This window comes from Dictyoglomus sp. DH, assembly GCF_055181375.1.
In genome coordinates this window covers 1,671,592-1,786,934 of sequence record NZ_CM143706.1, presented here as the reverse complement: position 1 = coordinate 1,786,934, position 115,343 = coordinate 1,671,592, and the positions used below count along the sequence as shown (strand labels likewise).

Below are 115,343 nucleotides of genomic sequence, written 5' to 3'. Positions count from 1 at the left end.
TTACAAGGAGAATCAATTCCCAATTAGATTGATAATTTGATAATAGAAAAGCTAAGAAAGATTTTAATTCCTTAGAAAGCTTTATTTCACTAAGTAGTAACGTTATAAAGGATATTACTATAAGCAATGGTTTAGAATACTTTTCTAAATTATTATTCTCTTTATTTATGTTTTGTTGAATCCCATCTTTTATCTCTTTTGGTAGAAAGAATACTTTGCCTCTACCCTTTTTATTATTTTGGAAATCTTTTAGATATACCATATCTATATAACCATCTTTAGATAAAGTTTGGAGAATATCGTACGCTGTAGCTGGACTTACTGATAGTCTCTGAGCTACTTCTTCATAGTGAATTGGCCTATTGTATGTTTTATATAAACTTCTTAATGTCTCTAAAAATTGTATTCTCCTTTTTGTAAGGCTCACCTTTTATTTCACTCCTATCTTTTCTTCAGTATTTTCTTCTTGTATATTTCCATAGAATTCCTCTTTCCATATAGGATTAAGTACTCTTCTCAAATTCTTGGCATATTCATCCAGGATATTGGAGAATTTAGTTATCACATCATCTGCACCCTCATGAGTAGGATGTGCTCCTGTTTTAGCAACAATTTCCCTAAGAATCCAAGGAGAATCAATAATCATACAAGGTAGCAAAAGATTTTCATGGAATGGTTGTCTTTTTCTTATTTCTTTGAAGAAATCTGAATTTAATACTTCTATAAGAGATTTTTCCTTAATATTGTCTACTGCAAAATGGGTAAATATGCAAGGTTCTACTTCTCCTTTATTGTTTATATGGAGATATTTTCTGCCACCTGCTATACAGCCACCCACATAGGGTGCATCATTCCAAAAGTCCATTGGGAATATGGGTAAATGACCTCTAATTTTTCTTATAAACTTTCCATATTCTGCCCTTTGTTCAGGAGTAGGCATTAATGACGGATCGTCATCCTTTCCAACAGGCATATAGAGGAAAGTCCAACCAAAGAAAGCACCTTTATCAGCTAACCATTGATAAAATTCTGGTTTAGTTACTGCATCATAGTTGTATCTTGTAAGAGTTATAGAATAACCAAAAGGAATACCTGCTTCTTTTAAAAGATCCATAGCCTTTATAACTTTTTCATATACACCATTACCTCTTCTTTTATCTGTTTCTTCTTGACCACCTTCAATTGAGAGAACTGGAACTACATTTTTACTTTTCCAAAATCTTTCTATTTTATCTTCATCTAAAAGAGTTGCATTTGTAAAAATTTGAAATACAGATCTTTTATGTCTATTAACAATATCCAATAATTCTGGATAAACAAAAGGCTCTCCTCCTAATATGGTATAAAAATATGTACCAATATCTTCTCCCTCTTTTATTATTCTTTCAAGAACCTCGGGAGGAAGATCATCTTCTTTTCTGTAATTTCCTGCATAGCATCCTATACATCTGAGATTACATCTCATAGTAGGACTGATAAGGATAGTATAGGGGGTAGGTATGTTCTTTTTTTGGTTATTTTTGTCAAAATATACCCAGAAAAACCCTACGTTTAGTATTACATTTGTGAAAATTCTACTTGCATAATTAGGATCGTAATCGGTAAATGCCCTGTGAATTAAGCGCTTCACTGCAGGTTCATTACATAAATATTCCTCTACAGTATCAAGTATTTTGTCGGTACCTTCATCAGGGCTAAATTTTCTTGCCAAATTTATAAGTTTAGGGATTCTTTTTTCATGATTCTTTGAAACATATTTAAATAGGTTTTCAAAGAGTATGTCACCTATGTGCATTTTAATTTTTAATCCTGTATTCATCCTCTCACCTCCAAAAAATCCAAAATAACCAAAATTTTATATAATTATAGATCTCAATTTTCTAAAGGTCAATAATGTAACTTTGTTGTTTTTAATATGTCCTTCTTAAATGTTTATTGACAAAACTATGATGAGGTTTATAATATAAAACAAAACGATTGCTTTAATGGTTTCCTATAAATAAAAGGAGGTAAAAAAGTTTTATTTTGTTTTTATCCTTTATAGAATAAAGTTTTTGGGGTAGGTGATTTTATGAAGAAATTAGTTTTCATGAGTTTAATATTATTAATGGTAATAACATTATCTCAAACAGCCTTTTCACAGTTAGGACCAAATGTACCAAGAAATGAAACTTTGATTGCTAATATTCTTACTGGTAGAGTTGTTACTCCGGATAATTTTAATGTTTGGGCTGCCACTTGGCGTACTCCAGATAGAGGTATTCAGCAGCTTATGTTAGAACCGCTATGGATTGTAGATCCTGCCACAGGCAAAGTAATTAACGCATTAGCTGTCGCTTCTCCTCTGTATAGTAAGGATTTTAAAACCCTAACTGTAAAACTAAGACCTGCTTGTTATTGGAGTGATGGTGTCGAAATTACTGCGGATGATCTAATCTATACAATAGAGCTTGCTAAAAGTAATTCAGGAATGAGTTATTATGCTTCTTTCCAGGAAGTTGTTAAATTAACTAAGATTGATAAATACACTGTTAGGATTGACCTGAAAGAGCCTAATGCAAGATTTCATACTTATTTCTTAGATAGATGGGGGGCTTGTAGGCCATTACCAAAACATGTTTTTGAAAAAGTAAAAGATCCAGTATCTTTTGATTTCAAACCACCAATAAGCTCAGGGCCATATGTATTACACAGCTATGATCCAGGTGGATACTGGGTACTCTGGCAGAGGAGAGAAGATTGGCAAAGAACACCAACAGGAAAACTCTTTGGAATGCCCCAACCTAAATATGTACTCTTCTACTACTATGGACCAACTGAGAAACAAGTCCTTGCCCAAAACAACCATCAATTAGACATGGCAGATCTAACTATGGAGGGGTTGAGATCAGTATTATCTACAAATAAATATGCAAGGGCATATATGAAGAACTTCCCATACATCGTTAATGTAGACCCATGTATTACAGGAATATATTTTAATACTTCAAAAGCTCCATATAATAATAAGGAAGTTAGATGGGCATTAGCTTTATCAATTGATATAGTTGAATACTTAGCAACTGCTTTTGATGGTGCAGCTACTATGGGAGCACTTCTTGTACCTCCTACACCTGCATATTTGAAATGGTATTATGAACCTTTGGAAAATTGGATGAAAAACTTTACTATTACGGTAGATGGTCAAAAAGTTAAAATTTATGATCCAGATGCACCTATGAGACTGGCTGAATATGCTAAGAGAAGAGGATATACAGTTCCAAATGATCCGAAAGAAATTAGGGCAATATTTGGTTATGGATGGTTCAAGTATGCACCTGATATAGCTGAAAAATTATTGATAAAGAATGGATTTAAGAGAGATAAAGATGGAAAATGGCTAACACCAGATAGTAAACCGTGGAAAATAACAATTCTAGCTCATACTAATCCTGCCCATCCTGATTTTAGAAATAGTTTTGCAGCATCCCAGCAATGGAAAAAATTTGGAATAGATGTAGAGGTAGTGACAACAGAGCAAAGAGCCACGATGCTACAAGTAGGAGATTTTGATGCTTCTTCTGATTGGCCAGCTACAGAACCATGGGGTGGACATCCTGATATGTATAGAACTTTTAATGCATGGAGATCCGAATATGTAAGACCAATAGGTGAACGTACATTTGGTCATGCTAGTAGATGGTCTAATCCAAGGATGGATAAAGTGATAGAAGAGTTGGCAAATACTGATTGGAACAGTGTAAAAGTTAAAACTTTGGGTTTGCAAGGATTAAAAATTGCATTTGAAGAAATGGCTGGAATTCCAACTTGTGCTTATCCAGGTATAGCAAGCTATGATGAATATTACTGGACCAATTATCCAACAGCAGAAAATCCATATTGTATACCATATCATCATTGGCCCAATTTCAAGTACATGTTACCATTCTTGAAGCCAACAGGAAGAAAATGAAAAATAAGCCCCCCGAAAGGGGGGCTAAAAAATGGAAGGAGGTATGGAATGTTTAAAAGATATCTGATACCAAGGTTAATACAATATCTGTTAGTAATTTTTGTTGGTGTAACCATTGTTTTTTTTGTTCCCCGCCTTACTCCCGTGGATCCTGTACAACAGATGATCAATACTATTACAAGAATGGGAACCTATCTTGATCCAAAGGCAGTAGAAAAAATGACAGAGACCTTGAAAGAGTTATATGGATTGAAAGGAAATTTATTTGAGCAATATTTTGCTTTTTGGGGAAGACTTTTAAATGGAGATTTTGGGCCATCACTTTTTAGATTTCCTATTCCAGTTATAAAACTTATAGGGGATTCTTTGCCATGGACCTTGGGACTTCTTACGATAAGTACTTTTTTATCTTGGTTTATAGGAAACATATTAGGTGGAATTGTAGGTTTTTATTATGATAAAAGGTGGGCAAGGGTTATGGAAAGTATAGCTATGGTTATAAGGCCAATTCCCTATTATATATTTGCTCTTATAATTCTCATCGTTTTTTCGTACCTTCTTAAATGGTTTCCTTTGGGTGGTGGTATGCCTGTTGGTGTTGTACCAAGTTTTAGTATTAAATTTATATTTGAATTGTTTAGGTATGCTTTCTTACCTTTAATTTCAATGATGGTATTAGGGATTGCAGTAACATTACAAACTATGAGGCTTATAGTTTCTAATATTGTAAAAGAGGATTTTGTAAATTATGCAAGGGCTGGAGGAGTAAAAAGAAGAATAATCGCTTTTAAATATGTGATTAGAAATGCTATGCTTCCTCAGGTTACTAATTTGGCTTTATCTATGGGGCAAATATTTAGTGGGGCTCTTATTACCGAAATTGTGTTTTCTTATCCAGGAATGGGAACTTTACTATATAACGCAATTGCTACGGGAGATTTTAACTTAATTATGGGAATTGCCACTATATCTATTTTTGGTATTTCAACCTTTATCTTGCTTATAGATCTATTGTATCCATTATTTGACCCTCGTGTTAGATATAGATAAAAATTTTTGAAGAGGAAGAGGTAATAATATGGGTATCTTTAGAGATTTACTAAGAGATGGAAAGTTTAGAGTAGGATTTATAATCATATGTTTGATCCTTTTTTTAGCTTTGCTTTCTTTTGTATCTCCCTATGATCCTACAAGATGGAATGTAGCTCCAAGAGATTTACCTCCATCATTGCAACATATTTTGGGTACTAATTCTCAAGGGCAAGATGTATTTTGGCAACTTACCTTTGCCATAAGGAACTCTTTAACTATAGCTATAATAGCTGCGTTTTTCTCTAGAATAATAGCTATTATTGTTGGGCTCGTAGCTGGATATAGAGGAGGAAGGCTGGATAGATTTTTAATGGGAATAAATGATAGCTTTTTGGTTTTACCATTATTACCAATTTTAATTTTAATTTCATCTCTTATTAAAGGAAGGCTTAGTTTTGTAGGCTTAGGCCTTATTTTGAGTGTTTTTGGATGGAGTTGGGATGCTCGAGTAATTAGATCTCAGATATTAAGTTTAAGAGAAAGAGATTTTACATATACTGCTCTATTATCTGGCACAAATACTATTCAATTAGTATTCAAAGAATATTTTCCCTTTGTTATTCCAATTGTTTTTTCAACATTGATAAATAATATGTCATGGGCTATTGGAATGGAAATAACTCTTGCTATTTTAGGTTTGACTAATCTTGAAATTCCAACCTTAGGTACGGTTTTACAGTGGGCTATAAGTTATCAGGCAATGCTTTTAGGTTTGTGGTGGTGGCTGTTAACTCCTGTTGTAACATCAGTATTGCTTTTTGTAAGTTTATATCTACTTTCTGTAAGTATAAGTGAGTATTTAGATCCTCGAACAAGAATACAAAGAATTAGAGTTATAAAGGAGTGATGAGATGGAAATCTTAAAGGCAGAAAATTTAAAGGCTTATTATCTATTAGATATAGGGGGTAAGCTTCATTCTGTAAGAGCAGTTGATAACATAAATATATCTATTAAAGAGAATGAAATTTATGGCATTGCTGGCGAATCAGGGTGTGGAAAGAGTACTCTTATTAAAACTCTTTATGGTATGGTAGAGCCACCGCTAAATGTAGTTGATGGAAAAGTTTATTATAGAATAGATAATGAATATAAAAATATTTTTTCTACGAATGGATCCTTAGAGAGTATAAGATGGAATTATATTTCATATATTCCTCAAGGATCAATGAGTGTATTAAACCCAGTAGTAAAGATAATTGAATCTTTTTGGGATTTTATTGGTTCTCATGTTGATATTTCTGATAAAAGTACTTGGAGAAAAAATATAGAAGAGCATTTCGCTTTACTTGGATTGCCCACGAAGGTTTTGGATGCTTATCCTCACCAATTGTCTGGAGGTATGCGACAAAGGGTTACAATAGCTCTTGCTACTATTCTTAGTCCGAAGATCATAGTAGCTGATGAACCTTCTACTGCTTTGGATGTAGTGGCTCAAAGAGCAGTGATTCAATTATTAAAAGAAATACAAAAGAATTTGAAGAACACTATTATTCTTGTTACTCATGATATGGGTGTACATGCAAGTATATCTGATAGGATTGCTATAATGTATGCTGGAAAGATTGTAGAGGAGGCTCCTACATCCGAGATTTTTGAGAGCCCACTACATCCTTATACTAAATATCTTATAGGAGCTTTGCCCAAGATTGGAGATAAATCATATAGGGTCAGTGCTCCAGGTTCACCACCATCCCTTTTAAACCCACCATCTGGTTGTAGGTTTCACCCAAGGTGTGGTCAAGCTATGGAAGAATGTAAAGTTAACGTACCTGAATTGGTAAATGTAAATTCAGAACATAGAGTAGCATGCTTTTTATATTCAAAGGAGAGAGAGCTATGAATAAAGAGATACTATTAAGGGTTGAGAATTTAACAAAAATTTTTACATTGGGTTCTATATTTTCTCGAGTAAAGATAAGTGCTGTTAATAATGTCTCCTTTAATATTAAAGAATCTGAAATTTTTACGCTTGCTGGAGAAAGTGGTAGTGGTAAGACTACAGTTGCCAAGATTATTTTGGGATTTCTTGAACCTACATCTGGAAAGATAATATACAAAGGAAAAAATATAATAGAATCTCAAAAGGAAGATAAGAAGTCTATTAGAAAAGAAGTACAAGCGGTCTTTCAGAATCCATTTGAAACTTTTAATCCATTAAGAATGGTCCATAATTATCTTGTAGAAACTGCTAAAAATCTTGGTGCAAATAGTAATTATCAGGAAGTGATTGAAAATGCATTAAATTTGGTAGGACTTACTTGGAATGACGTGGTAAATAAATATCCAAGTGAGTTTTCTGGAGGACAGCTTCAAAGAATATCTATTGCCAGGTCTTTACTTACTAATCCTGCTCTTCTTGTGGCTGATGAGCCTGTATCAATGGTTGATGCTTCTTTGAGAATGTCCATTGTAAATCTTTTTGCAAAACTTAAAAAAGAAATAGGGTTAAGTGTTTTATATATTACTCATGATCTTGCCACAGCATATTATGTTAGTGATAGGATCGCCATAATGTTTAGAGGTGAAATAGTGGAAATGGGATCTGTTGATAAAGTACTAACAGATCCTAAGCATCCATATACAATGTTACTTAAAGAATCTATTCCAGAACCAGATCCAAAGAAAAAATGGACTAAGGATATTAAGATTCTTACTTTAGAGGAAGAAGAATATCAAATGAAAGGTTGTAAATTTATAAGTAGATGTCCATATAGAATGGATAAATGTAAAAATCCAGTACCAGATGTGGAGGTAGATGGAAGAATTGTTAAATGTTGTCTTTATACCTAATATTTAGATAATAATTTTTTCATGCCCTTTTGCTTCTCTTTTCGGTTTATAATAACAAGAAATAAACTGAGAGGGAGGTGAAAGGGCATGGAAATTTTATTTGAAAAAGATATAAATGATGTTAAGTTAAAGGTTATTAAAGGAGATATAACTCAAGAAAATTTAGATGCTATAGTTAATCCAGCGAACTCCTATTTAAAACATGGAGGTGGGGTAGCAGGAGCTATAGTTAAAGCAGGTGGTGAAACAATACAAAGGGAAAGCGATGAGTATGTTTCCAAATATGGACCTCTTCCAGTAGGATCAGCTATGGTTACATCTGGTGGAAGTTTGAAGACAAGATATGTTATCCATACTGTAGGTCCTCGATGGGGAGAAGGAAATGAACAAGAAAAGCTTCGAAAAGCAGTAAGAAGTGTCTTAGAGATTGCAAAAGAAAGGGGTATTAAATCTATAAGTATCCCTGCAATAAGTTGCGGAATTTTTGGTTTTCCACCAGAGCTTGGCACCAAAGTTATTGTAAATACTGTTCTTGATTTTATAAAGCATAATCCAAATGTTTTCGATGAGATTCATTTCATTGGTATAGATAATGAAATTCCAAATCTTTTTATTAAGGCATTAAAGGAGGAGAATTTATGAAGTCACCTATATATTTTTTATCACTAAGAGCAAAGAATGAAAATCAATCTGTTCTGAGAAGATTAAAAAGACTTGCTAAAAAGCTTTTAGAAGAGAGAATGTCAAAGGGAGATATAGTAGCTATAAAACTTCATTTTGGAGAGCCAGGAAATCATGCCTTTTTAAGACCTATATTTGTTAGACAGGTGGTGGAAGCTGTAAGAGAGCTTGGAGGAAAACCTTTTCTTACTGATGCTAATACTTTATATAAAGGTGGTAGAGCTAATGCTGTGGATCATTTAGAATCAGCCATTTACAATGGTTTTGGATATTCCTCTGTAGGAGCCCCCATAATAATAGCTGATGGAATTTATGGGGATTATTATAAGGAAGTAGAGGTAAATTTAAAACATTTTAAGAAGATAAAAGTGGCAGGAGCTATACATGATGCAGATTTTCTCTTAGTTTTAACTCATGTTAAGGGTCATATGAGTTCTGGATTGGGTGGAGCAATAAAAAATGTAGGTATGGGGTGTGCACCAAGATCAGGAAAACAAATGCAACATGCCCAATTTAAACCTGATCCTAACCCCAACCTTTGTATTGGCTGTAAGAGATGTGTAAATCACTGTCCTACTGGAGCCTTAGAACTTGTTAATAAGAAATCTAAGCTAACAAGGCCTGATTTGTGTATAGGTTGTGGCGAATGTGCAGTTGTTTGTCCTACATCCGCTATAAAAATTTTATGGAATGAATCTGCTATAGGATTACAAGAGAAAATGGCAGAATTTACTTATGGAATGCTGAAACAAAAAGAACCAAAATATGCCTTTATAAATTTTGTAATGGATGTATCTCCAGATTGTGATTGTGCAAGTTGGCATGATGCTAATATTGTTCCTGATGTGGGAATTTTAGGTAGTTGGGATATAGTTGCAATAGATCAGGCATCTTGTGACCTAATCAATTCACAGATTGGTCTAAAAGATACAGCTTTAACAGATAATTTTAATCCTGGAGAAGATAAAATTAAAGCTATACATCCTAATATAGATTGGAGTTTGCAAATAAAATATGCAGAAGAAATAGGACTTGGAAGTAGAGATTATGAATTAATTAGAATGTAAAAAGGGAGAGGTAACAGCCTCTCCCTTTCTTAATGGCAAGTGCTACAATTTCCTCCTGAACAGGAAGAACAACCTGATGATCCTTGTTCAATTCCAGATGTGGCAAACAAAGATATAAGTTTTTTTAGATTTTTACTTCCACACTTAGGACATCGTATCTCTTCATTAGAATATACAAGTTTTTCAAATTTTTCTCCACATTCTTCACATTTAAACTCAAATATAGGCATTGATATCACCTCTGGAATATTTTAAAGATTCTTCTAAATGGATTTTCAGAAACTCTTTGTCTTTCATATAATATACCTTCAGGGATGTCAAGATTATATTTTCTAAGAGTTTTAATTATATCAATTCTTAAGCTTTCTCTTTCTTCTCGTTGGGTATCCTCGCTAAATTTATCATAAAGCAATTCAATGGCTGTTTCTGGTTGGATTCTAAATTCTGTTGCTACTCCATTTTCAAAATGTATTAATTCTGGGAAGAATGGAGAAGAGTTAATCTCCTTCAATTTTTGCATTAATTTTTCTTTATCTGAATAGTTATTCTTTAAATTTTGTAAAATCTCATTAAAGGCATAGAGGTAAAAATGTTGTTGGGATTCATATTTCTTAATATAATCTAAACCTACTTCTAAATCGTTGAGTTTAGCTAAAAAATCAACAATTAAATTTTTTCTTATTATGTCACCATGTTGTGGAAGTATAATCTCGGGAAGAGGAGTTAACCTACCTATTTTATCTACTGCAAGTCTCAAGGCTTCTTTTGAAGGCATGTATATTTCGTGGAAAAGCTTGATTCCCTCCCAGGAATCTTCAGTGGCAAATACTCCATTGGCTTCTTTGGATGATAAACCTCCTAAAAGGTCACCTGAAAAGAGAGTTTTTTTCTCTGGGATGAATAGCATCCAAGCCCCTCTAAAGTGGCAGAAAGGTGTATGTATAAATTCTAAGGTATCATCAGTTTTAAGTACTACTTTTCTATTTGGGAAATATTCTATAGCTTGAAATCTTTCTTTGGGGATTCCATAAAATCTTATTAACCTCCATGTGTCTTCAGAGGCAATAAGAATAGCATTTTTATTCATATCCATTATAGGTGCTAAGGATGACGTAACGTCTGGGTCCTGATGATTTACGTAAATTAAATCTAAATTTTCTACTCCGCCTATGAGATCGTTTAATGTAAAGATTAAATCCTTAAAGTATTCTAATGGTGTTGGGTCAACCAGAAGGTACACTCTTTCTTTTCCATTTAAAGAAACAAGATATGAATTAGATAAAAAGGGCTGTTCTGGTGTCTGTATCACAGTAATATTATCATTTATCTTTGTAACTTTTAATGGCATTTATAAACTCACCTCTTACATTTAAATTTTACATTTATTTTACTACTTTTTTAAAAATATGTATAGGGTCTAATTTTTAGTAAAATAAACTAATAAAATCTCTTATTTGGAAAAACAATTGTGCAAACATTTTTTATGGTATAATTTTTAAAAAAAGATAGGGGAGTTAGATAATGAGCAGTGTTAAACCATATGATATGTGTTGGTTGGATTACAAAGCTTTAAAAATAAAAGATTTTGATTTATTTAGAACTATTTGTATTGTAGATAATGGCAAATCTCTTGAGATCCCTATCAAGGAACTTAAACACTTTATAAAATATTCATTTAAGATTAATCCGAGAGTAATAAAAGGAAGCTTTGATTTTTCTAAGTATATTTTGATTGGCAAAATTGATCAAATGAAAGATATCATAAAAGAAGCTAAAATGTGGGAAAGAAAATTAAATAATGAGGGTTTTATACTTAGGAGGATAAAGGAAAATGATAAAGACATATTAATTATAACAGCTAAAAATGAAAGGGCTTTGGTTTATGCAGTTTTTAAATTAATAGAAAATCTCAGAATAGGTGAGAAATTAGATGATTTAAATCATGTAGATAATCCTGCGTCTTATTTTAGGATAATTAATCATTGGGATAATTTGGATGGAACAGTAGAAAGAGGGTATGCAGGAAATTCTATTTTTTTTAAAGATAATAAAATCATTATAAATGAGAGGACGAGGGACTATGCTAGACTTTTATCCTCCATTGGTATAAATGGCGTTGTAATAAATAATGTAAATGTGAAGAAAAAAGAAGTAGAGCTTATAACCCATAAATATTTGAAGATTCTTTCAAGACTTGCTAATATATTCTGGGATTATGGAATAAGAATCTATCTTTCGATTAATTTTGCTTCTCCTATTTATCTTGGCGGTCTTTCTACTGCTGATCCTTTAGACAAAAGGGTTTCTATTTGGTGGAAGACAAAAGCGGAAGAAATTTATGATTATATACCTTATTTTGGGGGCTTTTTAGTGAAAGCTGATTCTGAATTTAACCCTGGTCCTCACATGTTTGGGAGAACTCATGCAGATGGGGCAAATATGCTTGCAGAAGCTTTAGAGCCATATGGGGGATACGTGATATGGAGAGCCTTTGTATATAATTGTATGCAAGATTGGAGAGATTATAAGACAGATAGAGCTAGAGCTGCTTATGATAACTTTAAGCCCTTAGATGGAAATTTTTATGAAAATGTGGTACTTCAGATAAAATATGGGCCTATGGATTTTCAAGTTAGGGAACCTGTATCACCGCTTTTTGGGGGAATGGAAAAAACTAATCAAATCTTAGAATTGCAAATAACACAAGAGTATACTGGGCAACAAATTCATCTATGTTATTTAGGTACTTTGTGGAAGGAAATTTTAGAATTTGATACTTATGCCAAAGGCGAAGGCTCAAAAGTTAAAGAGATTTTGAAAGGAAAAATTTTTGAGACTAAATATAATGGTTTTGCAGGAGTATCAAATGTAGGGGATAATCCAAATTGGACTGGACATGATCTTGCTCAGGCGAATCTTTATACTTTCGGAGTATTAGCTTGGAATCCAGATAGAGATATAGCTAAGGTGGTAGATGATTGGATAAAATTGACATTTGGGGATGATAGCAAAGTAAGAGAAAATATTTCTTATATGTTGTTAAATTCTCATAGAATTTATGAAAAGTATACAACTCCTTTTGGACTTGGTTGGATGGTGAATCCTGGGTATCATTATGGACCAAATCCTGAAGGTTATGAGTATTCTCATTGGGGTACATATCATAGAGCAGATTATGAGGCTATAGGGGTTGATAGAACTTCAAAGGGAACAGGTTATACCCTTCAATATTATTCTCCTTGGAGAGAGATTTATGATGATATAAATAAATGTCCAGAAGACTTACTTCTTTTCTTCCATAGGGTACCATATAAATTTATTTTGAAATCTGGTAAAACTCTTATACAAAAAATGTATGACCTTCATTTTGAGGGTGTAGAAGAAGTAAAAATACTTAAAGAGAAATGGTCTGAATTGAAAGGAAGAATTGATGATAAAATATTTGAAAGAGTTTCTAAAAGATTGGAGATGCAGTTTGAACATGCAAAGGAATGGAGAGATGTTATAAATACTTATTTCTTCAGGAGAACTGGGATTCCCGACGATAAGGGAAGGAAAATATATCCATAAGGGGGAGAATGAGATGAAAGAAAAAGATTGGGATATTTTATTAAAAGCGGTTCAGTTTAAGGAACAAGATGATATTCCTATAGCACTGATTTTGGATAGTCCATGGATTCCTGGATATTTGGGAATTTCTCATCTACAGTTTTATGTTGTTCCTGAGATTTGGATTGAGGCTTATAAGGAAATAAAAAAACAATTTCCCGAAGTTATTTTTATACCCGATTTTTGGGTTGAATATGGTATGGCACAAGAGCCTTCAGGATTTGGATCAAAAATAATTTTCTATGAAAATTCTACACCAAGTATAGAACCAATTATATATTCCGCAGATGATCTTCCAGAATTTTTAAAGAGAGTAAAAAAACCAAATCCTAAAACTGATGGTCTAATGCCTCTTGTACTTGAATTATATAAATATGTAGAACCTAAAATAAATAGTATGGGTGAATCAATAAAAATTGTAGCTGCAAGAGGCCCTTTTGCAGTGGCGTCTCATTTAATGGGAGTTACTGAGTTCTTAGTATCTATAAAATTATATCCAGAAGAGGCTAAAAAGCTAATTGATATTACAACAGAACTTGTAATTGATTTTCTTACTGCTCAGATAGAAATATTGCATGATGTAGAAGGGATATTGGTGTTAGATGATATAGTGGGTTTCTTCTCTGAACATGATTATTTAGAATTCGTACATCCATCTTTGAAAAAGATATTCTCTACTTTTGATTTCCCAGTTAAGATTTATCATAATGATACAAATAATAATGTTTTTTACAAGTATTTACCAGATTTGGGAATTAATATTTTTAATTTTACTCATCTTCAAAATATAAAAGATGTTTATGAAATGACTCAAGGGAAAATATGTCTTATGGGAAATGTTCCACCTCTTGATATCCTTGTTAAAGGAAAAGAAGAAGATGTAAAAAGAAGTGTTGAAAATATATTAAAAGATTATGGTCAAAAAAAGGGTATTATATTATCAGCTGGAGGAGGTGTGTCTCCAGGGACACCAGGAGAAAATATTAGAGCCTTAATAGAAGCAGTTAAGAAATTCAAATTTTAATTGTTTTTTGACTTTTAAAAATTTATCTTATATAATCCTTTCAAGGAAGATCAGGCTATAAAGCCGGGCCTTGTAATCTAAAGGCAGCAAGCTTTGTTAATATGCTTGCAGGACTTCCTGCGAAATGCAGGAATTTTTGTTTTTAGGAGGATAAACAATGAAAAAATTCAATGCCTGGCTTTTTGAAAAAATATTTTCTAAAAAAGAAGTTGATAGAAGGTATGTAGGATATTTAGAAGGTTGGATAAGTGTGGTAGGTAATTTGATTCTTTTTCTCTTTAAATACTTTTCTGGTATATATTTAAGAAGTATTGCTCTTATAGCTGATGCTTTTCATTCTCTTTCTGATGTTTTAACTTCTATCATCGTTGTCCTTGGCTTTAGATTAGGAAATAAACCTGCTGATAAGGAGCATCCTTTTGGCCATGGCAGGATAGAAGAGATAGCCACCCTTGTAATAGCTATTCTTCTTATCATAGTAGCAATTGAGCTTGCTAAAGAATCTTTTGAAAGAATTTTACATCCTCAGAAAGTTAGTTTTAATCTTATGGTTTTTCTATTACTCATAATTTTTGCAATTTTTAAAGAATGGATGGCTAGATTTTCTATTTTTCTTGGAGAAAAGATTGATTCATCAACCCTAATTGCTGATGCATGGCATCACCGAAGTGATACTATTGCTACTATTCTTGTGGCTCTTAGTCTTGTTTTTGCAATGTTTGAATGGTATATCTTAGATGGTATTTTAGGATTGATTGTTTCGTTGTTAATTTTTTTAGTTGGTTTTGATTTGATTAAATCTTCTGCTAATTTTCTTATAGGAGAAGCCCCTAAATTGGAGTTTATAAGGAAAATAGAAAGTATTGTATGTTCTATACCAGGTGTTTTAAACTATCATGATATATCAGTCCATGATTATAAAAATCAAAAAGTAATAACTATACATATCGAGGTAGAAAATAATCTTACCGCAAAAGAAGCTCATGAAATTGCTTTGAAGGTTCAAGATTCTATAAAGAAAAATATTGAAAATTCAGATGTTGTGGTTCATATTGACCCGAAAGGAGAAAGGGAGGATTAGATCCTCCCTATTTATACAAAGAAAAGAATCTTCTTATAGATCTGTCATAAGTTCTTTCTACTTCGGGAGGAAAATAACATGCTGGAAGCTCTCCATGACTTCTGTGATATGCTAAACACTCACAACAAATACCTTTTCTTGGGCAAGGCTCGTAAGTACAATTACATTTATTTAAATTATTCTGTATTTTACATTCAGCCATCAGAAATCACCTCCTTTTATACATATTATATCAAAATATAGAGATTTATTTATGGGTAAAGAATTTTCTTTCCAATGGCATTTAACAGATCTTTGTAATCTTAGATGTAAGCATTGTTATCAAGATAGTTATGATAATAGAAAAGATAAGTCTTTTGATGACATTAAAAAGATCCTTTATAATTTAGTGGATTACTTTGAGAAGCAAAACTTTGAGACTGTTAGCATCAATTTAACGGGTGGTGAACCTTTTTTATTCCCCCATTTAATTCCTCTTTTAGAAGAAATTGAAGGGATTCAGGTAATTAAGGATGTTAATATAATAACTAATGGTGTAAATTTTAAAGATGAAAATCATCTTAAAAAGTTTAAAAAATTAAAATACTTAAAAGTTTCTTTGGAAGGAGCGACAGAAAAAACTAATGACCTTATAAGAGGAGAAGGGGTTTTTAAAAGAGTTATAAGTAATCTTGAAAATATCTCATATCCTTTTCTGTTAATGTTCACTTTAGCAAAATATAATTTCAAAGAGTTGGATCTGATGTACAGGCTTGCAGAAAAAGTAGGAGCAAAGGGCTTTATACTTGAAAGATTTATTCCATTAGGCGAAGGAAATAAGATTAAAGAAATGGTTCTTTCTTATAAGGAATGGTATGATGTAGTAGAAAGAATTTCATTTTGGAGTGATGGTGAAGTTGAAGACCTCATACCCTATAAAGCTTTTTATGTTGATTTTGAGAAAAATACTATCTGGGGAGCTTTGTGTAATTTAGGAGAGTCCTGTGCTATTATGCCGAATGGAGATATATACCCTTGTAGGAGACTACCTTTGATTTTGGGAAATGCTTTATATGATGATTTCAGTATAATTTATGAAAAGATTGTAAAATTTAGGGATAATTTTAGTAGAAATAATTTAAAGGGAAAGTGCCGTTTATGTTCTGAGGCTGATTGTATAGGTTGTAGGGCCTTGACTTATTCCTTTTTTGATGATATATATGCTGAGGATTTCCAGTGTTGGAAATTACAAATTTAGTGGTAGTAATTTTTCCTTCAATATTTTAAGGTTTATCACATCTTCACGATTGTATTCTAATAACAATCTTAAAGCGTAGATGTCTCCATATTCTATATAATGATTCCATAAGATTATAGCCATCTTACCATCTATATTTTTTAATTTTCTTGTGATACCTAATTTTTCCTCAATTCTTTTTAAGCCTCCGTATAAACCCCTTTTCCAACATGAATACATTAAATCCTTATGGTATATATGTTCTTCAAGATCAAGACCTAATTTTTCCTTTATGAAAGGTAAATCAAAACGAGATCCATTATAAGTATACAATGTATGAGCTTTTTCCAATAAAATCATGATATTATAAGCTGTTATTTCAGGACCAATTAGTTGGTAAAAATATTCTTCATAATCGTTTTCCAAAAGTATACCTACAACTGTAATATAAGATGATACAGGATTTAACCCTGTGGTTTCAATATCTAAATAAGCATTATATATTCTAATCATATTTTTTTAGGGGGAGCACATGATTCTCTTATTACTAATTTGGTGGGTAGTATAACCTCCTTTTTCTTTTTTCTGCCTCTTTTAAGCCTTTCAAATAAAAGTTTTACAGCTGTTTCACCAAGTTCGTATGCTGGTTGATATACAGCTGTTAGAGGAGGTGAAAAATATGGGAACCATTCCATATCATCAAAAGATATTAATGATAGATCAGAAGGAATTTTTACTCCTATTTCAGTAATCCTTTTTAGTGATCCTAACACCATTAAGTTATTACTTGAGAAAATAGCTGTTGGTGGATTTTTTATGTTTAAAAGATAGTTTGTTCCTTCATAACCACCCTTTTCTTTAAAGTCCCCTTCATAAATTAAATTGTCATCTTTTTTAATATTATTATCTTCTAAAGCCTTAAGATATCCCTCTAATCTTTCATACCCTGTAGTAGTGTCTAATGGTCCTGTAATTATACCAATTCTCTTATGTCCTAAACTTATTAAATAATTTATAGCATCATAAGTACCTTTCACATTATCTACTAAAACCACATCTTCATCTAAGCCTTCTATTTTCCTATCTACTAAAACAATTGGTATATTTTTTTCCCTAAATAAATCCAGATTTTCTCTTGTTTCACTACTTTTACTTGGAGTAATTATTAATCCATCTACTCTTCTACTAAATAGCACTTCTATATATTTTTTTTCCTTTTCTACATCTTCATCAGAGTTACATAATATTAGGTTATAGTTAAATTTTGTGAGGTAATCCTCTACGCCCCTAACAACCTCTGGATAGAATAGGTTTGTAATATTAGATATTATTAATCCTATGGTATTAGTTATTTTTTTTCGTAAACTACTAGCTAAAATGTTAGGTCTATATCCTAAAGTTTTTATGGCTTCATATACTCTTTCTCTTGTTTCTTTTTCCACATATCTTGTTTTATTTATCACATGAGAAACAGTACTAATGGAAACTCCCGCTAATTTAGCCACATCTTTCATTGTTGGAGATTTTTTTTCTTGTCTTCTCATATGCTTCCTTCTCTCCTCAAAATTTTTTATTTTTTTTGTCGGTTTGTTTTATTCTAAATTTTTTTAATAATTCTTTCAAGAAGGAATATAAAATTGGAACCATTTTCTTAGTTTTTTAATGAAACTTTTCTTTAATATTGACATAAAATAAAATTTAATTTATATTATAAGAAAACGATTGCAAAGCGTTTTCTTGATGTGAATAATAATAAATCCAAAGGGGTTTTTTGAACACTACGAGTTTAATCCTTGGAATAGATTGAAAGGGGGAAAAGAGGTGAAGGAATATATCATTAAAAGACTTCTATATATGCTATTAACATTGTTTTTTATATCTGTAATTGTTTTTGTAGTGATACAACTTCCTCCAGGGGATTTTCTTACTTCTTATATAGCTCAACTTGCTACAAGTGGTGAGTCTGTAAATCTTGAAACAATTGAAGCTTTAAAAAAACAATATGGTCTTGATAAACCTATATGGGAGCAATATTTATTATGGATATGGAATGTGTTACATGGAGATTTTGGTAGATCTCTTTTATATAATAGACCAGTAAGTGAACTCATAGGAGAAAGGCTTGCAATAACCTTTGTTATTTCTTTATTTACACTTATCTTTATATGGGTTGTAGGATTTTTAATTGGTACCTACTCTGCTACTCACCAATACTCTTTTGGAGATTATTTATTCACCTTTTTAGGATATATTGGTCTCTCTGTACCTGCTTTTATGGTTGCTTTAATATTGTTATGGGTAGCTTATGCTTATTTTGGGCAAAATCTTACAGGACTTTTTTCATCTGAATATTTAGAAGCTCCTTGGAGTTTAGCAAAATTTTTAGATATGCTGAAACATATATGGGTTCCAGTAGTGATTATTGGACTTGCAAATACAGCGGGAATGATAAGAACTCTAAGGGCTAATCTTTTAGATGAATTGAATAAGCCATATGTATTAACAGCAAGAGCAAAAGGACTTCAAGAATGGAAAGTAGTATTTAAATATCCTCTTAGAGTAGCTTTAATTCCTTTTATAAGTACTGTTGGTTGGTCACTTCCGTTTTTGGTTTCAGGAGCTGAGATTACAGCCATTGTATTAAATTTACCTACCTCAGGACCTTTGCTCTTAGAATCTTTAAGAAATCAGGATATGTATTTAGCTGGTGCATTCCTCCTTATGTTAAGTTGTTTAACCTTATTGGGTACATTTATCTCAGATATTCTTCTTGCATGGGTAGATCCAAGGGTAAGGTATGAATAGGAGGGATAATATGTCAGAGATGGAAAAGAGAGAGGAAATAATAGAAGAAAGTTATATAGAGAAAGAGGAAAAAATTTATGTAGCTTCTCAATGGAAACTTATGTGGTGGAGATTCAAAAGAAACAAATTGGCTATTTTGGGAGGTATAATATTAATAATCTTTTATATAATTGCAGTCTTTTGTGAATTTTTTGCTCCAAGTGATCCCTATAAATACGATGTTCGTTATGTACTTGCACCACCTCAAAAAATTCATTTTGTTGATGAAACTGGCTTTCATTTGAGGCCATTTGTATATGCATATAAAATGGAGGTTGATCCTAATACCTTAAAAAGGATCTATAAAGAAGATAAATCCAAAAAGTATCCTATTAAATTTTTTGTTAGGGGCCATGAGTATAAAGTATTAGGTTTATTTAAAAGTAATATTCATCTATTTGGAGTAGAGGGAGATGGACACATATTTTTATTTGGTACTGATAGCTTAGGTAGAGATGTATTTTCTAGGGTAATATATGGTACGAGAATTTCTACTACTGTGGGTCTTGTAGGTATTTTTTTAAGTTTTATTTTTGGAATAGTGATTGGGGGTATTTCAGGATATTTTGGTGGTCCTTTTGACTTGCTTATTCAAAGAGTTATAGAAATTTTAAGAAGTATACCAACATTACCTCTATGGATGGCACTTTCCGCAGCTGTGCCTGCTAATTGGTCTCCTGTAAAGGTTTATTTTGCAATATCCATAATACTTTCTTTTATTGGTTGGACAGGACTTGCTCGTGAGGTAAGAAGTAAGTTTTTGTCTTTAAGAGAGGAAGATTTTGTTATAGCTGCAAAATTAGCTGGAGCTAGTGAAAGGAGAGTTATATTTAGACACTTATTGCCATCTTTCTTAAGCCATATTATAGCTTCTTTAACCCTATCAATACCCAGCATGATTATTGGAGAGACATCTCTTAGTTTCTTAGGCTTAGGTATAAGACCACCTGCTATTAGTTGGGGGGTTCTAATACAGGATGCTCAAAACTTTAGAACTGTGGCATTGGCTCCTTGGTTACTCCTTCCTGTTTTGTTTGTAATATTAGTTGTTCTTTCTTTTAATTTTGTAGGAGATGGTTTGAGGGATGCGGCAGATCCTTATGCGAGATAAGGAGGAATAAATGATGGATAAATTATTGGAAGTAAAAGATTTAAGAACGTATTTTGTGTTAGAAGAGGGAGTGGTAAAGGCAGTTGATGGAATTAGTTTTGATATTAAGCATGGAAAAACTCTTGGGATTGTTGGAGAATCGGGTTGTGGTAAAAGTGTTACCGCCCTTTCCATATTAAAGTTAACTGGTCCAAGAAGTAAAATTCAAGGGGAAATCTTTTTATATAGAGATGGAGAAATTATTGATCTGGTAAAGTTAGATCCTAAGGGAAACGAAATTAGAAGTATAAGAGGGAAAGAGATTGCTATGATATTCCAAGAACCTGGAGCCTCTTTTTCTCCTGTACATACTGTGGGGGAACAGATTATAGAGGCTATTATGTTACATCAAAAGCTTGACAAAAAGTCTGCGAGAGAAGCAGCAATTGAGTTAATGAGGATTGCAGGAATTCCAAGACCAGAATTGAGAATAGATGAATATCCTCATCAATTCAGTGGTGGAATGTTACAAAGGGCAATGATTGCTATGGCTTTATCTTGTAGACCAAGATTATTGATAGCGGATGAACCTACAACTAACTTAGATGTGACAATTCAAGCTCAAATATTAGAGCTTATGAAGGAATTACAGAAACAATTTGGCATGGCAGTTATGATGATAACCCATAACTTAGGAGTTATAGCAGAAATGGCAGAAGAGGTTATAGTAATGTATCTTGGAAAGATAGTGGAGAGTGGTTCGGTGGAAGATATATTCTATGACCCCTTACATCCTTACACGAAAGCCTTATTGGAATCTATTCCTAAAATAGGAAAGAAAGTTAGGGGAAGATTAAAAGCTATAAAAGGAATTGTTCCTGATCCTTATAATATGCCAACTGGTTGTTCATTTCATCCAAGATGTCCACAATTTGTAAATGGTTTATGTAATGTAAGAGTTCCAGAATTAAAAGAAGTAAAACCAGGACATAAAGTGAGCTGTTTACTTTATGGAGAGGTGGAAAAGTCATGAATGGTATCCTTTTGGAAGTAAAAAATTTGAAGAAATATTTTCCTGTGACAAAAGGCTTCTTTAAAAAACAGATTGCAACGGTTAAAGCTGTAGATGATATTAGCTTTTTTGTAAGGGAGGGAGAAACCTTAGGGCTTGTTGGTGAGTCTGGTTGTGGAAAAACTACGACTGGTAAAGTAATATTGAGGGCATATGACCCAACAGGAGGAGATGTTATTCTTCATGTTGATGGAATATCTATTAATGTGGCTAAGCTACCCAATAATGAATTAAATAAAGTTAGAAAATATATGCAGATGGTCTTTCAGGATCCTTTTAGATCTTTGAACCCAAGAATGACTGTTAAAGAGATTATTGGAGAGCCGCTTCTTGTAAATGGGATTGCAAAGGGTAAGGAGTTAGAGGAACGGGTAGCGGATTTAATGAGGAAAGTTGGATTAAGACCTGAATATATGAGAAGATATCCTCATGCTTTTTCTGGTGGACAGAGACAAAGAATAAGTATTGCAAGGGCTTTGGCTCTTAAGCCTAAATTAGTGGTTTGTGATGAACCAGTTTCTGCTCTTGATGTTTCAATTCAGGCCCAAGTATTGAATCTTCTTAGAGATTTACAAGAAGAATTTCATTTAACCTATCTTTTTATATCTCATGATTTAGGAGTAGTAGAACATATTTGTGATAGGGTGGCTGTTATGTATGTAGGTAAGATTGTAGAATTGGCAAGGACAGAGGAAATCTTTGAAAAACCAAGACATCCATATACAGAAGCTTTACTTTCTGCTGTTCCGAAACCTGATCCGAAGATGCGAACTCGTAGAATTTTATTAAAGGGAGAAGTACCTGATGCTTCAAACCCTCCTTCTGGATGTTATTTTCATCCAAGGTGTAATTATGCTAAGGAAATATGTAAGGAGGTGATGCCAGATTTAATTGATATAGGTAATGAACATTACGTGGCTTGTCATTTTGCTAAAGAACTTGACTTGAAGGGTATTCCAATTGTATAGATGAGAGGGGGTTAAAAAGATGAGATCCATAAAAATATTATCTCTCTTGTTAATATTCTTGTTAATCTTCGGAAATACTATTGTAGGACAAAAGAAATACAATGAATCACCTATGCTTTCGGCTCTTGTAAAAGAAGGAAAACTTCCACCAGTAGAGCAAAGATTACCAAAAAATCCAATTGTTGTAAAACCTCTTGAAGAAGTTGGTAGATATGGAGGTACTCTAAGAAGAGCTTGGACAGGACCTGGTGATAGATGGGGTATTGCTAAAATATGCTATGATGCTAACAATTTAATGAGATGGGCTTCTGATAGTAAGACGATTCTTCCATGGCTTGTAGAGAAATATACTATTTCTAAGGATGGTAGGATATTTACCTTTAAGTTAAGAGAAGGATTAAAATGGTCAGATGGCCATCCACTTACAACTGATGATGTAATTTTCTGGTATGAAGATGTAATAGGTAATGAGGAGCTTACTCCTACATTCCCATCTGCTTTTGTACAGGATGGGGTTAGAGCAAAATTTGTTAAGGTTGATGATTATACTTTTAGAATAGAATTTAAAAATCCAAATCCGATGTTTATTTATACCTTCCCAACCCAAGGATGGTTTATTGATAATTCAAAAGGATCTTTTAGCTTTTATGCACCAAAGCATTATCTCTCTCAATTTCATCCTAAATATACACCAAAAGACAAATTGGAGGCTATGGCCAAACAAAAAGGTTTTAATAAATGGTATGAGCTATTCCAATTTATGATTGATTATATACAGAATCCAGATTTACCTACCATGTCACCTTGGAAGATTGTGAGCAAGAGTCCTAATGAGCCAGTATTCGTTATGGAAAGAAACCCTTATTATCCAGTAGTAGATACCGAAGGGAACCAATTACCATATATTGATAGAGTAGTACACTACCTTGTTAGTGATGCAGAAATGATAAATATGAAGGCTATAGCTGGAGAGATAGACTTTCAAGCAAGACATATGAGGCTTCCCAATTATACTTTATTCATGCAAAATAAAGATAAAGGAAATTACAGGGTACTTGTTTGGAGGACTGGTACAGGGGCAGATCCTGCTATATATCTAAATCAAAATATAAAAGATCCTGTAAAGAGAAAACTATTCCAAGATGTAAGATTTAGACAAGCTTTATCTCTTGCTATTAACAGAGAAGAAATTAATAAGATTCTTTACTTTGGTTTAGGAGTACCAATGCAGGCAGCTATTCCACCTGGAGCTGCATATTATGATGAGACTTGGGCAAAAGCTTATGCTCAATATGATCCTGGGAGAGCTAAAATATTGTTAGATGCAATGGGTTTAAAAGTTGGGAAAGATGGATTTAGATTAGGTCCAGATGGGAAACCAATTGAGCTAATAGTAAGTTTTACTACATATCCAGGAAGTGCTAATATGAGCACAATGGAGCTTATTAAGAGCTATTGGGAGGCTATAGGTATAAAAACTATAGTTAAACAGGTTGATAGAAGTTTATATACCACAAATTGTAATTCAGGTGATATAGAAATTGGTGTTTGGGTTATGGATCGTATGAGTAATGTGGCTATAAATGCAGGAAGATTACTTGGAACATGGACAGATGGTCCTTGGGCACCTCTTTATGCCAGATGGTATTGGACTAAAGGACAAGAAGGAGAAGAACCTTCTGGAGATATTAGAAAAATATATGATCTATGGGATGAATTTAATAGAACTGTGGATGCAAGAAAGAGAGATACAATAATAAAGCAAATCATAGCTTTACATAGAAAGAATATTTGGATTATTGGAACAGTGGGAGGATTGCCTCAGCTTGTAATAGTAAAGAACAATTTAAGAAATGTCCCATCTGGAATACTATGGGATGATCCTTATAGATCTGAACTTAACTCATTCCCAGAACAATTTTTCTTTAAACAATAGAATTTTGAGGGAGAAGGGAATTATATCCCTTCTCCCCCTTTCTATATTTTTCTAAAACGTTTATACAAACTTTTTTAAATAAAGGGGAGGTGCAAAGAAATGTTTAAAAAGTTATTAGTCCTTTGTTTATTATTCTGTATCTTTATTCTAATTGGGGGCTGTACTCCAAAGACATCATTAGAGGGACTACCTGAAGCACCTTCTAATTTAATTGCTGAATTAGTAGATCCCATATTAACTGAGGTAAGAGTTAAACTTGTATGGAAGGATAATTCTAATAATGAAGATGGGTTTATAGTAGAAAGAAAAACAAGTAGTGGTCAATATGAATCAATAGCGCAATTAGAACCTAACACGACCTCTTATATTGATGATAGTGTTTCCCGTAATAGTGTATATTCTTATAGAATAAAAGCTTATAATGATAAGGGTAGTAGGATATCGAATGAGGTTCAAATTGAAGTTCCAATTGTTAGCACAAGTTTTGAGGACGAAACCATTCAATCTTGGCAACCAAGGGGATCAGGGGTATCTATAAATATAAATTCTGATGTGGCAAAATATGGAAATTATTCTTTATTCGTATCTGGTAGAAGCAGTAGTTGGCATGGAGCTCAAATACCTTTACTTTCTCAAGATGGAGTACAGTATTTGCAACCTGGTAATACTTATAGTATAAAGGTATGGGTTTATCAAAATTCTGGATCAGAGCAAAAAATAACTCTGACTATGCAAAGAAAGGATAATGATGGAAGTACAAACTATGATACTATTGTCTGGCAAAAGAATGTACCTAATAAGACATGGGTAGAGCTTTCGGGTTCTTATAATGTACCTACTGATACAATAGAACTTTTACTTTATGTTGAATCGCCAGATCAATCTTTGTCCTATTACATAGATGGTTTAATAGTAAAGTAGGAGAGAGGAAAAACAATTTCCACCATTTCTAAAAATTTATAAACAAGGGAGGTACCGAGTATGAAAAGGGTCTTTAGTATCTGTTCTTTATTGATAGTATTGTTTTTTATTGCTGGCTGTGCTAAGGCTCCTATGTCTAACACAGAACAAAATCAAATTTTAGAAGAGATTAATAAAGAGGTTGCTTCAGTACCGAATATTCCTAACGCTTTAATTATCACAACTTTTGAAAGTTCCAAAGAAGAAGGATGGACAGCAAGAGGGGATAATGTGAAGATCTTAGTAACCGATAAAGAGGCACATACAGGTAAGTATAGTTTATATGTCTCTGGAAGAAGTGCAGGATGGCATGGCGCTCAGATTCAGTTAAAGGATATATTAAAGCCAGGTAAGGTTTATAGCATATCTGTATGGGTAATGCAAAAATCTGGATCAAGTCAGTATTTAGGCCTTACTATGCAGAGAAAATATGATACCGATTCTAACACTCAATATGATTGGATAAAGCATGAAAATAACGTACCTAATGGAAAATGGGTAGAGCTTTCTGGTACTTATGAGATTCCTGCTAATGTTTCTATTCTTGATCTTAGCTTATATGTGGAGGCTCCATCAAATACTTCTCTCGATTTTTATATTGATGACCTTGTGATTGTAGAAGGGAAGAGTGCCTTTAGAATTACTCCTAAATTATTCGAATTGGTAGCAAAGGTTATTAAATAATTTATAAAAAGAGAAATTTTAAATTTATCTTAAAACTATGTTATAATATATAGGGGAAAGCTGAAAATGCTTTCCCCTTTAAAAAAATAAGGGAAGAGGAGAGGACTATGAGTTTAAATGGAGATTTGAAAAGTGTTTCATTATGGGAAGTTCTTGAGATTTTATCCTTTAGTAGAAAAACAGGAAGACTACAGTTAACGCATGGTACTAAAAAGACTGATGTCTATTTTGAAGAAGGTAGAATTAAGCATATTAAAGCAGATAACTGTGAAGATAATGATGCTATATTAGGACTTGCTTTATGGAAAGAAGGAAATTTTACTTTCTTTCAAGATGAAAAAGCTCCTAAAGCAAACTTAAGTTTAGATCCTCTCCATATACTTGTAGATGTGTCAAGAGATATTGATCTTATTGAATATTTAGGTGATCTTATCTTTCTACTTATTAATATTACTAACCTCAATGAAGAAGAAAAGTATGTAGGAATGTTATTTGATGGACTTAGACCTGCAAAGGAAATTATTTTGAACTCTCCTTATGGTGAAGCAAGGACTTTGAGAATTGTTGAGAAACTTAGAAAGAATAGAAATCTTTTAAGAATAGATGAAAATTTAAATCTATTTTGGGTTTATATATTCTGGAGATATTTTGTTTTTACTCTTGAAAAGGAAAATGAAAGGGATTTTCGTAAAAAATGGACAGATACATTGAATAGAATGCCATCTGCCTATAAACTTACTTTTGAAATTCTAACTCGTGATAGAAAAGTAGAATGGTTTAATATATTTCCTTTAATTAGGGATATTCCAAATTCTGAATTTTTTTCAGTAATAAAGGATGTTTTCCATTTTATAGAAAGTTATAGAAAGCTTGAGATTAACAATGTTATTGATACGGGAAAAATCTTGTTTCTTAGCCAAGAATTAGAACCTTATATGGAGAAGGTGTATGTACCTATAAAACATAGTGAAATTATTGAAGAAAATATTGTTCTTTGGTCTTTTGATGGTAAGAGAGTTTTAAGAGAAATGCTTGATATTTTACCTTTTGGTGAACTAAGAAAATTACAACTTGTAAAATCAGTAATTGATAAAAAATTAGTTCTACCTTTAGGAGATAATTTAAAACTTGATTTTTTGAATTATTTCTTTAATTTCTGGCAAGATATACTTATAAATTTAGAAAAGAAGGGAAAGGCTGAGGAATTTAAAAAAGATTGGGATAAGTTCATATATGAAAGTCTTTCAGATGTAAAGCATCTTTTCTCTCATCTAACTTTTGAAGCTAAGCCTAATTCCCCCTATTTTTATAAAAATGTAGCCAAATCGCAAGAAGATGAATTAAGAGCGTTTTTAAGAGAAGCTCTTAAGGTAGTGTATGATTTTGCAATTAAAGTACTTTCTAGGGAAGAAATAGAGGAGGTAATTAATAACGTGCTTAAGAACGTTGAGAGATTTTCTTCTCAACAGGTAAAACTTGCTGTTGCTAATTTATTAAATGAGACATATATAAAATAATTTTTTTTAACAGCAAGAAATGGTAAAATTACCTTATTGTGAAAACAATAAGCTTAAGTTTATTTATAAGAATTGTTGTTCTTATAAGCCTGGGTGGTATTAGTTTTTCTTTTTTCCAGGCTTTTAGGAGCTTTTCGTTTGTATTTTTTGTAAATAAATTTGTTTCATCAAAGACAGAGATTGGTATTTTGCTTTCTCTTGGAAGCTTTATAGGGATAGTTGTACCCCCATTAATTGGATATTTATCAGATAAACTTAGGAATTTTCTTAAAGGAAGAAAAATTTTAATAATATTTTTTCTAACTTTATTTCTTTTTTCTGTTTGTGGCCTTGAAAATGTAAAAGACATATCCAGTTTGTATCTTTATATAACTTTCTCTTTTATGTTTTTTTATTCTGGTTTTTCCATTTATCAAGCTCTAATTCCCGATCTGATAGCTAAAGATACATATGCCCGTGCTACAGGTATAATAAATTTTACGTCTCAATTTTTTCAAGGTTTATATATATTTGTCGTGGTTATTGCCCATGCATCTAATTTAGTATTTAAACTCCTTAAATATGGGACGTTAGTTTCTGCATTTTTTCTATTATTTTTACCTGAAAAACCAGGTGATAGTAAAAATGAAAATCTAAAATTAGATTTGGAACTCTTTAAAGGAAGGTTTTGGTTTTTACTATTTTTCCTTCAATTTTCCATTTGGTATGGAGTTTCATCGGTTAGTTCATTTATTCTTTTATTCTTTCAAGATGCTCTTTCAGCTTCTATTAATGATTATATGGTAGTACTTGCTATTTTTGGAATTTTAACTGTCATTTCTACGTTTGTATCTGGTTTTCTTGCTGATAAATATTCTAAAGAAAAACTTTCTGTTTTTTCTTTATTTCTTTTTGGATTGAGTAGTTTTTTATTTTCTCAAACCTACAGGATTTTTCATGCTTTTATTGCATCTATAATTTATGGCATTAGTTTAGGGTCTTTAATGGTTATTCCTTATAGTCTTATTCTTGAATACATACCTAAGGGAAAAGCTGGAAGTTTTGTGGGTGTTAATACTCTTGTGATTTCTATTGCACAAGTTTTGGCATATTTTACTTCTGGAATGACTATTGATCTGGGTGGATATAGGATTAATTTCTTGCAGGGATTAATTTCTTCTATTCTTGGGCTTTTAATTCTAAAAGAGATTAAAAATAGTAGATTAAAAAATTTATCTTAAATTTCCTTTTGACAATATACTGAGCTCCTTTAAATATTCTTTGGAGTAAGGAGATAGGTTTCTATAATTATGATCTAAAGTTTTTTCAGGTTTGAAGGTTTGTAAATAGTAAGGCACATCTTCAATAATATTTTTTATCTCTATAATATCTTCTTTTTCTACAATATTTGGTACTACAGTAGTTCTAATCTCAAAGTTAATGTGGCTTTCTTTTAATATTCTTAAAGATTCTTTTATCTTATTTACATATTTTTTGGCTAATTCTTCTGAAAGTCCTATTGCCATAGCATATTTTGATGGTGATGTTTTAAAGTCCATAGCCACATAATCAACTAATTTGCCTTTGATTAGTTCTATAAGCATTTTAGGATTTGATCCATTTGTATCTAATTTTATGGAATATCTTTTTCTTTTTAATTTAAATAAAAAGGAAGGAAGATCCTCATTTAGTGTAGGCTCCCCACCTGTTATTACAATCCCCTTTATCATTTTTTTTCTTCTATCAATTTCCTCTATTATAAAATCTTCAAAATAAGTACCTTTTTTCCTTGTAGATATAAGCTCAGGATTGTGACAGAAGGGGCAACGAAAGTTACAACCCTGAGTAAATATAACAAAGCTTGGTTTACCAGGATAATCTACGAGACTAAATCCCAGGTAACCTGAGATTTTCATGTTTTCTCCTCTCCTTTAATGTCAACGTGAAGGTTTTTCTTAATTTAAACTCTTCTTGTTTTCCTTTATTCCAACTTTTAACAGGTCTGTAATATCCTACTACTCTTGAATAAATTTCTGTTTCTTTTCCACAAGTAGGGCATTTTTCGTAATTTCCTCTAAGATAACCATGTTCAGGACATATGCTAAAGGTGGGAGTTAATGTGAAATATGGCAATCTATAGTTATTTGTGATAAGTTTTACTGCCTCTTTTACCATTTCTATATCTTCCAATGCTTCACCTAAGAATATATGCAATACAGTACCACCTGTATAGAGACTTTGGAGCTCATCTTGATGTTCCAATACTTCAAAAGGATCTGCTGAATAATCAACAGAAAGTTGAGTAGAATTGGTATAGAAGGGTTCTTTATCTCCCGAGGTATAAATGTCTGGATATTTTGACTTATCTATTCTTGCTAATCTGTAGGATGTACCTTCTCCAGGAGTAGCTTCTAAGTTGTAAAGATTATTAGTTTCTTTTTGATATTCTAAAAGTTTCTCTCTCATAAATTTAAGAACTTTTATAGCAAATTCCCTTCCAGCTGATGTATCTATACCTTCTCCAAGTAAATTTACACATGCCTCATGCATACCTATAAGTCCAATGGTGGCAAAATGATTTCCCCAATATTGTCCTGTTAACTCATAAACTCCAGAAAGATAATATTTGGAATAAGGATATAAATTTTTATGTGTGAGATCTTCTATTACATTCCTTTTTATTTCAAGGCTTTCTTTTGCAAGATCCATTAGATAAGATAGTCTTTCAAAAAATTCTTCTTCATTTTTAGATAAATATCCAAGTCTGGGCATATTTATGGTTACCACACCAATACTTCCTGTAAGGGGATTGGCTCCAAATAATCCGCCACCTCTATGTTTTAACTCATCCACGTTTTTATTATTTACATTTAAAGAAAAACTTAAGGCTCTTTGTCTTACCAAAGAGTTATCTAATCTTAATCTACAGCACATAGATCTTACATCTGAAGGATCCATATCTGAATTAACGAAGTTTGAGAAATAAGGAGTACCGTATTTAGCTGTCATTTCCCAAATTTTGGTTAAGTTTGACTTTTCCCATGGAAAATCTTTTGTTATGCTGTAAGTTGGTATAGGGAAGGTAAAGATTCTCCCATTGGCATCTCCCTCTATCATTACTTCTGCAAAAGCTTCATTTAAAAGGTCCATCTCTCTTTGAAATTCTCCATATGTAGCTTCTTTTCTTTCTCCTCCTATTATTACTTTTTTATCTTTTAAATCTTCTGGTACTACTAAATCAAAACTTAAATTAGTAAATGGAGTCTGAAATCCTGTACGGGTTGGAATATTGAGATTGAAAACAAATTCTTGCATTGCTTGTTTTACTTCTTTATAGGTGAGATTATCATAGGCAATAAAAGGAGCCAGCAATGTATCAAAATTTGAAAAAGCAATAGCTCCTGCCGCTTCACCTTGAAGTGTAAACATGAAATTTACAATTTGTCCCAAAGCGGTTCTGAAATGTTTGGCTGGTTTGCTGGCAATTTTTCCTTCTACCCCTCCAAATCCTTTCAAAAGTAGATCTTCCAAATCCCAACCCACACAATATACTGAGAGAGATCCAAGGTCATGTATATGAAAATCTCCATTTTGATGAGCCCTTGCTATCTCTTGAGGATAGATTTCTTCTAACCAATATCTTGCTATAAGAGAAGAATAAAGATAATAGTTTAAGCCTTGGAGAGAATATCCCATATTTGAATTTTCGTTTACTCTCCAGTCTTCTCTGTTTAAGTATTCTTTTATAAGATCATTCAGATTACTAATCATTTTTCATACCTCCTCGCTTAGTTTATGCTTTTTTCATTTGAGAAAGAAGTTTTGCAAATTCTTCTAAGGAACTAAACTCTTGATATACAGAAGCAAATCTTACATATGCAACTGCATCTAAATCTTTTAATTTTTCTAATACCATTTTCCCTATTTCTTTTGAGTAAATTTCACTTATTCCTTGTTTCTTTATGTCTCCTATAATTTCATCAATAATAGCTTCCAATTTTTCATTATCAATATTTCTCTTAACCACTGCTCTTTGTAAACCTGCTAATAGCTTATTTCTATCAAATGGTTCTCTTCTACCATCCTTTTTGATTACCATAATAGGTTTTTCTTCTATTCTTTCGTAGGTGGTGAATCTTCCCTTACATCTTGGACATACTCTTCTTCTTCTTATTACTCTTTGATCTTCTATTTCTCTTGTATCAATAACAGAAGTGTTTTCATGGTTACAAAAAGGACATCTCATTTCTATACCCCCACTAAATATTGTGGTTATATTTATATCACAACTCAATATATAGTTCAAAGGAGAAAAAACTGAGATATGAGGATTTTTTTACCAAAAAATTTTAAATTATGAGTTATTTTATGAGTTTTTGACCATAAGTTAAAAAAAGGTTAAAAAAGAGGGGGAGAAATATTTCTCCCCCTCTTAATGAAGATCTTCTTATTTGTGGTTTTCTGCTAAGATTAATTCTAATTCACCTCTGTGATTTTCTGGATCAAAGTAGCACTCAACGATTCTTTCGTGAGGTAATCTTTCAATTCTCTCATTCATAATGTTGAGGACTTTTGTATTGATTTCTATTGCTTTTTGTACAGGCATTCTTTCAGGATTTATATCAATTCCAAAATATCCTTGATAACCTACCATCTTTAAAGTATAAAGCAATGCTTCTGTAGAATCCCAGTCAACTACTCCCACATTTAGGTCTTGGTCGTAGTTTCCGAGAGGTTGGCTGTTCCAGTGAGTGTGGAATAATCTACCTTCTCTTGCAACTCTGGCATAGGCATAAGGAAGATCCTCAAATCCCATTCTGACATGACCCACCTCTGGATTTAAACCTACTAAAGCATGTCCTTCATTTATTAGTTTGAGATTTTCAGGGTTTTTGAGTCTTGACTCTATGTCTCTCGCAGCTAATATTCCATCAGCAGTAGTTCTATAAATGTTATTTGGTGCTGGTTCATAAGGTTTTGGTTCAATAGCAACTTGTACTCCTGGTACTTCGTCCATAGCTTGGGCTACTAATTCTTCAAAGGTATCCCACATATGATAGTAAAGGTGTCCATAAGAATAAGTATATCCATCAATTCCAGGCCATATTATACAAATATCTGCGTTAGCTTCTTTTACCAATTTTAAACCGTTTACTAATCTTTCATAGGCTACCTTACGATATTTTTCATAAGGATTAGAAAGAGAGCCAAATTCAAATATTTTATCGTAAAAAAGGCTTAAAGGAACAGCAACAAGTCTTATTCCAGCTTCTTTTTCGAGTTTTTTATAAAGATGAAGATTCTCTTCATTGACTTCTGCAGGATAGTGAGCTTCTATTCCCTTCACTCCATATTTAGCCATTTCAGCAGCCATTTCTATTCTTTCTGGAATACTTTTTTGTTCTACGTAAGGTTCATGGAATCTGCCACCTCCAGGAGTGAAGTACCAGATACCCACTGAAAATTTAAGATCTAATTTGAAGGTTTGGAGATGTTTAAGAAGTTCCTCTTTATTCCTCCTAATCTTTTGAGAACGATGATCTACAAAGGGCATAATTTATTACCTCCCTATTATTAGTTTTTAAAATATTTTACAATAAGAGATCTATTTAGGCAATCGTTTTAATAGTAATTAAAATAATATGGCGGAGAGGGTGGGATTCGAACCCACGAGGCTTTGTCAGCCTACTCGCTTTCGAGGCGAGCGCCTTCGTCCACTCGGCCACCTCTCCTTCAAGAATATTTTAGCAAAAACTTATGATATAATCTATTTAATATGGAAAAGGAAATGGATAAGGAGGATAGAGAAAATAAAGCTGAGGACTAAAATAGTATTGATTTTAGTAATTTCTAATCTTTTTATTTTCCTTGTTTTTATCCTCGGAGATATACTACTTGTAAAAAACGTTTTTAGGGAAAATGTAAACAAAGAAACTAAAAATATCCAAGTCTTATTTAGTAAATTGGTGGAAAAAGAAAAGAAGATTTTAGTTGTTAATCTAATGGATTATATTTATTGGAGGGATTTGGGAGAAAAAGGGGTTAAGAGGAGAGACAAGGAGTTTTTAGAGGCAAATATTAATCCATGGGTTAAGAAAACCCTTAAATATGATGTGATTCTTTTTACAAAAGATGGAGAAATTATCACTTCTTCATTCCGTAATATCCCAAAAGATTTTCTAAAAGAAAAAGGAAAAGAGGTAGAAGTTTTCTTCTATTCTTATAGATAAAAGGTATTTCTATGTGCTGTAGGCCCGGTGATGAGTGATGATAAAAGATGTTTTTATGATGCTTATTTGTTGTTTGCAAAACCTATAGATGAAGGGATAATTAGAGAATGGGAAAATTTTTTAGATGCTAAAATAACGATTTTAAATATGGGAAATGTTAGAGAAGAAAAGTTAAGAAATTATTATGAGTATCCATCCTATCATATTGAGATTCCTTTAAGTGAAAACATATTGGTTCATATAGAAAAAGAGAGCAAGATTATATATTTAATATATAGATCATCTTTAATAATGCTTATATCATTTGCTCTTTTTATATTAATATCATCTCTTTTGATTTCCCAATTTCTGATTTCCTGTATAATGAGACCTTTTGAAAAGTTAGTACTAATAGCAAGGGAAATAGAAAGGGGAAATTATGATGTGGATTTTGATATTCATAGAAAAGACGAGATAGGCGATTTTATGAGGGCTTTTAAAAATATGATAGATAAGATCAAGATAAGAGAAGAAAAGTTATTAATAGAAAGAAATATTATGGAAGAGATAGCTTATTTGGATGTTTTAACTCAAACCTACAACAGAAGATATTTAGATGTTATTTTCAAAGAATTAGTAAATAAAAATATTTCTTTTTCTCTTGTCTTTGTTGATATGGACAACTTTAAGGATGTTAATGATAAATTTGGTCATGATGTAGGGGATCAAGTACTGAAAGAAGTAGTAGAATTTTTTAAAAAGAATTTTAGATCTGGAGATGTAATTATAAGGTTTGGAGGAGATGAGTTTTGTATTATTCTTATAAATACAACAAGAGAAGTAGCAGAAAAGATTATGAAAAGAACTCTTTGTGATTTTAAAGAAAGATTTTCAAATATTGATGGGATAAATTTAGAATTTAGTTTTGGTATAGCCTCTTACCCTGAAGATAGCAAGTCCTTAGATGAATTAATAAAGATTGCAGATGAAAGAATGTATAGAGATAAAGAAAAGAAATAAAAATTATTTATTAAGGATTGTAGCTTTTTTGATTCGAGGTCCTTGGGGTGTATCCTCTATTATATAACCTCTTTGTTTTATTTCTTCCCTAATTTTGTCAGCTTTTTCCCAATTTTTTTCCTTTCTCGCTTTTTCTCTTTCTTCTAAAAGTTGCCAAATTTCTTCAGGTACTTCAATTTTAACTTCTGGAGGATTATCTAAGGATAATCCGAATACTTTATCAAATTGAATAATTGTAGCTCTCTTAACCTCGGGTGCTATTTTATCATCTTTCACAAGTTCCCATAAAATGGCAAGTGCTTTTGGTATATCTAAATCATCATTTATGGCTTGATGAAATCTTTCTTTATACTCTTTGTCATAATCAGCTTCTATCTTGGGATATCTTTTCATATTTTCATAAAGTCTATTTAGAGCTCTTTGTGCCCCTTCAAGAGCTGACCATGTAAATCTTAAAGGACTTCTATAATGAGCGGTAAGACAAAAATATCTATATGCTAATGGATGATAACTCTTTTCTTCCAGATCTGATAATGTAAGAAAATTACCTTCGGATTTTGCCATTTTCTTTTCTCCCATAATGAGGAATTCTCCGTGCAACCAATATTTAGCCATAGGCTTGTCATATGCAGCTTCAGACTGTGCTATTTCATTTGTATGATGAATAGGAATATGATCCACACCACCACAGTGGATATCAAAGGGTTGTCCTAAATATTTTGTAGACATAACTGAGCATTCAATATGCCATCCAGGAAAACCTACTCCCCATGGAGAATCCCATTCCATCTGCCTTTTTACATCCTTAGGAGAGAATTTCCATAGAGCAAAATCAGTAGGATTTCTTTTTTCAGGGTTAAATTCTACCCTTGCTCCTGGTAGAAGCTCTTCTAAATCTTGTCCTGCTAATTTACCATAGTCAGGCACCTTTGAGGTATCAAAATATATTCCATCAGATGTTCTGTAGGTGTAGCCTTTTTGTTCAAGGATTTTTATAAGTTCTATAAAGTCAGGTATATGATCTGTTGCCTTACACCAGATAGTTGGTTCCAAAATATTTAATTTTTTCAAATCTCTTTTGAAAGCCTCGGTGTAAAACTCTGCAATTTCCCATGCACTTTTTCTTTCCTTTTTTGCTTCCTTTTCAATCTTATCTTCTCCCTCATCAGCATCAGAAGTAAGATGTCCTACATCAGTTATATTCATTACATGAGTTACAATATAGCCGTTATAAATCAATACTCTTTTTAAAATATCCTCAAAAATATAGGTTCTTAAGTTTCCTATGTGTGCATAGTTGTAAACTGTAGGTCCACAAGTATACATTCCCACATAGGGTGGGTTTATTGGTTCAAACTTTTCTTTCTTCTTTGTTAATGTATTATAAAGGTACAAGTCCATAGTGGTAAGATTATATCATAAAATAATATTCTTTTTCAAAGGAGGTTTCTATGAAAATATATGTTAGGTATCCATTAAGAAGAGAGTATATTAATAAAATCTTATCTTTTGGTCAAGATGTTGAAATAACTGATAATATTGAAGAGGCGGATATATTTTTGGGGTGGGAATTAAGTAAAGATGAGTTCAAGAAAGCTAAAAATTTAAAGTGGATACAATTAACATCTGCGGGTGTGGATCATATGCTTTATGATGATATTATATACTCTGAGGTAATCTTGACTTCTGCTAGTGGAGTTCATCCTAAATCTATTGCTGAACATGTTTTTGGTTTAATTCTTTCTTGGACTCGTAGGATAAATGTGGCAATAAAAGGAAAAATAGAGAAAAGGTGGAATAAAGATGAGATAGAGTGGTGTGATGAACTTACTGGAAAAACTATGGGTATAATAGGTTACGGTAATATAGGACAAGAGATAGGAAGAATTGCTAAATGTTTTGATATGAGGGTTATAGGGCTTAAAAAGAAAAAAGAGAATATAAAAATACAACCTGATGAGTTATTGACTTTTCAAGATTTAGATAAGCTTTTGAACGATTCAGATATTATTGTGACAGTACTACCTCTTACTAAGGAAACGGAAAATTTTATTTCTGAAGAAGAATTTAATAAAATGAAAAATAATGTTATTTTTGTAAATGTGGGAAGAGGAAGAACAGTAGATGAAAAGGCTTTAATAAAGGCTTTACAGGAAAATAAAATACAATGTGCACTACTTGATGTATTTTATGACGAGCCTTTACCTAATGATAGCCCATTATGGGATATGGAGAATGTAATTATAACACCGCATATTGCAGGAATGACTCCTTATTATGATGAAAGGGTAGTGGAGATTTTTTTGAAGAATCTGAAAGAGTATCCTAATGTAGAAAGGATGATCAATGTGGTAGATAAAGAAGCTGGTTATTAGTAAAAAAAAGAGGGGGCATTAAGTCCCCCTCTTTTTTAATATATTATTCTTTTTTCTCTCTTTTTTCCGAAAGTATAGTTTTTAATTCTGTATATCCAAAGATAAGCAAAATTATTCCTAAGAAAATTAAAAATATTGGTACCCCAGCCATTAAAGCCTTCAGAAAATAGGACCACCAAACTATGAGCCCCCATAGGCCTAATCCAATACAGATAATACCAAATATAATGATTAATATATTGCTTAACAAAATTGTCACCTCCCTTATTTTGTGAGAAAACAAATACAAAAATATTATAAAACAAAAGGCCTTATTTAGAAAGTAGAGGAAGAATCTCTAAAAGATCCTCCATTTTTCCTATAATGTCAGGAGTATGCTTTGGTTTATCTCCGTTTAATATTTGTCCATCCTTAGTTAGAAAAGTAATAATACCTAAGGAGCTGGCAGAAAGATCTTCTTGTAAATCATTTCCAACCATTATGGTTTTTTCCGGCTTTTCTCCTATTTTTTTCAAGATTTCCTTATAGTATTCAGGAAATGGTTTGCAAGCATGCATAATTTCCATAGAGGTTATTAAGTCATAATTAAAATTATCTATTTCTGCCCATCTTAATCTCTCCCTTATGGCTATGAGTGGAAAAACTGCATTAGTGGCTATTACTACTTTGAGACCTAAATCAAATGCCTTCTCAATAACTTCTTTTGCGTATGGATTTGGTCTGGCTTTTACCATATCTTTTAATTTTGGAAATTTTTCAATATAAAAGATATTAAAAAAATCTTCCATAATATTTCTATCTATGCTTACTAATTTTTCAAATTCTTCCCAAAATATCTCGTTATTAGATTTAGGTCCTCTATTTTGCATCATTTTCGTTACCGCTGTATTTAAACTTTTGAATAAAGAATCTGCATCTCCTATTTTCTTAAATTCTTCTCTTAACATAGAGAAATAATGTTTGGTAAATAATTCTAAATCACTATAAAGTAAGGTGCCATCAAGATCAAAGAGTATTGCTTTAATCATATTTACTTTCCTCCCCTTTTTCAGTTATAATCAGCCTTTGTCCTCTTTTCCATATCCACCTTCCCACTATATATACAATGGGTAGAATAAGAATGGAAAGATACCATATATTTGTCAAAATTAAAAAGTCGTAAAGTGAGTGCCAGAAAACTGGATAGAATAACGCCTGAGTCAAGTATTTTTCAGGCCTAACACCAAATTTTGCAAGTCCAAATGCATATCCCATAAAAAGAGCCATAACAAAATGGGCAGGTACAGCTAAAAAAGCTCTTGTAAGACCTACCACATATCCTCCCGGTATGACGTAGAATATGTTTTCTACTGTGGCAAATCCCATACCAACCATTACCGAATAAACAATACCATCAAAGGGTTCATCAAATACTTCTTTTGGATAGATAAATTTATAAATGGCGTAGTACTTTGCTCCTTCTTCTATAAGTGCAATTCCGAAAAATGTATATATAAAAAGGGAGGCTAAATCTCTTTGTGGTTTAAATAAATCAAGTAAATCTATAACAACCTCTAAAAATGCAGATGGAAAAGATACGAGGGCTCCTAATATAAATGCATAAATTATAGTTTTTGATGGTTCTTTATTCCATCTATCTTTATGATATACATACCAAGAGATGGCAATTCCTGGAGCTATAGATATTAGCAGTAAATTCATATTTTTATGGTAAAATTATAGCATAAAATATGATAAAATTAAGATTAATATGAAGTTAAAAGTTTTTAAATGTCTTCTTACATTATTAATATTTTGTTTCATTGCATCCCCCATATCTTCTAATAATTCTATTAAGATTGTTACAGATAAAGACTATCCTCCCTTCACATATATCGATGAGAAAGGAAATCTAGTAGGAATATCAGTAGAATTTTGGAAGATATGGAGTGAAAAGACAGGAATAAAAATAGAGCTTATTCCGGAAGAATGGAGTAAGGCCCAAATTATACTTTTTGAAGGAAAAGTTGACGCTATAGATGTGATTTTTAAGACCCCTGAAAGAGGAAAATATTTAGTTTTTTCTAATCCAGTTTTCAAAATAACTTCGAGTATTTATTATCATAAAAGTATACCAAAAATAAATTCTGTAAAAGATGTTACACCCTTTATTATAGGAGCAAAAAGAGGCGATGCTTTAATAGAGATTTTTCTCCTGCTAAATCCGCAGGTTAATTTTAAGTTTTATAGTAATTATTCTGATATAATAATTTCTGCTAAGAAGGGTGAAATAAAAGTATTTATCATGGATGATCCGCCTGCTTTCTATTATTTGACCAAATATGATTTGATTTATGAGTTTTTTAAAGGGCCTGTAATATGTACAAACTATCTTTATGTGGCTTCTCTTAAAAATAAAGCCCATATTGTATCTGTTATTAATGAGGGATTGTCTAAAATACTGCAAGAAGATATGAATAGATTATTAGAAAAATATTCATTTAAAGAAGAAGTTCCTTCAATTCTTCCTAAAATTGTTCTATATATTGTGATTATTGGACTTTCCATATTAATCATTGTTCTTTCGTATAATAGAATTCTCTCTCTTAGAGTAAGAAAAGCTACAGAAGAATTAAGGAGAGCTCATGATGAACTTAGAGAGCAGGTTGGTAAATTTGAATTTTTTATAAGAAATATAGCCGATGTTTCAAACGTAAATTTAAAGGATTATGATTTTGTAAAAAGAGTACTTCAGATTACTACTTTCCTCTTGGATAAAAATACTTATGGAATATTTTTTAATGAATATATGGATTCTTTAAGGATTTTAGCCATGAATGGATATGATAATAATTTGGAAGGATTATTAATTTCAAAAGAAGAAAGTAATAACATTTTGAATATACAAAATATTACATTAGTAAGAGAGCCAAGTTTTTTAAAGGATATAAATATGAAAGAGATACTTTTATACCCTCTTAAGTGGCAAGGAAAAGTATATGGTTATTTAGCTTGTGTTATTCCGAAGGAAAGTACATATTCCTTTGAGGAAAAGGATATAGAGATGCTTGAAAAGTTTGGAGATATTATTTCAGCATTTTATGGTATAAGAATGCATATTAGAGAAAGAGAAGTTTATTTAAGCAAAATGGTAACTCTTCTTATTAAAACTCTTGAATACTACGATAAATATACACAAGGACATTCTGAAAGGGTTGCTAAATATGCGGTAAAGATTGCAGAAAAGCTTAATTTGTCTGCGGAAAAAATTAAGAGGATATATTGGGCGTCATTATTACATGATATAGGTAAGATTTATGTTCCTCAAAGTATTTTAAATAAAAATGGTAGATTGACACCCGAGGAATTTGAAATTGTAAAAATCCACCCCATTAAAAGTGAGGAAATATTAAAACAGGTAGAAGAATTTAGAGATTTAGCAGAAATTGTTAGATATCATCATGAGAGGTGGGATGGGTTAGGATATCCTGATGGATTATCCTCATATGAAATTCCATTGGAGTCGAGAATTATTGCAACATCTGATGCTTTTGATGCTATGACCAGTGAAAGACCTTATAAAAGAGCGATGACTTTTGAGGAGGCTATTTTAGAGATAGAGAAAAATAAGGGAAAACAGTTTGATCCTCAAATAGCTGAAATTATGGAAGAGATTATAAAAGAGGAGATGATAGAGGAAAATTATTGACAGATTAAATCGTTATATTTTACACTATTTAAAAGGAAACAAAAATTTGGGGGTTGTAAAATATGAAAACGAAAGAAGAAATTCTGAAAAGTTTTCCTAAAAACCCAGATTATATTATTGAGATTCTTCATGCTCTCCAGGATAGTAATCCTAATAATTATTTAACTCCAGAAGATATAAAACTATGTGCAGAATATTTAGATCTTCCTGTGAGCTATGTGGAAGGTGTGGCATCTTTTTACTCCATGTTTAGTTTAAAACCAAGGGGAAGATATGTGATAAGATTGTGCGATTCACCTCCATGTCATTTACTTGGATCTGAGTCCCTTTTAGAATATTTAGAAAGAAAATTGAAGATAAAGGTTGGAGAAACTACTCCTGATAGACTTTTTACTTTGGAACTTACAAGCTGTCTTGGGGTATGTGCGGTAGCTCCTGCTATGATGATTAATGATGATGTTTATGGAAATCTTACCTTTGAGAAGGTTGATAAAATCTTGGAGGAAAAGAGGGGGAATTTATGAGTATAGTAAGAAGTCATGTTTTGATATCCATAGATGCAAACACTTTGTTGGTAGGAGCAAAAGCTGTAGAAGAAGCTTTGATAAATGAATTAAGAAAAAGGGGTATTGATAAGGAAGTAGGAGTAATTGAAACAGGTCCTCTTGGAATTATTGGGAAAGGCGTAGTAATGGTGGTTTATCCTGAAGGAGTTTATTATGGCAATGTAAAACCGGAAGATATTCCAGAATTGGTAGAGGAACATTTTGTAAAAGGAAGACCTTTAAAAAGACTTATGATAGAAGAAATTACTACCCCATCAGTAGTAGTAAAGGAAGAGGTTGGGTTAACCAAGAGACAAGTAAGGATTGTACTTAAAAATAGTGGAGTGATAAATCCCGAGAGTATAGAAGAATATATAGCTTCTGATGGATTTGATGGCCTAACTAAGGCTATTTTTGAAATGAAACCTGAAGATGTAATAAAAGTGGTTAAAGATTCAGGACTTAGAGGTAGAGGAGGAGCAGGTTTTCCCACAGGTTTGAAATGGGAGTTTACTTATAAAATTCCTGCAGATGAAAAATATGTTATATGTAATGCTGATGAAGGAGAGCCGGGAACCTTCAAAGATAGATTAATTTTAGAAGGTGATCCTTATAGAATAGTTGAAGCCATGACTATTGCTGGTTATGCGGTAGGAGCTAAGAAGGGATATATTTATATTAGAGGGGAATATAAATTGTCCATAGATCGTATGCAGAAAGCTATCCAAACAGCAAAAGATTATGGACTTATTGGAGATAATATTCTTGGTAGTAATTTTTCCTTTGATATAGAGGTGAGGAAGGGAGCAGGTGCTTATATCTGTGGAGAAGAAACAGCTTTAATAGAATCTTTGGAGGGTAAAAGAGGAGTACCAAGAATAAAGCCTCCTTATCCTGTTTCTCAGGGATTGAGAAATAAGCCAACTGTAGTGAACAATGTGGAAACATTGGCTAATATTCCTGATATTGTAAGAAATGGAGCTGAATGGTTTAGGCAATTTGGAACAGAAAAATGTCCAGGCACTAAGGTCTATACCATTTTAGGAGATGTGATAAATGCAGGCCTTATAGAAGTAGAGATGGGTACTCCTTTGAGAGAGATAATTTTCCAATATGGTGGCGGGATAAAGGATGGGAAAAAGTTTAAGTGTGCATTAGTAGGAGGAGCAGCTGGTGCCTTTTTAGGAGAGGAAATGCTTGATGTTAAGATGGATTTTGAAAACTTAAAAGAATATAAAGCAGTCCTTGGATCTGGGGCTATATTAGTTATGAATGAAACAGCATGTATTGTAGATATGTTGAAGAGTATTTTAAGATTTTTTGAGCATGAATCTTGTGGTAGGTGTACTCCTTGTAGAGTTGGTACTAAGAGATTGGTAGAAATAATAAATAGGTTTGCTAATTTAGAGGGTTCTAAAGAGGATATAGATGAAATGGTAAATATTAGTCTTGTAATGAAGGATACATCCTTCTGTCCATTAGGACAATCGGTACATCTTCCTGTGGTTTCTGCAATTAGATATTTTAAAGATGAATTTATAAACCATTTTAAGGAAAAATATTGTGTGGCAAATAGATGTGGGAGAAAAGTAGGGGTTTTATCTTAAGGGGAAGCTATAAGCTTCCCCTTCTTAATCTATATTGATTCCTAAAACCTTTTTGACAAAAACCCCTATTAAGAAACTTATAAAGGATACAGAAAAGATAATAATTGTCATTTCTAAAAATCTTTTATTAAACTCATAGTCCTTTGCAACTGATATATAAAAATTGAAGATTACAACTAAAATGACTGCAAAAAGAAGAGTTAAAATTAAAGCAAGGATATAATTTTGTGTTATTAAGTAGGGAAGGATTAGAATTAAAACTGTCATAATATATGTTATTCCAGTGGTTATTGCAGATTTCAAAGGATTTCTTTCAGAAGATTCTGCTTTCGAAGAGAGATACTCTGATCCTGCCATTGATAATGCAGCTGAAATTCCTGTTATTAATCCAGATATGGATATAAGCTTTGTATTTTGGAAGGCAAAGGTTAAACCTGCTAAGGTACCTGTAAGTTCCACTAAGGCATCTGACAATCCAAGAACCATTGATCCAATATAGTTTAATCTCTCTTCATCTAAGGTATTTAATAATTTCTGTTCATGTTCTTTTTCATCATCAAGGATTTCATTAATTTGTGGATACTTATTAATAATTTTTCTATAGCTTTCTATTGCTTTATCCTCTCCTTTTTCTATAAGTTTGAGTACAAAGGTAAAACCAAAAATCTTTGTAAGAAAGAGATACAAGTAAAGCTTAAATTTATTTGGATTTAAATCTTTTTGGGTTATTTTCCTTAGTACGTTGTAGTGGGCAAACTCATCTTGAGAAATTTTTAAAAGTATTTCCCTATTTTTTTTATCTTTTAACCCTTTTGAAAGAATTTTGTATATGTTGTGTTCGGTTATTTCGTTTCTCTGAAGTTTCAATAAAATCTTTTCTTCCATTTTTTACCTCCTTTCTTCCTTATATATTATCACAATGGATAATTTTTACGCTTAGGTTAAATAATACAGATGTAAAAAGATATTCTTTTATTATCCTCTTGTAATTCTTGAATTGTATTTATTTTATTGACTTTAATTTATAAAAAATAATATAATTTTTTATGGTAAAAAAAATTTTTGATTGGAGGTCAATAGAAGTTGAAACCTGTAAATATAAAAAGTATGAGAATTGCTAATATATCTTTGGTACTTGATACCATAAGAAGAATGGGGCCTATATCTCGTTATGACATTTCTAAGATTACAAAATTAAGTCCTTCTGCAGTATCTAGTATTGTGGAAAATCTAATAAGTGTGGGGATAATAAAGGAAAGTCCTGCCCAGGTAACAAAAGTTGGCAGGCGTCCTATAGAACTTACTCTTAATGAAGTAGGTTATTATCCTATAGGAATAGAGATAGAGAAGGATAAGATTACAGGCATATTAATGGCTCTTTCTGGAAGAGTTTTGAGAAAAGAGAGTATTGTCTTATATAACAATGATGTAGATATGGTTTTGAATGGAGTAGTTAATATATATCGTTCTTTGATTGATGGAGTAAATAAGGAGGATATTATTGGAGTTGGGTTAGCTGTACCTGGTACAATAAATAGAAAGGAAGGAGTGTGTTTGTTCTCGCCGAATCTTGGATGGAGAAATGTAAAAATAAAGGAATATCTTTCTAAATACATAGAGGGAGTACCTATTTTTATTGAACATATAGTAAAAGCTGTCACTTATGGAGAGCTTTGGTATGGTGCTGGTATTGGTAAGGATAATCTCATATGTGTAAGGGTAGGAAGTGGTGTGAGTGCAGGCTTAGTGCTTGATGGTAAAATTTATAGGGGACCTGATGATAGAGCTGGAGAGTTTGGACATACAATTATAGAGAAAAATGGAAATAAATGTAAATGTGGAAGTTATGGATGTTTAGAGAGTTATGTTTCAACGCAGGTGCTCTATGAAAAAATATTAGAAGGTATCCGCAAGAATGCATATACGAAGGTGAATTTGGAAAATAAGAGTAGAGATGAGATTTTAGATGAGATTATTGAGGCTGGGAAATCTGGAGATAGATTTGTTCTTAATATTTTTGAAGAGCTTGGAACTTATTTAGGCATAGGTATTGCTAATCTTATAAATATACTAAATCCTGAAATTGTTATTATTGCTGGAGGACTTTCCAAAGCAGAGGAGCTTCTTTTGGATCCTGTAAAGAGAGTAGTAAATCTTCATGCCTTTCCTCCTATACCAGAGATTATTACTACTAAATTAGGTGGTTTAACAGGACCTATAGGAGCTGCAGCAGAGGTAATAGAAGAGACTTTGCTTAAAAAAATATTTGAGAAGGCAGAAGAAGAAACTTATAGGTAATTTTATTTTTTTGAAAAAAATAGGGAGATAAAGAAAACAAGAGTTACAAGCATAACGATGGTGGAGCCAGAAGGTGTATCAAAGTGGTAGGAAATTATTAATCCCAATAAGATATTTAAAAAAGTAAATAATATGGTATAGATTGCTAATTTTTTTATGTCTTTTATAAAAGTTATTAAAGTAGCTACAGGAATAATAATTAAAGCTGAAGATAAGATGATGCCAACAAGTTTACTTATAAGTACAATGGCTATACCAGTGAGGATTAATATATAGGTTTCTAAGCGGGATGTGTTTATTCCAGAGGCTTTGGCAGATTCTTCATCGAAGATAATAAATAAAATCTTCCAATAATTTTTATAAGAAAAGAACAAAAGAAAAATTGTAAATGTAATTGTTAGAAAAAGATCCTGATCTCCTATAGAGAGAATACTTCCAAAAAGGAAACTAAAAAGATCAGTTGTGTAACCTTTATGAAAACTTAAAAGCAATGCTCCTAAAGCCATGGAGGAGGAAAAGTAAATACCTATTGGTACGTCTGCTTTTAATTTTGATTTTTTAGTTATATATGGCATACTTAATAATATTATTATAGTAAATATTATAGATGTTAAAGTCATGTTTATATTGAGTAGATAACCAAAAGCTAACCCCCCAAATACCGCATGACTTATTCCTGCCCCCATGAAGGTTATCCCTCTTAAGAGAATATAGATGCCTATAATACTTGAAATTATACTTATAAATATACCAGCTAAAATACTTTTTTGCATAAAAGAATATTGAAAAATATCCAAAATTAATCCTCCTTATGAGTTAAATATATAAATTCTTCACCATATATTTCTCTTAATGCCCCGTGTATTTTAATTTTTTCAGGGCATCCATGAATATACAACTTTCTATTTAGACATGCAAGTTTATCAACCTTATTAGTGATAGCTCCGATATCGTGGGTTACTAAAATAATAGAGATCTTTTGATTTTTTAGCTCTTCAAGAATTCTATAAAAGTTATATTGAGTTTTTATATCCACACCTACTGTTGGTTCATCTAAAAGGAGAATTTTGGGGTTTTGAACTAAGGCTCTTGCAATTAATACTCTTTGTTGTTGTCCACCCGAAAGTTCACTAAATATTTTATCTGCATATTCTTTGATCTCTAACTTTTCCATTATTTTATTAATTATTTCATGGTCTTCTTTGTTAAGTGCTTTCCAATCTCTAACGATTCTTCTTCCAAAGGCAACAATATCTTTTACTTTTAATGGTAGATACTTTTCTATATCAGGTTTTTGAGGTACATATCCAACAAATTTTTTTTCATAAGTGATATTATCTATTTCTTTTCCAAATAAAATTATTTTACCCTGTTGAGGTTTTAATATACCAACTATTAGTTTTAAAAGGGTAGATTTTCCAGCCCCATTAGGACCTATAATACCCAAAAATTCTCCTTCATCTACCTCTAAATTTATGTTGTCTAATATCTTATCATTATTGTAATAAAAAGTTAGATTCTTTATTTCAATGATTTTGTTCATAAAATATACTTCTCAAAATATTAGTATTTTCTTTTATTAAGGAAAAATAATCCTTATTGAAACCTATAGGATCCATGTCTACTACTTTTACTCCTGTTTCTTTTTGTATTGTTCTTATCACTGGTGGATTAATAAAAGGTTCTTTTACAATATATTTAATCTTATGTTTTTTAATAATATTTATGATCTCTTGAATCTTCTTCAAGGATGGCTCTTTTCCCTCTCCTTCCTCTATATAGCTCAATACTTTGATATCATATCTTTTATAAAAGTAATACCAAGAAGGATGATATGCTATGATCTCCCTTTTCTTATAGGGAGATAGACTTCTCCTTATATAATTATCAATTTCTTGAATATTCTTCTCCACAATTTTTAAATTATTTTGATAATAAGCTTGATTTTGGGGATCAATACTTCTTAATTTTTCGTAAATGGCTTGTGCTATCTCTTTTACCATGAGAGGATCAAGCCAATAATGGGGGTTATCGTCTTTGTTTTTAATCTTATCCGCTATTATGAGAAGATCTTTTTGTTTAGTATTAATAAGTTTCATTGCCCATAGATCTACATCTCCCCCATTTATTATTATAAGTTTAGAGTTTTCTATAGCTTTCATGGTGTTTGGGGTTGGCTCAAAAAGATGAGGATTTGTATTTTGGGGTAAAAGTACTTCTATCCTCCATTTTTCACCTGCAATATATCTTAATATGCTACCTATGGGAGGAATGGATACTGATATGGTTTGAATTCCATAAATGCTGTTTAAAAGAGTTATTATTGATAGTATGATAAAAATAACTATCTTTTTCATTTTAATTGACACCACCTTTTTGGTTTTTAGTAGGATATTATATCACAATTGGAAAGAAAAATTTTTATGTTAAAATTTTAATGAATTTAATATTAAGTTTAACAAAAAGGAGAGAAGTAGTATGAAGAAAGGGAGAACTCCTGAATATATAGGAGCATATAACAAAAATCTTATTCTTGAAATATTAATGAGAACAGGACCAAGATCACGAGCTGAACTTGCTCGAATATCTAATCTTACAAAGACTGCTATTTCAGAGATAGTAGATGATCTTATTAAAAAGAAAATAATAATAGAAGTAGGAAAAGTGGAGACAGAGAGAGGAAGAAGGCCTACTAAGTTAATTATTAATCCAGATTTGAAGGTACTTTCAGTAGATCTTAGTGGTATGGAAGGAAGATCTGCTATTTTTAATGCAAAAGGAGAAATTGAGGAGAGTATACCATGCAAGATAGACGCTAAAGAAGATTTATTAAAGCTTATAGATCCTCTTTATAGAAAATACAGTGAAAAAATAATTGCTATTTTTCTCTCAGTACCAGGAATAATTGATAGGGAAAATGGAAAGGTTATTCTTTCTGTAAGTTTAAATTGGGAAAATTTCGAGATTGTATCATTTTTAGAAAAATATTATAAGAAACCTATATATATAGAAAAGGATACTAATGTGGGATTAATAGCTGAAAATTGGTATGGGGATGCTGGTAGATATAATACATTTTTTTATCTATTATTAGAGAAAGGTATTGGACTTGGAATATTTTATAAAGGAGAGATCTTGGAAGGTTTTCAGGGTATCGAAGGTGAAATTGGTCATACTACTATTAAAGAAAATGGTGAGAAGTGTTGGTGTGGTAATTCTGGTTGTTTGGAAATTTATGCCTCCCTTTCTAAAATAGTTAAGGATTTTGGTTATGAGAACGATTTTGAAAACGTTCTGAAGGAATTTTTGTATAAAAGGGAAAATGAGATTCTAGAGAGAACTTTTAATTATTTAGGGATTTCGTTAGCAAATGCTATACATCTTTTGGCTCCTGAAGCTGTATGTATTTCTGGTAATATGTTTATAAATCGAAATATTCTTGATATGATCACAAAAATTTTAAAAGAAAAAGTAGAAAAACATATATTTAATAATTTGAGGGGTAAGATTTTCTTTTATTCATCAAAATTAGGTAGAGATAGTCTGTTAATAGGGGCTGGTATATTAGGGTTTTTAGGATATTTCAAAGAGGTTTAAGATAAGTTATAATAATTACAAAAAAGGGGTAGAGAAAAAATGGATTGTAAAATATTAATAGGGGGAGAGGCTGGCCAAGGAATACAAACCATATCTAATATCCTTTCTAAATTTTTTTACCGAATAGGCTATTTTATTTTTACTATTGAAAGTTATCAATCCCGCATAAGAGGTGGCCATAATTATAGCTTAGTAAGAATTTCAGATAATCCTGTTTATGCTATAGATAGTGAGAAAATAGATATTCTTGTTGCCTTGAATAGTGAAACTATTGAGCTTCATAAGGACCAAGTTAAAAAAGGTGGGCATATTATTTGTGATGAAAATATAAAAGGAGACTTTAGCTTTGAAGAGATGTATAAAGTTCCAGTTAGAAAAATTGCCCAAGAGGTAGCTAAGACTAGATTAGTAGAAAATACAGTTATTTGTGGGATTCTTTTGGGATTAGTATCTGGTGACTTAGAAGAAATGAAAAAAGTGATTTCTGAATCCTTTAAAGATGAATATGTAGATATGAACATTAAAGCTTTAGAAGCAGGATATACATATGCGTTGAATATAAATAGAAGATGTGGTGAATTTCCAAAAAGAGAAAGAGAAGGAAGATTAATAATAAATGGGGGAGAGGCTGTAGGATTTGGTGCGATTATAGCAGGTTGTAAATTCCTTGCTTCTTATCCTATGACTCCAGGTACTGCAGTAATGAATTTTTTGGCAGAACATGAGATTGATTTTGATATTGTGGTAGAACAAGCTGAAGATGAAATCGCTGCAATAAATATGGCAATTGGTGGTTTTTTTGCAGGAGCAAGATCTATGGTAACCACCTCTGGAGGAGGATTTGCTTTAATGGTGGAGGGCTTGAGCTTGGCTGGTATGACAGAAACTCCTGTAGTAATTCATGTAGCTCAGCGTCCTGGACCAGCTACAGGGCTCCCTACAAGAACAGAACAAGCTGATCTTAATTTTGTTATTCATGCGGGTCATGGAGAATTTCCCAGATATGTCACTGCACCAAGAGATCAGAAGGATGCTTATTATAAAACTATAAAGGCTTTTGAGATGGCTGAAAAATATCAGGTGCCATCTATTATTCTTACTGATCAGTATCTTATTGATTCTAAGGCTGTTATAGATGGTCTCCATGTGCCTGAGATTAAGAATTATAGGATAGTGGGAGATAAAAACTATTTAAGACATAAGATTACTGAGGATGGAATTTCTCCTTTGGCTATCCCAGGAGAATTTGAGGGTTTTGTGATTACTGATAGTGATGAACATGATGAATATGGACATATTACAGAAGATTTAAATATTAGAAAGAAGATGGTGGAAAAGAGGTTAAGAAAGAAATTAGCTATTATGAAAGATATGGAAGAACCTGTTTATTTTGGTGTTGATAAACCCAAGGTGGTTTTTATCGGTTGGGGATCAACATACGGAGTGATAAGGGAAGCGATCTCTAATCTGCTGAAAGAAGGATACGAGATAGGACATTTACATTTTTCTGATGTCTATCCTTTACCTACCAAAATTCTTAATGATTTTAAAGATAAAAAACTATATACCATAGAAGGAAATTATGAAGGACAATTAGCTGCTTTAATAAGAAAAGAATTATGCATAAAAGTAGATAAAGGTATTGTTAAATATAATGGTATGCCATTTTTTGTAGAAGAAATTATGGAGGGAGTGAGGGAGATAATGGGATGAGAATAGAGGAATTTGATAATAATCAAATACCTGCATGGTGTCCAGGATGTGGAAACTGGTCTATTTTGAATTGTATAAAAAGAGCATTGGCAGAACTTGAGATTCCACCTTATAGATTACTAATGGTTTCTGGTATTGGTCAAGCTGCAAAAGCGCCTCACTATTTTAAATGCAACCTCTTTAATGGACTTCATGGAAGAGATATACCTGTAGCCTGTGGAGCTAAGATAGCTAATAAAGAGCTTCTTGTGATATGTGAATCAGGAGATGGAAATACCTATGGAGAAGGAGGTAATCATTTGATTCATAGTATGAGAAGAAATTTAAATATAAAAGTTTTTGTACATAATAACCAAATATACGGTCTAACAAAAGGTCAGGCATCACCCACAAGCGATATGGGAATGAAGACTAAGGTTCAGCCGTTGGGGGTAGCTTATCCATCCTTGAATCCCATATCCTTAGCTATTGCAAGTGGTGCATCTTTTGTAGCAAGGTCCTTTTCTGGAGATCCAGATCATCTTACAGAAATGATGAAACTTACTATACTTCACAAAGGGTTTGCTCTGTTAGATATTCTTCAACCATGTGTAACTTTTAATAAGGTAAATACTTTTCAATGGTATAAAGAAAGAGTATATAAACTTGGTCCAGATTATGATCCTTCAGATAAACACTCGGCTTTTGAGAAATCTCTTGAATGGAGTGAAAGGATACCTATAGGAGTTATTTATAAAAAAGAGAGACCAACCTTTGAAGAGGTTATTCCTCAATTACAAGGTGAACCTCTATATAAAAAGAAGAGAGATCCTAATGATATGTTTGATAAAATAGTAAAAAAATTTATGTAAAGAATGTAATAAAATAGTAAACATGGTTTACAAAACCATAAAGTATGTTATAATTAGAAGAAACAAAATAATTCTTGGAGGTATTCCAAAATGAAAGTAGTAGTTATTGGTGGGGGTAGTACATATACTCCAGAATTAATTGAAGGGTTTTTTAATATTTGGCAAGAGGTTCATCCTTTAAAAATTGTTCTTATGGATATTAATACTGAAAGATTAAATATTGTATATGATTTTCTATTAAGGATGGCCAGAAAAGCTGAAGCTGAAATAGAATTTTTAAAAAGTACAAATTTGGAAGAAAATTTAGAGGGAGCTGATTTTATAATAAATCAAATAAGGGTTGGAGGAAATAAAGCAAGGCTCTTAGATGAAACTATTCCTTTAGAGTTTAATCTTTTAGGACAAGAGACCACTGGAGCAGGCGGATTTGCAAATGCTCTTAGAACTATACCAGTGGTTTATGATATAGCAAAAAAGGTAGAAAGATATGCTCCTAACGCTTGGTTTATTAATTTTACTAATCCTTCTGGAATAATCACAGAAATGCTTCTGAGATATACTAAAGTAAAGGCTATAGGTTTGTGTAATGTGCCTATAAATTTTCAAAAATTATTTGCTGATTTATCAGGTGTAAGCTTAGAAGAGGTCTTTTTAGATTATTTTGGTCTTAATCATTTGAGTTTTGTAAGAAGAATATTTATAAAGGGAGAAGATAAAACTCAATATTTATTAGATAAGGCAAAAGAAAAATTTTCGGAAGAGGAAAAAAGAATTATAGACATTTTAGGTTTATTCCCAAATTATTATCTCAGATATTACTTTTTTAGAGAGGAAAAAGTGGAAGAGTTAAAACATAAGCCAAAAAGAGCAGAAGAAGTGATGAAAGTGGAAGAAGAGTTATTAAAGATATATAGTGATCCTAAGATAGATACTAAACCAGCAGAACTTTCTAAAAGAGGTGGAGCCTATTACTCAACATCTGCTGTTAATCTGATTATGCATCTTTTGGGTTTGAAAGAGGGATTTCAGATTATAAATGTTATGAATAATGGAGCTATAAGAGATCTTCCAGAGGATTCAGTTGTAGAGATACCGGTTTACGTAAAACATGATATGTTTCAAAGGTATATTATAGGTAATTTACCTATCGAAGTAAAAGGAATTATACAGGCTGTAAAAGTATATGAGAGATTGACAATAGAGTCTGCTATGGAAGGTTCGTATAAAAAGGCTGTTTTTGCTCTTGCGCAACATCCATTAATCTCTTCATTTACTCTTGCGGAAAAAGTTCTTAATAGATTAATAGAGGAAAATAAAGAATATTTCCCAAAATTAAGTTAAGGAGTAATATATGAGATACTTTCTTGGCTTAGATGCTGGGGGTACAAAAACAGAGGCTATTATTTTAAATGAAAAAGGAGAAATTGTAGGCTTTGGTAGATCTGGCCCTGGAAATTATGAAGGTATAGGTATTGAAAGGGCGAAGAAAAATTGGATGTTAGCTATAGATAATGCTAAAGAAAAAATAGGGGATATTATATTTGATTTTGCATGTTTTGGGCTTGCAGGTGCAGATTTCCCAGAGGATTTTGAGATTTTGGAGAAAGAGGCAAGATCCTTAAACATAGCTAAGGATTTAGTTATTGAAAATGATGCCCCTATTGCTTTAAGGGCTGGGAATATGGAGTTCTGGGGTGTAATCATAATAATGGGTACTGGGAATAATGGATATGGAAGATCAAAGGATGGAAGATCATATAGATATTTTGGGGAAGGCTATATTTTTGGAGATTGGGGAGGTGCTTCATCTATAGTACAGGAGATGTTATTCTACGCTTTTAGATCTTATGATGGTAGAGGGGAGAAAACCCTCCTTGAAAGTGAAGTACTGAAGTATTTTTCTGCAAAGGACTATAATGAACTTGCCAAAAGATTATATTATAACTCTGAGGAATATCATAAGGTTTTAGGACTTGCTCCTTTACTTTTTGAGTGTGTAAGAAAGGGAGATAAAGTGGCAAGGAGAATTGTAGAGAAAATAGTAGATGAAACTGTAATTTCTGCTTATAATTTGATGCAAAAATTAGATTTATTAGAAGATGAAACACCAGTTGTTTTAGCTGGAAGTATATATAAGGGAGCAAGTTGGCTTCCTGAGTATATTTATTCCAAGATGAAAATGTTCGCAGAAAAAAGTAAGGTTGTACTTCTTAGAATACCTCCAGCGGTAGGAGCTGCCTTAATTGCTTATGAAAAAGCAGGTTATATGGTAGATAGTAAAATCTGGGAAAAATTATTGAACTTCAATTATGATACTGCTAAAGGGACCTAATATTATTTTATTATCTTTTATGTTAGCGTTTCTTGAATAGAGAATATTCTTAAAAGTAAAGTTTAGACTTATAATCTTTTCTACCCTATTAAGATTATGTATTACTAATATTTCTTCATTATCTATTTCTCTTAAGTATGCCAATAAACTTTTATCATTTAGATTAATTTTTTTCATTTCTCCCAAAGATAAAGCTTTATATTCTTTCCTTAGTTTAAGGAGTAGTTTATAATGGTTTAATATACTATTCTTATCCTCTTTTTCTGTAGTATAGGATATGCCATTGTTAGGAATATTATATTTAGGCTTTATCCAGTAGGTTTGTTCTTTGGAATTCATTTGATCTGTCCATTTAAAAGGTTCTCTTATGTATTCGTCTGGTTTTGCTCCTTCCATCCCTATTTCTTCACCATAATATATAAAGGGAGTTCCAGGAAGAGTTAGGTATATGGAACCTGCAAGTAGACTTTTATCAATACTCCCCCCAAAAGATGTTCTTACTCCAACCTGATCGTGATTTCTTAAGAAGTTAGCATCAGTAAAATCGGAATAAATTTCTTTAAACATTTCTCTTTCCATATCTAAAAAATCGCATATTCCTAAATCTCTTTGATTTGCTACTGATCTCATAATTTTGTCTGAAAGGGGAAAGTTAAAAAGTGAAGGAAGTGACTTATAATATTCTGCTATTACATATTCATTGTCCCAGACTTCTCCTACAAGATATACATCTGGTTTGATTTTTTTTAAATAATCATAAAACTCTTTCCACCATAATATGTTTTTATTATCGTCATCATATATATGCTTTACAGCGTCAAGTCTAAATCCATCTACACCTTTTTCGAGCCAGTATTTAGCTATCTTTTTGATTTCTTCTCTAACCTTCGTATTATCAAAGTTTAGATCAGGCATTTCAGACCAAAAGAAGGCATAGTAATAACCCGTATTTTTATAATACCAAAAATTGGAGTTCTGAGTTGGTTTTGTATTGTTCCAAATATAATGATCTCTGTATGGGGAAGTATAAGAGTTTGATGCACTTATGAACCAAGGATGTCGGGATGAGGTATGATTTACAACTAAATCAAGAATTATTTTTATCTTTTTTCTATGGGTTTCTTTAATTAATTCTTCAAAATCCTCCATATTTCCATATGCTGGATGAATGTCATAATAGTCAGTTACATCGTATCCATGATAACTTACAGACATAAATATGGGCATTAACCATATGTCATCTATATTAAGTTCTTTTAGATAATCTAATTTATTGGTTAATCCTTTTAAATCTCCCACTTTATCACCATCACTATCTGCAAAAGATCTAACGAAAATCTCATAAAAAGTTGCATTTTTGTACCAAGGTAAATTATATCCATGGGAGTAAAATAAAAATAAAAGGGCAATAAATAAAAAGATTATAATAAGTTTCAATTTTTTATTCATGTTTTCTTCCTAATTAACATGTGTTAATAAAGATAAATTTTAGAAGCCCGGAGAGCGTATTGTTTACACTCGCCCGGGCTTTTTACCTACCCTACGCTTCTCGGAATAAAGATTATCACAAATTAATTTTCTATGTCAAATGGTCATGGTATTAGTTACATTATTGTTTTATTAATATTTATTTAAGCTGAGATTTATAGTTCTTTTAAAAATTCATTTTTTAAAAATTGATTCCAATTTTTTGACAAATTTTTTTTAAGATTGTAAACTTTAAATACTCAAAAAATGAGATAATTTAAATCTCAAAAAGGGAGGTTGATATCTTCTTTACTGAAATAATTTGGATTTTAGATATTAAATGTAATTTGAATTGTCCACATTGTTATGTACATGCTAGAAATTGGGAGAAAAAAATATCAAAAGAAAGAGGATTAAAATTAATAGGAGAAGCAAAAAAATTAAATTTTACTCATATTGATTTTACAGGAGGAGAGACTCTCTTAATCCCCGATTTATTTGATTACATTGTTAAGGCTAATAACTTAAATTTAAATGTCTCCATAAATACAAATCTTCTTCTTTTAGACTATGAAAAAGCGAAATTTATAAAAGAAAACGAGGTCTATCTTTATGTGTCTGTTGATGGAAGTAATAAGGAAATCTATGAAAAATTGAGAGGAAAAGGAACCTTTGATATTTTATTAAAAAAATTAGAAATACTTAACAATTTGAATATACCTTATTCTATAATTTTTTCGGTTTCCACATTTAATTATAAAGATTTACCTAACATGGTAGATTTTGCAAAGAAGAATCTTGCTAAGGAACTCTGTATTATTCCTGTTATCCCTTCAGGTGAGGCTAAGAGATCTCATATTTATCTTGATTCCTCAAGAATATTAGAGAGCATAAAGGAATTATCCGTTAAAGCAATGGAAGAAAACTATAAAATAAATATTTGGTGTGCCCCTTTTCTTAAACTTTTAGATCTTCCTCAAAATATTTATGTAGATAAATGTCATGCTTTTGATTTTATTGATCTTGCACCTACAGGAGATATATTAATTTGTGATGTTATTGATATTCCTATAGCAGAGATTAGGACAAAATCATTGAAAGAGGCAATCAATGATATATTAAAGAATCCTTTATATAAGGAGCTCAAGGAGAGGACTAATTATTGTTACAATTGTGAGATATTGGATTTTTGTGGAGGTGGCTGTTATGCGAGATCTTGGATAATTAATGGGGATTTGAGAAAGCCTGATCCTTATTGTCCTAATGTTTTGACTGCAATGGGTAAATAGATGAGAATAATCTTAAAAAAAGATCAGTTAAAGTTTGTAATTAATCATGCTATTGATGAGTATCCAAAAGAAGCTTGTGGTATTTTTGGTGGAAATACAAAGGAGGATAAATTTATCATTGAGAAAGTTTATAAGGTTAAAAATGCTTCTTTAACCCCTTATAATAGCTATTTAATAGATCCCTTAGATGAGCTTTATGTATTTAGAGATATTGAGAAAAATGGCTTAAAAATGTTAGGAGTTTATCATTCTCATCCAGAGAAGGGGGTAGAGCCCTCTCTGGATGATATTAATCATATGTTGAAGGATATTTTTTATTTGATATTAGCTATTAAATTAAAGGATAACTTATCCTTAGATATAAAAGGCTATATTAGGAATAATAGTATACTTAATGAAATAACTATTGTTGTAATTTAATCCTTTTTATGGCATTTTTTATATCTAAGGAATTTAGGTGGGCTTTTTCCATTTGCTTACAGAATACACATGTAACCTTAGTTGTAGGTTCTCCGCAGATTTGACAATTTTTTAATACTAATTTTTCTTTTTTGCTTTTGATATATTTAATACCCTTTTCTAAAAATCCATAGTAAAAATGTTCTTTTGTCCCAGGAGATTTGTTTTCTAATGTGTTAAGGACTTCTTTATACATAAGAGATCTTGCATCATAAGACATAGGGCATTCATCTATTATGTAATCTATCTTTTTTATTAAGCAGTATGAAGATGTTTCCATTTCTGCTAGTCTGTATAGAGGTTTTACTTTTCTTACAAAATATTCCTCTTCTTTATGAATAGGTTCTTGAACCTCTAAATAATCTATTTGCCAGTGTAGGATATTACCAAGAAGAGTAGCAGCCTCATCATCTAAATTATGGCCAGTGGCTATTACTCTATAACCTAATTCTCTTGCGGTTAAATTCATTATATATCTTTTAATTACTCCACAAGTAGAGCAGGGAACTTTTTTATTTCTTTTGGTTATTTCTTCAATTCCGATCCCATAAATCTCTTTTAGAGAAATTATATGTAATTTTAGATCTTTGGTAATGGCATATTTTTTAACCTTTTCTTTAGATTTTTCAGAGTATTCGCCGATACCAAGGTCTATATACATGCCATCTGCTTTATAGCCTAAGGATATAAGAATATCCCATAAAGCTAAACTGTCCTTTCCTCCTGAGACGGCAACTAATATTTTTTCATCTTGGGTAAACATTTTATATTGCTTTATTGCCTTTTCTGTTTGATGAAATACATATTCAATAAAATGATCTTTACAGAAGGCACTATTATGGCGCCTTATGTATATGTTTGCGTCATTTTTGCATTTTATACATTTCATTATATACTTCCTCCAGATATAACGGGTATGATTTCTATTTCTTCATCATCTTTTATTAATTTGTCAGGTGTAACAATTTCTTCTCCTTTTACTACAATGACGGTTTCTGGATTTATATTTAAAATTTTAAGTATTTCATTTACTTTGTAATTTCCTTTTATTTCTTTTATTTCATTTTCTCTTCTAAATATTACTTTCATATTAGGTTTATCCTCCTTTATTCTTTTGATTTTAGTATGAATGCAAAAGATTCAAAATCTTTCATTGGGGGTATATTAATTCCTATATTCATTAATTCATCACCATAAAATTCTCTATCGGTTCCCTCTATTTTATATATTTTATTTGGATCAAGTCCATCCAATTTGAGCCTTAAAAAGGGTGGATTAGGAAAAGCTAAGATATTTACATATACTACAAAGGCCTCTTTTTTATCTGGAGTAACAAACATCCAAGACGCAGCATTTTCTTCGAATGGGCTTATTAATCTATAAAGATCCCCTTCAAAAACTATATGCCATATCTTTTTGTAGAATTCTATTTGATCTTTTATTATTTCATCCTCTTCCTTTGTTAATTTAGTAAGATCCATTTCATATCCAAAAACACCTGACATTGCTACATATCCTCTTGTCTTAAGAGGTGTAATTCTCCCAACTTGGTGATTAGGTACTGCAGATACATGGGCACTCATAGTGGACGCAGGATACACAATACTTGTTCCCCACTGAATCTTTAATCTTTCTATAGCATCAGTATTATCACTGGTCCATATTTGGGGCATATAATATAGGATTCCAGGATCAAATCTGCCTCCTCCACCTGAGCAACCTTCAAAAAGAATATGTGGAAATTCTGATGTTAACTCTTCCATCATTTCGTATAATGCTAAAACATATCTATGAAATACTTCTTTTTGTTTTTCTGGGGGAAGGACTAGAGAGCCTACTTCTGTTAGGGATCTATTCATATCCCATTTTATATATTCAATAGGGGCGTTTCTTATAATTTCCTTCATCATTCTAAGAATTTCTTTTCTTACTTCTTCTCGTGTTATGTCAAGAACATACTGATTTCTACATTGAGATAATGTCCTTTTTCGGACTTTTATACACCAATCAGGATGTTTTTTATAAAGTTCACTGTTTGGTGAAACCATTTCTGGCTCAAACCATAGTCCAAATTTTAACCCCATTTCATTTAATTTTTTACCAAGTCCATCAAGTCCGTTTGGTAATTTTCTTCTATCCACATACCAATCTCCAAGAGAGCTGGTATCATCATCCCTTTTGCCAAACCATCCATCATCTAAGACAAAAAGTTCTACTCCTAACTCTTTTGCCTTCTGAGCAAGAGCTAAAAGTTTATCTTCATTAATATTGAAATAAACTGCTTCCCATGTATTCACAAGAATGGGTCTTCTTTTATCTCTGTATTCACCTCTGCAAAGTCTTTTACTATATAGTCTGTGATAGGTTCTTGACATTTCTCCCAAACCTTCGGAAGAGTAAACCATTACTACTTCTGGTGTTTGAAAGGTCTCTCCCTTTTCTAATATCCAAGTAAATTCAAATGGATTTATTCCCATGGTTACTCTTGTAGTATTAAATTGATCTACTTCTATATTGGCTGAAAAATTTCCACTATATACTAGACTAAAGCCATATACGTCTCCATGTTTTTCATTTGCGTCCTTAGAAAGTAGAGCAATAAATGGATTATGTTGGTGTGAGCTTTCTCCTCGTGAACTTTCAATGGTCTTTATACCATGCATTAAAGGAGTTCTTTCTATATATCTTTCTCTTGCCCATGATCCCCAAAGATTTAAAAGGTCAAACTTACAGTGATCAAAATCTACACAAGTACTTAAAGCTCTTAATATTTTTAATTTTTGATCCCCATCGTTTATAAACTTGGCACTTCTTGTAATAACATTGTAATCTCTAAATGCTGTGTATAGGAGAATAACTCTTAGATTAATAAGATCATCTTTGAGCTCTATTTCAAGGGTTTCTGCTTCATTTTCGTCTTCCACATAAGTTGCTGGTAGTCCTTGAAGTTTTGGTTTTCCTTTATAAATCTTGTAATCTTTAAATATTAGGTTTGTAATTCTTGATCCATCTTCTTGTTCTATTTGATATGCAGGATGTCTAAAGTCTGAATTTCCATAGGCTGGATATTCTAATAGCATTCTATCAAAAGTGTAAGTTTTGTCATCAGGATCAGGATTTGCTCCAAAGGGAGAAGTTATAAAAGCTTCGGAAAAATCAGAATGATTTAATTTTTTTCCCCAATATAGATGGACTAAATATTTATTCTTAAAAATTTTCATTATATAACTGGAATTTCCAGCAATTAGATGAAAAATTTTTTTATTCTCATCATATATTATAGGCATATTATCACCTCATGATTTTTTTAATAAATATAGCATAAAAAGGGTATAAATGATGCAAAATATTATTTAAATTATCCCAAATGAAATGGGGGTAAGTTCTTTTATGAAAAAAGAGAATAAATATAAAAAACCATAGTTCTTAATAAATCTTCTTAAGTATAGCAGGAAAAGTTAACACATGATGTTTATAAAAGGAAGTACCAAAATGAAACCTTATCAAATTGCCTATTCTTTGACTATATCGACTGAAATATAGCATAATTTTTAATTTAAATTGAAAAATTATTAAACTGATGTTATAATGTTTTCTGAAAATAATCGTATAGGAAGGGGATGAGAGAGGATATAAAAAGATAGGTGAGGTTTGTGGGTGGGTAAACGTTTTCCTTTTGTAAATTTTGTTCACAAAATATTATTAATAGGGGGTGCTTTATATGAAGAGGTTGTTGATGATTGTGTTTATTGTTTTTGTATTTCTTTTAATGGCTACAACGGCTCAAACTCCTAAAAAACTTGTTTTTGCGTGGATTCCAAAGGCATTAAACAATCCAGTTTTTGAACTTGGAAGAGATGGCGCTTTCAAGAGAGCAGAGGAACTTTCAAAGAAGGGGCCATATAAGGTAGAAATTCTTTATGTGGCTTCTGTAGCATCTGATGCTACAGAACAAGCAAGAGTAGTGGAAGATGTTGTGGCAAGGAAAGTGGATGGAATAGCTATTTCTTGTAATGATCCCACAGCATTAATAGATGTCATTAATAAAGCGGTAGAAGCAGGTATTCCTGTTATGACCTTTGATGCTGATTCGCCAAAGAGTAAGAGGTTTACTTACCTTGGTGTAAACAATTATGAGGGTGGAAAATGGGCGGCAAAACTATTAGTGAAAGCTATGGGAACAAGCGGAGATGTGGCGATGCTTACTGGAGTACCTGGTGCTCTTAATTTGGAAGAGAGAATGAGAGGATTCAGAGATGAAATAAAGAAATATCCTAAGATTAAGATAGTAACAACTGTAGCATGTTATGATGATATCAATAGAGGTGTACAAGTAGTTGAAGAAACAATGCAGAAATATCCTAAGTTAAAGGGATGGTTCTTTGTAGGACTTTGGCCTCTCTTTGCAGAGAGAGGATCTATGCCACTTTGGGAAAAAGCTGCAAAGGTAAAGAAGGTATTTACTGTTGCTTTTGACACATTACCTGTGGAGTTACAACTTTTGAAAGAAGGATATCTTGTAGGTCTTGTTGGTCAAAAATATTGGGGATGGGGTTATGATGCTATAGATATCCTTTATAGAAAAGTTGTAAATAATGAGAAATTCCCTGAATGGATAGATACTGGTTTTGATATTGTTACTCAAAAGAATGTAGATGCGATGATAAGAGCATGGCTATTGAAAGATTTCAAAACTCCACTTCCACCTCCATTTTAATAAAAAGTGAGTTAGTTTTTTAGATTAATAAAGAGTGGGGGTACAAAGATATTCTTTGTACCCCCTATTGGTTTAGAGGAGGTGACAAAATTTGGAACCAATACTTAGAATGGAAGGAATATCTAAAACATTTCCAGGAGTTCAAGCATTAGATAGGGTAGATTTTGAGGCTTATAGTGGTGAGGTTATGGCTCTTGTTGGGGAAAATGGTGCTGGAAAATCTACATTAATGAAAATCCTTAGTGGTGCTTATAGAAAGGATGCAGGAAGGATTTATGTAGATGGAAAAAGGGTAGAAATTCAGGATCCATATCATGCTCAACTTTTGGGTATCAGTACTATATATCAGGAATTAAATGTCACTCCAAATCAAACTGTAGCTCAGAATATCTTTTTGGGAAGAGAAATTAAAAGAAAAGGAATATTAGGGAAATTAGGTTTTGTAGATAAGAAGGAAATGGAAAAGAGAGCAAAAGAGATTCTTGATAGAGTAGGAGCTAATATTGATACTAAGGAATTGGTAAAAAATCTTTCGGTGGCTCAAAGACAAATGGTAGAAATAGCTAAGGCTCTATCTCTTGATGCAAAGATAATCATTATGGACGAACCAACCTCTGCTTTAGGTCCTGAGGAAGTTGAAAAACTATTTGAAATTATTAGACAGCTGAAAGAGCACGGTATTGCTATTATATTTATCTCTCACAGGCTAGAAGAAATATTTAAAATAGCAGATAGAATAACAATCCTCAGAGATGGAAAAATGGTTGGATTAATGAGTAGGGATGAGGCTACTTTTGATAAAGTCATATATCTTATGGTAAACAGGCCCCTTGGAGATATGTTTAAAAAGGAAGAGGTTTCTAAAGGTAAACCTCTTCTTGACGTTAAGAACTTAAAAAGTGAGATAATAAAGGATGTAAGTTTTACTCTATATGAGGGTGAAATTCTTGGTATAGCAGGATTGGTGGGTTCTGGTAGAACGGAACTCGTAAGATTAATTTTTGGGGCAGATCCTAAGATTTCAGGTGAAATATACTTAAATGGAGAAAAAGTTGAGATTCAATCACCGGAAGACGCAGTAAAACATGGTATTGGCTTAGTTCCAGAAGATAGACAAAATCAAGGTTTGATATTAAAGATGTCTGTAAGAGAAAATATTGGAGTTACAATCATTAGGAAGATCTTGAAATTTTTGGGTTTTATAGATAAGAATAAACTTACCGAGATAGCAGAAAATTTCGTGAAGAGATTGAATATTAAAACTCCAAGTATTTTTGAAAAAGTTTTATATCTGTCAGGTGGAAATCAACAAAAAGTTGTTCTTGCAAAATGGCTCGCATCAAATCCTAAGGTATTGATATTAGATGAACCAACAAGGGGTATAGATGTAGGTGCAAAAGCTGAAATTCACGCAATAATGAGTCAGCTTGCTAAAACTGGAATAGGAATTATTATGATATCTTCAGAGATTCCAGAGATTCTTGCTATGAGTGATAGAATTCTTGTTATGAGTGAGGGAAAGATTGTAGCAGAGCTACCAAGAAGTGAAGCAACACAGGAAAAAATAATGGCTTATGCATCTGGTAGTTACTAATTTTTATATCGGAGGGAGGTATTACAATGAAGGAAGCTCCTAAAGAGAGAAAAGGGATATTAAAAACGATAAGAATGCAAGAGATTGGCATATTAATCATTCTTTTTGTTTTATGTCTTTTTTTAAGTTTAACTACTGAAACCTTCTTAACTTCAACAAATATTTTTAATATATTGCGTGCCTTTTCATGGATTGCGATAAGTGGTTTTGGAATTTTAATGGTTATTATAACTGGTGGTATTGATTTATCGGTTGGATCGGTTATGGCTATGGCTGGTTTAATAACTGCAATGATGCTAAAGGCTAATTTTGGTGTATTTCTATCGATTATAGGAGGTATATTGATAGGAGCATTTATTGGTTTTATTAATGGTCTCCTTATAAGTAAAACAAATTTGCCTCCATTTATAGCAACCCTGGGTACCATGAATATAGCAAGGGGATTCTGTTATGGGATTACTGGAGGATGGCCCGTTAGGGATTTACCAAGGAGCTTCAACATGTTGGGTCAATATGATATACCCTTTTTAGGTGTTGGAATTCCTCTTCCTGTGGTCTTTATGATAATTTTAGGTATAATAACCTCAATTTTTCTTAATAGGACATCATGGGGATACAGAATCTATGCAGTGGGTGGAAATGAACAAGCAGCAAGGCTTTCTGGTATTAATACAGGAAGAGTGAAAATACTCGTTTATACTCTATGTGGAATTCTAACGGCAGTTGGTGGAATATTGATGACTGCAAGGTTAGGTGTGGCAGCACCTACCGCAGCTAGTGGTTATGAGTTAGATGTTATTGCTGCAGCTGTTATAGGAGGAGCTTCTCTTACTGGAGGGGAGGGTACTGTTTTAGGAGTAATTATTGGTGCAGCGATAATGCAAGTTTTGAGAACTGGAATGGTACTTTTAGGTTTTCCAGCCTACTGGCAACCATCAGCTATCGGTGCAATAATAATTGCTGCTATTATATTTGATCAATATAGAAAAAAGAAAATGGGAATAATTAGATAAAGAGGTTATAAAAATCTAAGGGAGGGGATTTAGGGAGGAGAAAAATTTTTAGAAAGGGGGAAAATTTGTGGGGCTTAAAGGTAATCTACAAAGTATTCCTTTATGGGAGATTCTACAGACTATATCTATAGGGAAAAAAACGGGTAAATTGGAAATAGATAATGGAATTAAAAAAGCAGAAATCTTTATAGAAAATGGAAAGATTGTAGATGTAAGATCAGGGTTTATTGAAGGATATGATGCCTTATTAGGTATTGTATTATGGGATAAGGGGGATTTTGTTTTTCATCCTGAAGAAAAAATTTCCCAAAAGCTTTTAAATTTAGATCCTTTAGAAGTGCTTATTAATGTGTCAGTTTATATAGACTTAGTAAATTATCTTGGTGACTTTATGCTATTACCAGTAAGAGTAGATGGTTTAGCTTTAGAAGAAGAAGTGGTGGCCTCATCTTTTGATGGTATCTTAAATGTTAGAGAGGTGCTTTTGAATTCTCCCTTAGGAGAGTATAGGAGCTTAGAGATAATTAAAAAGCTTATAAAAGAGAAAAAGTTAATATATCCTGAAGAGGATAGTAGGGTCTTCCTTCTATATACTTTTTGGAGACGTTGGAGATATCTCTTAGAAGAAGGAAACAAAATAGGGATAAATGAAAGGACTCTTAGAAAGGTTATTAAAGATTTTATTTCAGATATGCAAGAAGAGCTTGCTTTTATCGTAGAAGATATAACGTCTTCAGAGAAGATTTCTTGGCATTACTTTTATAGAAATATTGTGAAGTTTCCTGAGAGTAAGATAGAGGTATTTTTTAGGGAGGCTTTTGAAGTTTTAAACAAGCAGATAAAGATGCTATCTGACAGGAAAAAATTGGAACAATTTTCCATTTTATTGGGTGAGAAAGGTGATAATATATATGTTCCTGTTAATAGAAAACTAAATTCTAATGAGTTGATAGTTTCATTATTTTTTAATGGGGAGATATCCTTAAAACAAGTATTTCATTATTCTTTACTTGATAAAATAGAGACGCAATCTATAATTGTGGACTTAATCACAAGTAAACATGTAGTTGACATATCAGAAGATAAAAAGTTAGATTTAATTCATTCCTTTTATATATTCTGGAGAAAATTTTTAAGAGAAATGAAGGAAAAAGGCTTAGATAATGAGCTAATAGAAATTTATAGGAACTACATTGATAGTTCTTTCTTAGATGTCAGATTTATGTTTTCCCATATAATTGAAGGGGATATACCAAACTTTGCTTATTTTAATAGAGAAAAGGAAAAATATTCAGAAGAAGAAATAGTAGGATTCATTAAGGACGGAATTGACCTAATTTTTGATGAAATGAGAAAGAAAATTGGAGAAATTGAATTAAAAGTATTATTGCAAAAAGTCTTAGATGAAATTAAACTATTAAATCCAAGAAATGTGGAAAAATTTGCTATGGTAGTTTAAGGGTTAAATAATTAGGAAAGTAAGGTTTTAGTATAGTTTTTCCCTTTAATTTTGCTATTATTGGAAATGATAGAGTAGCGATAAGGAATATGAATACAGTAATTTTCTTCCCTTTTCATATGATATATATAATTTCTGAAATAGGTGCGGGAAGGTCTTGCGTTTCATGCAATTTATATGAAGATAACCTCACTTTATTTTCATGGAGAAAAGGATTCAGGAATTAGAGAAGAAGTAATAAGGATGGAGTGGTAAAATCTATATATTAAATACCTTTTGTCCGTGACCTATTTGTATTATATTGTTTATGATCTTATCAAATGTATATTCAGTATTATAAAAGGCATCTTCTATATTTTTTTCTTTAGATAAATAATAAGCAAAGATTGAAGAGAAAACACAACCTGTACCATGTACATTTAGGTTTTGTCTAAGAATTTTGGGGTAAAAGATATATTTATCCTTTGTATAAAGAATGTCATATACCTTGTTATTTATGGGAAGATGTCCGCCTTTCAATACAAGATTTTTTATATTAAATTGTTTATTTAAATTGAAAATGGTTGTTTTAATATCTTCTAAAGTCTCTATCTTGATGTTTAAAAGTGCCTCTGCTTCGGGAATATTTGGGGTTATTATAGTACATAAGGACATTAGTTGAACTAATTTTTGTAAACTATTTTTCTTTAGTAGTTTGGTACCTTTTGTTGGTTTAATTATTGGATCAAGAACAATATTAGTTAATCTATATTTTATTATAATATCTATCACAGTATTAATAATTTTCTCTGAGTACAAAGCTCCTATTTTTACTGCATCAATCTCTTTCACATCATTTATTAAGTACTCGAGAGATTTTATAAAATATTTGGAATCTATTTCGTAAACTTTATATACTCTTTGAGTATCTTGAATAGTAAGGCATGTGGGTACTCCTAAAGCATAACCATTAAGAAGATGAATAGTTTTTGTATCCAATAAAATACCTGCTCCACCTGTTGGATCATACCCAGATATTATGAGTATCTTCTTTTTATGAGCTATTCTTGATTGCACAAAGATCACCACACATAGTACATGTGGTTATTGATAAATCCTTTCTATATTCTTTTGCTTTATCAGGATCTATAGATGTATTTATGATTTTTTCCCAATCTAAATTTTTTCTTGCTAAAGCCATAGTATAATCCCTTTCTATACTCTTTTTAAATCCTTTCACCAAGTTAACACTATGAGCTGCTATTTTAAAGGCGATGATTCCTTCTTTCACGTCTTCTATATTTGGTAATCTTAGATGCTCTGCTGGTGTTACATAACATATAAAATCAGCACCATTCAAACCTGCAATTAGTGCTCCCATACTTCCTGATATATGATCATATCCTGCTGCAATATCAGTGGTTAGAGGTCCAAGGACATACAAAGGAAAATCATGACATATCTTTTTTATGGTCTTTATGGTATATGGTATTTCGTCTGCTTTCATATGACCAGGACCCTCAATGATTACTTGTACACCATAATCATGGGCTATTTTGGCTAATTTACTTACTTCTAATATTTCCTCAAACTGTAAATTATTACCTGAATCAAAAATACATCCTGGCCTAAATGCGTCACCTATGCTTATGGTTACATCGTATTTTTTTAGTATCTTTAGTACTTCATCAAAGTATTCATAGTAAGGATTTTCAGATTGATTTTCTATCATCCATTTATATATCATAGAACCTCCGCGGGATACTATATTTAAAATTCTTTGTGATTTTTCTAATTCTTTTGCCAATCTTAAGTTTATTCCTGCATGTATAGTTACAAAATCTACTCCTGAGTCTGCATGTTCTTCTAAAACCTCAAGAAAATCTTTTGGCTTTGTTTTAATAAAATTCTTTGCACGGACTGCTATATCATAAACTGGTACACTCCCTACCAAAAAACTGAATTCTTTTACTAATTTTTCTCTGAAGGATTTTGCATACTTACCACAAGAAAGATCCATTACCGATTCCACATTATATTTTTCACAAATTTCAGCCTTCTTTAATTCCAGATCAAAACTTGAAAAATCCGATGTTACTCCAATATTAGCGTTTATTTTTATGCTACAGCCATCTCCTATAGCATAATATTTATTTCTTTTTCTTTTTTTATTAGCTGGAACTACAATTTTCCCTTCTTTTGTATTTCTAAGAAAATCCTCTATAGATGGGAATTCTTCATTTTTGTATGCTATTTCTATTTCCTGAGGAATTTGATTTATTTTTAGTTTTTCAAGAATTGTTTGTTCCATTTTTGTAAACCTCCATTATCTTCATGAGATTTTTTATTTTTTCTTTAATATCAGAAGAAGATACAATCTCACTTACCATAGCTATACATTTTCCTCCATTTTCAAAAACTTGTTTTAAATTGTTTTCTTTAATACCTCCTATCGCTACTACTGGAATTTTTATATTTTCAGTAGCCCATTTTAGAATCTCTAATCCAATTGGAGGATGGGGGTTTTCTTTTGTAAAACTTTCAAAAACTGGTCCAAGACCAATATAATCAGCTCCCTCTTTTTCAGCTTTTTTGGCTTGTTCTTTATTATGGGTAGTAACTCCTATAATAAATTCTTCTCCTAATAATTGTCTTGCTACTTCTATAGGATAATCGTCTTGACCAATATGTACTCCATCTGCCCCAACAATTTTTGCAAGGTCCAAATGATCGTTAACTATTAAAATGGCATTATATTGTAGAGTAAGTTCTCTTAAAATTAATGCTTCCTTATATTTTTCTTTTAATGTTTTTTTCTTTTCTCTGTATTGTATGATTTTTACACCTGAAGACAGCATTTCTTTTACCACTTCTATATTGTTCCTACCTAAAGATAAATTTTCGGCTGTAATACAGTAAAGATTGTAATTCTTTAGTAGATCTAATTTCTCAGATTTCATATAGCACCATCCTTAAAATTTCATCACATTGCATACTTGAAATAGCAATTACTTTAGGAGCATAAGGATGAAAGTTTTTATTATCACTTTGAAAATCTCCAATAAGGGTTATGTTTTTAAATTTTTTAATCTTTATTTTCTCAATGTCACCAAATCCACAAACTCCTATAGCTGAGACGATCTTTTTACCTAAACTTGCAGCAGTGTTAATTAATAGGGCTTTTGTTTCTGCAGTGTCTACTGCTTCTAAAATGATGTCTCCTTGAGATAATAGATCTATTACATTCTCAGATGTGATCTTCACCTCAAAAGTGATAATGTTACAATGAGAATTTATAGAAAGAATATTTTCTTTAAGAGCAATAACTTTTGGTTTACCTATTTGATTGTAGAAATAGGCTTGCCTATTTAAATTTGATGTTTCTACTTTATCATGATCTATGAGAATAAAATTTTCAAAACCTGTTCTTGTGAGAGTTATAGCAGCATTTGAGCCTAATCCCCCACAACCTGCTATTACTATTTTTGTCTTACGAATTTTATTTAATTCTTCTTGAGTAAAATAATTTATGAGCATGTCTCTAAAGTCATTCATGTTATGCCTCCTTTAATCCAATTAGTAAATTCTGGCCTATATCCTTTGCTTTTAATTATCTCAATTATTTCTTTTATGCTTCTTTTATCTTCTACCTCAAATTGTGTTCCTGATTCTCTGCCTTTTGCGTATCCACCGACGGATGTTTTAGAACCAGCCGACATTTTTGTAACGCCATAACCTATAATAAGATCTCTAAGTTTTGGAGATTCACGAGTTGAAATGGTGATTCCGATTGGAGGTAAATAAATTCGAGAGGTAAAAATGAGACGCAATAGGGTCTTTGAATTCACAATATATTGGGGAACAAAATTTGTTTCAGCAGGGCGATATCTTGGAAAAGAGATATTTATTTCTGCCTTAGGATATTTTTGCATGAGATATTTGGCATGAAGTAGCATTTTGAATGTGTCTTCAATGGGATTATTTAGCCCAAGAAGAATACCTAGGGTAACTTCAAAAACTCCTGCTTTTATTGCTCTTTCTTGAGTTTTTATTCGGTACCAGAAATCTTTTTTGGGACCATAAGGATGTAATTCTTCATATACTTTTGAGTTATATGTCTCTTGATATTGTGTTACTCCTGTTAGACCTCTATTAACAAGGATTTTATATTCTTCTTCATCCATTGGATATACCTCTATTATGATTTCAGAAAAATAATCTTTTGCTTCTTCTACAGCAGAGAGTATATATTCAAAAGGTGTATTGATCCTATCACATCCTGTTAATAATAAAATGCTATCAATTCCAAAATTTTTTATGTGTTTATATTCTTCAATTAATTCTTCTTTGTTTAATCTTATTCTTTTTATCTTGTTTTCTATAGAAAAACCACAATATTTACATGATGAAAGACAATAATTAGAAAGGTAAAGAGGGGTAAATAGAGTGATAACTTTTCCATAGTATCTTTCTGTAAGTTTTTTTGACTTTTCTGCCATAAGTACAAGATTATTGTCGTCTGTATCAGATAGTAGAATATAAAGTTCTTCTTCGTTTATTTCTTCCTTTTTTAAAATTTTCCTTATATCATATTTTTTCTTTTCTTTTCTAATTTCTTCTAAAAAATTATCAGCCCAATTTAGAACTTTTTCTAACATTGGCTCACCTATTAATCCAAACTTTTAATGAGATCATGAAGAGGAGAGCTGGCATTTGCGTAATCTTTTTCTTCCGGAAGTCCTATTTCATATGCCAATCTTCCAGCTTTTACAGCGTAATTAAAAGCCCTTGCCATATTTAAGGGATCTTTTGAGGTAGCTATGGCTGTATTTATGAGAACAGCGTCTGCTCCTAACTCCATAGCTTTTGCAGCGTGGGAAGGTTTACCAATTCCAGCATCTATTATTACAGGGATAGAAATTTCGTTTATTATTGCTTTAATTAGTATTTCTGAATCAATGCCCTTATTACTACCTATGGGAGATCCTAAAGGCATTACTGCTGAAACTCCCTTTTCTTCGAGTTTTTTGGCAATTATGAGATCAGGTGATATATATGGAAATACTTTGAAATCTTCTTTCACTAAAATTTCTGATGCTTTAAGTGTTTCTTCATTATCGGGCAGAAGATATTTCATTTCTCCTGTGATTTCGATCTTAACCCAGTTTGATCCTGTGATTTCTCTGCCGATAAGAGCTATTTTTACAGCTTCTTTATGGTTTCTTGCTCCGGAGGTATTTATCATGATGGTAGCATCTCTTGGAATGAAATCTAATATAGAATTGCCTTTATTTATTTCTGTATTTATTCTTCTCACTGCTACGACAAATACTTCTATTTTGAGTTCTTCATACATATTTTTGATAATGCTATAATCTGGCAATTTTCCAGTTCCCACAAATAACCTATTGTTTATTATTTTTCCACCAACTTCAAACTCCATATTCTTCTTATCCCCCTCCCACTAAGGATACTATTTCCACATAATCTTCATCTTTAAGATAATATTTTTCCCAATCTTCTTTTTTAATAAGTTCTCCGTTAACAAGAACAGCAATTTTTTCTAAAGGGTATTCAAGTTTTAGAAGGAGTCCTTTAATATTTCCCTTGTACTTTACTTCTATATCGTTTACTAGCATATGAATTTCACCTCCATATAAAACTTAAAGGACCGCCCGGATATTACCAAGCGGCCCTCTAAATTCCAATAATTTTCACTCCCTCCGCCGGTATTACCCGGGTCAGGTTCTAAGGGTCGAGGTCGGGATTATAGACCTCCTCTCAGCCGAGCTTTTCCCCTCAGCTCCCCTGGAAACCCTATCTTCAATTTTTAGTAATTATACCACAAAATAAAGTTATTTTATTCAATAGTTACATAATCAACATAAATAGCAGATCTTCCTGATGATCCACTGCCAGATAAAAATTGAATTCCTAATTCTCTTACATCATTTAGTCCTGAAATTCCCGATAGATTTAAAGTTAATACAGTCCCTGATGTATTTGAGTTAATATTAATAGTACCTCCATCATACCATTTCCAATTACTTCCCACCTTTATATATAATTTGGCTTGCATGCCTGTTCCTTGATCACCCCAAGATGCATGTCTTACCACTGCTTTTAGTTTTGATTTTCCAGAAAAATTATGATTTGAAATTATACAAAGGTAAAATTGCTTGCCTGTACCTAAGTCTACATCAGCTTTTAGAGAATAACTTCCATTGTAGGCCCATTCATTTACGGACCATGGTCCTCCAGCTACATTTATACCTGTCCAATTTTGTGTACTACCTTCAAAATTATATAATACTGACGAATTTCCAGCATTTGGGTCTTTTTCGTACACTACCATTTTGCCCCAATAAGTTAGAGTTTTCCAATCTGAAGGGGAAGTCATATCAAGCCATGCATTTTCACTGTTATTGCCTGTCCATGACCATGCAATAAAGCCTATTCCAAGATTTCTACAGGCTTGCATTAGGTATAAAGCATCAACTTTACATCCAAGATTGTTATTACCATTGTTATAGTTATATCCAAATTCACCTACAATGATAGGAATACCATGGTTCTTACACGTAGACAAAAAATTATATATTTTGCTATTATCATTCCATTCTCCATACATGTGTATACTAAAGACTATATTCTTTAATGGATCAGAATTTAGTACCTCTAAGGCATAGTTTAAAATATCTTGGTCATCTTGCCCCCATCCACCCGAGTCGATTACTAATACATTATTTATTCCAGCATTTCTTATTCTGCTTACTGTGTTTTTGTAAGCATCTCTCCAAATAGTACTGTTTCTTGGTCCCCATTCATTTGCAATATTAATCCATACATCACTGGCGATATATGATTTATTATTTATCCACCAAGATACCATTCTATCTAAGTCACTAGTAGATGTACTTCCTGTAACATCATGCAATTCAGGAATAGGTTTAAGACCTAAGCTTTTACATCTATCAATTATCTGTTTCAGTCTTGAGGCTGATCCGTTTGTTTGCCATACAATTCTAACTGTATTAAAACCATAACTTTTTATAGTATCAAGTGCGGAATATGCTTGTGAATCAAACCAAATGTGGGGATTATTAACCCCCTTTATGCCAGATGTACTGGGTGCCTTATTTATATCTTCTGTTAATGTATTATTGTAAATATCAGTTGTTTTAGTACAGCCAGAAATTAGACTTATAAAGATTAAAAACAGAAGCAATGTGTTTAGGAGTTTTAGTTTTTTCATATATTTATGTACCCCCTTCGTTTTAACTTTCTTTAAAAAGTATATCAAATAGTAAAAAGTTTGTAAATAATTACATATTTTTTGTAACAAATGCAAGAGAAAAATGTGTGAAATATTAGAATAATGCTTGAGTAAATTATTTACAATTTTTTTAAATTTTGACTTTATTTTGCTATTTCAATTATTACCTTTAGATATTTTTCTTTCTCATTAATGATATCTTCAAAAGCTTTATTTACCTCCTCAAATGGGTAGATATGGGAGATTAATCTTTCGTAATCTACTTGATTTTTCCTTAGTAAATCTATAGCAATTAGGTAATCGTCTTTTGTATACATAAGAGAGCCTTTTAAGTTTAGTTCTCTGTCTTGAATATAAATAAGCTTTGCTAAAGATATCTCCTTAGGAACACCAATAAGGATTATATCTGTTCCTTTTTTTGCATTTTCAATAGCCATATTTATTGTTTGATCTATGCCCACACATTCAAATATTACGTCAGGACCTTCTTGGGTAAAGAGGGAATTTGTTAACTCATCTGGCTTTATAGGTATAATGTTGGGACATAAATCTTTTACAAGTTTTAATCTATTTTCAATAGGATCTATAACTACTATCTTTTTAGGCGATGATAGATATAGAAATATGGTAGTAAGAAGACCGATAGGACCACTACCTATAACTAATACTTCATCTCCTGGTTTGAAACTCGATCTTCTAACCCCATGAATAGCTACTGCTAAAGGTTCTGTTAAGACAGCCCTTTTTAAAGGAATTTCGTTTATTGAATATACCTTGTGAGAGGGAATTGATATGTATCTTTGGAATCCACCGTTAGTTTTTGTGCATCCAATTACATCCAAATTTTTACAAATATTATATCTTCCATGAGCACAATTATAACAATTACCACATGTTAAACTTGGTTCAATTACAACATAATCTCCTAAATTCATATTTTTAACTTTTTCTCCTTTATCAATTACTTTTCCAACAAATTCGTGGCCTAAGACAATGCCTGGTTTTACAAAGGGATGTTCTCCCAGGTAGGCATGAAGATCAGATCCACAAATTCCTGCATAGATTACTTCTAGTAATACTTCATCATCCTTTGTTGACGGATAAGGTGTTTCAATGAGTTCTAACCTTTTTATTTCTTTAAGAAGCCAACCTTGATTTTTCATAAGACTGTCCCCCTTAGTATTTATTAAGATTCTTCAAGATCTTCAGGATAAGGTTCTAAATAAGTTTGATTCATAATATATTGATCGTCAAATCTATAAGCCCAGGATTTGATTACTTCACGAAGTACCTTTATTTCTATCTTTCCCATTCTGTATTTTTCAATTAAAGAGAGAAAATGAGATTTTTCTCCTTCTTTTAATTTTTTAGAAAAATGTCCAAAAATATGGAGTAAGACATTGGCTTGATTTCCCCTCTTTAATGCTGAGGATAAGGCCTCTTTAAATAGATTAGAATACGTTTTTTTAATATCTTCCAACGGTTTTTCTTTATTAAAATTTCCTATTAAGTTTCCCATAATTTTCAAATGTTTTTGTGAAAAGGCCATTAATAGAAATTTATATCTTTGATGAAAATCTATAAGTTGGGATATATTTTTTAGTTGATTTTCAAGATTTCTCAATTCAGATAGACTAAAAATTCTTATCAAATATTTTTCTCTTATTTCTCTATTTCTTAACCTTCCTTCATCTTCTATAGGTAGATTTGGTAATTTTTCTAATATTATTTGAGCAAATATTCCTTTCCCTTTGAAGTAAAATTCCTTACCATGTTTATCTGCATATACAAGTGTATTGGAAACTCCACAAGAAGGTGATTTACTTTTTAATAAAAAGCCATCAACTTGTGGAAGATTTGATAAAAGATTATATGTAAAACTTAACATATCTTGAGTTAAATCTAAATCTTTGCTGGGTTGATAAATACCGTAATTGTCTTTTTCTTTATAAACTATGATCTTGTCTCTTGGAACTCCGAGGCCAATGGATACTTCAGGACATACAGAAATTATCTCACAATAATCTCTAAGTTTTATAACAAAGGGATCTTTAATGATTTCTCCATTATACCTTACGGGTTCTAAATTTAGACATGAACTTAAAACTATTTTAGGCTTAATGAACTTTCTCATATTTAAATTATATCTTTTTATAATTTTTAAATAAAGATCTAAAACTAATCTTCTGTTATACTAAACTAAGGGAGTAAATCTTTTAAGGAGGTAAATTTTTATGATTATGACTGTAAAGGGTGCTATAGATGGGGAAAGTTTAGGGCTCACTTTAGTACATGAACACCTTCTTGTAGATTTTTCTTCTGCAGAAGATCAGATAGAGATAACAAATTCTATAAGGTCCGATATTATCAATACCATGTTGCCTTATTTATTAGAAATAAAGAATTTGGGTGTTAAAACTTTTTTTGAATGCACCCCTAAATATGTAGGAAGGGATGTTAAAACATTAAAAATTCTTTCTGAACTTTCAGGTTTAAATATTGTTACAAATACGGGATTTTATGGGGCAGGTAATGGAAAACATGTTCCAAAAAAATATTATGGGGAAACTGCAGAAAAAATAGCAGAAATGTTTATTAAAGAGTGGAAAGAAGGTATTGAAGATAAGGATATAAAACCAGGATTTATTAAGACTGCAGTAAATCCTGGACCTCTCAGCGATTTAGATAAAAAACTTATAATAGCTACTGCTATAACACATCTTGAGACAGGTCTTACTATTGCATGTCATACTGGAGAAGCTGTTTGTGCTATTGAGGTTACAGATATTATTGAGAAAGAGGGTATAGATCTCTCTTCTCTTATAATAGTACATGCTGATAATATAGAGGATTTTGATGTACATTTAATGTTGTTAGGAAAAGGTGTATGGCTTGAATATGATTCGATTGGTACAAAATCTATTGATTATCATATTAAGTTGATAGAAAAGGTTATAAAAGAAGGATTTGAAGATAGAATACTTCTATCCCATGATGCAGGTTGGTATACTGTGGGAGAAAAGAATGGTGGAAGACAAAAAATAAGGGGTTATATTGATATTTTTTACAAACTAATTCCTGAGCTAATAAAGAGAAATGTTTCTCAGGAGATAATAAACAAGTTTCTAATAGAAAATCCAAAAAGAGCTTTTGAGATCAGAATAAGAAAAAAATAGTTAAAGTAAGTTTTGAGAATTAGAAAAAAATTGTTATAATTATAAATAAAGAAATAGATAAAGGGGGTTAAAAACATGAGGAAGATGACTGAAAAGTTTCTTCATGATGCTTTTGCAGGAGAAAGTATGGCTCATATGAAGTATATGATTTTTGCTGAAGAGGCTGAGAAGAAGGGTTTAGTTAAGCTTGCAAATCTTTTTAAAGCAATAGCCTATGCCGAGTATATCCATGCAAGAAACCATTATAGAGAACTTGGGCTTATAAGTGGACAGATGGCAGAAAATGTTATGCAATGTATAGAAGGAGAAACCTTTGAAGTAGAAGAAATGTACCCAGTGTATAACAATACAGCTTTGTTCCAAAACGAAAAAGGGGCAGAAAGAAGCACCAGATATGCTTGGGAAGCAGAAAAGATACATGCTGAAATGTATAAAAAGGCAAAGGAATTAGTGGAGAAAAATGAAGATTATACAGCAGAAAAAATTTATATATGCCCAGTCTGTGGACATACTGTAGAAGGTGAGCCACCAGAGAAATGTCCTGTTTGTGGGGCTCCTAAAAGCTCATATAAAGAGTTTTCTGTGTAAAAAAATGATGGGGAGAGGAGTTTTTCCTCCCCCTCTTTATTTTTTAATCAAACTCATTTTTTACTCCATAATTCCATTAATTGAGATAAAATTATTCTGATGATATAATATTTAAAGATTTTGCGTTTAGCTGGAGGTTAGTATAGAAAATGAATTTAGGTAACATATATTTAAACGTTTTCTTTTCCATATTAATATTATTTATAACATTCTTTGGACATAGATTTATCATGAAAGGCATAGATAGGGCTGTTTCAAGGACAGGAAAAGAGATAAAGGCCCCTAAAACAGTTTCCATGATTATTGGTTTTCTTTTATATGGTTTTGGTTTAGCAATTGTTTTGTCTATATGGAATATTAATTTAACTCCGTATCTTGCCGGTCTTGGTATATCAGGTGTTGTTTTAGGACTCGCTTTTCAAGAACCCCTTACTAATTTCCTTTCTGGAATACTTGTATTGGTTACAAGGAAGGTATTTGAGGGAGAAGCAGTTGAGATCGATGGTATAGGTGGAATAGTGGATATGGTTGAAATGAATCACACAAGATTAAAAACCTTTGATGGAAGGATGGTTTACATACCTAATAGAAAAGTATGGTCTGGAATGGTTACTAAATATTGGCCAGGCCCTTATCGCAGAATAAGTTTTGATGTAACTGTTGATTATTCTTCGGATCTTAATAAAGTTATTGGGTTAATAAAAGAAGCCTTAGAGGAGGAACCATTAGTAGTAAAAGATCCTTCTGTAACAAATATTGTTGCATTTAAAGAATATGGTAGTTCTGGTGTTACATATACAATATATTTTTGGGTAGATAGAGATAATTATTTCAACGCTGCAAACTCATTAAGTATTAGAATAAAGAAAAAGTTTGATGATAATGGAATTGCTATTCCATTTATGGTGATTGATTTAAGAATTAATCAAAAAATATAAGAGGGGGTAATTTATTGTGAAAAAGGGGGTTAGAGGATTTGCCTTATCGTTAATAGTTTTAATGATGGTTTTTCTAAATGCTGATCAGTTGGTGATGTCTCCTTTTATGGATCAGATTATGAAAGAGTTTAATGTAAATTTTAACCATCTTGGAGAATTAGGTCTTGTTTTTACTATTTTTGGAGCTTTCATATCACTTTTTTGGGGATATTTTGGAGACAAAATAAATAGAAAGATACTTTTTGTGACTGGGATTTTCATAGGAGAAATACCATGTTTTTTAACTGCTTTTGCCCAAAATTGGACTCAATTTTTTATATTAAGAGTTCTCACGGGTATAGGTGTAGGTGTGGTTTTTCCACTTGCTTTCTCTATTGTTAGCGATCTGTATAAAGAGGAAGAAAGAGGTAAAGCAACCTCTATTGTTGCTTCTTCGCTATCATTGGGAGTTCTTATTGGGGTAATTCTTTCAAGCCTTGTATATGAATATACAGGAAATTTCAGATTACCTTTTATAGTTGTATCAGTACCAAACTGGATTCTTGCTTTACTTTATTTATTTTTCATTCCTAATATAGAAAGAGGATATTCTGAAAAGGGTATAGAAGATTTAATTAAGGCAGGTTATGTTTATCCAAGGACGATAAATATTAGAGACTACGCAAATCTTGTTAAAATAAAAACCAATCTTCTTCTTTTTTTGCAGGGTATAGCAGGTACTATACCATGGGGAGCTATTCCTTATTTTCTTATAGCTTTCCTCGTAGGAAAAAGAGATTTATCGCAGGGACAGGCTACCTTTATATACTTCTTATTTGGTTTGGGAAATCTTTTAGGAATTCTTTTGGGAGGTTTTATAGGTGGAGCTCTTTATAAAAAGAGACCTAAGTATACTCCTTTATTTTGTAGTGTAAGTACTATCCTTGGAGCAACTCTTGCATATATTGTTTTTGCTTATGTACCTTCAAAAGCTTTTTTGAATTTTGCTCTTTTGGGGACCTTGGCAAGTTTCTTTTCTTCTTTAACAGGACCTAATGTAAAGATGATGCTTATGAATGTTAATGTACCAGAAAATAGGACTTCAATTTTTTCCATTTTTAATCTGACAGATTCAGTAGGTACTGGAATTGGAAGATATATAGGAGGAGTCTTAGCCAATGTAAGTATAAATGTTCCTCCTGAAAGAGCTATAGATCTTATTAAATTTTCGAAACTTGATTTTTCTTTATCAATTTCTTCTCTTTTCTGGTATCCATGTGGTGTTTTGCTTCTTCTCTTGGTATTCTTCTTTGAGAAAGAATTGAAAGATCTATATTTAAAGCTTGAAAATATAAAAAATTCAATGGAAAAACAGAAAGGAGGTTAATTCTTATGAGATTCAGTTTAAAAATTTTTGTTTTGTTTATTTTAGTACTTTCTATAATGACACCTTTAAGGGAGGTGAAAGCTATGGAAATACCATCGCTTAAGGAAGTGTATAAAGATTATTTTTTAATTGGTGCTGCTGTAAGTAATTTGAATATTTATAATTATGAGGAAATTCTTAAAAAGCATTTCAACAGTTTAACTCCTGAGAACCAGATGAAATGGGAAGTTATTCATCCTAGACCTTATGTTTATAATTTTGATCCTGCTGATGAAATTGTAGATTTTGCCATGAAAAATGGTATGAAAGTAAGGGGACATACTTTGGTTTGGCACAATCAGACTCCGCCATGGGTTTTTGCTGGAAAAGATGGAGGAACAGGTACTAAAGAGGAAATATTAGAAAGATTGAAGGAGCATATAAAGGAAGTAGTAGGCCATTACAAAGGAAAGGTTTATGCTTGGGATGTGGTAAATGAAGCATTATCAGATAATCCGTATGAATTTTTAAGGAAAGCACCATGGTACGATATTTGTGGAGAAGAAATTATAGAAAAAGCTTTTATATGGGCACATGAGGTAGATCCGGATGCAAAATTGTTCTATAATGATTACAATTTGGAGGATCCTGTAAAGAGAGAGAAAGCATACCAGTTGGTGAAGAGATTGAAAGAAAAAGGAGTACCAATTCATGGTATTGGCATTCAAGGACATTGGACTTTGAGTTGGCCGACTCCTAAGATGCTTGAAGATTCAATAAAGAGATTTTTAGAGCTTGGTGTAGAAGTGCAGATTACAGAATTCGATATATCGATTTATTATGATAGAAATGAAAATAATAACTTTAAAGTTCCACCTGAGGATAGACTTGAAAGACAAGCTCAACTTTATAAAGAAGCTTTTGCAATATTAAGAAAATACAAGGGAAAAGTTACAGGAGTTACTTTTTGGGGAGTTGCTGATGATTATACATGGCTTTTCTTCTGGCCTGTGAGAGGAAGAGAAGATTATCCACTTCTTTTTGATAAGAATCACAATCCTAAGAAGGCTTTTTGGGAAATTGTAAATTTTTAAAAATGGAGGGGATTTAAGCTAATGTTTTATAAAAGAATTTTTAGATTTTTAATAGTCTCTTTAGTTTTGCTTACTATTAACATCAATCTTATTTTAGCAGATACAGAAAGGTATATAAATGAAAAATATGGATTTTCAATAATTCCACCTATAGATTGGGAATTTAAAGATGGTGCTCCTTATAATTTGGCTGCTATTTTTGTTGGTCCTGCTGATTTGGGTTTTAGAGTTAATTTTAATATTAATATAATTAATATTCCAGAAGATGAGGAAGCTGTTATAAACGATGAATTAATATCATCAATCAAAAAAGAATTAAGCTATGTTTCAGAGGAATTAGGGGAAATAGAATTCAAAAGTGAGGGTAAAAGGGATGTGGCGGGATTTGAAGGATATGAATTAGTTTATCTAATTAAGGTGGTAGGAGATATAGCTATAAAACAAAAGCAAGTTTACTTTATTAAAGATCATAAATTCTATGTTTTTACCTTCTCTGCTCTTAAGGATACTTTTGATAAATACTTGCCTCTTTTTGAAAATAGCTTAAAAACATTTCAAATATTGTAAAAAAAGGGAGGGACTAATTTAAGTCCCTCCCACAAAGTATAATTCATAAATCTACCACGTCATAAGATTTCCATTATAATCCATATAGATGTTTTTATCATTAATGTCCCATTCTTTCATAGATAAATTATAAATTCCTTCTGCTGCTTCTTCTGGGGGAATATCAGCATTAGGACCACCCATATCGGTTCTCATCCATCCAGGATGAATTGTAAGCACTTTTATACCTTTATTTCTACTATAATTTTGTAATATAGCAGAAAGCATGTTTAAGGCTGATTTTGACATACAATAAGCATATTCTCTATCTCTCCAACAATTTGATATGCTACCTGCTTCTGAAGATACATTAATTATTAACTTCTTGTTCCCCCTTTCAACTAAAGAGAAGAAGTATTTTAATACTCTTAAGGGGCCTATAGAATTTATATTAAGAGTTTGTATGGCTTTTTCTATATCTACATTTTCGATTGTTTTTGTTTTGTCTTCCAAGTAGACTGCTGCATTGTTAATTAATATATCAATATGGGGAACTTTGTTTTTTATAAATTCAAAAGCATCTTTTACAGAATTTTCATCTGCTACATCCATTTTGTATAATAGGAGATTAGGGTTATCTTTGATCTTCTCTAAGTTTTCCAAATTCTTTCGATAGGTAGCAATTACATAATCACCCTTTGAAAGATAAAGCTCAGATAACGAATAACCTAAACCTTTTGACGCTCCTGTTATTAATACAATATAGGACATACAAATTTCCTCCTTTAAGTATATATTTTGCAATTATTTTATCCTATTTTTTAGAGATGTTAAATTACTGCATATTGCATTATAGTTTCTTGAGATATATTTTCCTTAGGTAATTCTGCTGTTATTCTCCCCTTTGAGATTATCAATACTCTGTCAGATAAGGCTAAAATCTCTGGAAGTTCTGAAGAAATAAGTATAATTCCGATACCTTGTTTTGCTAATTCACCTATTAGAGAGTGTATTTCTGCTTTTGCTCCTACATCTATACCTCTTGTTGGTTCGTCCAATATTAAGACCTTAGGATTTAAGGCAAGCCACTTTGATAAAACAACCTTTTGTTGGTTTCCTCCTGATAGATTTAATACTTTTTGAAAAATACTTGGGGTTCTAATCTTTAACTTTTCTACAAAGTGATTTGCTAATTTATACTCTTTTTCTGCCTTTATAATATAGTTTGGGAATAAAAAGGGTAAGGAAGCAAGAGATATATTCTCATATATAGCCATATTTAAAATAAGTCCTTGTAACTTTCTATCCTCTGGCACTAATCCTATACCCAATTTTACCGCATCTTTAGGAGTCCTAATATCTACCTTTTTACCTTCTAAATATATCTCCCCTTTGGTTTTTGGATCTGCTCCAAAAATTGCTCTGACAATCTCTGTTCTTCCTGCTCCTACAAGTCCAGCAATACCTAAAACTTCACCCTTTTTTAAATAAAAAGATATATTGTGGATTTTACTTGATGAAAGGTTCTTTACCTCTAATACTATATCTCCTTTTTCAGTTTCAGGTTTTGGAATAACTCTTAGGTCTCTTCCTACCATTAATCTTATAACTTCATTATATCTTTCTTTGTCTGCAGGCAATTCTCCTACCTTTTTCCCATCTCTTAAAACAATTATTCTTTCAGCAATTTGGAATACTTCTTCTAAACGATGGGTTATAAATATGATGGAAACTCCTTGATTCTTAAGATTCCTTGCAATTTCAAATAGTTTTTCTACTTCTTTTCCTGCTAATGCTGATGTAGGTTCATCCATAATTATTATCTCTGATTTTGATGCAAGAGCTTTAGCGATTTCTACAATTTGTTGTTGGGCAACTGTAAGATTCCTTACTAATGTATCAGAAGGTAAATCTAAACCTATTATTTCTAATAATTTTTGGGATTCATAGAATGCTTTTTTATAATCAAAAATTTTTATTAATTTCCCCTTTTTGGGTTCTTTTCCCAAAAAGATGTTGGTTGCAATATCTAAATTGGGTGCTAAATTAAATTCTTGATGTATCATAGATATTCCAAGACTTTGGGCTTCGTGAGGTGTTTGAGGATTAATTTCTTTACCTTTAAATATTATTTTACCACTATCCTTTTGATATATACCAGCAAGAATCTTCATTAGGGTAGACTTTCCTGCCCCATTTTCACCTACAATTGCTAAAATTTCTCCTTTATATACTGTTATATTGACATCTGACAGGGCTTGAACTCCTGGAAAACTTTTATATATATTTCTCATCTCTATCAATATCTCTTGGTTCATTTTATAATCTACACCTCCATTTTATTTTAAAGGAGAGGGGTAATAAAACCCCTCTCCTTTAATAAATTTACCAGCCTTGTACGGGAATTCCTAACTCTTGCAGCTTCTTTCTATATTGTTCTACTGTAAGAGCTTGTACGCTCTTTATGCTCTTTACATATTTATCTCCTGCTACCACATCAACTCCAGTGTCAATAATTCTATTAGCAGGTAATTCTTTAAGGGTTGCATCTACACCCTTTTGAGCCATCTTAGTAAGTACCTCTACACTCTTATAACCCATCATATATGGTCTCTGTCCTACGGTTGCAGCAATAACTCCTTCTTTTATAAGTTGCATATGCTCAGCTGTGGTATCAAAACATACTATGATTACTTGGCCTACTTTTCCAGCTGATTTTACAGCTTTTGCTGCAGCTGGCCCATTAAATGCATATACCCCGAAGAAACCTCTCAGATCTGGGTAGGTAAGTAAGGCTTGTTCAGCAAGGGTTACTGCTCTTCCTGTATCCTCAAAGTCACAGAGTGCAGGTTTTGTAACTACTGTAATTCTTTTGTTATTAGCTATACCATCCATGAATCCTCTCATTCTTTCTAAGGAATTCATAGCAGTAAGTGATCCTGTACCTATTGCTACTTTTCCGCCACGTACTCCTAAAAGATCAGACATTACCAAACCAGCAATTTTTCCAGCTGAGTAGTTATCAGTTCCAATGTATATTAGTCTCTTGCTTTGAGGAGCATCAGTATCTAAGGTTATTACTGGAATACCTTTTGCCATAGCCTTTTCAATAGTAGGGGCAATGGCTGTAGGATCGGATGGTGCTATAGCTATACCACTTACTCCCATAGCAATGAAAGATTCCATTTGAGAGATCTGTGCTGGAATATCTTCTTTTTGAGGTACAAAGAATGTGGCTTTAACTCCTAAATCTTGGGCAGCTTTCTTTACCCCTAATTCTACTTCTGCCCAGTAGGGATGTACAGATTTTCCTATAACTGCTACATGTATATCTTTTGAAAATCCAGTAGAGAATATGAAAGGAAATACTAAAATCAATAAGATAACAAGTAATTTACGCATTTTTTTATTCCCCCCTGTTAATTTTTTTAATTTAAGGTTCAGAAATTTTGTTTAGATTAACAAATTAAGAAAAATTTTCACCTCCTTTCCAACTTATGGCTTTTTCTTTTTCCTCCAGATATCTAAGGTTACTGCTGTAACAATGACAAGTCCCATTACCACATCATGCCAATAAGAAGATATCTCCAATAGAATTAGTCCATTGTAAATAACTGACATTATGGTGGCACCTATAATCGTACCAAGAATAGTACCTTCACCGCCTGATAAGGATGTTCCACCTATAACAGCTGCAGCAATAGCACTTAGTTCATATCCTCCACCTACTCCTGCCTGTCCCTGACTTAGTCTTGATGCAATTATTATTCCTGTTACTCCTGCAAGAAAGGATCCAAAGATGTAAGTATATATTCTAATTTTATCCACATCTATTCCAGAAAGTCTTGCCGCTTCAATATTTCCGCCAATGGCATATAAATTTCTTCCGAGAACAGTATATTTAGTGATGAAAAAGGAAAGAAGAGTGAAAAAAATAAGAATTATTAATGGAAAAGGTATTCCTAAAATTTCACCTTGACCTATAAAAAAGAACTTTTCTGGAAGGCCTATTATAGGCCAACCCTTTGTTATTACTGAAGCAAGTCCTCTTGCAGCTGTTAATGTTCCCAGAGTTATTATGAAAGGTGGTACATTAAGCTTAGTAACAAAAAATCCATGCCATAAACCTATTGTAGAGGAAAATAGAAGAACTAATAATATGGAAATGTACATATCAATTCCATTTTTCATGAAAAGAGCTACTAAAACTCCAGTTAAAGCTACCAAAGACCCTACAGAAAGATCAATACCTCCTCCAATAATAATAAGAGTTTCACCTATAGCTAAAAGACCATATATTGCTACTTGTCTTGCTATTACTTGTAAGTTAAAAGGAGTTATAAATTTTGGGTTGAGAATGGTTATAAATACACAAAGTACAATAAGGGCAATAAGAATGTTAAATTCCTTGAAGAATCCTCTTTTTCTTTGTTTTTCTGGTTTAATGCTTTATCACCCCTTTTTAAAAAGATTACGTTAACGTTTTTATTATATCATTAAAAAATTTTTAATCAAAACTTTTCTCAAGATTACAATAGATATTGACCTAATAAGATTTTATCTTATAGAATTTATAAAAATTTATAGATTTAAAAGAGGTTAGTTATGGAAAAATTAAATGAATTAAGGGGATTGATAGATGAGATTGACAAAAAGATTTTGAATCTTTTAAATGAGAGAGCAAAGATAGTGTTAGAAATTAAAAACTGGAAAAAAGAAAAAGACTATCCTGTTTTTGACCCTAAAAGGGAAAAGGAAATATTGGAAAGACTTATAAAGGAAAATGAGGGGCCTCTACCTCCAGAGGCGGTTTATGGAATTTTTAAAAGTATAATGAGTTATTTGAGGAGTCTTGAAAAAGATTTAACTGTAGTCTATCTTGGCCCTGAAGGAAGTTTTACACATCAGGCTGCTGTTAAATTTTTTGGGGAAGGAGTTAGATTTGTTCCTTTACCTTCTGTGGAAGATATTTTTAAGGTTTTAGAGGAAGGATCAGATTTTGGAGTAGTACCTATTGAGAATTCTTTAGAAGGAACAGTAGGGGTTACTATGGATTTTTTAGCAATTACTACAAATAAGGTAATAGGTGAGGTATATTTGGACATTAGACATTCCTTATTATCCACAGAGAAGGATATTAAAAAGATTAAAAAAGTTTATTCTCATCCTCAAGCATTAGCCCAATGTAGGAGATGGATGAGGCAAAATTTACCTGATGTAGAAGAAATACCAACTTCTAGTACTAGTTATGCTGCCATGTTAGTGTTAAAAGAAAAAAATAGTGCAGCAATAGCAAGTAATTTTGCAGCTGAAATTTTTGGCTTAAATATAATGGCTGAAAATATACAAGATGCATGGAATAATAAGACGAGATTCTTAGTGCTTGGTAAAAATATTCCAAAACCGACGGGTAAGGATAAAACCTCCATAATTTTTTCAGTGAAACATCAAGCGGGAGCTCTTTATAGGGCTTTACGGCCTCTTCATGATTTTGGATTAAATATGACTTTAATTCAATCAAGACCAGTGCCTTCTAAACCTTTTGAGTATAGATTTTTTGTTGATTTTCAGGGACATGTTGAAGATGATAAAGTAAAGGGAGCATTGGATAAGATAAAGGAAGAATGTTTAGATTTTAAAATACTTGGTTCTTATCCAGAAGCTAATGATTTCTGAGGTAGATGTTTAATTATAAATTCTTTACTATAGATTAGATCTTCTATCTTATCGTTAAATACAGTCTCTACTGTTAGGATACTGTCATAGTTTATCTCAAAAAGTTTTTCGAAGAGTTCTTTGAAGTTTATAAAGCCTTCACCAAGTTTTAGGTATCTTCTATTTCCTTCTTCGTCAAAACTTTTTCCATCATAATCTCTTATATGAATATTCTTCAGATATTTGGAGAGAAGGTCTTTAGGGTATTTGTCTAAGGAATAGGGCGTGGAATAAAGATATTCTATATCAATGGTTATTCCAAAACCATCCTTATATTTTTCACAAATGTTTTTAAAAAACTCTGGGGGATCTATAAGGTATGGTACATTTTCTATTGTAAGTGTAACATTGTTTCTTTTAGCAAAAAGTAAAATATTGTCCAAAATGTAGAATATTGTTCTTATTAAGGATTTAAAGTTTTTTTGAAATGGTGGATGTAAAACTATATAATTTACCTCTAATTCTGATGCCTTTTTGATTAATTTAGTTAAAGGAGTAAAAATTTCTTTTAAGGGTCGATGAAGAGTATTTTTAGGGGCATGAATCGTAAGTATTTTTCCTTTTATTTTTGAAGCTTCTTGGAATACGATTTCTTTTTGTTCATCAGAGAATACATTTGGTATAAAAAGTTCTATACCATCATAGCCATGTTTAACTATATTGTTGATAGCTTCTATAGAATCTTTTAATTTTTGTTCTGTAGATGAGGATGGATCAATAAAAGCTGCTGTAGAACACGATATTTTCATTTTTCTGTATATTTATTTATAAATACAAATTTTTCTATAGGAAGCCTTTCTGGTCTTTTTAATTCTCTTTCTTTTTGTTCATCAGATAATAAAGTACTTAGCTTTTCAGCTTTTTTCCCAAATATAATAAGGGCTATTACTTGCATATCCTCAGGTATGTTTAAAATCTTTTTAACCTTTTCTTCATCATAACCTGCTATTGGATGAGCTATTATTTCGAGCTCAGTTGCCCTTAATAACATAAAGCCTACTGCTATTCCAGTATCAAATAGAGCATAATCTCTCCCTTTTATTTGGCAATCTAATTCATATTTTGTAAATACAGTTACTATTAATGATGATACAAAAGCCCAATTATTTCTTGGTGTTAGAGCAGTATATAGTTCTTTTAAGAGTTCTTTGTCATATGTAAATATAAATCTCCATGGTTGGTTATTAAAACATGAAGGTGCAAGGGATGCAGATTCAGCAAGATCTAAAATTAATTCTTCGGTAACTTCAAAAGGTTCTAATGATCTTAAAGATCTTCTTTCTTGAATTGCTTTTTTAACATCCATTTTATAAAATTTCCTTCCTTTTTTCTTAGATTATATCACAAGATTTTAAACAAAATTAAAAATTTTTATGGTATAATTTTCTTGGACATCGGGGAGGTGTCCGAATTGGCTAAGGGGCCGGTCTTGAAAACCGGTAAGGCCTTCGCGGCCATGTGGGTTCGAGTCCCACCCTCCCCGCCAATTTTTTATTATATATTTTAAAAATGTTTCTCTAACGTTGGAGGAACAAATGTTAAAAATTGGAGTAATTTCTGATACACATCTTCCTTCTCGTTTTCCGTATCTTCCTAAAATTATTTTGGAAAAATTAGTAGGAGTTGATCTCATATTGCATGCTGGTGATTGGGAAGAGCTTTTCTTCCTTCCTGAACTTAAAAAAATAGCTGATGTTATTGGTGTACATGGAAACATGGATTCATGGGAAGTGAAAAAAGTTTTACCTTCTAAAAGGATTATTACTCTTGAAAGAGTAAAGGTTGGAATCACTCATGGTAGCGGTGCTCCATGGGGAATTAAAGACAGGGTCAAGAAGGTTTTTGAAGAAGATTTAGAGAATATTAATGTTATTGTCTTTGGGCATACTCATCATGCTCTTATGGAATGGGATGATAAAATTTTCTTTTTTAATCCAGGATCTCCAACAGATAGATTTTTTACTGATAAAAATACTATAGGTTATCTTTATATAGATGGAGATAAGGTCTGGGGAGAAATAATTACTATAGACCTGAATCTTGGAGGTATAGAGTGAAGAAGATTTTTGATCTTGTATCAGAATTGGGACTTTCCGAAAAAGATATCTTGCCTTATGGATGGTATATAGGAAAAGTTAATTGGAAGGTTTTAAGTAGACTTAAAGATAAAGAAAAGGGGAAATTGATTCTTGTAAGCGCTATGAATCCTACCCCTTTAGGTGAGGGAAAAACCACAACAACTATAGGACTTGGTGATGCTTTAAATTTTTTATCTTATAAAACCATTATATGTATAAGAGAGCCTTCTATGGGTCCTATTTTTGGAGTTAAGGGGGGAGCTGTTGGGGGTGGTAAGGCCAAGGTTATTCCAGAGGAAAATATAAATTTACATTTCACAGGTGATATTCATGCAGTAACTTCTGCTAATAATTTGTTGTCTGCTGTGTTAGATAATCACATATATCAAGGAAATGGGCTTGAAATAGACATTAATCAGATTTTCTGGAAAAGATGTTTAGATATGAATGATCGCCAACTAAGATTTATAGTAAGTGGGCTTGGAGGAAAGGGAAATGGCATACCGAGGGAAGATGGATTTGATATAACTGCTGCTTCTGAGGTTATGGCTATTCTTTCTCTTTCAAGGGATATTCAGGAACTAAAAGAGAGACTTAGTAATATTGTTGTTGGTATAAACAAAAAAGGGGATCCTGTTTTTAGTAGGGATTTAGAAGCTCATAAATCTATGGCAATACTTTTAAAAGATGCCTTATCTCCCAATTTGGTACAAACCTTAGAAGGATCTCCTGCCTTTGTACATGGGGGTCCTTTTGCTAATATTGCTCATGGTTGTAATTCTCTTATATCTACAGAGATGGCCTTGAGACTTGCTGATTTTGTGGTTACAGAGGCTGGTTTTGGGGCGGATCTGGGAGCTGAAAAGTTTTTTAATATAAAATGTAGAATAGGTGATATAAAACCCAATGTGGTAGTTTTAGTTGCAACAATAAGAGCTTTGAAGTATCATGGTGGATTAAAAAAAGATTGGGATAAGGAAAATATAGATGCTTTAGAAAAAGGACTTCCTAATCTTCTCCACCATGTTTATATTGTCAAGGAAGTATTTGGTTTGCCAGTTGTTGTAGCGATAAACATGTTTCCTACAGATACAGAAAAAGAGATAAATTTTGTAATGAATATGTTAAAGGAGAAAGGTATAAGGGTTGCTGTTTCTGAAGTATATGAAAAGGGTGGAAAAGGTGGATTAGAATTAGCAAAAGAAGTTCTTTTTGCTATTGAAAATGATCCAAATAACTTTGCTTTTCTTTATGATCTTGATGAACCTTATGAGGAGAAAATCCGTAAGATTGCAGTAAATGTCTATGGAGCAAAAGATGTTGTGTTTTTAGACGAGGCAAAAGAAGATCTTAAAAAAATAGAAAAATGGGGATTTAAAAGATTACCTGTTTGTATGGCAAAAACCCAATTTTCTCTCTCAGATAATCCTAAGCTTATTGGAAAGCCGGAGAATTTTGTAATAAATGTGCAAAGAATAAAGATTTCTGGAGGGGCAGGGTTTATAGTTGTATATACTGGAAATATAATGACAATGCCAGGATTACCTAAGATACCCTCAGCTTGTAAAATGGATATTGATGATAATGGAGATATTAAGGGAGTGATTTAGGAGGGTAAAATGGCGAAGATTTTATATGGAAAGAGTGTGGCGGAAAACTTGGAAGGAAAAATTATAGAAAAGGTAAGAAAATATATAGAAAAGGGAATTACTCCAACTCTTTGTGTAGTTAGAGTGGGTAATAATCCTGAAGCAGAGGCTTATGCAAATAGTATAGAAAAGATCTTTAAAAAATTTGGAATAAAAATAAATAATATAAATCTTGATGAAAATATCTCTATAGATAATTTTATTAACGAAATAAATTTGCTTTGTATAAATAAAGATGTTCATGGGATTTTGCTTCTCAGACCTCTTTCTCAAAATTTAGAAAAATTGAAGGCTTTCCAGTATATTCCGCCTTCAAAAGATGTGGAAGGAATAACTTATGAGAACTTAGGTAAATTGATGGCTGGTGAAGATACATTTTTTCCTTGTACACCACAGGCGGTTATCGAACTTCTTGACTTTTATAATATTCCTATAGAGGGTAAAAATGTAGTAGTTATAGGTAGAAGTATTTCTGTGGGAAGACCTTTATCCCTTCTTCTTTTGCAAAGAAATGCAACTGTAACAATATGTCACTCAAAAACAATAGATCTAAAGTTTTATACTAAGATGGCAGATATCTTGATGGTAGCTGTAGGTAAACCTGGTATAATTACAGAGGATATGGTAAAAGAGAATGGGATTGTAATTGATATAGGAACTAATGTGTTAGATGGAAAATTAGTAGGTGATGTTGATTTTGAGAGCGTAAAGAATAAGGTTGAAGCTATAACTCCTGTTCCAGGTGGAATAGGTGTAATAACCACAAGGATATTGGCGTTAAATTTATTAAAGGCTATAGAAAAGAATGAAGATCGAAATTAAAAAGATAGAAGAAATAAAAAATTTAATATCAGGAGAAAAAATATTTATTTTCTCTTGTGATAATTGTGGTTTTGAAAGTATTGAGAAAAAGAATAAAGAGATATTTTCTTATTTGTCTGAGTTAGAAATAGATATAGTGAGAGTTTATGATCTTACTAAGGATAAGTGTAATGTGGGTAGTTTAAAGAGGATAATAGATGAGATTGGGATTGATATAAGTAGAGCTGATAATATTTTAACATTTACTTGTGGGGGGTTACCTCAAATATTACCAAATTATATTAAGAAACCTGTTATCCCAGCTACTAATACCCTGAAGATCGAACCTGGTAGATCATTGGGTAGTTTTGCAAGATTATGTTCTGCTTGTGGAGAATGTTGGATTTATTATACGGGGAATCTTTGTATGGAAAAGTTATGCCCTAAAAAGATGAGAAATGGGCCTTGTGGTGGAGCAGAAGATGGGATATGTGAGGTTTACGAGAGATTATGTCCTTGGGTAATTTTGTTTAGAACAAATAGAATTTCTGAAGAAGATTTCCTCAAAATTGTTCCACCAAAAGATTTTAGTAAAATTCTTTTACAAGAATGAATTTTGAGGAAAAATTAAAATCGGGAAAATTCATAATCACAGCAGAAGTCAGTCCTCCGAGAGGAGTGGATGTTTCTTCTTTTGTTAGCAAGACTTTAATGTTAAAAGATAGAGTGGATGCAGTAAATGTTACTGATTTCCAAAATGTAGGTGTTAGAATTACCTCTTTAGTGGGAAGCTATTTGTTGTTGAAGGAGGGAATAGAGCCTATCTTTCAAATTACAGCCAGGGATAGGAATAGGGTTGCCATTTCGGGTGAGCTATTAAGTGCGTATACCCTTGGTATAAAAAATGTTTTAGTTTTAACAGGGGATTATACAACCACTGGTATATCTAAAAGTGCTAAACCTGTGTTTGATTTAGACGCAGTAAATATATTAAAGATAGCAAAGAGGTTAGAATCAGGGGAAGATTTTGCAGGAAAAAAATTAAATAAAAGTCCTAATTTTTTCTTAGGAGCAGTCTTTAATCCTAATCTTACTCCTTTAGATATTGAGATTTTAAAGATGAAAAAGAAAATTTTAGCAGGGGCCGAATTTTTTCAAACCCAATTGGTATTTGATCTATCAATAATGGAAAGGGTAAGAGAAAAGGTGGGTAGTGAGGTAAAGATAATTGCTGGAGTTACTATTTTTAAATCCTTGGAGATGATTGACTATATGATAAATAATGTTCCAGGCATAAAAATACCAAGGTATATTTTAGAAAAATTTGAGGGAAAAGATAACATAAAAAATATTGGTATTGAACTTTGTGTAGATTTATGTAGTAAAATTAAAGAAAGTAAGTTGGTTGATGGTGTTCATTTTCTTGCATCCAGGCCATCAGATATAATAGAAGTTATGAATATCTTGAGATGGTAAAGGAGGATATGTCTATGTGGGCACCAGAAGATTTTTTTGAAATTGATGGAATAGAAGAAGATCTCTTTAAAAATGTTGAATATGTTTGGGAAGCCTTAAAAAATCTAAAAACTTTTCTTGAAAAGTATATAAAGCCAGATATAGAGGGTATTATTCAGGGAGGAGTTTTCATAGAGGGTCCAGTATATATAGGTGAAGGTACAGTCGTGGAACCATTTGTATATATAAAGGGTCCTGCCTATATAGGAAAAAATTGTGAGATAAGACAAGGTGCATATATACGAGGAAATGTTTATATAGGGGATAATTGTGTGGTGGGGCATTGTACAGAGGTTAAAAATAGCATATTACTAAATGGTGCAAAAGCCCCTCATTTCAATTATGTTGGTGATAGTATTTTAGGTCATAAGGTTAATTTAGGGGCTGGGACAAAAATATCTAATTTAAAGATGGGACCTTCCTCTACAGTAAAAATAAGTGTAAATGGTGAAGTTTATGATACCGGATTAAGGAAATTGGGAGCAATTGTAGGAGATGAGAGTGAGACAGGTTGTAATTCTGTTTTAAATCCTGGCACCATATTAGGTAAAAAAGTACTAGTTTATCCTAATGCTTCTGTAAGAGGGTATTTCCCTTCTAATTCAATAGTAAAATTTAAACCTGATTTAGATATAGTTAGCTTAAAATAGGATTTACCAAGCTTTTTTGAGAATTTCTAAGATTACTTCATAGTTTAGGGCTCGAGGATTCGTTTTGTAAGAGCCTGTCTTTGGAGCTTCTTTAGCAATAATTGATAGCTGTTCCTTTGATATTCCGTAATTTCTGAGCCCTAATTTTATATCTAAAGTTTTTAAAAATTCTTCTATTTTTTTCAAAATTTTCTCCTTTGCAGATCTCAAAGAATAGACCCCTACAGCTCTGCCAAGGGTTGAGATTTTCTCTCTTGGTAAAATATCCAAATTATATTCTAGCATTGGAAGGGTAACGAGAGCACATGCAAGACCATGAGGTATATTAGCATATACTCCTATAGGATGGGCTAGGGCATGAATGCCTCCAAGTCCTGTTTGAGAGAAAGCCACTCCACTAATAGTGCTTGCATAAAGTAATTTTTCCCTTAAGTCTATTCTTTCTAAATTTTCAATTACTCTTGGCAAATATTTATAAACAATTTTAAGAGAATTAATGGAAATGGGATCAGTTAAAATGTTGCTATTTAGTGATAAAAAAGATTCTAATGAATGAATAAAGGCATCTAAGCCACTATAGATAGTATTTTCTCTTGGCATGGATAAAGTAAGTAAAGGATCCACAATAGCAATTTTTCCATATAAACTATCATGCCTTATACTTAGTTTTTCTTTAGTGTCTGGGTTAATAAGTACTGATACCTTAGTTACTTCGCTTGCTGTACCCGCTGTAGTAGGGACTAATATACATGGTATACTTTGTGTAGAGATTTTTTCACTTTTTTCACCTATATAGTCCCATATAGAACCTGGAAGATTTATCTTTAAAGCTATAGCTTTTGCAACATCTAAGACACTTCCACCTCCTATTCCTACAATTAAATCTACTTCTTTCGATTTTGCAATCTCAGCACCATTATCTACTACATAATATGGTGGTTCTGGAGGTACATCATCAAAAACGATTACTTCTACTTGATAATTATTAAAAAGATGGAGTAATTTATCTAAAATTCCTGTAATTTTTAGATGCTTTCTACCAGTTACTAAGAGTATCTTTTTGGCTCCCAAAGCATAGGACTCTTCGGGAATTCTTTCCCAGAGTCCTATGCCGAATTTAATCTTTACAGGTAGATAAAAAGAAAAATTCTGCATTTATATTTTAAAATCTCCCTCTTTTTTAAGGTACTCTACTAATCCTCCTGCTTGTAATATTTTTACCATGATATCTGGAAATGTACTCTTAGATAATATGGTTATGTTTTTAGTCTTATTATAAATTTTTCCCTGAAATAAATCTACCTCTAGTTCATCTCCATTATCTATTTCATCAGTATTAGCTTCTATGAGGGGAAGACCAATATTAATTGAATTCCTGTAAAATATTCTTGCAAAACTTTTGGCAATTACTAAACTTATTCCTGCATATTTTATAACTAAAGGGGCTTGTTCTCTTGAGGAGCCACATCCGAAATTCTTCCCAGCCACTATTATATCCCCTGGGTTTATCTTTTTATAAAATTCTGGATCTAAATCTTCAAAGAGATGTTTTGACATCTCATTAAAGTCTAAGGATTTAAATTTGTATTTTCCAGATATAATATAATCAGTATTTATATCGTCTCCGAATTTATGAGCTTTACCTTTTAATATCATTTTTATTCTTTCCTCCTAATTTAAAAATTCACGAGGATCAGTAATTTCTCCCTTTATTGCTGAGGCAGCTACTGTTAAAGGAGATGCAAGGTAAATTAAGGCTTTATTGTTTCCCATTCTTCCTTTAAAATTTCTATTTGCAGTAGATATAACGTTCTCTCCATCAGCTGGTACTCCTTGATGTGTTCCTACACATGGGCCACAACCAGGATTTGTAACTATAGCTCCTGCATTTAAAAATATTTCAATAAGTCCTTCTTTTAAGGCTTGCATATATATTCTCTTAGATGCTGGGGTGATTATAAGTTTAACATTTTTATCTACCTTTCTCCCCTTTAATATCTGAGCTGCATATCTTAAATCTTCCAATCTACCATTAGTACATGTTCCTATAAAAGCTTCATGAATTTTTATTTTCTCTATTTGAGATATGGGATATACATTGTCCACAGTATGGGGTAAGGCTACTTGTGGCTCTAAATTAGAGATATCAAAATTATAGACAGCCTCATATTCTGCATCTTTGTCTGCTTCAATACCACTAATTATATCCATTCCTATGTTTTTAAAAAATTCCTTTGTTTTTTCATCAAATGGCATAATACCCGCTTTTGCGCCCATTTCTACGACCATATTAGTTATTGTAGCTCTTCCATCTATAGAAAGGTCTCTAATAGTTTCTCCATCAAATTCAATTGCTTTGTATGTTAGTCCATCAGCTTTAAAGTATCCTACTAGGTATAATATGATATCCTTTGAAACAACCCCCTTAGGAAGTTTGCCATTGAGATTGATTTTAACAGTATTTGGAACTTTAAACCACAATTTACCCGTATACATTGCTGCTGCAAGCTCACTGGATCCTACCCCAGTGGAAAAGCAGTTTAGAGCTCCATAAGTGCATGTATGGGAGTCTGCTCCAATTACCAGACTTCCTGGAGTAGCTAAACCTCTTTCCATAAAAACTTGGTGACATACTCCTTCTCCAAATTCCGTAATCTGAGTTCCATATTTTTCTGCAAATTCTCTCATTAACTTATGAAGGTTAGCTACCCCTTCGTTAGGAGGAGGAACAGAGTGGTCCATAACAATAAGTACTTTTTCTGCATTTACAACTCTTGTTCCTCCTAATTCCTCAAAGACTTTTATTGCTAATGGGGATGTGCCATCTTGCCCCATTAAAGCATCTAATTTAGCAATAACAATATCTTCTGCTTTAACATCTTTACCAGCATGCTTAGAAAAAATTTTTTCTGCTATGGTTTTTCCCATCTTTACACTCCTTCTTTTTCTAATTTTTCTTTTAGATAGTCATTATAAAGATACATTAATTCTTTATCAAATAAAGGTCTTTTAAGTTCTACAGCAAGAGCTCTTACCTTTTTAAGTAGTTCTTGGGCATCCTCTTCAGATAAGGTGATTCCATATTCTTGGAATTTTCTTATAAGAGCATGAGTGCCTGAATGTTTACCAATTACTATCTGTCTTTCTCCTCCTACCTCTTCTGGAGAGAACACTTCATATGTTTTAGGATATTTAATTACACCATCTGCATGTATGCCAGATTCATGAGCAAATATGTTTTTACCCACTATAGCTTTATTTACAGGTAATTCTCTTGCAGAAGCTTTTGCTACATACTCACATAATTCTTTTAATTTATAAGTTTTAATTCCCACATCTATGTTATAAATATACTTTAAGGCCATAACCACTTCTTCCAATGCTGCATTTCCAGCCCTTTCACCAAGTCCATTTACAGTCACGCCTACATAGGTTGCCCCAGCTCTTACTCCTGCTAAAGCATTAGCAGTAGCCATACCAAAATCATTATGAGTATGCATTTCAACAGGAATTCCTACCTTTTCTATAATGGTCTTAACAATCTCGTATATTGTGAAAGGTTCCATTATTCCAACGGTATCACAAAATCGCAATCTGTCTGCACCCGCTTCTTTGGCTGCTTTTGCAAACTGGAGTAGAAATTCTAAGTCTGTTCTTGAGGCATCTTCTGCGTTTACCGATATATATACTCCATGTTTCTTGGCAAATTCTGTAGCTTTAACCATATTTTCTAAGACCCATTCTCTTGTCTTTTTAAGTTTATATTTTATATGGATATCGGAAGTAGAAATAGAAATAGCTACCGCATCTACCCCACATCTCAATGATGCCTCAATATCGCTTATAACAGCTCTATTCCATCCCATAATACTGGCTTTAAGGCCAGCCTTTACTATAGCCTTTATTGCTTCCTCCTCATCTCCTCCCATGACAGGGATACCAGCCTCGATCTGATGTACTCCTATTTCGTCAAGCATTCTTGCTATTTGGAGTTTTTCAGCTTTTGAGAATACTACTCCAGCTGTTTGTTCTCCATCTCTCAATGTTGTATCTACTATCTTTATTTCTGTATCCTTCATATTTTATACGCCTCCTTGTTTAAATATTTATCTTTCACTAAAAACTAAAAAAGGTGCTTTGGCCCCTTTCGTCCAAAGCACCTTTGCGATTTTTATCAGCTTTTCCATTTAATTTTAGCACAAAATTGTAATGAAAAAAAGTTGCTTAAATAATCTTTAATGTATAGAATAATTAGAGGTTTGTTAAACTTTTTGGGGAGGAATGATATGTTTAGAAAATTTTCACTTTCTGAAGGGAATTTGGAAGATTATAAAAAAGGTAATTTTATGGTTAGATTTTTAAACTTTTCTCCGACTTTTATAAGTGATACAGAGGTTCATAAAAGAGTCAATGATATGTATATCGTATTTAAAGGGAGAGGGAAAGTATTATTAAGTGATAAATATATTGGGGGTACAGAGATTGAGGAAGGAGAAATAAGAAAATGTGAAATTATAGAACCAGAGGAGATGAATATAAAAGATGGTGATGTCTTAATAATTCCCGCTGGGATTTGTCATCAGCTTAGAGTAGAAAATGAGAGTTTAACTTTAGTTATAGTTAAAATTCCTGAAAATTAGAGGAGGAACTCAAAGATGAGTATTAAGAAAGCTGTTTTTCCCGCTGCTGGTCTTGGTACCAGATTTTTACCTGCTACAAAGGCTCAGCCTAAAGAGATGCTTCCAGTAGTTGATAAACCTATAATACAATATGCTGTAGAAGAGGCTGTAAATTCAGGAATTGAAGAAATCATAATAGTAACTGGTAGGAATAAAAGGGCTATTGAGGATCATTTTGATATATCTTTTGAGTTGGAATATTTTCTTCAAAAGAAAGGTGATTTAGATCTTTTAAGACAAGTTAGGGAAATATCAGAGCTTGGTACAGTTTATTATATAAGACAGAAGGAACCTTTGGGTCTTGGTCATGCTGTGCTTGTAACAAAGGCATTAGTGAAAGATGAACCTTTTTCTGTTATTTTAAGTGATGATTTAATAGTCAGTGATATTCCATGTATAAAGCAAATGATAGAGATTTACGAAAGATATAAGTGTTCTGTTGTTGCAGTAGAAAGGGTGCCAAGGGATGAGGTTAAAAACTATGGTATTATTTCTGGAAGAGAGATTGAAGAAGGGATTTATCAAGTAACAGATCTGGTAGAGAAGCCCTCCGTAGAAGAAGCTCCTTCTAATTTAGCTATTGTTGGGAGATATATATTAACTCCTGAAATTTTTACTATGCTTGAGAAAGTAAAACCGGGAAGAGGTGGAGAGATACAACTTACTGATGGACTTAAATTATTATTAGAGAAGGAAGCTATATATGCTTATGAATTTAAAGGAAAGAGATATGATACAGGAAGCAAACTTGGTTTTTTAATGGCTTCAGTAGAACTTGCTCTTCAGAGAGAAGATTTAGGAGAACAATTTAAGAATTATCTTCGTAATCTAAAGATTGAGTAGTGTTTTCCTGTACTTTTGTTATTTTACCATTTTCTACATAGTAGATCTCATCAAAAATAGATTCATCGATAGGAACATGTGTTATAAGAAAGATTTGATCAAAATGCTCTGCTACCTCTCCTTCAGTGAGAAGGTATAATAAGCCTTTTGCTCTGTCCTCATCAAAAGATCCAAGAGGTTCATCTAAGAATATAAATTTGGGCTGTATACCCTTGTCTTGAGGTAACGTGGCCATAGCAAAAGCAAGTCTTAAAGCTAAGGAAAGTTGATCTTGTGTTCCTCCGCTAAAAATGTTTTTTTCTAAGGGTTCCTTTTTGAAACTTGTGTAAACTTTTAATTTGTAATCGTCCCCAATCTCTACATAATGATATCTATCTGAGGTTAAAATGGGTAATATTTTTTGCATGAAGGATTCTGTTCTTGGTCTAATTGCTTTTAATATAGTTTCTCTTGTTGTATCTACAATCTTCATTGCATAGTTCATTTTAATAATTTCTTTTTCTAATTTGATATATTCTTGATTTATCCTCTCTGGGTCTAAATCTTCTCTTTTATTTCCTGTTTTTTGCTCATATTCTTTTAGTATTCCTTCCTTTTCACCTTTTTGTTGAAGGAGTTCCTTTTCTTTTATTGTTAATTCCTCTCTTAAATTTTCATCAAATACTTCATTTATATAGTTTCTCCAATCCTCTACAAATCTTTTAGAAAATTCAGTTATAAGATCCTGATAATTTTTCTCTATAGAGTTTTTTTCGCCCTTTTTCTTGTTTAGTTCTTGAGTAATTTTTTCATATTCTTCTTTTACCCTATCATTTTCCAACTGCCTTATTAATTCTTCTATTTCTGACAAATACTTATCATCACTTCTTCTTAATTCGTTTATCTTTTCTTCTAAATTTGTCTGTTCTTTTGATATTTCATTTTCAATATTTTTGTGGTCTCTTTTTTTCCTTGCTAATTCCTCTTTTAATCTCTTTATATTTTCAATCTCGTTTTCTATAGATCCTTTTTGAGAAATGAGATAAGATAGTTCCTTTTCAGGCATAGTATCCTTTTCTCTTAAGGAGATTAATTCTTCTTCCTTCTTTTTAAGGGTGTCTGATAACTTTTTTAATTTCTCTTCTATTTTGTCCAGGTTACTTTCTTTTAATTTTTCTTGGAACTCTAAGGATAATTTATGGATTTCATTTTTATAAGAATCAATATTTTTTAGTTCACTTTCTATGTAAGCTTTCTTTTGTACAATTTCTGTAATTAAATTATTAGTTTGATTAAGTTTCATTTTTAGTTTTTCTTCTAATCTTTCTATTTGTTCCTTTTTATATGTTTTTTTCTCTAGAACTTTATTTAATATTAAGGCTAATTCTTCTTGATTTTTTTCTTTGAGTTCAAGAGGAATGTTTTTCTCAATATATTCTTGAAGATTTTTTTCTTTGGTAAACTCTTTATTGATCTTTGCATAATTCTGATAAAAGTAGATGGATAAAATGGTTAATATTCCTGTGGTGATGAAAAACATTTTTGATAAGAGGATAGCTAATGTTAAAGATATTAGTGTAATGAATGATGAGGTAACAAAGTATTTTTTAGTTTTTCGTACTTTATAAATTAATTCATAAACCTTATTTTTTTGTTGATGATATTCTAAAGCCCTTTTATATGTATCTTCTAATTGAGGTATTTCTTGTATTTTTCCTAATATATCTCTTAGTTTCTTAATTCTTAATTCTAACAGATTTTTCTTAAGAAGTGAGTTTATCTCTTCCTTTTGGAGCTTATCTTTCTCCTCCTGTAATTCTTTTTCTTTTGATGTTTTGTTTTCTAATTCCTTATATTTTGTGAATTTTTCTTGAAGGTTTGATATTAAATTATTTCCATCGCTTAATACTTTTTCTAATTTTTCAATTTCCTGCTTTATCTTAATAACATTATTAAGCCTTTCAAGTTGAGTTGAAAGTTCCTTTTCTTTAGTTATTCTTTCTTCTAAATTAGTTATTTCTTTTTGAAGCTTTTCTTTCTGATTTTCTAATATCTGAAGTTTTTCTTTAATGCTTGTTATTTCTTCTATTTTTCTTTTTTCTTCTCTTAAGAATTCTAAGGTTTCTACTTTATTTTTTAGGTTTTCAAGATTTTGTTCCAAGCCTCTAATTTCTTCTTTAAGATTATTTAAAGTTAATTCCAAATTGTATATATTTTTAGATTTTTCGATTTTTTCAATCCTTTCTATTTCTCTATGGATTTTATCTAATTCCTCTTCAATTTCTGGTAAAACTCTTTTAGCCTCAGCTGCTTTCTTCAAAAGTTCATATTGGGGTTTTTGTTTCTCAAGTTCATTTTTGATCTGTTTTGCCTTCTCAGAAATATTCAAAAGATAATCCAAGTTAAATAATTTGGATATTATTTCTCTTCTGTCTCCAGCCTTTAAAGTTTCTAAGGCATCTAATTTTTTTTGTGCTACAAGACATGTGTTTAATAATATATCTCCATCAAGACCTATCTCTTTAACTATTCTACTGTTTACAATTCTTGGTCCTTTTACTATTTCTTGTTTTGTAGTTTGCTCATTTATATTTTTTATAACCAAAGAGGCGTCTTGGTTTTTATTAAGAGGAAGGACTCTTCTTATGGTTATTAATTTATCATTAGTTTTTACAGTAAGCTCTACTGTTGTTTCGTTAGTTCCAAATCTTATAAGATCACTATTATTGTGCTCGAGTCCTTCCCCAAAAAGTGCAAAATAAATTGCCTCAAATATACTACTTTTTCCTGCCTCATTCCTCCCTTTTATAAGTATTCTTCCCTGATCTGGAAAATTTAGAGATGCTATTTCATATTGTTTAAAATTTCTAAGTTTTAAGCTCACAAGTTTTATCATAAGAACTCTCCTCTAATTTTTAACTCTTCTCTTATCCATTTAACTGCTTCTATTATAGCTTCTTGATCTTCTTTGTTTTCTTCCAAGTATTTTTCTGTTATTTTAGACAGATTCTTTTCAAAACTGAAATCTTCTGATGGTATTATTGATATCTCTTTCCCTTTTATTCTCAAATTTTGTGTATCTAAGTCAAATAAGAAATTAGCTTTAAGTCCTTCGTCTAGTATCTTGCTAAAATTTATGGAACTATATATAGATATAGGAATTTCTCCTACAATTTTGCATTTTAACATAAGATCTTTTTGAGATTCTCTTAATATTTTTTCAATAATAGCATTGGTATAATCTTTTTCTGTAATTTCTGAAAGTTTTATTTCCATGATTTTCATAGGTTGTGGTTCTATTTTTTCGTGAATTATGTCAATCTTTTTTCCTTCTATTTTTAATAGGTAAAAACCTGGAGTAAGATCTATCTCCCCAAAATCAAATCTTTCAGTACTTCCTGGTATTATTAGTATTTTATCTCCAAATTTATAAATATTCTTCTCATGGAGGTGTCCCAATATATAAATATTAAAGGGGAGGCTATATAAAGTATGTAGTGATACTTGAGGCTCAGAAGATTTTGGATGAGCATATTTTTCAAAGGAGTAATGGAGAATTAGGATTTTCCATATATTATTATCTTGAGGTATAGAATCTGATAATTTTATATTTTCTAAGGGATCAATTCTTCCCTTTTTTCTTGGATCATGGGATAAACCAGATATAATTAATTTCTGATCCTTCTCAAATATATCTACGTTAATATTAGATTGAGATAAAAAAGATTTTATTAAACCTACTTCTTCATAAATTTTCATGGGAAAGGCATCACTATCTATCATATTTGGAGCATCGTGGTTTCCACCAATAGTATAAATTTGAATATAGTTTCTTTTTAATCTTGAAAACTCTCGAGCAACAAAGGCCAAATCTTGATTCCTGGGATTTGTAGAATCAAATAAATCTCCAGCTTGTATAAATATATCTACCTTTTCTTCAATGGCATAATCTACTGTTTTTTTAAATGCTTCTCTTATCTTTCTTCTTCTTTCGTTTAGTCTTTCTGGTACTAACTTTTTGTAGTATTTACCTAAATGGTTATCAGCAGTTATAAGAATTTTTATCATGTTTAGATTTCACTCCCAATATCAGGGAGATCGGTTATAATATCTTCGAATATATCTCTATTTTGAGCATCTTTTAGAGCTTTTTCAAATTCTTCATCTATGTCTATATCAAAACCTCCTTCTGCAGTTTCTCTTTCCCCAATCTTTACCATTACAGGAATACGGGTTAATCTTCCTAAGATAATAGCTTCTCCAATGTTTAATCCAGGAAGATCATTAAATAAGTTTTCTGAAAGAGCTTCTGATGCTTCTTTTACTGCGTTTTGATCTGTAGGATTGGTTAATCTCATTATTATCTGGCTTCCACATTGGGATAAAGTATTACTGCTTATTTTATAGGGCCTTTGTGTGACCACAATAAGAAATACTTTAAATTTTCGTCCTTCCGCTGCAATTGAATTTATTATCTTAGCACTTCTTAATTTCTCTGCTTTCTCTTTTGGCACTAAATTATGGGCTTCTTCTAATACAATAAATAAGGGATATGTAAGTCCTTCTGATTTTGCTTTAGTCCATATATCATTTAACAATTTACTTACTACTAAATCTTGTAGGTTCTTCTCTATACCTGCCAAATCTATGACAGATATCTGAGCAGGTTTTAGAATTTCCTCAATCTTTATATCTTTAAATCCCCATATTGGATAATCTTTTATCCATTTTACATATTTTAATGCTTTTCTTGCTCCAATCATTGTTTCTTCAGAGTATTTTTTATTCTTTTTCTCTATTTTTTTTACATATTTTTTTTCATAGTCGTCAAAATCTAATATTTCTTCTTTTTCCTCTTCCTCGTCTATACCTGCCATAGATTGTAATTTTTCATAAAGTTCATTTGGGGTAAAATCAACACCTTCTTTTCTAAGTTCCTCAATAGCTGTTTCAACTGCATCTCTTATGTTACTATATTCTGAGATTCCTAATATTTCTGCTATTTGTTCGTTTTCTAACTCACTAAATCTGATTGAATAGGGTATTACACCCCCAATGATATCATCCGTAAATCTCCCTTTTACTTGAGGTATTCTATAAATGTTAACTTGTTGGGCAATAGATGAAAATTCTTTTAAATTATTTCTTTTCCTTCTTAGTAAGACATAGTCACTATTGGGATCAAATACTAAAATAGTAGCACCAAGTTTTACAAGTTTCTCTAAAAGTAATCCTGTAAGATAAGATTTACCTGCTCCTGTTTGAGCAATTATGGCCAGATGCCTCCTAAGTCCATTGGGATCAAGAGTTACTTTGACATTAGGCCTATAAAGTAAGGTTCCAATTTCTATAGCGGTGGCCTTTTTATGAGTGAAGAATCTTCTAAGAAGATCATCAGGAGCTAAAAAAACCGGAGAACCTGGTAAAGAAACTGATCTTGGAAGCTGAATGTTATCATCCATATCTAAATAGCCTAAAACTCTGGCTGTAGCAATGAGCTTTAGTGGTATTTTGTAATTTAATTCTAAAAGTCTTGTGGTTGCATCGTATTCCTGATCTTCTGTTAATATATCTGAAAAAGCCTTTAGACTTTCTACTTGAGCTAATACGTCTACCTCTTCATCCGATGCAGCAGTTCCTTTAATTATGATATATTCCAATCTTTTAGGGGCTAATTCTTCATTAGTTATAAATTGAAAACTATCACAAAAACTTTCACCCACCAAATATCCTACACATTTTAAGTCCATGATTATTTAGAAAAACCTCCTTTGAGATCTATCTAATTCTAAGATATCAGGAAATTCTTTTTTAAGAATCATTATATACCTTTCTAAATCGGGGGTTTTTTTAATTCTGACAATGTTATCTACTAAATACAAAGGAGTTTGATATATTTGAGAGTTTATACAATTTTCTCTGAGAATAGCAAGGATATTATCTATATTTACATCTTTTTCCCAATGAAAGTTTACTTCTAAAAGTGTGGTTGAATCCCCTATTAAGTAGTTTGGTATATCAATTCTTAAAATTTGGTCTCTTGGAATGAGTCTTACATAGAAAGTGATAAAAGCTGGTATATCTTTTAGCAAATTTTGAAGATTAGGATCTTTCTCTATGAGCTCTATTTGATTATGACCAAGTCCCATTTCTGCTCCTATTAGTAGGGGAGTACTATATCCTGGCTCCCAGGAAAGGATATTTAAAAATTCTGCGTCAATAGGAGTGTAGGGAAGTTCTTCTTTTAATTCAGGATGGTCTATTGATAAAATTTGGAAGAAAAAGGTGTTTCTACTTGATTTTGATATAGATATTAATTCTATATTTTTATTTTTGGATTTTAGAATGAGTTCTATGGTGGTATTTAAAGCATTAAGAGCCAAGTCTTTGTAAGGCTCTTCCTCTATAAGATTTATATATCTTAATAGATATGAAAGTCGTGAGATGATAGAGCCATCAATAAATAAGATGAAGGGGGGTTTAATTTCTTCTATAATTTTAAGGGCAAGTTCAGTTTCTATTTTTTGCATTATTAAATCCCGTATCCATGCCAATTGATTTTCAGAAATTGATGCGGGTATTGGATCTAATGAGATGGTAGCTTTCTCATAACCTTCAGTACCTATAGCTAAACCTTGAGTTAAAAGAAGATACGGACCAAGAGAAAAGGATAGGGTTCTTTGTGAGGCATCAATAGCAAAGATTTTATGACCATTACTTTGTAAATTTTCTGGTATTTTATGCCATAGAGTTTCTACAAAGTTTACAAAAAAAGACCTATCTTTTATATCTTTTTTGAAAAAAAGATTATTTATTTTTTCTTTTTTTCTGTTTAACTCTTCTATAAAAAGAGAAATAAATTCAGGCATTTTTAAATATTATATTCTTTGATAAGGTTGTTATACAAGTCAAGGAGTTTTTTATTAATCTTTTGAACGCTGAAATTTTGGGCACTACTTATGGCATTTTCTGATAATTTTTTATATAAGTTATAGTTTTCTAATAATTCTATAACTTTATTTGAAAATAAGATAATACTTTCCTCTATTTTAGAAGTTTTGAAGGGTATTAGAAAACCATTTGTTTCATCTTTTACAAAATCTGCAATAGCCTCATCTTCTAAAGCAATTACAGGAAGCCCAGCTGTAAGAGCTTCTAACACTACTAAACCTTGGGTCTCGGACAAAGACGAGAAGACAAATATATCTGAAGAATAGTAGGCCTCTATTACTTTATCGTAATCAAGATAGCCAGTAAATATTACCCTATCTTCGATATTAAGGTTTTTAGCTTCTTCTTTTAGATTATTTATTACTCTCTTGTCAGGGTTATCTCCTACAATGAGAAGGTAGATTTTGGGATAATTTTTTAATTTACTCATAACTTTCAATAAAAATTCTATGTTCTTCTCTTTTCCTAATCTTCCTACAAATAGTAAAATAGATGCATCAGTAGGAAGATGTAATCTTTCTCTTGCTACTTTTTTATCAATAAGATGAAAATTCCTCAAATCTAAACCATTAGGAATTATTTCTATGGGTTTCTTAACTCCAAAATCAATAAGTAGTTTTTTAATCTTTGTGGAAGGAGAAATTACAGTATCACAGAGGTTGCAATAAGATCTACTAATCCATATTGCTATATCTTTTGCTCTTTTCTCAGTTATTATATGTTTTTTGACCATATCTGGGAAATGATCCCATATGTAGTAGGCGTATTCAGTAAGCAAGGTGTGATAGGTATGTATAAGAGGAATCTTTCTTTTTTTAGCTTCATAAGCCCCAAAAATTCCTAATGAAAAAGGAGTATGGGTATGAATTACATCTAATTTAAGATTGTTAAGATATAGATCATGATTTATAGAAAAAGGAGTTGCAATTCTATGTTCTTTTTGAAATGGAAAAGTAATAGAAAAAAGCTGATAGACATGTTTTTCTGGTAAGATTTTAGGTATATAAGGAATAAATAGATATACTTCATGACCTTCTTCTTCTAAGGTTTTCTTCTGAAAAAATAGGGCAGTAGCTACACCATTCTTTTGAGGTTTATAGGTATCACTAAAAAATCCTATTTTCATCTATGAAATATCCCGTAATATAGAAGATGTCCTAAGATTAAACCGATTATTCCTCCAACTATAGCTTCTATAGGGGTATGTCCAATAGATTCTTTTAGATTTATCTCTTTTAATTTTGGATCTTTTAACTCCCTTTGAATTATCTTATTTATTACTTTTGCTTGCTCTTCTGTAGCAAGTCTTACTCCAATTGCATCTGCAATTACTATTCCGGCTAAGAACATAGATAAAATGAAAATTGTAGAATTAAAACCTTCTTTTATACCTATTATTAATGATAAAGATACAACAAGGGCTGAGTGAGAACTTGGCATTCCTCCCCACTCAAAGAAGGCTATCCATAAAAACTTTTTTTCTTGAATAATTTTTATAATACCCTTCAGCCCTTGAGTAATTATTACTACGAGGAAAGGAATAATGAAAATTGGATTGTTAATTAGATCAATAACTATTTTTATCATATCTACCGTGTTATGGTCACCTTTCTTATATTTCTTGGATTATCCGGATCTCTACCTTTTAATTCAGCTAAATAATAAGCAAAGAATTGAGCTGGATATATTAACAATATAGGAGACACATCTTCAGGAATATCACAGTCAATAAAGAAGCCTTGGTAATCTTTATGAAGATTAGGTTCGTTACTGAATAAATATATGTCGGTACCCTTTTCTTTTAATATAGATAGTATTTCTAAGGAATGGTTTAAGCTCTCCCCTTTTGGGACAAAGAAGAATACAGGAAAACCTTCAGTAGCAAGAGCTAAGGGACCGTGCATAAAATCAGCGGAAGAATATGGTTGGGCAATAATATAGGAAGTTTCCTTAAATTTTAATGCTGTTTCTAATGCTGTGGAAAGGTTAAAACCTCTTCCTAACACAGCACAATGTTCCATATATTTAAAAGGTTTTACCTCTTCTTTTATTTTCTCTTCCATACCCAAAATTGTATCCATAGCCATTAATATTTTATCAAATTCATCCATATAAATTCTACCCTTTATAGAATTTATAAGAAAATACAGAGAAACGAGTTGAGATAGATATGTTTTTGTGGCTGCCACACTTTTTTCTTGTCCAGCATTAGTAAATATATTGATTTTGGCAAGTCTTGCTAATTTGCCTTCTGGATTATTTGTTATTCCAATAGTTAATGTACCTTGTTCATTTGCAGTTCTTATTACTTCACATATATCATCACTTTCTCCCGATTGAGATATGGCTATAACTAAGGAATTTTTTAGGTTTGGTGGTCTTTTGTAGATGGTGAAGAGGGAAGGAGCACATAATGAAACAGGTATTCCTAAATTAGACTCTGTATAATATTTTCCCCATATAGCAGCGTTATCAGACGAACCTCTTGCTACGAAGACTACATGATTAAAGTTATATTTCTTAAGTTCGTCGGATATATTTTTGAATTCTTCTACCCTTTCCCTGTATCCCTTAATAATTTGATAACTTTCTCTAATCTCTTTAATCATAAATTTATCCATTATTATTCACCCTCCTAATACTCTTTTTGGATAAGTCTAACACATCTTAGCTTATTTTATCAACTATGTTTACTAAATCTTTCCAATGGGCAATAAATATAGAGGAAACTCATTTTTAGGAAGATGTATTATTCTTTTTACATCTTCATCATTAAAGGCTCCTACTGCTACAGTTCCCAAGTTCAGAGATACACATTGTAAATAAATATTTTGGGCACAATGTCCTGCTTCCATAAATACATATCTTATTCCTCTTTCCCCATATCTTGCAGTGGTTTTATAGTAATTAGCTGATATTATGATAATAACTGGGGCTCTCCTAATCCATTCTTGTCTTAAACATGCGATAAAAAGATCTTCTCTCTTATCACCTTTTAAATGGAGATTTAATTCATGGCTCTCAGGAATATACTTGTAAATTCCTATATCTAAATCATGAACTTTATAAGCAAAGACATATATTTCTAATGGAAAAGTAGCACCTGCAGAAGGACATGTCCTAAATTTGTAATTCTTTTCTGTTATTCCTTGGGCAGACCATAATATTTGAGATAAATCTTGTAAATTAATGGGGTTCTCTTTATATGTTCTTACCGACCTTCTTAAAAGTAATGCTTCTTCTATGGATAAATGACCTTTACAAATAGGTGTTGGTAGCTTGATATTTTTATTCTGAAAATTATTTAGCTTTACCATGATTATAAATTATATCAAAGAAATAAAATTTCTGAAGTACTCTTTGTGATATGATGATATGGTATAATTTTTATGATGAATATGAAAAAAACAAATTTATTAGTTTTTATTCTTTTAATTTCTTCTATTATAAGTATTATATATTTATTTCTACCGAAAGGCGAAACCAAATTTTTAGTTATACAAGTAGAAAATAGAGAAGTATTAAGAATGCCCCTAACAAAACTTAAAAGTGGTGATAAATATAAAGTAAAAGGCCCCTTAGGAGATAGTATTTTTGAATATATAGAAGGAAAAGGAGTACATATGATCTCATCCCCTTGCCCTGATAAAATATGCATAAAACAAGGATTTATAAATAAAACGGGAGAAAGCATTGTTTGCTTACCTAATAGAGTTTTAATAACTCTTGAGAGGTAGAATATGAAAATTGTAAATTCTGAAGATATAAGAAATTTGGAGAAAATTTTAGAAGGGCAATATAAGATTCCAACTCTTATGTTGATGGAGAATGCCTCGATCTTTCTTTTTAATTTCTTAAAAGATAATATCCCAGATTTAAAAAGCAAGAATGTGGCTATTCTTTGTGGTCCTGGGAATAATGGGGGAGATGGTGTTGCTTTAGTTAGGCACCTTCTAAATTATGGTGTGAAAAATGTATACGTGTTTTCTTATTTTTGGGATAAAAAAATATCAGATCTTTTAAAAATTCAACTGAGCCTTATAAATGATGTTCTTATATTAGATTTAAAGTCTAATTATAAAGATCTAAGCTTGTTTGATATTATTGTAGATGGAATATTTGGAATTGGGTTAAAAAGAGATATTGAAGATAATCTTAAAAATATTTTCGAATATATAAATGAATTAAAAAAATTTGTAATTTCTATAGATGTCCCTTCTGGAATTGACTCTGATACTGGTGAAATTAGGGGTTCTGCTATAAAGTCCTCATATACTTTAACTATGTTTTATCCTAAAAAGGGATTTTTTGAATATCCTGCTATAGAGTATATTGGAAATTTAGTAGTAGGTAGACTTAACTTTGGGGATATGTTTTTGGATTCTATAGTAAAAAGTAATATGGAGCTTGTGGATGAAAATATGGTACAAAAGTTAATTCCTGTTCATACTAAGATGGTTTATAAAGGAAAAAAAGGAAAAGTATTAATTATTGGGGGATCTTTGAAATATACAGGAGCACCGATTCTTTCTGCTTTATCCGCTTTAAGAAGTGGGGCAGGTATGGTCTATCTTTCTGTACCAGAAAGTATTCATATGATTTACAGGGCTTTATATCCCGAAATAATATATATTCCTCTTAAAGAAATTGATGGTTATATTTCTTCGGAAAATTTAGATTATATTATTGAGTTTATAAATAGCTATGAAATTGATGCTATAGGTTTAGGACCTGGTATAGGATTATATTCAGACACTAGTCTTTTTGTCAAAGGACTTATTACGAAAGTAGATATTCCTATAGTGGTAGATGCTGATGCTTTAGTATATATCAAGGATATTTTGGAAGAGATAAAAGGAAAAAAGATAATTATTACACCTCATTATGGAGAGATGTCGAAAATTTTAAATCTTCCCGTTGGTTATATACAGAAAAATAGATTCTTGATTGGTGAAGACTTTGTAAGAAAATACAAAATAAACTTAATACTTAAAGGTCCTTATTCTTTAACTTTTACCAAAGAAGGACAAATTTATGTAAATCCTTTTGCAGATTCTTTACTTGCTACTGCAGGATCTGGTGATGTTCTTACTGGTATTTTAGCAAGTCTTTTAGCCCAAGGCCTTAGTGAGAATAATGCATGTATTTTAGGGAACTATATTCATGGATTTTCTGTTAATTTTTGGAAGAGAAATAGAGGAAATTACGGTATGATTTCGTCGGATATTATAGATCTTCTTCCAGATATTTTTATGGAAATCTTTAAAGGAAAAAGTATTTAAAAATCTCTATTAGACCTAAAATATCTTCTTCTTTTGCAACATAATTTGCTATTTCTTTTAATTGTGGATGTCCATTATATGGTGTTGCTTTATATTTTAATTTACTTAAAAAGGGGAGATCTCCTAAACTATCTCCTATACCTAATACCTCATCATAGTCTAATCCTTTTATTTCCAAAAGGAGATCCATTCCTGCTCCTTTATCTATTCCTTTAGGAGTAATATCTACTGCAACAGAGGAATAAACTAATTGAAAGTTTGGAAAATTTGTTTCGATTAATTCTTGAGACATTTTTGCTAATTCTGGTACAGGAATATCTTTTTCTGGAAATATGGATACACAAACTTCTTTACCTGGCTCTATATGTCCATAGCCTTTTAATTTCTCTTTTAAAAATTTTTTGAGTTCTTCTCTCTGCCTTAAAAATTCTTCTTTTATTTTGGGATGCAAAATTATATCATCTTTATCAATTAGATATATAATGCATCCATTTTCTCCTATAGAATCCTCAAATTGGCCTATTGCTTGAAGCATTGCTTCTATATATGGTTTTGATCTTCCTGTGTTTAAAGATATAGGAGGAAGAAGTTTAAGATGGTCTCTAATCCATTTTAGCCCATCTAAGTCTAAGGGATATCCTTTATCTTTGGTTATACATCCTTCTATATCTGTTAATATCAATTTTATATCCATGGTATGAAAGTTTATCGAAAATTATGATTCTTGTCAAACTTTATAAAATATTGTAGAATGCCATTGAAAACACTAATATTCAAGTCTTTAAACTAAGGAGGCGAAGATTATGTCAGGACATTCTAAGTGGGCAAATATTAAACACAGAAAAGCTGCAGCAGATGCTAAAAAAGGAAAACTTTTTTCAGCTTTAAGTAAGGAGATTATTATTGCAGCTAAACAAGGCGGAGGAAATCCAGAAACTAACCCCCGTTTAAGAGCTGCAATTGAGAGAGCAAGAGAAGCTAATATGCCAAAGGAGAATATTGAAAGGGCTATAAAGAGAGGTACAGGAGAGATTCCTGGTGTAACGTATGAAGAGGTTACCTATGAAGGATATGGACCAGGCGGTGTAGCTATAATGGTAGAAGTAGTTACAGACAATAAAAATAGAACTGCTTCGGAAATAAGAAGAATATTTACGAAACACGGTGGAAGTTTAGGAGAGGCAGGATGTGTGGCATGGATATTTGAAGATAAAGGTAGCATTTTTATTGATAAGGAATGTGTTAAGGATGAGGATCAATTAATTAGTGATGCTTTAGAAGCTGGCGCAGAAGATGTTCAAATAAGTAGTGATAGTGTTGAAATAATAACAGACCCCCAAAACTTTTCTGAAGTTAAAGCTAAATTACAAGAAAAAGGATATGTAATAACTCAAGCTGAAGTAACAAAAGTTCCGAAGAATTTAGTTCCAGTAGAAGGTCCAGATGCAGAAAAACTTCTTAAGCTTATGGAAGAGCTTGAGGATCATGATGATGTACAAAAGACTTATGCTAATTTTGATATACCTGACGAGATCTTACAAGCTCTATCTTAGATGAAAGTTTTAGGACTTGATCCTGGAACAGCTATAACTGGTTTTGGCATTTTAAATAAGGAAAAAGACTATATTAATGTTATAGATTATGGGGCTCTAATAACTCCTTCTAATTGGAGTTTAGGAAGGAGATTAAATTATTTATATGATCAAATCTCAGCTCTATTAGAGAGTTATGATCCTGACATTGTTGTGATGGAGAATATATTTTTTAATAAAAATGTAAAAACTGCTATAAGTATTGGGCAATCCCAAGGTATAATTTTGCTTGCTGCTTACCAACACCAAAAAGAGATATTTATGTTTAGTCCTTTAGAGGTTAAATTAGCAATAGTTGGATATGGAAGGGCATCCAAAAGCCAAATCCAATATATGGTCAAAGAAGTCTTAAATTTGAAAGATATTCCTAAACCAGATGATACTGCTGATGCTTTAGCTATTGCATTAGCATATATTTATAGCAGAGGAGAGAATATTTAATTGTCATTTTTTCATTCAATAGAAGGGAAATTAGATAAGATATATGATAATTTTGTGGTAGTGAGTTTGGATTTTTTTAGTTTTAGGATTATTTTGGGAGAAAAGGACCTGATCCTTTTGGGTAATAATATAGGTCAAAAAGTAAAGATTTATATCTCTGAAAGTATCGATAAGGAAGAGATTAAGATCTTTGGTTTTTTGGATGAGAATAAAAGAAATCTTTTTGAAGATCTTAAACGTATAAAAGGGGTAGGGGAGAAAATAGCATTAAGGATTGTAAATTATTTCTCTCCAGAGGAATTTAATGAAATCTTAGAAAATGAAGATATAAATGCTCTACTAAGAGTTCCAGGAATTGGAAAAAAAGTGGCTCAAAAAATATTCTTGGAAAAGAATGGGTTATTGCCAAAGGAGAAAAAGGAGGAAAGTACTATAAGGAAAGCTTTATATAACTTAGGTTATAATAAAGAAGAGGTTAATGAGGTTATGAAAGAGATTAGAAAAAAATTTAAAGATTTTGAGAATATAGAAGAGATTATTAAATTTGCTCTACAAAGATTATCTAAGGAATTATGAAAATGAGAAAGATTCCAGCCTCTTCTTTAACTCAGAGAGAACCTCTCTTAGATAATATTTTAAGACCTAAAAATCTTTCTGAGTTTATTGGACAAAAAAAGATAAAAGAAAGACTTAGTTTGATAATAAACGGTGCTAAAAAAAGAAAAGAACCTATAGATCATATACTATTTGTAGGTCCTCCTGGTGTTGGTAAAACTACTCTTGCTTTTATTTTAGCAGAAGAGCAAAAGGTTTCAATAAAAGCTATTTCGGCTCCTTCTTTACAAAAAATAGGGGATCTTGTAGCTCTTTTGACAAATGCTCCAGAAAATGGAATTGTTTTTATAGATGAAATCCATAGATTATCTTCATCTTTGGAAGAGATATTGTATTCTGCCATGGAAGATAGAAGTATAAGTTTTATTGCTGGCAAGGGACCTGGAGCAAGAGTACTTAATTTTAAGCTTCCTCCTTTTACCTTAGTAGGTGCTACTACAAGACCTGCGCTTCTTAGTAATCCTTTGAGGGATCGCTTTGGTTTTATTGCCTCTCTTGATTATTATTCTCATGATGAAATGGTAGAAATTATTAAGAGATCTCAAAAATTACTTGGTATAGAGCTTTCTGAGGAAGGTGTAAATGAGGTTGCTAAGAGATCAAGAGGAGTACCAAGAATTGCAAATCGTCTTTTAAAAAGAATAAGAGATTATATAGAAGTGGAGGAAATGGAAATTATAGATAAAGAAGAAGTAAAAAAAATTCTTGACCTTATGGGGATAGATGATAAGGGTTTAGATGATTTAGATAGAAAGATCCTTTTTACCCTTAGAGATAAGTTTTCTGGTGGACCTGTAGGTATAAAAACCTTAGCTGCTGTTCTTAATGAGTCTCCAGAAACTATTGAGGTGGTTTATGAGCCATATCTTTTAAGAATAGGTTTTATTCAAAGGACACCAAGGGGAAGAATAATAACTCCCCTTGGACTTTCTCATTTAATGAGGTGCTCTGATGGAGGATAAAAGAGTATTTCTTCATATATGTTGTGCTCCTTGTCTTACTTATCCTTTGAAAGTTCTTAGAGAGGAAGGTTATGAAATTACTGGTTTTTGGTATAATCCCAATATTCATCCTTATACCGAATATTCTCTCAGACTTTCTACTCTTAAATCCTTTGCAGAAAGTCAGAATTTACAAGTAGTGTATGAGGATGATTACGCTTTAGAGGAATTTATAAGACAAGTAGTTTATAGAGAGGATAATAGATGCCCTGTTTGTTATTATATGAGGCTTAAAAGGACGTCCCAAAAAGCAAAAGAACTTGGATATAAGCTCTTTTCTACTACTTTATTAGTAAGCCCTTATCAAAAACATGATTTAATAAAAGATATAGGCTATCTTTTAGCAAAGGAATTTGGTTTAGAATTTTATTATAAGGATTTTAGGGTGGGATATAGAGAGGGGGTCAATCTCTCTAAGGAGCATGGTCTTTATAGACAGAAATATTGCGGATGTATATATAGTGAAAAAGACAGATATTGGAAGGGAGGAAAAAATGAAATATCATATATTGTTTAATCCTACTTCTAATAGAGGAAGGGCTGAAAAAATATATCCAAAACTTATAAATATTTTAGATAGAGAGGGATTAGATTATTCAATAGAATATACTATTGGTGGTAAAAAAACTTTTGAACAGGTGGAGAAGGCATTGGATAAAGGAGTAGATGTGGTAGTTGCAGCTGGTGGTGATGGTACTATAAATGAGGTGGTTAATGGGCTTAAAGGTAGAGGAATTTTAGGAATAATCCCTCTTGGAAGAGGTAATGATATAGCTATATCCTATGGTATCCCGAGAAATATAGAAAAATCTAT

Annotated in this window: 114 protein-coding genes, 2 tRNA genes and 1 riboswitch (2 of these 117 only partly in view); of the genes, 63 read left to right on the top strand and 53 right to left on the bottom strand. The window is 31.8% G+C overall.

Translation table 11 applies throughout. The features are described from left to right. Window positions 1-427, bottom strand: the 5' portion of a protein-coding gene (locus ACY3JJ_RS08945) for a helix-turn-helix domain-containing protein (RefSeq protein WP_463091687.1). Its footprint begins 161 nt before the window's first position; 427 of the gene's 588 nt are visible here — the first part of the coding sequence; it begins with the start codon at window positions 425-427; its stop codon lies beyond the left edge, outside the window. A gap of 3 nt (window positions 428-430) precedes the next feature. Beyond that, window positions 431-1,819, bottom strand: coding sequence for a radical SAM protein (locus ACY3JJ_RS08940; RefSeq protein WP_463091686.1), 1,389 nt, complete (start codon window positions 1,817-1,819; stop codon window positions 431-433). A 252-nt stretch (window positions 1,820-2,071) separates the two neighbouring features. Here ACY3JJ_RS08940 and ACY3JJ_RS08935 point away from each other — a divergent pair, with 252 nt between their 5' ends. The 7 genes from ACY3JJ_RS08935 to ACY3JJ_RS08905 all read left to right on the top strand — a co-directional run bounded on the left by ACY3JJ_RS08935 (window position 2,072) and on the right by ACY3JJ_RS08905 (window position 9,583). Beyond that, on the top strand, window positions 2,072-3,952 hold the full coding sequence (locus ACY3JJ_RS08935) for an ABC transporter substrate-binding protein (RefSeq protein ID WP_463091685.1): 1,881 nt from the start codon (window positions 2,072-2,074) through the stop codon (window positions 3,950-3,952). A 48-nt stretch (window positions 3,953-4,000) separates the two neighbouring features. Further along, window positions 4,001-5,002: an ABC transporter permease gene (locus ACY3JJ_RS08930; protein ID WP_463091684.1), complete on the top strand. Its 1,002-nt coding sequence runs from the start codon at window positions 4,001-4,003 to the stop codon at window positions 5,000-5,002. Window positions 5,003-5,030: 28 nt separating this feature from the next. Next, window positions 5,031-5,891 carry an ABC transporter permease gene (locus ACY3JJ_RS08925; RefSeq protein WP_463091683.1) on the top strand — a complete coding sequence of 287 codons (861 nt, stop codon included), beginning with the start codon at window positions 5,031-5,033 and terminating at the stop codon, window positions 5,889-5,891. A gap of 4 nt (window positions 5,892-5,895) precedes the next feature. Next, window positions 5,896-6,885, top strand: a complete 990-nt coding sequence (locus ACY3JJ_RS08920) for an ABC transporter ATP-binding protein (protein ID WP_463091682.1) — start codon at window positions 5,896-5,898, stop codon at window positions 6,883-6,885. Further along, window positions 6,882-7,835, top strand: coding sequence for an ABC transporter ATP-binding protein (locus ACY3JJ_RS08915; protein ID WP_463091681.1), 954 nt, complete (start codon window positions 6,882-6,884; stop codon window positions 7,833-7,835). Before ACY3JJ_RS08920 ends, ACY3JJ_RS08915 begins: the two co-directional genes overlap by 4 nt. Window positions 7,836-7,922: 87 nt before the next feature. Then, entirely contained in the window at window positions 7,923-8,477 is a 555-nt protein-coding gene (locus tag ACY3JJ_RS08910; RefSeq protein ID WP_463091680.1) for a macro domain-containing protein, read from the top strand. Then, the gene (locus ACY3JJ_RS08905; protein WP_463091679.1) at window positions 8,474-9,583 is read left to right on the top strand and encodes a DUF362 domain-containing protein; all 1,110 of its coding nucleotides are present in this window, start codon (window positions 8,474-8,476) and stop codon (window positions 9,581-9,583) included. Before ACY3JJ_RS08910 ends, ACY3JJ_RS08905 begins: the two co-directional genes overlap by 4 nt. Window positions 9,584-9,612: 29 nt before the next feature. On the opposite strand, the gene ACY3JJ_RS08900 is transcribed toward ACY3JJ_RS08905, so the two are convergent. Next, window positions 9,613-9,813 (bottom strand): FmdB family zinc ribbon protein, encoded by a 201-nt coding sequence (locus ACY3JJ_RS08900; RefSeq protein ID WP_463091678.1) that lies wholly within the window; start codon window positions 9,811-9,813, stop codon window positions 9,613-9,615. A 5-nt stretch (window positions 9,814-9,818) separates the two neighbouring features. Then, window positions 9,819-10,931, bottom strand: coding sequence for an oxygen-binding di-iron domain-containing protein (locus tag ACY3JJ_RS08895; protein WP_463091677.1), 1,113 nt, complete (start codon window positions 10,929-10,931; stop codon window positions 9,819-9,821). Window positions 10,932-11,104: 173 nt separating this feature from the next. Here ACY3JJ_RS08895 and ACY3JJ_RS08890 point away from each other — a divergent pair, with 173 nt between their 5' ends. The 3 genes from ACY3JJ_RS08890 to ACY3JJ_RS08880 all read left to right on the top strand — a co-directional run bounded on the left by ACY3JJ_RS08890 (window position 11,105) and on the right by ACY3JJ_RS08880 (window position 15,297). Further along, the gene (locus ACY3JJ_RS08890) at window positions 11,105-13,153 is read left to right on the top strand and encodes an alpha-glucuronidase family glycosyl hydrolase (protein WP_463091676.1); all 2,049 of its coding nucleotides are present in this window, start codon (window positions 11,105-11,107) and stop codon (window positions 13,151-13,153) included. Between the two features lie 13 nt (window positions 13,154-13,166). Continuing rightward, window positions 13,167-14,216 carry a uroporphyrinogen decarboxylase family protein gene (locus tag ACY3JJ_RS08885; RefSeq protein ID WP_463091675.1) on the top strand — a complete coding sequence of 350 codons (1,050 nt, stop codon included), beginning with the start codon at window positions 13,167-13,169 and terminating at the stop codon, window positions 14,214-14,216. 157 nt (window positions 14,217-14,373) lie between these two features. Further along, on the top strand, window positions 14,374-15,297 hold the full coding sequence (locus ACY3JJ_RS08880; protein WP_463091674.1) for a cation diffusion facilitator family transporter: 924 nt from the start codon (window positions 14,374-14,376) through the stop codon (window positions 15,295-15,297). Between the two features lie 7 nt (window positions 15,298-15,304). Here the strand turns inward: ACY3JJ_RS08880 and ACY3JJ_RS08875 are convergent, their stop codons facing one another. Further along, complete coding sequence (locus ACY3JJ_RS08875; protein ID WP_463091673.1) at window positions 15,305-15,499, bottom strand: DUF6485 family protein; 195 nt, start codon at window positions 15,497-15,499, stop codon at window positions 15,305-15,307. Between the two features lie 51 nt (window positions 15,500-15,550). Here ACY3JJ_RS08875 and ACY3JJ_RS08870 point away from each other — a divergent pair, with 51 nt between their 5' ends. Further along, window positions 15,551-16,534 (top strand): radical SAM protein, encoded by a 984-nt coding sequence (locus tag ACY3JJ_RS08870; protein WP_463091672.1) that lies wholly within the window; start codon window positions 15,551-15,553, stop codon window positions 16,532-16,534. On the opposite strand, the gene ACY3JJ_RS08865 is transcribed toward ACY3JJ_RS08870, so the two are convergent. Further along, complete coding sequence (locus tag ACY3JJ_RS08865; protein ID WP_463091671.1) at window positions 16,523-17,026, bottom strand: ribonuclease H-like domain-containing protein; 504 nt, start codon at window positions 17,024-17,026, stop codon at window positions 16,523-16,525. The genes ACY3JJ_RS08870 and ACY3JJ_RS08865 overlap by 12 nt on opposite strands. After that, window positions 17,023-18,057, bottom strand: coding sequence for a LacI family DNA-binding transcriptional regulator (locus ACY3JJ_RS08860; protein ID WP_463091670.1), 1,035 nt, complete (start codon window positions 18,055-18,057; stop codon window positions 17,023-17,025). The genes ACY3JJ_RS08865 and ACY3JJ_RS08860 overlap by 4 nt, the downstream gene beginning before the upstream one ends. 277 nt (window positions 18,058-18,334) lie before the next feature. Here ACY3JJ_RS08860 and ACY3JJ_RS08855 point away from each other — a divergent pair, with 277 nt between their 5' ends. The 9 genes from ACY3JJ_RS08855 to ACY3JJ_RS08815 all read left to right on the top strand — a co-directional run bounded on the left by ACY3JJ_RS08855 (window position 18,335) and on the right by ACY3JJ_RS08815 (window position 28,804). After that, on the top strand, window positions 18,335-19,318 hold the full coding sequence (locus ACY3JJ_RS08855; protein ID WP_463091669.1) for an ABC transporter permease: 984 nt from the start codon (window positions 18,335-18,337) through the stop codon (window positions 19,316-19,318). Between the two features lie 10 nt (window positions 19,319-19,328). After that, window positions 19,329-20,468, top strand: coding sequence for an ABC transporter permease (locus ACY3JJ_RS08850; protein ID WP_463091668.1), 1,140 nt, complete (start codon window positions 19,329-19,331; stop codon window positions 20,466-20,468). A gap of 13 nt (window positions 20,469-20,481) precedes the next feature. After that, a complete protein-coding gene (locus ACY3JJ_RS08845) occupies window positions 20,482-21,480 on the top strand; it encodes an ABC transporter ATP-binding protein (RefSeq protein WP_463092605.1) in 999 nt (332 codons plus the stop codon). Beyond that, window positions 21,477-22,487 carry an ABC transporter ATP-binding protein gene (locus tag ACY3JJ_RS08840; RefSeq protein ID WP_463091667.1) on the top strand — a complete coding sequence of 337 codons (1,011 nt, stop codon included), beginning with the start codon at window positions 21,477-21,479 and terminating at the stop codon, window positions 22,485-22,487. Before ACY3JJ_RS08845 ends, ACY3JJ_RS08840 begins: the two co-directional genes overlap by 4 nt. Before the next feature lie 19 nt (window positions 22,488-22,506). After that, on the top strand, window positions 22,507-24,423 hold the full coding sequence (locus ACY3JJ_RS08835; RefSeq protein WP_463083358.1) for an ABC transporter substrate-binding protein: 1,917 nt from the start codon (window positions 22,507-22,509) through the stop codon (window positions 24,421-24,423). A 99-nt stretch (window positions 24,424-24,522) separates the two neighbouring features. After that, on the top strand, window positions 24,523-25,344 hold the full coding sequence (locus tag ACY3JJ_RS08830; RefSeq protein WP_463091666.1) for a carbohydrate binding domain-containing protein: 822 nt from the start codon (window positions 24,523-24,525) through the stop codon (window positions 25,342-25,344). A 60-nt stretch (window positions 25,345-25,404) separates the two neighbouring features. Then, window positions 25,405-26,067 (top strand): carbohydrate binding domain-containing protein, encoded by a 663-nt coding sequence (locus tag ACY3JJ_RS08825; protein ID WP_463091665.1) that lies wholly within the window; start codon window positions 25,405-25,407, stop codon window positions 26,065-26,067. A gap of 107 nt (window positions 26,068-26,174) precedes the next feature. Further along, complete coding sequence (locus ACY3JJ_RS08820; RefSeq protein WP_463091664.1) at window positions 26,175-27,584, top strand: DUF4388 domain-containing protein; 1,410 nt, start codon at window positions 26,175-26,177, stop codon at window positions 27,582-27,584. A gap of 38 nt (window positions 27,585-27,622) precedes the next feature. After that, the gene (locus tag ACY3JJ_RS08815) at window positions 27,623-28,804 is read left to right on the top strand and encodes an MFS transporter (RefSeq protein ID WP_463091663.1); all 1,182 of its coding nucleotides are present in this window, start codon (window positions 27,623-27,625) and stop codon (window positions 28,802-28,804) included. Here ACY3JJ_RS08815 and ACY3JJ_RS08810 read toward each other — a convergent pair. From ACY3JJ_RS08810 to ACY3JJ_RS08790, 5 genes are all read right to left on the bottom strand, one after another. Then, window positions 28,796-29,479 (bottom strand): anaerobic ribonucleoside-triphosphate reductase activating protein, encoded by a 684-nt coding sequence (locus ACY3JJ_RS08810; RefSeq protein WP_463091662.1) that lies wholly within the window; start codon window positions 29,477-29,479, stop codon window positions 28,796-28,798. The two genes, ACY3JJ_RS08815 and ACY3JJ_RS08810, sit on opposite strands and share 9 nt — an antisense overlap. After that, complete coding sequence (locus ACY3JJ_RS08805) at window positions 29,451-31,334, bottom strand: ribonucleoside triphosphate reductase (RefSeq protein WP_463091661.1); 1,884 nt, start codon at window positions 31,332-31,334, stop codon at window positions 29,451-29,453. The genes ACY3JJ_RS08810 and ACY3JJ_RS08805 overlap by 29 nt, the downstream gene beginning before the upstream one ends. A gap of 22 nt (window positions 31,335-31,356) precedes the next feature. Beyond that, window positions 31,357-31,809 carry a transcriptional regulator NrdR gene (gene nrdR, locus ACY3JJ_RS08800; protein WP_463092604.1) on the bottom strand — a complete coding sequence of 151 codons (453 nt, stop codon included), beginning with the start codon at window positions 31,807-31,809 and terminating at the stop codon, window positions 31,357-31,359. 201 nt (window positions 31,810-32,010) lie between these two features. After that, window positions 32,011-33,117, bottom strand: coding sequence for a TIM barrel protein (locus ACY3JJ_RS08795; RefSeq protein WP_463091660.1), 1,107 nt, complete (start codon window positions 33,115-33,117; stop codon window positions 32,011-32,013). Between the two features lie 89 nt (window positions 33,118-33,206). Beyond that, window positions 33,207-33,295: transfer RNA gene (locus tag ACY3JJ_RS08790), tRNA-Ser, on the bottom strand. Between the two features lie 102 nt (window positions 33,296-33,397). On the opposite strand from ACY3JJ_RS08790, the gene ACY3JJ_RS08785 reads away from it, so the two are divergent. Continuing rightward, on the top strand, window positions 33,398-33,793 hold the full coding sequence (locus ACY3JJ_RS08785) for a hypothetical protein (protein ID WP_463091659.1): 396 nt from the start codon (window positions 33,398-33,400) through the stop codon (window positions 33,791-33,793). 30 nt (window positions 33,794-33,823) lie between these two features. Further along, window positions 33,824-34,792 (top strand): GGDEF domain-containing protein, encoded by a 969-nt coding sequence (locus ACY3JJ_RS08780; protein ID WP_463091658.1) that lies wholly within the window; start codon window positions 33,824-33,826, stop codon window positions 34,790-34,792. 3 nt (window positions 34,793-34,795) lie between these two features. Here ACY3JJ_RS08780 and cysS read toward each other — a convergent pair whose 3' ends face one another. Continuing rightward, window positions 34,796-36,193 carry a cysteine--tRNA ligase gene (gene cysS, locus ACY3JJ_RS08775; RefSeq protein ID WP_463091657.1) on the bottom strand — a complete coding sequence of 466 codons (1,398 nt, stop codon included), beginning with the start codon at window positions 36,191-36,193 and terminating at the stop codon, window positions 34,796-34,798. A gap of 50 nt (window positions 36,194-36,243) precedes the next feature. Here cysS and ACY3JJ_RS08770 point away from each other — a divergent pair, with 50 nt between their 5' ends. After that, window positions 36,244-37,167 carry a D-2-hydroxyacid dehydrogenase gene (locus tag ACY3JJ_RS08770; protein ID WP_463091656.1) on the top strand — a complete coding sequence of 308 codons (924 nt, stop codon included), beginning with the start codon at window positions 36,244-36,246 and terminating at the stop codon, window positions 37,165-37,167. 43 nt (window positions 37,168-37,210) lie between these two features. On the opposite strand, the gene ACY3JJ_RS08765 is transcribed toward ACY3JJ_RS08770, so the two are convergent. The 3 genes from ACY3JJ_RS08765 to ACY3JJ_RS08755 form a co-directional block, all read right to left on the bottom strand. Next, window positions 37,211-37,417, bottom strand: a complete 207-nt coding sequence (locus ACY3JJ_RS08765; RefSeq protein ID WP_463091655.1) for a hypothetical protein — start codon at window positions 37,415-37,417, stop codon at window positions 37,211-37,213. 61 nt (window positions 37,418-37,478) lie between these two features. Continuing rightward, a complete protein-coding gene (locus ACY3JJ_RS08760) occupies window positions 37,479-38,195 on the bottom strand; it encodes an HAD family hydrolase (protein WP_463091654.1) in 717 nt (238 codons plus the stop codon). Next, window positions 38,188-38,868 (bottom strand): PrsW family glutamic-type intramembrane protease, encoded by a 681-nt coding sequence (locus ACY3JJ_RS08755; RefSeq protein WP_463091653.1) that lies wholly within the window; start codon window positions 38,866-38,868, stop codon window positions 38,188-38,190. The genes ACY3JJ_RS08760 and ACY3JJ_RS08755 overlap by 8 nt, the downstream gene beginning before the upstream one ends. Window positions 38,869-38,917: 49 nt before the next feature. On the opposite strand from ACY3JJ_RS08755, the gene ACY3JJ_RS08750 reads away from it, so the two are divergent. The 3 genes from ACY3JJ_RS08750 (at window position 38,918) to nuoF (ending at window position 43,007) form a co-directional block, all read left to right on the top strand. Continuing rightward, on the top strand, window positions 38,918-40,855 hold the full coding sequence (locus tag ACY3JJ_RS08750; RefSeq protein ID WP_463091652.1) for an HD domain-containing phosphohydrolase: 1,938 nt from the start codon (window positions 38,918-38,920) through the stop codon (window positions 40,853-40,855). A 62-nt stretch (window positions 40,856-40,917) separates the two neighbouring features. Then, the gene (gene nuoE, locus ACY3JJ_RS08745) at window positions 40,918-41,379 is read left to right on the top strand and encodes an NADH-quinone oxidoreductase subunit NuoE (RefSeq protein ID WP_463091651.1); all 462 of its coding nucleotides are present in this window, start codon (window positions 40,918-40,920) and stop codon (window positions 41,377-41,379) included. Further along, window positions 41,376-43,007: an NADH-quinone oxidoreductase subunit NuoF gene (nuoF, locus tag ACY3JJ_RS08740; protein WP_463091650.1), complete on the top strand. Its 1,632-nt coding sequence runs from the start codon at window positions 41,376-41,378 to the stop codon at window positions 43,005-43,007. The genes nuoE and nuoF overlap by 4 nt, the downstream gene beginning before the upstream one ends. A gap of 24 nt (window positions 43,008-43,031) precedes the next feature. On the opposite strand, the gene ACY3JJ_RS08735 is transcribed toward nuoF, so the two are convergent. Continuing rightward, window positions 43,032-43,892, bottom strand: a complete 861-nt coding sequence (locus ACY3JJ_RS08735) for a VIT1/CCC1 transporter family protein (protein WP_463091649.1) — start codon at window positions 43,890-43,892, stop codon at window positions 43,032-43,034. Window positions 43,893-44,090: 198 nt separating this feature from the next. Between ACY3JJ_RS08735 and ACY3JJ_RS08730 the strand changes: the two genes are divergently transcribed. After that, window positions 44,091-45,305, top strand: a complete 1,215-nt coding sequence (locus ACY3JJ_RS08730) for an ROK family protein (RefSeq protein WP_463083375.1) — start codon at window positions 44,091-44,093, stop codon at window positions 45,303-45,305. Between the two features lie 2 nt (window positions 45,306-45,307). On the opposite strand, the gene ACY3JJ_RS08725 is transcribed toward ACY3JJ_RS08730, so the two are convergent. From ACY3JJ_RS08725 to ACY3JJ_RS08715, 3 genes are read right to left on the bottom strand one after another with little or no spacing between them, the layout of a single operon-like run. Beyond that, complete coding sequence (locus ACY3JJ_RS08725) at window positions 45,308-46,102, bottom strand: metal ABC transporter permease (RefSeq protein ID WP_463091648.1); 795 nt, start codon at window positions 46,100-46,102, stop codon at window positions 45,308-45,310. Window positions 46,103-46,104: 2 nt separating this feature from the next. Continuing rightward, complete coding sequence (locus ACY3JJ_RS08720; protein ID WP_463091647.1) at window positions 46,105-46,848, bottom strand: metal ABC transporter ATP-binding protein; 744 nt, start codon at window positions 46,846-46,848, stop codon at window positions 46,105-46,107. After that, window positions 46,832-47,662 carry a metal ABC transporter substrate-binding protein gene (locus ACY3JJ_RS08715; RefSeq protein WP_463091646.1) on the bottom strand — a complete coding sequence of 277 codons (831 nt, stop codon included), beginning with the start codon at window positions 47,660-47,662 and terminating at the stop codon, window positions 46,832-46,834. The genes ACY3JJ_RS08720 and ACY3JJ_RS08715 overlap by 17 nt, the downstream gene beginning before the upstream one ends. Window positions 47,663-47,783: 121 nt before the next feature. Between ACY3JJ_RS08715 and ACY3JJ_RS08710 the strand changes: the two genes are divergently transcribed. The 5 genes from ACY3JJ_RS08710 (at window position 47,784) to ACY3JJ_RS08690 (ending at window position 53,798) form a co-directional block, all read left to right on the top strand. Further along, window positions 47,784-48,902 (top strand): ROK family protein, encoded by a 1,119-nt coding sequence (locus ACY3JJ_RS08710; protein WP_463091645.1) that lies wholly within the window; start codon window positions 47,784-47,786, stop codon window positions 48,900-48,902. A 39-nt stretch (window positions 48,903-48,941) separates the two neighbouring features. Continuing rightward, window positions 48,942-50,615 carry a 2-oxoacid:acceptor oxidoreductase subunit alpha gene (locus ACY3JJ_RS08705; protein WP_463091644.1) on the top strand — a complete coding sequence of 558 codons (1,674 nt, stop codon included), beginning with the start codon at window positions 48,942-48,944 and terminating at the stop codon, window positions 50,613-50,615. Then, on the top strand, window positions 50,612-51,466 hold the full coding sequence (locus ACY3JJ_RS08700; protein ID WP_463091643.1) for a 2-oxoacid:ferredoxin oxidoreductase subunit beta: 855 nt from the start codon (window positions 50,612-50,614) through the stop codon (window positions 51,464-51,466). Before ACY3JJ_RS08705 ends, ACY3JJ_RS08700 begins: the two co-directional genes overlap by 4 nt. A gap of 90 nt (window positions 51,467-51,556) precedes the next feature. Then, on the top strand, window positions 51,557-52,807 hold the full coding sequence (locus ACY3JJ_RS08695; RefSeq protein ID WP_463091642.1) for a 6-phospho-beta-glucosidase: 1,251 nt from the start codon (window positions 51,557-51,559) through the stop codon (window positions 52,805-52,807). 10 nt (window positions 52,808-52,817) lie between these two features. Beyond that, window positions 52,818-53,798: an N-acetylglucosamine kinase gene (locus ACY3JJ_RS08690; protein ID WP_463091641.1), complete on the top strand. Its 981-nt coding sequence runs from the start codon at window positions 52,818-52,820 to the stop codon at window positions 53,796-53,798. Here the strand turns inward: ACY3JJ_RS08690 and ACY3JJ_RS08685 are convergent. Next, entirely contained in the window at window positions 53,760-55,247 is a 1,488-nt protein-coding gene (locus ACY3JJ_RS08685; protein WP_463091640.1) for an alpha-amylase family glycosyl hydrolase, read from the bottom strand. The two genes, ACY3JJ_RS08690 and ACY3JJ_RS08685, sit on opposite strands and share 39 nt — an antisense overlap. A gap of 365 nt (window positions 55,248-55,612) precedes the next feature. On the opposite strand from ACY3JJ_RS08685, the gene ACY3JJ_RS08680 reads away from it, so the two are divergent. Continuing rightward, complete coding sequence (locus ACY3JJ_RS08680) at window positions 55,613-56,554, top strand: radical SAM protein (RefSeq protein ID WP_463091639.1); 942 nt, start codon at window positions 55,613-55,615, stop codon at window positions 56,552-56,554. Further along, window positions 56,555-56,974, top strand: coding sequence for a M67 family metallopeptidase (locus tag ACY3JJ_RS08675; RefSeq protein ID WP_463091638.1), 420 nt, complete (start codon window positions 56,555-56,557; stop codon window positions 56,972-56,974). Here ACY3JJ_RS08675 and ACY3JJ_RS08670 read toward each other — a convergent pair. From ACY3JJ_RS08670 to ACY3JJ_RS08660, 3 genes are read right to left on the bottom strand one after another with little or no spacing between them, the layout of a single operon-like run. Next, the gene (locus ACY3JJ_RS08670) at window positions 56,958-57,902 is read right to left on the bottom strand and encodes a PP-loop family protein (protein ID WP_463091637.1); all 945 of its coding nucleotides are present in this window, start codon (window positions 57,900-57,902) and stop codon (window positions 56,958-56,960) included. The genes ACY3JJ_RS08675 and ACY3JJ_RS08670 overlap by 17 nt on opposite strands. Continuing rightward, window positions 57,902-58,102 carry a MoaD/ThiS family protein gene (locus ACY3JJ_RS08665; RefSeq protein WP_463091636.1) on the bottom strand — a complete coding sequence of 67 codons (201 nt, stop codon included), beginning with the start codon at window positions 58,100-58,102 and terminating at the stop codon, window positions 57,902-57,904. Before ACY3JJ_RS08665 ends, ACY3JJ_RS08670 begins: the two co-directional genes overlap by 1 nt. 17 nt (window positions 58,103-58,119) lie before the next feature. Continuing rightward, the gene (locus ACY3JJ_RS08660) at window positions 58,120-60,300 is read right to left on the bottom strand and encodes an alpha-galactosidase (RefSeq protein ID WP_463091635.1); all 2,181 of its coding nucleotides are present in this window, start codon (window positions 60,298-60,300) and stop codon (window positions 58,120-58,122) included. A 434-nt stretch (window positions 60,301-60,734) separates the two neighbouring features. Here ACY3JJ_RS08660 and ACY3JJ_RS08655 point away from each other — a divergent pair, with 434 nt between their 5' ends. The 4 genes from ACY3JJ_RS08655 to ACY3JJ_RS08640 all read left to right on the top strand — a co-directional run bounded on the left by ACY3JJ_RS08655 (window position 60,735) and on the right by ACY3JJ_RS08640 (window position 65,796). Then, window positions 60,735-61,730, top strand: a complete 996-nt coding sequence (locus ACY3JJ_RS08655; RefSeq protein ID WP_463091634.1) for a sugar-binding protein — start codon at window positions 60,735-60,737, stop codon at window positions 61,728-61,730. Between the two features lie 109 nt (window positions 61,731-61,839). Beyond that, window positions 61,840-63,324 (top strand): sugar ABC transporter ATP-binding protein, encoded by a 1,485-nt coding sequence (locus tag ACY3JJ_RS08650; protein ID WP_463092603.1) that lies wholly within the window; start codon window positions 61,840-61,842, stop codon window positions 63,322-63,324. A 26-nt stretch (window positions 63,325-63,350) separates the two neighbouring features. After that, complete coding sequence (locus ACY3JJ_RS08645; protein WP_463091633.1) at window positions 63,351-64,337, top strand: ABC transporter permease; 987 nt, start codon at window positions 63,351-63,353, stop codon at window positions 64,335-64,337. 67 nt (window positions 64,338-64,404) lie between these two features. Next, the gene (locus ACY3JJ_RS08640; RefSeq protein WP_463091632.1) at window positions 64,405-65,796 is read left to right on the top strand and encodes a DUF4388 domain-containing protein; all 1,392 of its coding nucleotides are present in this window, start codon (window positions 64,405-64,407) and stop codon (window positions 65,794-65,796) included. Window positions 65,797-66,054: 258 nt separating this feature from the next. Here ACY3JJ_RS08640 and thiD read toward each other — a convergent pair whose 3' ends face one another. From thiD to ACY3JJ_RS08590, 10 genes are all read right to left on the bottom strand, one after another. Next, window positions 66,055-66,852, bottom strand: a complete 798-nt coding sequence (gene thiD / locus ACY3JJ_RS08635; RefSeq protein ID WP_463091631.1) for a bifunctional hydroxymethylpyrimidine kinase/phosphomethylpyrimidine kinase — start codon at window positions 66,850-66,852, stop codon at window positions 66,055-66,057. After that, the gene (gene thiC / locus ACY3JJ_RS08630) at window positions 66,830-68,086 is read right to left on the bottom strand and encodes a phosphomethylpyrimidine synthase ThiC (RefSeq protein ID WP_463091630.1); all 1,257 of its coding nucleotides are present in this window, start codon (window positions 68,084-68,086) and stop codon (window positions 66,830-66,832) included. The genes thiD and thiC overlap by 23 nt, the downstream gene beginning before the upstream one ends. Beyond that, on the bottom strand, window positions 68,067-68,735 hold the full coding sequence (gene thiE / locus ACY3JJ_RS08625) for a thiamine phosphate synthase (RefSeq protein ID WP_463091629.1): 669 nt from the start codon (window positions 68,733-68,735) through the stop codon (window positions 68,067-68,069). Before thiE ends, thiC begins: the two co-directional genes overlap by 20 nt. Next, on the bottom strand, window positions 68,725-69,330 hold the full coding sequence (gene thiF, locus ACY3JJ_RS08620) for a sulfur carrier protein ThiS adenylyltransferase ThiF (RefSeq protein ID WP_463091628.1): 606 nt from the start codon (window positions 69,328-69,330) through the stop codon (window positions 68,725-68,727). The genes thiE and thiF overlap by 11 nt, the downstream gene beginning before the upstream one ends. Further along, window positions 69,327-70,433, bottom strand: coding sequence for a 2-iminoacetate synthase ThiH (thiH, locus tag ACY3JJ_RS08615; RefSeq protein WP_463091627.1), 1,107 nt, complete (start codon window positions 70,431-70,433; stop codon window positions 69,327-69,329). Before thiH ends, thiF begins: the two co-directional genes overlap by 4 nt. Before the next feature lie 11 nt (window positions 70,434-70,444). Next, a complete protein-coding gene (locus tag ACY3JJ_RS08610; protein ID WP_463091626.1) occupies window positions 70,445-71,218 on the bottom strand; it encodes a HisA/HisF-related TIM barrel protein in 774 nt (257 codons plus the stop codon). 7 nt (window positions 71,219-71,225) lie between these two features. Next, window positions 71,226-71,414 (bottom strand): sulfur carrier protein ThiS, encoded by a 189-nt coding sequence (gene thiS / locus ACY3JJ_RS08605; RefSeq protein ID WP_463091625.1) that lies wholly within the window; start codon window positions 71,412-71,414, stop codon window positions 71,226-71,228. 61 nt (window positions 71,415-71,475) lie between these two features. Continuing rightward, a riboswitch (TPP riboswitch) is annotated at window positions 71,476-71,595 on the bottom strand. Between the two features lie 40 nt (window positions 71,596-71,635). Beyond that, complete coding sequence (locus ACY3JJ_RS08600) at window positions 71,636-73,030, bottom strand: cellulase family glycosylhydrolase (RefSeq protein ID WP_463091624.1); 1,395 nt, start codon at window positions 73,028-73,030, stop codon at window positions 71,636-71,638. Window positions 73,031-73,194: 164 nt separating this feature from the next. Next, window positions 73,195-74,214 (bottom strand): zinc-dependent alcohol dehydrogenase, encoded by a 1,020-nt coding sequence (locus ACY3JJ_RS08595; protein WP_463091623.1) that lies wholly within the window; start codon window positions 74,212-74,214, stop codon window positions 73,195-73,197. A 23-nt stretch (window positions 74,215-74,237) separates the two neighbouring features. After that, window positions 74,238-75,185, bottom strand: a complete 948-nt coding sequence (locus ACY3JJ_RS08590) for a YbgA family protein (RefSeq protein ID WP_463091622.1) — start codon at window positions 75,183-75,185, stop codon at window positions 74,238-74,240. A 100-nt stretch (window positions 75,186-75,285) separates the two neighbouring features. Here ACY3JJ_RS08590 and ACY3JJ_RS08585 point away from each other — a divergent pair, with 100 nt between their 5' ends. The 6 genes from ACY3JJ_RS08585 to ACY3JJ_RS08560 all read left to right on the top strand — a co-directional run bounded on the left by ACY3JJ_RS08585 (window position 75,286) and on the right by ACY3JJ_RS08560 (window position 80,759). Further along, the gene (locus ACY3JJ_RS08585) at window positions 75,286-76,227 is read left to right on the top strand and encodes a phosphotriesterase family protein (RefSeq protein WP_463091621.1); all 942 of its coding nucleotides are present in this window, start codon (window positions 75,286-75,288) and stop codon (window positions 76,225-76,227) included. Window positions 76,228-76,302: 75 nt separating this feature from the next. After that, window positions 76,303-76,815 (top strand): rubrerythrin family protein, encoded by a 513-nt coding sequence (locus ACY3JJ_RS08580; protein ID WP_463091620.1) that lies wholly within the window; start codon window positions 76,303-76,305, stop codon window positions 76,813-76,815. Window positions 76,816-76,964: 149 nt separating this feature from the next. Beyond that, a complete protein-coding gene (locus ACY3JJ_RS08575; protein ID WP_463091619.1) occupies window positions 76,965-77,753 on the top strand; it encodes a mechanosensitive ion channel family protein in 789 nt (262 codons plus the stop codon). Between the two features lie 16 nt (window positions 77,754-77,769). After that, window positions 77,770-79,119 carry an MFS transporter gene (locus ACY3JJ_RS08570; RefSeq protein WP_463091618.1) on the top strand — a complete coding sequence of 450 codons (1,350 nt, stop codon included), beginning with the start codon at window positions 77,770-77,772 and terminating at the stop codon, window positions 79,117-79,119. A gap of 5 nt (window positions 79,120-79,124) precedes the next feature. After that, on the top strand, window positions 79,125-80,192 hold the full coding sequence (locus ACY3JJ_RS08565; RefSeq protein ID WP_463091617.1) for an endo-1,4-beta-xylanase: 1,068 nt from the start codon (window positions 79,125-79,127) through the stop codon (window positions 80,190-80,192). Between the two features lie 21 nt (window positions 80,193-80,213). Continuing rightward, window positions 80,214-80,759 carry a PsbP-related protein gene (locus ACY3JJ_RS08560; protein ID WP_463091616.1) on the top strand — a complete coding sequence of 182 codons (546 nt, stop codon included), beginning with the start codon at window positions 80,214-80,216 and terminating at the stop codon, window positions 80,757-80,759. Between the two features lie 51 nt (window positions 80,760-80,810). Here ACY3JJ_RS08560 and ACY3JJ_RS08555 read toward each other — a convergent pair whose 3' ends face one another. From ACY3JJ_RS08555 to ACY3JJ_RS08540, 4 genes are all read right to left on the bottom strand, one after another. Then, on the bottom strand, window positions 80,811-81,509 hold the full coding sequence (locus ACY3JJ_RS08555) for an SDR family oxidoreductase (protein WP_463091615.1): 699 nt from the start codon (window positions 81,507-81,509) through the stop codon (window positions 80,811-80,813). Between the two features lie 59 nt (window positions 81,510-81,568). Then, window positions 81,569-83,056: a sugar ABC transporter ATP-binding protein gene (locus tag ACY3JJ_RS08550; RefSeq protein WP_463091614.1), complete on the bottom strand. Its 1,488-nt coding sequence runs from the start codon at window positions 83,054-83,056 to the stop codon at window positions 81,569-81,571. Window positions 83,057-83,123: 67 nt separating this feature from the next. After that, window positions 83,124-84,140, bottom strand: a complete 1,017-nt coding sequence (locus ACY3JJ_RS08545) for a sugar-binding protein (protein WP_463083409.1) — start codon at window positions 84,138-84,140, stop codon at window positions 83,124-83,126. 93 nt (window positions 84,141-84,233) lie between these two features. Further along, the gene (locus tag ACY3JJ_RS08540) at window positions 84,234-84,998 is read right to left on the bottom strand and encodes an ABC transporter permease (protein ID WP_463092602.1); all 765 of its coding nucleotides are present in this window, start codon (window positions 84,996-84,998) and stop codon (window positions 84,234-84,236) included. Here ACY3JJ_RS08540 and ACY3JJ_RS08535 point away from each other — a divergent pair. Further along, entirely contained in the window at window positions 84,928-85,218 is a 291-nt protein-coding gene (locus ACY3JJ_RS08535) for a hypothetical protein (protein ID WP_463091613.1), read from the top strand. The two genes, ACY3JJ_RS08540 and ACY3JJ_RS08535, sit on opposite strands and share 71 nt — an antisense overlap. Before the next feature lie 125 nt (window positions 85,219-85,343). Then, window positions 85,344-86,414 (top strand): prephenate dehydratase, encoded by a 1,071-nt coding sequence (pheA, locus tag ACY3JJ_RS08530; protein ID WP_463083411.1) that lies wholly within the window; start codon window positions 85,344-85,346, stop codon window positions 86,412-86,414. Here the strand turns inward: pheA and ACY3JJ_RS08525 are convergent. Further along, window positions 86,390-87,202, bottom strand: coding sequence for a sugar phosphate isomerase/epimerase family protein (locus tag ACY3JJ_RS08525; RefSeq protein ID WP_463091612.1), 813 nt, complete (start codon window positions 87,200-87,202; stop codon window positions 86,390-86,392). The genes pheA and ACY3JJ_RS08525 overlap by 25 nt on opposite strands. Further along, a complete protein-coding gene (locus ACY3JJ_RS08520) occupies window positions 87,199-87,759 on the bottom strand; it encodes a nitroreductase family protein (RefSeq protein WP_463091611.1) in 561 nt (186 codons plus the stop codon). Before ACY3JJ_RS08520 ends, ACY3JJ_RS08525 begins: the two co-directional genes overlap by 4 nt. A 90-nt stretch (window positions 87,760-87,849) precedes the next feature. On the opposite strand from ACY3JJ_RS08520, the gene ACY3JJ_RS08515 reads away from it, so the two are divergent. From ACY3JJ_RS08515 to ACY3JJ_RS08485, 7 genes are all read left to right on the top strand, one after another. After that, window positions 87,850-87,939, top strand: a tRNA-Ser gene (locus ACY3JJ_RS08515). A gap of 49 nt (window positions 87,940-87,988) precedes the next feature. Continuing rightward, window positions 87,989-88,510 (top strand): metallophosphoesterase family protein, encoded by a 522-nt coding sequence (locus ACY3JJ_RS08510; protein WP_463083414.1) that lies wholly within the window; start codon window positions 87,989-87,991, stop codon window positions 88,508-88,510. Next, the gene (locus tag ACY3JJ_RS08505; protein WP_463091610.1) at window positions 88,507-90,141 is read left to right on the top strand and encodes a formate--tetrahydrofolate ligase; all 1,635 of its coding nucleotides are present in this window, start codon (window positions 88,507-88,509) and stop codon (window positions 90,139-90,141) included. The genes ACY3JJ_RS08510 and ACY3JJ_RS08505 overlap by 4 nt, the downstream gene beginning before the upstream one ends. 9 nt (window positions 90,142-90,150) lie before the next feature. Next, on the top strand, window positions 90,151-91,002 hold the full coding sequence (locus ACY3JJ_RS08500; protein WP_463091609.1) for a bifunctional 5,10-methylenetetrahydrofolate dehydrogenase/5,10-methenyltetrahydrofolate cyclohydrolase: 852 nt from the start codon (window positions 90,151-90,153) through the stop codon (window positions 91,000-91,002). Further along, window positions 90,986-91,594: a methylenetetrahydrofolate reductase C-terminal domain-containing protein gene (locus tag ACY3JJ_RS08495; protein ID WP_463091608.1), complete on the top strand. Its 609-nt coding sequence runs from the start codon at window positions 90,986-90,988 to the stop codon at window positions 91,592-91,594. Before ACY3JJ_RS08500 ends, ACY3JJ_RS08495 begins: the two co-directional genes overlap by 17 nt. Then, the gene (locus ACY3JJ_RS08490) at window positions 91,591-92,457 is read left to right on the top strand and encodes a methylenetetrahydrofolate reductase (RefSeq protein WP_463091607.1); all 867 of its coding nucleotides are present in this window, start codon (window positions 91,591-91,593) and stop codon (window positions 92,455-92,457) included. The genes ACY3JJ_RS08495 and ACY3JJ_RS08490 overlap by 4 nt, the downstream gene beginning before the upstream one ends. A 14-nt stretch (window positions 92,458-92,471) precedes the next feature. After that, complete coding sequence (locus ACY3JJ_RS08485; RefSeq protein ID WP_463091606.1) at window positions 92,472-93,146, top strand: acyltransferase; 675 nt, start codon at window positions 92,472-92,474, stop codon at window positions 93,144-93,146. A gap of 3 nt (window positions 93,147-93,149) precedes the next feature. On the opposite strand, the gene ACY3JJ_RS08480 is transcribed toward ACY3JJ_RS08485, so the two are convergent. Genes ACY3JJ_RS08480 through nifV form a run of 4 tightly spaced genes read right to left on the bottom strand, consistent with a single transcriptional unit; the run spans window position 93,150 to window position 97,225 of the window. Then, entirely contained in the window at window positions 93,150-94,301 is a 1,152-nt protein-coding gene (locus ACY3JJ_RS08480; RefSeq protein WP_463091605.1) for an iron-containing alcohol dehydrogenase family protein, read from the bottom strand. Then, the gene (locus ACY3JJ_RS08475; RefSeq protein WP_463083421.1) at window positions 94,302-94,802 is read right to left on the bottom strand and encodes a 3-isopropylmalate dehydratase small subunit; all 501 of its coding nucleotides are present in this window, start codon (window positions 94,800-94,802) and stop codon (window positions 94,302-94,304) included. 15 nt (window positions 94,803-94,817) lie between these two features. After that, complete coding sequence (locus ACY3JJ_RS08470) at window positions 94,818-96,074, bottom strand: 3-isopropylmalate dehydratase large subunit (RefSeq protein WP_463091604.1); 1,257 nt, start codon at window positions 96,072-96,074, stop codon at window positions 94,818-94,820. A 2-nt stretch (window positions 96,075-96,076) separates the two neighbouring features. Further along, window positions 96,077-97,225, bottom strand: coding sequence for a homocitrate synthase (gene nifV / locus ACY3JJ_RS08465; protein WP_463083423.1), 1,149 nt, complete (start codon window positions 97,223-97,225; stop codon window positions 96,077-96,079). A 207-nt stretch (window positions 97,226-97,432) separates the two neighbouring features. Here nifV and ACY3JJ_RS08460 point away from each other — a divergent pair, with 207 nt between their 5' ends. Both ACY3JJ_RS08460 and galU read left to right on the top strand, forming a co-directional pair. Beyond that, entirely contained in the window at window positions 97,433-97,786 is a 354-nt protein-coding gene (locus ACY3JJ_RS08460; RefSeq protein WP_463091603.1) for a hypothetical protein, read from the top strand. A gap of 15 nt (window positions 97,787-97,801) precedes the next feature. Next, a complete protein-coding gene (galU, locus tag ACY3JJ_RS08455; RefSeq protein ID WP_463091602.1) occupies window positions 97,802-98,668 on the top strand; it encodes a UTP--glucose-1-phosphate uridylyltransferase GalU in 867 nt (288 codons plus the stop codon). On the opposite strand, the gene ACY3JJ_RS08450 is transcribed toward galU, so the two are convergent. From ACY3JJ_RS08450 to ACY3JJ_RS08415, 8 genes are all read right to left on the bottom strand, one after another. Continuing rightward, the gene (locus ACY3JJ_RS08450) at window positions 98,634-101,543 is read right to left on the bottom strand and encodes an AAA family ATPase (RefSeq protein WP_463091601.1); all 2,910 of its coding nucleotides are present in this window, start codon (window positions 101,541-101,543) and stop codon (window positions 98,634-98,636) included. The genes galU and ACY3JJ_RS08450 overlap by 35 nt on opposite strands. Beyond that, window positions 101,540-102,715, bottom strand: coding sequence for a metallophosphoesterase family protein (locus ACY3JJ_RS08445; RefSeq protein ID WP_463083427.1), 1,176 nt, complete (start codon window positions 102,713-102,715; stop codon window positions 101,540-101,542). Before ACY3JJ_RS08445 ends, ACY3JJ_RS08450 begins: the two co-directional genes overlap by 4 nt. Window positions 102,716-102,717: 2 nt before the next feature. After that, entirely contained in the window at window positions 102,718-104,397 is a 1,680-nt protein-coding gene (locus ACY3JJ_RS08440; RefSeq protein WP_463091600.1) for an ATP-binding protein, read from the bottom strand. A gap of 6 nt (window positions 104,398-104,403) precedes the next feature. Continuing rightward, window positions 104,404-105,516 carry a DNA double-strand break repair nuclease NurA gene (locus ACY3JJ_RS08435; protein ID WP_463091599.1) on the bottom strand — a complete coding sequence of 371 codons (1,113 nt, stop codon included), beginning with the start codon at window positions 105,514-105,516 and terminating at the stop codon, window positions 104,404-104,406. A gap of 2 nt (window positions 105,517-105,518) precedes the next feature. After that, entirely contained in the window at window positions 105,519-106,724 is a 1,206-nt protein-coding gene (locus tag ACY3JJ_RS08430; protein WP_463091598.1) for a glycosyltransferase family 4 protein, read from the bottom strand. Continuing rightward, window positions 106,721-107,185: a divergent PAP2 family protein gene (locus ACY3JJ_RS08425; protein WP_463091597.1), complete on the bottom strand. Its 465-nt coding sequence runs from the start codon at window positions 107,183-107,185 to the stop codon at window positions 106,721-106,723. The genes ACY3JJ_RS08430 and ACY3JJ_RS08425 overlap by 4 nt, the downstream gene beginning before the upstream one ends. Window positions 107,186-107,187: 2 nt before the next feature. Beyond that, window positions 107,188-108,219, bottom strand: a complete 1,032-nt coding sequence (locus ACY3JJ_RS08420; protein WP_463091596.1) for an SIS domain-containing protein — start codon at window positions 108,217-108,219, stop codon at window positions 107,188-107,190. A 72-nt stretch (window positions 108,220-108,291) separates the two neighbouring features. Then, complete coding sequence (locus tag ACY3JJ_RS08415) at window positions 108,292-108,915, bottom strand: SagB/ThcOx family dehydrogenase (RefSeq protein WP_463083433.1); 624 nt, start codon at window positions 108,913-108,915, stop codon at window positions 108,292-108,294. An 81-nt stretch (window positions 108,916-108,996) separates the two neighbouring features. Here ACY3JJ_RS08415 and ACY3JJ_RS08410 point away from each other — a divergent pair, with 81 nt between their 5' ends. Together ACY3JJ_RS08410 and ACY3JJ_RS08405 are read left to right on the top strand one after the other, a co-directional pair. Next, window positions 108,997-109,335, top strand: coding sequence for a NusG domain II-containing protein (locus tag ACY3JJ_RS08410; RefSeq protein ID WP_463091595.1), 339 nt, complete (start codon window positions 108,997-108,999; stop codon window positions 109,333-109,335). 3 nt (window positions 109,336-109,338) lie between these two features. Then, window positions 109,339-110,880: an NAD(P)H-hydrate dehydratase gene (locus ACY3JJ_RS08405; RefSeq protein WP_463091594.1), complete on the top strand. Its 1,542-nt coding sequence runs from the start codon at window positions 109,339-109,341 to the stop codon at window positions 110,878-110,880. Here the strand turns inward: ACY3JJ_RS08405 and ACY3JJ_RS08400 are convergent. Continuing rightward, window positions 110,861-111,574, bottom strand: a complete 714-nt coding sequence (locus tag ACY3JJ_RS08400; protein ID WP_463091593.1) for an HAD-IIB family hydrolase — start codon at window positions 111,572-111,574, stop codon at window positions 110,861-110,863. The genes ACY3JJ_RS08405 and ACY3JJ_RS08400 overlap by 20 nt on opposite strands. Window positions 111,575-111,683: 109 nt before the next feature. On the opposite strand from ACY3JJ_RS08400, the gene ACY3JJ_RS08395 reads away from it, so the two are divergent. The 6 genes in view from ACY3JJ_RS08395 to ACY3JJ_RS08370 are tightly spaced (at most 2 nt apart) and all read left to right on the top strand, a layout consistent with a single transcriptional unit that may run on beyond the window. Beyond that, on the top strand, window positions 111,684-112,433 hold the full coding sequence (locus ACY3JJ_RS08395; RefSeq protein ID WP_463091592.1) for a YebC/PmpR family DNA-binding transcriptional regulator: 750 nt from the start codon (window positions 111,684-111,686) through the stop codon (window positions 112,431-112,433). Beyond that, window positions 112,434-112,913: a crossover junction endodeoxyribonuclease RuvC gene (gene ruvC / locus ACY3JJ_RS08390; protein WP_463091591.1), complete on the top strand. Its 480-nt coding sequence runs from the start codon at window positions 112,434-112,436 to the stop codon at window positions 112,911-112,913. Further along, on the top strand, window positions 112,914-113,489 hold the full coding sequence (gene ruvA / locus ACY3JJ_RS08385) for a Holliday junction branch migration protein RuvA (protein WP_463091590.1): 576 nt from the start codon (window positions 112,914-112,916) through the stop codon (window positions 113,487-113,489). A 2-nt stretch (window positions 113,490-113,491) separates the two neighbouring features. After that, window positions 113,492-114,490, top strand: a complete 999-nt coding sequence (ruvB, locus tag ACY3JJ_RS08380; protein ID WP_463091589.1) for a Holliday junction branch migration DNA helicase RuvB — start codon at window positions 113,492-113,494, stop codon at window positions 114,488-114,490. Next, the gene (locus tag ACY3JJ_RS08375; protein WP_463091588.1) at window positions 114,480-115,046 is read left to right on the top strand and encodes an epoxyqueuosine reductase QueH; all 567 of its coding nucleotides are present in this window, start codon (window positions 114,480-114,482) and stop codon (window positions 115,044-115,046) included. Before ruvB ends, ACY3JJ_RS08375 begins: the two co-directional genes overlap by 11 nt. Continuing rightward, window positions 115,024-115,343, top strand: partial view of a diacylglycerol/lipid kinase family protein gene (locus tag ACY3JJ_RS08370; RefSeq protein ID WP_463091587.1) — the start only. 547 nt of this gene lie beyond the right edge of the window; 320 of the gene's 867 nt are visible here — the first part of the coding sequence; the start codon lies at window positions 115,024-115,026; its stop codon lies off the right edge, out of view. The genes ACY3JJ_RS08375 and ACY3JJ_RS08370 overlap by 23 nt, the downstream gene beginning before the upstream one ends.

Coding starts and splice junctions, on each gene's coding strand:
- ACY3JJ_RS08835 (WP_463083358.1), top strand. CDS start 22,507: ATGAGATCCATAAAAATATTATCTCTCTTGTTAATATTCTTGTTAATC.
- ACY3JJ_RS08860 (WP_463091670.1), bottom strand. CDS start 18,057: ATGAGAAGACAAGAAAAAAAATCTCCAACAATGAAAGATGTGGCTAAA.
- nuoE (WP_463091651.1), top strand. CDS start 40,918: ATGAAAACGAAAGAAGAAATTCTGAAAAGTTTTCCTAAAAACCCAGAT.
- ACY3JJ_RS08920 (WP_463091682.1), top strand. CDS start 5,896: ATGGAAATCTTAAAGGCAGAAAATTTAAAGGCTTATTATCTATTAGAT.
- galU (WP_463091602.1), top strand. CDS start 97,802: ATGAGTATTAAGAAAGCTGTTTTTCCCGCTGCTGGTCTTGGTACCAGA.
- ACY3JJ_RS08655 (WP_463091634.1), top strand. CDS start 60,735: ATGAAGAGGTTGTTGATGATTGTGTTTATTGTTTTTGTATTTCTTTTA.
- ACY3JJ_RS08525 (WP_463091612.1), bottom strand. CDS start 87,202: ATGAAAATATCGTGTTCTACAGCAGCTTTTATTGATCCATCCTCATCT.
- ACY3JJ_RS08410 (WP_463091595.1), top strand. CDS start 108,997: ATGAAAAAAACAAATTTATTAGTTTTTATTCTTTTAATTTCTTCTATT.
- ACY3JJ_RS08705 (WP_463091644.1), top strand. CDS start 48,942: ATGGATTGTAAAATATTAATAGGGGGAGAGGCTGGCCAAGGAATACAA.
- ACY3JJ_RS08850 (WP_463091668.1), top strand. CDS start 19,329: ATGTCAGAGATGGAAAAGAGAGAGGAAATAATAGAAGAAAGTTATATA.
- ACY3JJ_RS08925 (WP_463091683.1), top strand. CDS start 5,031: ATGGGTATCTTTAGAGATTTACTAAGAGATGGAAAGTTTAGAGTAGGA.
- ACY3JJ_RS08480 (WP_463091605.1), bottom strand. CDS start 94,301: ATGCAGAATTTTTCTTTTTATCTACCTGTAAAGATTAAATTCGGCATA.
- ACY3JJ_RS08760 (WP_463091654.1), bottom strand. CDS start 38,195: ATGATTAAAGCAATACTCTTTGATCTTGATGGCACCTTACTTTATAGT.
- ACY3JJ_RS08905 (WP_463091679.1), top strand. CDS start 8,474: ATGAAGTCACCTATATATTTTTTATCACTAAGAGCAAAGAATGAAAAT.
- ACY3JJ_RS08690 (WP_463091641.1), top strand. CDS start 52,818: ATGAGATACTTTCTTGGCTTAGATGCTGGGGGTACAAAAACAGAGGCT.
- ACY3JJ_RS08610 (WP_463091626.1), bottom strand. CDS start 71,218: ATGGAGTTTGAAGTTGGTGGAAAAATAATAAACAATAGGTTATTTGTG.
- ACY3JJ_RS08885 (WP_463091675.1), top strand. CDS start 13,167: ATGAAAGAAAAAGATTGGGATATTTTATTAAAAGCGGTTCAGTTTAAG.
- ACY3JJ_RS08820 (WP_463091664.1), top strand. CDS start 26,175: ATGAGTTTAAATGGAGATTTGAAAAGTGTTTCATTATGGGAAGTTCTT.
- ACY3JJ_RS08695 (WP_463091642.1), top strand. CDS start 51,557: ATGAAAGTAGTAGTTATTGGTGGGGGTAGTACATATACTCCAGAATTA.
- pheA (WP_463083411.1), top strand. CDS start 85,344: ATGGAAAAATTAAATGAATTAAGGGGATTGATAGATGAGATTGACAAA.
- ACY3JJ_RS08475 (WP_463083421.1), bottom strand. CDS start 94,802: ATGATATTAAAAGGTAAAGCTCATAAATTCGGAGACGATATAAATACT.
- ACY3JJ_RS08425 (WP_463091597.1), bottom strand. CDS start 107,185: ATGATAAAAATAGTTATTGATCTAATTAACAATCCAATTTTCATTATT.
- ACY3JJ_RS08880 (WP_463091674.1), top strand. CDS start 14,374: ATGAAAAAATTCAATGCCTGGCTTTTTGAAAAAATATTTTCTAAAAAA.
- ACY3JJ_RS08830 (WP_463091666.1), top strand. CDS start 24,523: ATGTTTAAAAAGTTATTAGTCCTTTGTTTATTATTCTGTATCTTTATT.
- ACY3JJ_RS08810 (WP_463091662.1), bottom strand. CDS start 29,479: ATGAAAATCTCAGGTTACCTGGGATTTAGTCTCGTAGATTATCCTGGT.
- thiF (WP_463091628.1), bottom strand. CDS start 69,330: ATGAATGACTTTAGAGACATGCTCATAAATTATTTTACTCAAGAAGAA.
- nifV (WP_463083423.1), bottom strand. CDS start 97,225: ATGAAGGATACAGAAATAAAGATAGTAGATACAACATTGAGAGATGGA.
- ACY3JJ_RS08580 (WP_463091620.1), top strand. CDS start 76,303: ATGAGGAAGATGACTGAAAAGTTTCTTCATGATGCTTTTGCAGGAGAA.
- ACY3JJ_RS08435 (WP_463091599.1), bottom strand. CDS start 105,516: ATGCCTGAATTTATTTCTCTTTTTATAGAAGAGTTAAACAGAAAAAAA.
- ACY3JJ_RS08900 (WP_463091678.1), bottom strand. CDS start 9,813: ATGCCTATATTTGAGTTTAAATGTGAAGAATGTGGAGAAAAATTTGAA.
- ACY3JJ_RS08520 (WP_463091611.1), bottom strand. CDS start 87,759: ATGGATGTTAAAAAAGCAATTCAAGAAAGAAGATCTTTAAGATCATTA.
- ACY3JJ_RS08935 (WP_463091685.1), top strand. CDS start 2,072: ATGAAGAAATTAGTTTTCATGAGTTTAATATTATTAATGGTAATAACA.
- ACY3JJ_RS08700 (WP_463091643.1), top strand. CDS start 50,612: ATGAGAATAGAGGAATTTGATAATAATCAAATACCTGCATGGTGTCCA.
- ACY3JJ_RS08845 (WP_463092605.1), top strand. CDS start 20,482: ATGGATAAATTATTGGAAGTAAAAGATTTAAGAACGTATTTTGTGTTA.
- ACY3JJ_RS08910 (WP_463091680.1), top strand. CDS start 7,923: ATGGAAATTTTATTTGAAAAAGATATAAATGATGTTAAGTTAAAGGTT.
- ACY3JJ_RS08490 (WP_463091607.1), top strand. CDS start 91,591: ATGAATTTTGAGGAAAAATTAAAATCGGGAAAATTCATAATCACAGCA.
- ACY3JJ_RS08445 (WP_463083427.1), bottom strand. CDS start 102,715: ATGATAAAAATTCTTATAACTGCTGATAACCATTTAGGTAAATACTAC.
- ACY3JJ_RS08545 (WP_463083409.1), bottom strand. CDS start 84,140: ATGCGTAAATTACTTGTTATCTTATTGATTTTAGTATTTCCTTTCATA.
- ACY3JJ_RS08395 (WP_463091592.1), top strand. CDS start 111,684: ATGTCAGGACATTCTAAGTGGGCAAATATTAAACACAGAAAAGCTGCA.
- ACY3JJ_RS08420 (WP_463091596.1), bottom strand. CDS start 108,219: ATGGATAAATTTATGATTAAAGAGATTAGAGAAAGTTATCAAATTATT.
- thiS (WP_463091625.1), bottom strand. CDS start 71,414: ATGCTAGTAAACGATATAGAAGTAAAGTACAAGGGAAATATTAAAGGA.
- ACY3JJ_RS08590 (WP_463091622.1), bottom strand. CDS start 75,185: ATGAGAAAGTTCATTAAGCCTAAAATAGTTTTAAGTTCATGTCTAAAT.
- nuoF (WP_463091650.1), top strand. CDS start 41,376: ATGAGTATAGTAAGAAGTCATGTTTTGATATCCATAGATGCAAACACT.
- ACY3JJ_RS08660 (WP_463091635.1), bottom strand. CDS start 60,300: ATGCCTATAATATATGATGAGAATAAAAAAATTTTTCATCTAATTGCT.
- ACY3JJ_RS08755 (WP_463091653.1), bottom strand. CDS start 38,868: ATGAATTTACTGCTAATATCTATAGCTCCAGGAATTGCCATCTCTTGG.
- ruvC (WP_463091591.1), top strand. CDS start 112,434: ATGAAAGTTTTAGGACTTGATCCTGGAACAGCTATAACTGGTTTTGGC.
- ACY3JJ_RS08375 (WP_463091588.1), top strand. CDS start 114,480: ATGGAGGATAAAAGAGTATTTCTTCATATATGTTGTGCTCCTTGTCTT.
- ACY3JJ_RS08780 (WP_463091658.1), top strand. CDS start 33,824: ATGAGTGATGATAAAAGATGTTTTTATGATGCTTATTTGTTGTTTGCA.
- ACY3JJ_RS08940 (WP_463091686.1), bottom strand. CDS start 1,819: ATGAATACAGGATTAAAAATTAAAATGCACATAGGTGACATACTCTTT.
- ACY3JJ_RS08440 (WP_463091600.1), bottom strand. CDS start 104,397: ATGGACTTAAAATGTGTAGGATATTTGGTGGGTGAAAGTTTTTGTGAT.
- ACY3JJ_RS08915 (WP_463091681.1), top strand. CDS start 6,882: ATGAATAAAGAGATACTATTAAGGGTTGAGAATTTAACAAAAATTTTT.
- ACY3JJ_RS08750 (WP_463091652.1), top strand. CDS start 38,918: ATGAAGTTAAAAGTTTTTAAATGTCTTCTTACATTATTAATATTTTGT.
- ACY3JJ_RS08650 (WP_463092603.1), top strand. CDS start 61,840: ATGGAAGGAATATCTAAAACATTTCCAGGAGTTCAAGCATTAGATAGG.
- ACY3JJ_RS08415 (WP_463083433.1), bottom strand. CDS start 108,915: ATGGTAAAGCTAAATAATTTTCAGAATAAAAATATCAAGCTACCAACA.
- ACY3JJ_RS08840 (WP_463091667.1), top strand. CDS start 21,477: ATGAATGGTATCCTTTTGGAAGTAAAAAATTTGAAGAAATATTTTCCT.
- ACY3JJ_RS08895 (WP_463091677.1), bottom strand. CDS start 10,931: ATGCCATTAAAAGTTACAAAGATAAATGATAATATTACTGTGATACAG.
- ACY3JJ_RS08865 (WP_463091671.1), bottom strand. CDS start 17,026: ATGATTAGAATATATAATGCTTATTTAGATATTGAAACCACAGGGTTA.
- ACY3JJ_RS08595 (WP_463091623.1), bottom strand. CDS start 74,214: ATGAAAAATCAAGGTTGGCTTCTTAAAGAAATAAAAAGGTTAGAACTC.
- ACY3JJ_RS08470 (WP_463091604.1), bottom strand. CDS start 96,074: ATGGGAAAAACCATAGCAGAAAAAATTTTTTCTAAGCATGCTGGTAAA.
- nrdR (WP_463092604.1), bottom strand. CDS start 31,809: ATGAGATGTCCTTTTTGTAACCATGAAAACACTTCTGTTATTGATACA.
- ACY3JJ_RS08460 (WP_463091603.1), top strand. CDS start 97,433: ATGTTTAGAAAATTTTCACTTTCTGAAGGGAATTTGGAAGATTATAAA.
- ACY3JJ_RS08870 (WP_463091672.1), top strand. CDS start 15,551: ATGGGTAAAGAATTTTCTTTCCAATGGCATTTAACAGATCTTTGTAAT.
- ACY3JJ_RS08805 (WP_463091661.1), bottom strand. CDS start 31,334: ATGATTAGTAATCTGAATGATCTTATAAAAGAATACTTAAACAGAGAA.
- ACY3JJ_RS08430 (WP_463091598.1), bottom strand. CDS start 106,724: ATGAAAATAGGATTTTTTAGTGATACCTATAAACCTCAAAAGAATGGT.
- ACY3JJ_RS08715 (WP_463091646.1), bottom strand. CDS start 47,662: ATGAAAAAGATAGTTATTTTTATCATACTATCAATAATAACTCTTTTA.
- ACY3JJ_RS08400 (WP_463091593.1), bottom strand. CDS start 111,574: ATGGATATAAAATTGATATTAACAGATATAGAAGGATGTATAACCAAA.
- ACY3JJ_RS08560 (WP_463091616.1), top strand. CDS start 80,214: ATGTTTTATAAAAGAATTTTTAGATTTTTAATAGTCTCTTTAGTTTTG.
- ACY3JJ_RS08500 (WP_463091609.1), top strand. CDS start 90,151: ATGGCGAAGATTTTATATGGAAAGAGTGTGGCGGAAAACTTGGAAGGA.
- cysS (WP_463091657.1), bottom strand. CDS start 36,193: ATGGACTTGTACCTTTATAATACATTAACAAAGAAGAAAGAAAAGTTT.
- ACY3JJ_RS08405 (WP_463091594.1), top strand. CDS start 109,339: ATGAAAATTGTAAATTCTGAAGATATAAGAAATTTGGAGAAAATTTTA.
- thiH (WP_463091627.1), bottom strand. CDS start 70,433: ATGTTAGAAAAAGTTCTAAATTGGGCTGATAATTTTTTAGAAGAAATT.
- ACY3JJ_RS08735 (WP_463091649.1), bottom strand. CDS start 43,892: ATGGAAGAAAAGATTTTATTGAAACTTCAGAGAAACGAAATAACCGAA.
- ACY3JJ_RS08585 (WP_463091621.1), top strand. CDS start 75,286: ATGATTATGACTGTAAAGGGTGCTATAGATGGGGAAAGTTTAGGGCTC.
- ACY3JJ_RS08720 (WP_463091647.1), bottom strand. CDS start 46,848: ATGAACAAAATCATTGAAATAAAGAATCTAACTTTTTATTACAATAAT.
- ACY3JJ_RS08600 (WP_463091624.1), bottom strand. CDS start 73,030: ATGAAAAAACTAAAACTCCTAAACACATTGCTTCTGTTTTTAATCTTT.
- ACY3JJ_RS08795 (WP_463091660.1), bottom strand. CDS start 33,117: ATGCCCTTTGTAGATCATCGTTCTCAAAAGATTAGGAGGAATAAAGAG.
- ACY3JJ_RS08495 (WP_463091608.1), top strand. CDS start 90,986: ATGAAGATCGAAATTAAAAAGATAGAAGAAATAAAAAATTTAATATCA.
- ACY3JJ_RS08675 (WP_463091638.1), top strand. CDS start 56,555: ATGAGAATAATCTTAAAAAAAGATCAGTTAAAGTTTGTAATTAATCAT.
- ACY3JJ_RS08575 (WP_463091619.1), top strand. CDS start 76,965: ATGAATTTAGGTAACATATATTTAAACGTTTTCTTTTCCATATTAATA.
- ACY3JJ_RS08510 (WP_463083414.1), top strand. CDS start 87,989: ATGTTAAAAATTGGAGTAATTTCTGATACACATCTTCCTTCTCGTTTT.
- ACY3JJ_RS08670 (WP_463091637.1), bottom strand. CDS start 57,902: ATGAAATGTATAAAATGCAAAAATGACGCAAACATATACATAAGGCGC.
- ACY3JJ_RS08555 (WP_463091615.1), bottom strand. CDS start 81,509: ATGTCCTATATTGTATTAATAACAGGAGCGTCAAAAGGTTTAGGTTAT.
- ACY3JJ_RS08685 (WP_463091640.1), bottom strand. CDS start 55,247: ATGAATAAAAAATTGAAACTTATTATAATCTTTTTATTTATTGCCCTT.
- ACY3JJ_RS08770 (WP_463091656.1), top strand. CDS start 36,244: ATGAAAATATATGTTAGGTATCCATTAAGAAGAGAGTATATTAATAAA.
- ACY3JJ_RS08890 (WP_463091676.1), top strand. CDS start 11,105: ATGAGCAGTGTTAAACCATATGATATGTGTTGGTTGGATTACAAAGCT.
- ACY3JJ_RS08450 (WP_463091601.1), bottom strand. CDS start 101,543: ATGATAAAACTTGTGAGCTTAAAACTTAGAAATTTTAAACAATATGAA.
- ACY3JJ_RS08535 (WP_463091613.1), top strand. CDS start 84,928: ATGAAAAGAGCTACTAAAACTCCAGTTAAAGCTACCAAAGACCCTACA.
- ACY3JJ_RS08875 (WP_463091673.1), bottom strand. CDS start 15,499: ATGGCTGAATGTAAAATACAGAATAATTTAAATAAATGTAATTGTACT.
- ACY3JJ_RS08485 (WP_463091606.1), top strand. CDS start 92,472: ATGTGGGCACCAGAAGATTTTTTTGAAATTGATGGAATAGAAGAAGAT.
- ACY3JJ_RS08565 (WP_463091617.1), top strand. CDS start 79,125: ATGAGATTCAGTTTAAAAATTTTTGTTTTGTTTATTTTAGTACTTTCT.
- ACY3JJ_RS08645 (WP_463091633.1), top strand. CDS start 63,351: ATGAAGGAAGCTCCTAAAGAGAGAAAAGGGATATTAAAAACGATAAGA.
- ACY3JJ_RS08550 (WP_463091614.1), bottom strand. CDS start 83,056: ATGAACCAAGAGATATTGATAGAGATGAGAAATATATATAAAAGTTTT.
- thiE (WP_463091629.1), bottom strand. CDS start 68,735: ATGAAATCTGAGAAATTAGATCTACTAAAGAATTACAATCTTTACTGT.
- ACY3JJ_RS08930 (WP_463091684.1), top strand. CDS start 4,001: ATGTTTAAAAGATATCTGATACCAAGGTTAATACAATATCTGTTAGTA.
- ACY3JJ_RS08665 (WP_463091636.1), bottom strand. CDS start 58,102: ATGAAAGTAATATTTAGAAGAGAAAATGAAATAAAAGAAATAAAAGGA.
- ACY3JJ_RS08825 (WP_463091665.1), top strand. CDS start 25,405: ATGAAAAGGGTCTTTAGTATCTGTTCTTTATTGATAGTATTGTTTTTT.
- ACY3JJ_RS08710 (WP_463091645.1), top strand. CDS start 47,784: ATGAAGAAAGGGAGAACTCCTGAATATATAGGAGCATATAACAAAAAT.
- ruvB (WP_463091589.1), top strand. CDS start 113,492: ATGAGAAAGATTCCAGCCTCTTCTTTAACTCAGAGAGAACCTCTCTTA.
- thiC (WP_463091630.1), bottom strand. CDS start 68,086: ATGGAACAAACAATTCTTGAAAAACTAAAAATAAATCAAATTCCTCAG.